Here is a 110,222-nt window from a genome sequence, read left to right on the forward strand (position 1 = left end):
TCTCGACGATCTTGCGGCCTGCTTCTAGGAATAGATGCTTGCGGTCAGCGTGCGTCGCCAGGGTAGAACCATTGCCCGGTAGCGCCAGGCCCAGGGCTTCGGCCAGGCAGTTCATCGAATTGGCGGTGAACATGCCAGAGCAGGATCCGCAGGTTGGGCAGGCGTTTTCTTCGATATGCTGGACCTGCTCATCCGTCATGGTTTCGCTGGCGGCGGCAACCATGGCATCGACCAGGTCGATCTTTTTCATGTCGAGATCGGCGATGTCGATCTTGCCGGCCTCCATCGGGCCGCCAGAGACAAAGATTACCGGGATGTTCAGGCGCATGGCGGCCATCATCATCCCCGGCGTGATCTTGTCACAGTTGGAAATGCATACCATGGCATCGGCGCAGTGGGCGTTGACCATATATTCCACCGAATCCGCGATCACCTCGCGCGACGGCAGCGAATAGAGCATGCCATCATGCCCCATGGCGATGCCGTCATCCACCGCGATGGTGTTGAATTCCTTGGCGACACCGCCGGCCGATTCGACCTCGCGGGCGACCATCTGGCCCAGATCCTTCAGGTGCACGTGGCCGGGCACAAACTGGGTGAAAGAGTTGACGATGGCGATGATTGGCTTGCCAAAATCATCGTCCTGCATGCCGGTGGCACGCCACAATCCGCGGGCGCCGGCCATATTGCGGCCATGGGTAGAGGTTCTGGATCGGTACATTGGCATCTGGCTGTTTCCCTTTTCTTTGCCCTCAGACACACGATTTGCGCAACAAACGCAATATCAGCGGGCGTGTTTTGGTTCTTTTAGCCCGGCGCGGGGCGTCGGGGGTGTTTTGGTCGGCCTTATGCGCGGGTGGCGGCGTTTGGCTGGGCCGGGTCCGGTTTCAGTCAGTTGGCGCGGCCGGAAGCGGGGGCTGCGTGGCGGGCTGTGTGGTTGGCGGGGCCTGCTCGGGGCGGCGATGCAAAAGGCTGTTCGCCAGCAGCCCAAATAGCAGCGCCCAAAAGGCGGCGCCAATGCCCCAGAAGCTGATGCCAGAGACTGCGGTCATAAAGGTGATCAGCGCGGCCTCGCGTCCACCTGCGCCCTGCAGGGCCTGCGACAGGCTGTTGCCGATGGTCGACAGTAGGGCCAGCCCGGCAACCCCGGCGATCAGGGCTTTGGGCGCAATCAGGAACAGGCTGATCACTGTTGCGCCGCCCAGGCCTACCAGGCAGTAGAAGACACCCGCGCTGGCGCTGGCCAGATAACGGGTCCTCGGATCGTCGTCCGCCTCGGGGCCGGCACATATGGCGGCGGTGATGGCGGCAAAGTTGAAAGCAAAGCCGCCGAAAGGCGCCAGAATCAATGTGGCGATTCCGGTCACGGTCAGGCCAGCCGATACCGGCGGGGTGTAGCCGGCTGCGCGCAGGGTGACGACGCCAGGCATGTTCTGAGAGCACATCGTCACGATATAAAGCGGCAGCCCAACCCCAAGTATCACCGGCAGAGAGAAGCTGGGTGGCACCGCTTCGGGCATGTGCAGGCTGGTATCCAACTGGGCGAGATCGCCAAAACTCCCGGCAGCCGCTGCCCAAAGGGCACCAACCAGTAATACCCCCAGCATGGTGTAGCGGGCAAACCATAGCCGCCCGGCCAGAAAGGCCAGCCCCATGCTGGCCACCAGGGCGGTATCCTGATTGAGCGCCAGAAAGGCCGAGAGCCCAAAATTGAACAGAATCCCCGCCAAAAGCGCATTGGCGATGCTGTCCGGGATCAGCCGCGCCAGGCGTTCGAACCAGCCACTGATGCCTGTGAGGGTCAGCAGCAGCCCGCAGAACAGAAAGGCACCAACCGCCTGGCTGATGGAGACATCCTTGAGCCCGATCGCCAGCAGTGCCGCCCCGGGGGTGGACCAGGCGGTCAGCACGGGCATACGAAACCACAGCGACAGGATCAGGCTGGTCAGTCCCATGCCCATGCCCAGTGCCATCAGCCAGCTGTTGGCCTGGGCCTGACTCGCCCCCAGGCTTTCAATCGCTTGAAAGATGATGGCAACGGAACTGGTGTATCCTACCAGAACCGCAATCGCACCAGCCGCCAGATGCGAGAGCTTCAACTGTGAGAGCATTGGGGGGTTTCCTTCCGGGGGGAGCGCGGTAGAGTGGTGTGCGTTATAGCGCACGATGATTTTTGCCCAGGATAGGCTTTGTGCGCTATAACGCACAAGGGAAATTTTCAGCCGCTGTCTCTGGGGCGCGATGGAGCACGCAACATGACCGAGGATGCTATTGCGATTAACCTGCGCCAGATCCGCAGGCAGGCAGGGATAAGCCTGTCCAAAACGGCAGAGGCAACCGGTGTCAGCAAGGCAATGCTCGGCCAGATTGAGCGCGGCGAATCCAGTCCGACCATCGCTACGCTGTGGAAAATTGCCAAGGGCTTCCACCTGCCGCTTTCGGCTCTGATTGCCCCGATGCCAGAGCCGCAGAGGGTGCGCAGCGCAGGGTTTCAAACAGTGCAGTTTCCCGGAAGTATCGCGGTGAAGATTGTCTTTCCCTTTGATCCCAGTCTCGGCGCAGAAACCTTTCAGATCAGCCTGACCGCCGGGCAAAGCCATACCTCGCAGCCACATGAGGCGGGCGTCACAGAGGAAGTGTTTGTCCTGCAGGGCGAGATGGAGGTCCTGCGTGATGGCCAATGGGTTGCCTTGCAACAGGGAGAGGGGCTGCGCTTTCAGGCGGATCAGCCGCATGGCTACCGCGGTGGCGCATCGGGCGCGGTTTTCCTGAATATGCACCACTATCCCCACCATGTGGGCGGGCTTGCCCCTGCATAACAGCGTAACGGCGCCAGAACTCGTCGGGTGGCGGCAGAGTTGTCTTGCACCCGCCCGCGCCTGCGCTTACATCTGCCCATTATGGCCCAGACGAAATCAGACCCGAACTATAAAGTGATTGCCGAAAACCGCCGCGCGCGGTTTGATTACGCCATCGAGGATGACGTGGAGTGTGGCATCGTGCTTGAAGGTTCGGAAGTGAAGGCGCTGCGTGAAGGTGGCACCAATATCGCCGAAAGCTATGCGACGGTCGAAGATGGCGAGCTGTGGCTGGTGAATTCCTATGTACCGCCCTATTCCCAAGCCAAGATGTTCAAGCATGTCGAACGTCGCCGCCGCAAGCTGCTGGTTTCACGCAAGCAGTTGTCCGATATGTGGAACGCGACCCAGCGCAAGGGCATGACCCTGGTGCCCATCGTGATGTATTTCAATCATAAGGGCCGCGCCAAGATCAAGATCGGCATCGCCAAGGGTAAGAAGGCGCATGACAAGCGCGCCTCTGAGGCGAAGCGTGACTGGTCACGCCAGAAAAGCCGCCTGCTGAAGGATCACGGTTAATCCCCGACCAGCGCGCTGCCGCTGACTGTGGGGCTTTGGGCTTTGGTGCAGTGTCAAAAGGCGCTGAACAGATACGTCGTTTCTGAAACTTTCAAAGTTGAATGCTATCTCTGGCCGCCCAAATGCGGGGGAACGGGCCGTGCTCTGGGCTGGGACGTCGCCGGGGCGTGAAAAGGGCTTGTGTATTCTTAGTGTTTTTGTCAGATAAGGTGCGGCCCAGTCAGATTGATCCTGCGTGATCCCGCCCGGCCTGTCTCGTTTAGCCAAAATGTGCCACCCGGCCAGAGGATCCTGTCATGACACGCCCCCAGAGCATTGCCGCCGCGCCGCAATCACCAAAACAGCCGGACCAGCCCGCAGGACCGAACGACAGGCTGCCGCTGGTCTTTTGCGATCTGGACGATTTCGAACAGGGGCTGCTGCCCGTTCTGCGCCATTTCATGATCAGCCTGGCGGACCCCGAGCGCCAGACCTGGCAGTTCGCCTATCAGATTGCCGCGCAGCGCTGGGGGGAAAGCCTGGGCCTGCCCGTGGCGCAGGCGCTGCTGGCGCTGGTGCAGCAGACCAGGCAGGCGCGCCGTCACCGCTTTGAGTGCCTTGATCCGTTGGATCTTGAAGACCGCAGCTATATCAGCCGGGATGAGCAGGCCTTCTTGCAGATGCTGCATCATATGCGCCGGGACGAAACACCCCGGGCCCGCGCAGCTGTGGCCAATGTCACTGGCTGCACCATGGACCCGAATGTCATCCGCGCGGGCCTGTCCTTTGCCGACCGCTTTCCGGCCGGGGACATGGCCGCAAAAGACAGGCCCAGCCGTCCCAGCCTGCGGCTGGTACGCTAGGGGCGGGGGATCGAAGATTTGTCGCGATAGATTGTTGCGTTCCCGCTCGGCCTCTCTTGCGACTCCCATCGCTGGGTAGTACGCAGGGGCAAAGGCATGTGCGGGGAGGCTTTTATGCGCGACGATCCAAAAACCCTTGTATCCACCGAGTGGCTGGCAGCCCATTTGCAAGACCCGGACCTGCGGGTGCTGGATGGCTCATGGTATCTGCCGCAGGAAGAGCGCGACGCAAAGGCAGAATATGACGCGGCTCATATTCCCAATGCGCGCTTTTTTGACATTGATGATATCTCGGATCACCGATCAGAGCTGCCGCATATGGTGCCGCCAGTCGAAAAATTCATGTCCCGTTTGCGCGCCATGGGCGTGGGCGACGGGCATCAGGTGGTGGTCTATGATGGCGCCGGGCTGAAATCTGCTGCGCGAGTTTGGTGGCTGTTCCGTCTGATGGGCCAGGCCAATGTCGCGGTTCTGGATGGTGGTCTGCCAAAATGGGTGGCCGAGGGCCGCGAGACCGAAGATCTGCCCCCCGTTATTCGTGACCGGCACATGACGGTGCGGGTGCAAAACCATCTGGTGCGGGATGTGACGCAGGTCTCATCTGCCGCCAAGCTGGGCGATCACGAAATCATCGACGCCCGCGCCGCAGCGCGCTTTCGTGGCGATGTGCCCGAGCCTCGCGAAGGGTTGCGCGCCGGGCATATTCCGGGCTCTAAAAACACACCCTTCACGGATTTGCTCGCCCCTGATGCCACGATGAAAGCGCCGGAAGAGCTGCGCGCTGTTTTCACGGCGGCGGGCGTTGATCTGAATAAACCTGCCATTACCACCTGCGGGTCGGGCGTGACTGCCGCCGTCCTGAGCCTCGCCCTGGAGCGGATCGGCAAGACCGATCATGCGCTTTATGACGGCTCATGGTCGGAGTGGGGCGCGTTTCCCACCCTGCCCGTTGCAACCGGAGAGACCTGATGTTTGAGACCCTGAAGCCGCAGCCTGCGGATAAAATTCTCGCCCTGATGCAGATGTTTCGCGAAGATCCGCGCGACAACAAGATAGACCTTGGTGTTGGCGTCTACAAAAATGCCGAGGGCCAGACCCCGGTGATGCGGGCGATCAAAGCGGCAGAGCATAAGCTTTGGGAGGAGCAGACCAGCAAATCCTATGTCGCTCTGGCTGGCGATCCCGCCTATAGCGATGCGATGATCAAACTGATCCTCGGCGATGCTGTGGCGCGTGACACTGTCGCGGCAGCGGCGACGCCCGGTGGGACCGGCGCGGTGCGTCAGGCCTTTGAGATGATCAAGATGGCCAACCCATCAGCCAAGGTGCATGTCTCGGATCCGACCTGGCCTAACCATGTGTCGATCCTGAAATATGTGGGCATCGAAGCTGTCACCTATCGCTATTTCGATCGCGAAACCCGTAGCGTGAACTTTGATGGTATGATCGAAGATCTGAAACAGGCGGCTAAGGGTGATGTGATCCTGCTGCATGGTTGCTGTCACAACCCCACCGGTGCCAATCTGAATGCGACGCAGTGGCAAGCGGTGATCGCGCTGATGAATGAACGCGGCCTGATCCCGATGATCGACATTGCCTATCAGGGCTTTGGCGATGGTCTGGAAGAAGACGCACGCGGCGTGCGCATGGTGGCTGCGGGCTGCCCCGAGGTGCTGATCGCGGCAAGCTGTTCCAAGAACTTTGGCATCTACCGGGAACGTACCGGACTGCTGATGGCGCTGTCGCAAGACAAGGGCGCGCAGGCGCTGAACCAGGGCACCCTGGCGTTTTTGAACCGGCAGAACTACTCTTTCCCGCCGGATCATGGCGCGCGTCTGGTGACGATGATCCTGAACGATGAGGCCCTGCGCGCCGATTGGGCCGCCGAGCTGGAAGAGGTCCGCCTTGGCATGTTGGGGCTGCGGACCGATCTGGCCGCAGAACTGCAGCGCCTCTCCGGGTCTGACCGCTTTGGCTTTCTGGCGCAGCACCGCGGCATGTTCTCGCTCTTGGGGACGACCCCGGATCTGGTCGAGAAAATGCGCGTCGACAATGGCATCTACATGGTGGGCGACAGCCGGATGAATATTGCGGGGCTGAATTCCGCAACCATTCCGACGCTGGCCAAGGCCATCATCGACGCAGGCGTCTGAGCATAGGTCGGCACCGCCCGTGGCAGATCTGAAACTGCAGAGCGCGCCCTTTGGGGCGCGTTTTCTTTTGCCGCAGGGCCAATCCGCAGGCTGATCCCAGCAACCTACGCACCAAAAAACGCGGCCCCGAAGGACCGCGTTTCCAGTGTTTAGGATCAGGGGGGCCGGATCAGCCGACCTTGAACTCTGGGTAGGCTTCCATGCCCAGCTCTGCCATGTCGAGACCGTTGATCTCATCTTCTTCGCTGACGCGGATGCCCATGGTGGACTTCAGGACCAGCCAGACAATACCCGAGACAATGAAGGTGAAGGCACCGATGGCAACAAAGCCGGTGATCTGGGTGATGAACGAAGTGTCCGCAGTATAGAAGGGAACCGCAAAAGTGCCCCAGAGACCGGCAACCAGGTGCACCGGAATGGCACCAACAACGTCATCGATCTGCAGCTTGTCCAGCAGTGGCACAACAAAGACTACGATCAGACCACCCACGGCCCCAATCCACAGAGCGCCAAACAGGGTTGGGTCAAGCGGACCGGCTGTGATGGAAACCAGACCGGCCAGCGCGCCGTTCAGCGTCATGGTGAGGTCGGGCTTTTTGAACATCACCTGAGTCAGGATCAGGGCGGTGACGGCACCAGAGGCGGCAGCCATATTGGTGTTGGCAAAGATGCGAGAGATATCGGTGATATCGCCCACGGTGCCCATCGCCAGTTGCGAACCGCCGTTAAAGCCGAACCAACCGAGCCACAGGATAAAGGTACCCAGGGTTGCCAGCGCCAGATTGGAACCCGGCATGGGCACAACCTTGCCGCCTTTGTATTTGCCAATACGGGGGCCAAGGATCAGGGCGCCGGCCAGGGCTGCAAAGCCGCCTGCTGCATGTACCAGGGTCGAGCCTGCAAAGTCAGAGAATCCCATTTCGGACAGGAACCCGCCGCCCCACTGCCAGGAGGCCTCGATAGGGTAGATAACGCCGGTCAGGATGGCGACAAAGATCAGGAAGGGCCAAAGCTTGATGCGTTCCGCCAAGGTGCCGGACACGATCGACGCGGTGGTGGCGCAGAACATCAGCTGGAAAAAGAAGTCGGACCCAACAGAGGCGTAGTCCAGCGAGGCATCCGCAGCCGCCAGGCCAACGGGTTCCAGCGAAGTCGGAGCAAAGGCACCCAGCAGACCGGGGATCGTCCAGCCGTCGCCAGGGTACATCAGGTTAAAGCCGATCAGCCAGTACATGATGGCCGCGATTGAAAACAGTGCGATGTTCTTGGTCAGCTGCATCGTGACGTTCTTGGACCGCACCAGGCCTGCTTCGAGCATGGCAAAACCAGCGGCCATCCAGAACACCATAAAGCCACCAATCAGGAACAGCAGCGTGGTAAAGATATAGGGCGTGATATCCGCAGGGGCCGCAGCGGCGGCCTCCTCTGCCAGGGCCAGGCCCGGCAGTGTCGTCAGCGTAAGGGCCGACAAGGAAAGGGGTAGTTTACGCATCAGTAGTCCTCCAAATGCGGCGCTTAAAGCGCGTCTTGATTGGTTTCGCCGGTACGCACCCGCATGGCCTGCGCAACATCGAGAACAAAGATCTTGCCGTCACCGATCTTGCCGGTGCGGGCAGTGCTGGCGATGGTTTCAACCACCTGATCGGCGAGGCTGGCAGGTACCACGATTTCCAACTTCAGCTTGGGTACAAAGTTCACTTCGTACTCGGCACCGCGATAGATTTCGGTATGGCCTGCCTGGGCACCAAAGCCCTTGACTTCGGACACCATCAACCCCGAGACGCCGATGCCTGTCAGGGCTTCTCGGACGTCCTCCAGTTTGAAGGGTTTGATGGCAGCTATGATCATTTTCATTTCGACATCCTTTCTGGAGGGCGCCTGTCTCCTGGGGTGATCGTGTCATCCAGGGCCAAAGGCGGGCACCCGCATCATTGCCAATGCAGCAAAGCCAAGGGGCCGCATTGGGGGAACCGAAGGGACGCTGTGGTATCGCTCCATCCGCCGTCGAGGCTAAAAAAAGAGCGGATTATTGCCCGTTCGCCTGCAATTTGAGCAGTCGGCGAAGGCAAATTCCCCGCAAACCCCCTCTCTACAATGCGCTGCGAAGCGGGTAGAGTGGTTAAAACGGGCAAACCGGGCAGGATTTTCAAGATGGCGCAAGGAACAGGGCGTAGGCCACTGGTGGCAGAGAAACGCTATGCAAAGAACGGCTCCAAGGGGGCTGCCAGGCGACCTGTGGCCAAGTCTGGCGGCGGGCTTTGGGCGCGGATTTTTGGAAAACCAAAGCCGCGCGCGCGGCCAAAGCCCGGCTCCAAACCCGGCTCAGCCACCAGAAGAGGCGGGCCACGCAGGCCTGTGCGCAGTCGGAAGCCCCGTGGTCTGATTGGAACCTTGCTGGCGCCGTTTCGCTGGATCTTGCGCCTGGTCTGGGGCTTTGCCTGGCGGGTTGGGATGGTTGTCATCACGCTGGTTGCCCTGGCGGTGGGCTACCAGACCTCGCAGTTGCCCGCTGTGGCGGATCTGCTGGATGGGCGCGCGCGTGGCTCTGTCACTTTGCTGGACAATACCGGCGAGGTCTTTGCCTGGCGCGGCGATCAATTTGGTGGCGTGGTGACCGTGCAGACGGTTTCGCCCTATCTGAAGAACGCCATCGTCGCCACCGAGGACAAGCGGTTTTACCGCCACTTTGGCATCTCGCCACGTGGTGTGGCCTCGGCGGTGCGCATCAACCTCAGCGAAGGGCGCGGGCCGCTCTCGGGGCATGGTGGGTCTACCATCACCCAGCAGACGGCGAAACTGCTCTGTCTGGGGCGGGTCTATGATCCGGACGACTGGGAGAACGAGGCCGCCTATGAGAATGACTGCCGCCAGGGGTCGCTGTGGCGCAAAGCAACCGAGGCAGTCTACGCCCTGGCGATGGAAGTTAAGTACAGCAAGGATGAGATCCTCTCTATCTATATGAACCGTGCCTATATGGGCGGTGGTGCCTATGGGGCCGAGGCTGCGGCGCAGCGCTATTTTGGAAAATCTGCCAACCAGCTGAGTGCCGCCGAAGGCGCCATGCTGGCTGGGTTGTTGACCGCGCCGTCCTCTCTGGCACCGACCAATAATCTGCAGCGTTCGCAGGATCGTGCCGCAACGGTGCTGCGTCTGATGGAGGAACAGGGCTATCTGACCACCGCCGAGGCCCGCGCTGGACAACAGGCCCCGGCAGAGCTGAGCGAGGCCGCCGAGGCCCGCGCGGGTGGCTATTTTGCCGATTGGATCATGGATAGTGTGCCTAATTACTTTGGGGCTCAGACAACCGAAGATGTGGTGATCCGTACCACCATCGATCAGCGGCTGCAAACCGCCGCAGAACAGGCGATGAAACACGTCTTTGAAAACAAGGTGCGAGAAGGCTCCAAGGCGCAGGCCGCCATTGTGGTGATGAGCGCAGATGGTGCGGTGCGGGCCATGGTTGGCGGGCGCAGAACCCGTGTGTCCGGCGTGTTCAACCGGGCGACACAGGCCAAGCGGCAGACCGGATCGGCCTTCAAGCCCTTTGTCTATGCCACCGCGCTGGAGCTGGGCTATTCGCCGCTGGATGTGTTGCTGGATGCAGAATACTGCATGACGGTGCCTGGCTCGGGTGAATGGTGCCCGAAGAACTATACCCGAAAATACTACGGCGAAGTGACCCTGGCGCGGGCGCTGCGGGATTCACTGAACATCCCGGCGGTCAAGCTGTCAGAGGCAGTCGGTCGTGACCGCGTGCGCCGTGTCGCGACGGATTTTGGTATCGACAATGACATGGCCGCAGGCCCGGCGCTGGCGCTTGGGGCCTCGGAAAGCACCCTGCTGGAAATGACGGGGGCCTATGCGGGCATTCTCAATGGTGGATCTTCGGTGACACCTTATGGCGTCGCAGAGCTGCGCCTGGTGACAGATGACGTGCCCTTGATGGGCCGTAGTGGCGGCATGGGCGAGAGGGTGATCCGTACCGAGGCAGCGAAACAACTGGTCTGGATGATGGAGAAGGTCATTGCCGAAGGCACCGGTCGCCGCGCCCAGATCCCCGGTTGGCAGGCGGCTGGAAAATCCGGCACCACCCAGGCGGCGCGGGATGCCTGGTTCATCGGTTTTACCGCCGATTATGTGGCTGGCGTCTGGATGGGCTATGATGACAACACTCCCTTGAGGGGCGTGACCGGCGGCGGCCTGCCGGCGGAGATCTGGCAAGAAACCATGGTGCGGGTGCATGAGGGGCTGACCCCGACGCCACTGCCGATGCTGGCACCAGCGCCGATTGCGCCACCGGTCGAAACGACGCCGCGGCGGCGCAACCAGATTCAACCCGGACGAGAACTGGGTCGAGCAGTGGACGGTCTGCTGCGGGATATCTTTGGCCGCAACTAGCCCTGGCGGCAGATCCGGAAAAACAAAAGGCCCCCTCGGGGAGCCTTTATCGATGTGGTGCCAGTCTGATGGGGCCACAGGGTGCATAGGGGCCGTGGGCGATTAGCTCTGGCGCTTCAGTTCCGCAATCATCGCATCGATATCGCCTTTGTTGCTGTCCAGAATGGCACCAATCTCGGTGCGTTCCGTCAGCAGCAGGTTCACCCCTTCGATATACATATTAAAGAAGAGATCCTTGCCAGAGCGATCAGAGACCAGGAAGGTCACCTCAAACGGGGCCTGGCCCTGCAGCCGTGCAATGGTGCTGACTTCGTACCATTTCTTGACCCGCTTGACGTCTTTTACTTCCAGGCTGCCGCCGATGAATTCGCGGAAGCGCTTACCGTATTTGCGCGAGATATAGCCCTGGAACGCCTTGGAGAAGGCGCGCTTTTGCCCGGAAGAGGCACGGCGCGCATCCACCCCAAGCGCATAGGCGGCAATATAGGAGGTATCGCTGAACTTTTTGAAAATGCGCTCAAAGTCGCGGAACATGGCATTTTCGGATTTGCCGGATGCGATTACTGTGTTGATGTCGGTGACCAGGCTGTTGATCAGATTGCTGGCGCCGGCTTCATTCAGCGCCCAGAGCGGGGCGGCTGGAACAAGGGCGGCACTGGCCGTCAGGCCGGTCAGAAAACTACGGCGGTGCATCATTTAAAATCCTTCGGTATCTAGTTCAAAGGGGTCGATCTCACTGATCTCTGCGGTTTCGCCCAGCTGGAAGCGGCGGTTCTGTAGGTACAGCAGACGCGCCTGGGCATAGCTGTCAGCGCTTTCGTAAAGAATCGAATCCACAGTATCTGAATATGTGCCACGGTCGCCCATGCGACGCACTATCTCTGCATAGATCGAGATGTTATCGGCGGGATTGTTCCGAGCATAGCCCATGGGATTGGTGAAAAAATCGACCAGAATGCCGGTTGCATCCCGCGCGGTCGAGGGGCCGTACATAGGCAGCTCGACATAGGCACCTTCACCCACGCCCCAAACCGCCAGTGTCTCGCCAAAATCTGTATCGACCTCTGGCATGCCAAAATCAGAGGCGGGGTTGGCAAGACCAAGGAAGCCAATCGTGGTGTTCATGGCAAAGCGCGCTAGGGCCTGACCGGCCATCTTCGGGTTGCCCTGCAGCAGGGCATTGACCGCCTGCCCCGGCATAGACAGGTTTTCAGCGAAATAGGAAAAGCTGTTGACCATCGGCGGTGGCACGATGGCAACATAGCCCTTAGAGGCGGGGCGGAAGGCAAAGCGGTCAATCGCAAGGTTCAGGCTGTGGACTGACCTGTTGGTGCGCTCATAGGGGTCAAAGATTTCTCCCGACGCTTTTGCTTCAGGGCTTTGGGTGGCGCAACCTGCCGTTGACAAGACCAATGCAATAAGAGCAAAGACATAGCGCGTTTTGACTAAAATTCGCATTCGAGTAGAGATCCACTTGGAGCGTAGTTGATAAATGTACGAGCCGTCTATTTAGAGAATAATTCCCGGGTTCCCAATTCGACAGCAATTTGTTTGTACGTTTGTGGCAGATACGGAACAGGTTTCGGGGTAAATGTCGGTGCCCAGTGGTCTAATGCGTCGCAGGGCAATTGAACAGGTAGTGCACAGGCAAGATGGCAAATAAAGTTTTCCAGCCGGGTTATGACGAGCTCATCTCTTGCCGTCGCCGCAGTCGCAGCCTGTATTGGGCCGTTGGGGTTTTCAGCTTTTTTGTGAATCTGCTGATGCTTACCGGTCCGCTCTATATGATGCAGGTTTATGACCGGGTCCTGGGTAGTGGCTCAGAGGCAACCTTGGTGGCGCTGTCGCTGTTGGTTTTGTTTCTCTACGGAATGATGGGCCTGCTGGACTACGTCCGTGGTCGGGTGTTGGCGCGAATCGGTGCGCGGTTTCAGGCGCAACTGGATCGGCGTGTCTTTGATGCCATGGTGCGCCGCTCGGCGGTGGCGCAGGATCCGGTTGCCCAGACGGGGACCGCCGATCTAGAGGCGGTCCAGCGTTTCATGTCCTCGCCGGTTTTGGGGGCCGCCTTTGATCTGCCCTGGACGCCATTCTTTTTGGCGGGCATTGCCCTGTTCCACCCATGGCTTGGGATGTTGGCCCTGGGCGGCGGGGCGGTTCTGGTCGCGGTTGCCTTGCTCAACCAGTTGTTCAGCCGGGCGCCGCTGCAACAGGCGGCGCTGTCGTCGCACCGGGCTAACCTGTCCTCCGAGGAAATCCGCAGTGCAGCAGAGATGATCCAATCCATGGGGATGCGCGGGGCGGCATTTCAGCGCTGGCAAAAGATCCGTAGAGAGGCGCTGAAGGATTCCTTGGTGGCCAATGATACCGGCGGGGGATTTACCACCCTGACCAAAACGCTGCGCCTGTTCCTGCAGTCGGCGATGCTGGGGCTCGGTGCCTATCTGGCGCTGCAGGGCGAGGTCTCGCCCGGGGCGATGATTGCCGGCTCTGTCCTGATGGGGCGGGCGCTGGCCCCTATAGAGTTGGGACTTGGTCAATGGGCCATGGTTCAACGGGCGATCAAGGGCTGGCATGCGCTGGCCGAGCTGCTGACCAAAGTCCCGGTAGAGGCGGCGCGAACCGAACTGCCCCGGCCCCGCGCGCATCTAGAGGTGAAGGCCTTGGCGGTGGTGCCCCCTGGTGACAGTCGCGCCCAGCTGCGCAATATCAGCTTTCAAGTGCAGCCGGGCCAGGCGGTTGGCGTCATCGGGCCGTCTGGTTGTGGTAAATCCACATTGGCCAAGGCGCTGACCGGGACCTGGCGTCCGGCAGCGGGGACCATCCGGCTGGATGGCGCGGCGCTGGATCAATATGAGCCGGATGTTCTGGGGCGTCATTTTGGCTATTTGCCGCAACGGGTGCAGCTGTTTGAGGGCACCATTGCCCAGAACATTGCCCGCCTTGCCGATGCGCCAGATGCTGAAAAGGTGGTCGCCGCGGCCAAGAAGGCCGCCGCCCATGATATGATCGTCAACTTGCCCGAAGGCTATGATACCCGGGTCTCGGCCGGGGGGGGGCGGCTGTCTGGCGGGCAGATGCAGCGGGTGGCATTGGCGCGCGCGCTTTATGATGCGCCGGTGATTGTGATCCTGGATGAACCAAATTCCAATCTCGACAATGAAGGTTCCATTGCGCTGAACCAAGCGATCAAATCGCTGAAGGCGGCGGGGCAGTCGGTGCTTATCATGGCGCATCGTCCGGCGGCGATCCAGGAATGTGACATGCTGCTTGTGATCGACAAGGGCAGCCAGGCTGCCTTTGGTCCGAAAGACAAGGTTCTGCAGGATATGGTGGCGAACCACCAAACCATCCGCAAGGCCTCTGGTGCGGGAGGGGTACGATGAGCCATGACGCCGCACAAACCGATGCCGAATGGTCGGCCCGCCGCCCGCTTTGGCTGGGAGTCTGGGCGCTTCTGATCCTGCTGGGCGGCTTTGGCTCCTGGGCGGTGATGTCCTCGATTGCCGGGGCGGTTGTTGCCTCGGGGCGGATCGAAGTCGATCAAAACCGCCAGGTGGTGCAGCATCTGGATGGCGGTATCGTTGCCGAAATCCTGGTGGAGGAAGGCGATAGTGTTGCGCGCGGCGAGATGCTCTTGCGGCTGGACGCCAAAGAGCTGCGCTCGCAATTGGCCATCACCGAGGGTCAGCTGTTTGAGATGATGGCGCGCCGCGGGCGCCTGGAAGCCGAGCGCGACGGCGCTGCCGAGATCAGCTTTGCCGCAGAACTGCTGGCGCTGGCGCAGGCGCGCCCGGAGGTGGCGGATCTGGTCGAGGGCCAGCGCCGCCTGTTTGTGGCGCGCGGCGAATCCATTGCGCGTGAGATCGAACAGCTGGACAAGCGCAGTGCGCAGACGCGGGATCAGATCACCGGGGTCAAGGCGCAGCAGGACTCGATGGAGTTGCAGCTAGAGCTGATCGCCGAAGAACTGAAAAATCAGGTGACCCTGCTGGAACGTGGATTGGCCCAGGCGGGAACAGTGCTGAACCTGCGCCGCACCCAAGCGGACCTGAGCGGTCGTTTGGGGGAACTTATCGCCACCGAAGCCCAGGCCTTGGGGCGCATCACCGAAACCGAGATTGAGATCCTGAAACTGGGCTCTGCCCGGCGCGAAGAGGCCATTACCCAGCTGCGCGACCTGCGCTATCAAGAACTGGAACTGGCCGAGAACCGCCAGACCCTGCTGGAACGACTGAACCGGCTGGATATCACCGCGCCGGTCTCGGGGATTATCTATGATATGCAGGTGCATACGCCGCGCTCGGTTCTTCGGGCGGCGGATCCGGTGCTCTTTCTGGTACCGCAGGACCGGCCACTGGTGATTGCTGCGCAGGTGGCACCCACCGATATCGACCAGATCTATGTTGGCCAGGATGTAACCCTGCGGTTTTCGGCTCTGGACCAGCGCAATACGCCGGATCTGTTTGGCACGGTGACGCAGGTTTCGGCGGATTCTTTTGAGGACGAAGGCACGCGGGTGTCCTATTATCGGGCCGAGATTGAACTGAACCCCGGTGAGGTACATCGCCTGCCAGCCGGTGCCGTACTGATCCCAGGCATGCCGGTTGAAAGCTACATTCGCACCCAGGATCGATCACCGATGGCCTATCTGGTGAAGCCGCTGGCCGACTATTTTGTCAAAGCCTTCCGCGAAGACTGAAGTCAAGCGCAAGGCGGCTTGTTGCGTTTTTGCTCTTTTCGGCGGCGCCCAAGGGCGCTAGCGTCGCCGCGAAACATGGGCGTTGAAGGAGCGTGGCAATGAGCATCGAAGCGAAACTGAAAGATCTGGGCGTTACCCTGCCAGAGGCTCCGGCTCCGGCGGCCAATTACGTGCCCTATGTCGTTGCTGGCGACATGGTCTATGTCTCGGGTCAGATTTCGTCTGACGAAAACGGGCTGATCACCGGCACCCTGGGCGCTGACATGGATGTGGCAGCGGGGCAGGTGGCGGCCAAGCGCTGTGCCATTTCCCTTCTGGCGCAGTTGAAAGCCGCCTGTGGTGGTGATCTCGACCGTCTGGTGCAGGTTGTGAAACTGGGGGCTTTTGTCAATTCCACTGCCGATTTCACCCAGCAGCCGCAGGTGGTGAACGGGGCCTCTGATTTTCTTGTGGCAGCGCTTGGTGATGCCGGGCGCCATGCGCGTGCAGCGGTGAGTGCGCCATCGTTGCCGATGGGTGTCGCTGTTGAAATTGATGCGGTGTTCCAGATCAAATGAGGCCAGAGCTGCCTGCCGCGTTCCTGACCTTGCCTGTCGCGCATCGGGCGCTGCACGATCTGCGGCATGGCCGTCCGGAAAACAGCCGCGCGGCCATTCGGGCTGCGATGGCGGCGGGCTATGCCATTGAAATTGATCTGCAGGCCGCCAGTGATGGCTGCCCGATGGTATTTCACGATGACCTGCTGGATCGGGTGACACCGGCCCAGGGCCGGGTGCGCGACCACAGCCAGGCTGAGCTGGAGGCGATCCCTCTGAGCGGCGGCAATGGCGAAACCATTCCCACCCTGCAAGAGGTGCTGGACCTGGTTGCAGGGCAGGTGCCCTTGCTGATCGAGATCAAGGATCAGGATGGCCAGCTTGGTGCAAACACCGGTGCGTTGGAAGCGGCCACGGCCCGCGCCCTGGCCGGTTATGCCGGGCCAGTGGCAGTGATGTCCTTTAATCCGCATGCCGTTGCGGCGCTGGCCAAATATGCGCCCGACATCCCCCGTGGTCTGGTGACCAGCGCCTATGACCCCAAAGACTGGGAGGGCCTGGCTTTGGACGTCTGCAATCGCCTGCGCGAGATCCCCGACTTTGACAGCAGCCAGGCCTGTTTCATCAGCCATGAGATCGGCGATCTGTCACGCGAACGGGTGCAGGCGCTGCGCGCCGCCGGAATTCCGGTTCTGGCCTGGACGCTGAAATCGCTCGAGGCAGAGGCCGAGGCACGCAAATGGGTCGATAATGTCACCTTCGAGCAATATCTTTCGCCGCTGTCGGGTTGATCCGCCCCAGACACTGACCAAATAAGAGCAGGGCAGGGAGAGCAGATGGATCAAGAACCGGTTGAAATTCACGTACTTGCCTCGTTGTCGCAGATCGCACCAGAGGCATGGGATGCCTGCGCTTGCCCCGAAAGCGCGGGCGGGCAGCGTGCTGTTGATCCCTTTACCACCTATCGGTTTCTTGCCGCGCTAGAGAAAAGCGGCTCTGTCGGGGCAGGTACAGGCTGGCAGCCACAATATCTGACCGCCTATATTGATGGCCAACTGATCGCCTGCGCGCCGCTTTATGCCAAATCCCACAGCCAGGGCGAATATATCTTTGATCACAACTGGGCCCATGCCTACGAGCAGGCCGGTGGGCGATACTACCCCAAGCTGCAGATTGCGGTGCCCTTTACCCCCGCCACCGGGCGGCGACTGCTGGTGCGCCCCGGTTTTGAGCGGATTGGCCAATCGGCGCTGGTGCGGGGGGCGGTGCAACTGGCGCGCGACAATCAGTTGTCCTCGTTGCATTTGACCTTCTGCACCGAAGCAGAGGCCGAGGCGGGCGCGCAAATGGGGCTGCTGCGGCGCACCAGCCAGCAGTTTCACTGGGTCAATGACGGCTACCCCGATTTTGACGGGTTTCTGGCGGCGCTGTCATCGCGCAAACGCAAGATGATCCGCAAGGAACGGGCCCAGGCGCAGGGCTTTGGTGGCTCCATCTGCAGCTATACTGGCGATCAGATCCGGCCTGAACACTGGGATGCCTTCTGGGCGTTTTATCAAGACACCGGCAGCCGAAAATGGGGTGCGCCCTATCTGACCCGGGATTTCTTTTCGATCCTGCAGGACACCATGGTGGATGACATGCATCTGATCCTGGCCGAGCGGGAGGGCGCGTTTGTTGCCGGGGCGCTAAATTTTATCGGTCGCGATGCGCTTTTTGGCCGATACTGGGGCTGTTTGGAACATCACCCCTGCCTGCATTTTGAAATGTGTTACTATCAAGCGATCGAGTTTGCCATCGCGCAGCGGTTGCAGCGGGTCGAAGCTGGGGCGCAGGGGGACCACAAACTGGCGCGCGGCTATCTGCCGGTTGAAACCCATAGCCTACACTGGCTGGGGGATCCCGGTTTTGCCGAAGCCGTCAGTCGCTATCTCGATGCGGAACGCGATGCCATTGCTGAAGAAATCGAGGTACTGACCAGCTATGGCCCGTTTCGGCGCGCCAATGTGGAGGAACAGGAATGAACGAGAAACTATCAGACGCCACCCGAGGGCCTTTGCTGGACCCATTGTTTCAAAGCGGATGGGAGATGGTCGAGGGCCGCGATGCCATCACCAAGACCTTTGAATTTGGCAGTTTTGTCGAGGCCTTTGGCTGGATGACCCGTGCGGCCCTTTGGGCCGAAAAATGGAACCATCACCCAGAGTGGAGCAACATCTACAATCGGGTGGTGGTGGTGCTGACCACCCATGATGTCGGCGGTATCTCGGCACAGGATGCCAAACTGGCGCGCAAGTTGGAAAGCCTGGCCTGAGGGGCCGCCCCCGGTGCCATGGGCTGCGCAGGGGAGGTATTCCTTGCGCAGCCAAGAAGCGGGTTTTAGCCCATTGCGGCCAGCAGGCCTTCACCAGCCGAGAGTTCGCACTGGCCAGGGTTTTCTTCCATGTTCAGCAGGCTGACCACGCCGTCTTCGACCAGCATGGCATAGCGCAGCGAGCGGCCGATCAACCCGGCAGGGGGCGCATAAAACCGCATGCCGATGGCATCGGTGAAGCTGCTTTCGGCATCTGCCAGCATGGTAATCCCTGCAGCGGTGGCGCCGGTGGCTTCGCCCCAGGCTTGCATCACAAAGGGATCATTGGCCGAGATGCAGATGATCTCGTCGACACCCTTGGCCGTGAACTGATCCTTGGTGCGGATAAAGCTGGGCACATGGGCTGAATGGCAGGTGGGGGTAAAGGCTCCAGGCACCGCAAAGATTGCAACTTTCCGTCCCTTGACCTTGTCGGTGATCTTTACTTGTTCCGGGCCTTCGGCGCCCATCTGGGTCAGCGTGGCGTCGGGCAGTTTCTCTCCAGCAGAAATCATTGCGGCTTTCCTCTGTCGTGGCGATTGCGTTTTGGTTCTTGGCCCCTGTAGGGTCACCGCGACAAGAGACCAGAATATGCGCGAAAGGCAAAGGGTGAAATGAGCCATATCGTTGTAATCGGAGCCGGGCAGGCCGGATCATCCCTGGTGGCAAAGCTGCGCAAGGATGGGTTTGACGGTGATATCACGCTGATTGGTGCCGAAACTGCCCTGCCTTATCAGCGGCCACCCCTGTCCAAGGCCTATCTGCTGGGCGATCTGGCGCTAGAGCGGCTGTTTCTGCGCCCTGAGAGTTTTTATACCGATCACAACATCACACTGCGCCTGGGGTGTCGGGTGACGGCAATTGATCCTGCTGCCAAAACCGTTTCCATCGGGGATGAGGTGATTGCCTATGATCAGCTGGCCCTGACCACGGGCTCCGACCCACGGCATCTGCCTGCCGCGATTGGCGGCGACCTTAGCGGTGTCTTTGTGGTGCGCAGCTTGGCGGATGTGGATGCAATGGCGCCGCATGTGGTTGCCGGTAAGCGGGCGCTGATCGTCGGTGGTGGCTATATCGGGCTAGAGGCGGCGGCGGTCTGCGCCAAACGCGGCGTTAAGGTCACTCTGGTAGAGATGGCCGAGCGGATCCTGCAACGAGTCGCCGCGCCGGAAACATCCGACTATTTTCGCGCCCTGCATGGGGACCACGGCGTCGATATTCTGGAAGGTGTCGGGCTGCAGCGGTTGCACGGGGCGGCGGGCAAGGTCAGCCGGGCGGAGCTGAGCAACGGTTCTGTGCTGGATGTTGATTTTGTCGTTGTTGGTGCAGGCATTACGCCGGGGACACAACTGGCCGAGATGGCCGGGCTGACGCTGGAGAACGGCATCAAGACCGATGCGCAGGGGCGGACCTCTGATCCGGCGATCTGGTCGGCGGGCGATTGCGCCTCTTTCCCCTATAAGGGGGGGCGCATCCGGTTGGAAAGTGTGCCCAATGCCATTGATCAGGCCGAAGTGGTGGCGCAAAACATGATGGGTGCTGTCAAAGACTATGTTGCGACGCCCTGGTTCTGGTCTGATCAATATGACGTCAAACTGCAGATTGCCGGGTTGAACACTGGCTATGATTCTGTGGTGACGCGGGCTGGTGAGGGGCACACAACCTCATTCTGGTATTACCGGGGCGATCAGTTGGTTGCGGTGGATGCGATGAATGATCCACGCGCCTATATGGTTGGCAAACGGTTGATAGACATGGGAAAAACCGCTGACAAAGCGGTGGTGGCTGATCCTGCGGCAGACTTGAAACCGCTACTGAAAGCATGAGGATCATCGCAGGTAATTTCCGCGGGCGCGCCCTGACTGCGCTGGGCAAGGGGGATGCGGGCGCGCATCTGCGCCCCACAACCGACCGGGTGCGCGAAAGCCTGTTCAACGTGCTGGCGCATCAGGTCGATTTCGCGGGTATGCGGGTGCTGGATCTCTTTGCCGGCACCGGCGCGCTGGGGCTAGAGGCCCTGTCGCGTGGTGCGGAAAATGTCACCTTCGTTGACGATGGCCGTGTGTCACAGGGGCTGATCCGCAAAAACATCGACCTGTGCCGCGCCGCTGATCACTGCACCTTGATCAGCCGCAATGCGCTGAAGCTGGGGGCAAACAGTGAGGCGCCCTTTGATGTGGTGTTTCTGGATCCTCCCTATGGCAAGGCTCTGGGGGAAAAAGCCCTCGCGGCCGCTGAGGCCGGGGGCTGGATTGCTGGGGACGCCCTGATTATCTGGGAAGAGAACGCGCCGATGCCTGCACCAGACGGTTATGTGCTGCGTGATGTCCGCAAATATGGCGACAGCCATATCACCTTGATGTTGCGTGCTGTTTCAGAATGAAACAGGGGCGGCAGGATTGTGCCCGGGCGGGATTTGCATCCTTGCTTTGATCTGGGCAGGGTGCGGGGGCTTTGCAACAGGATACCGCGCCATGCCAGTGACATTTCCAACGCCAAAACTGATTATCTTTGATTGCGACGGCGTCTTGGTCGATAGCGAGCGGGTCTCTAACCAGGCATTGATCGACAATCTTGCACGGCACGGGCTGCATCTGACGCTAGAGCGATCGTTGGAATTGTTTGTCGGTGGCACCATGCTGGGGGTGATGCAGCAGGCCATCGCCTTGGGGGCTGATTTGCACGCGGACTGGGTGGATGAAATATATCGCGAAACCTATGCGGCCTTGGAAACAGGTGTGGTGCTGATGCCGGGTGTGACGGATCTGCTGGCCCGGCTGGAGGAGCGGCGCATCCTGATCTGCGTGGCGTCCAATGGCAGCGAGGACAAGATGCGCATTACCCTGGGGCAGAACGGGCTGTGGGAACGGTTTCATCCCGGCGCGATGTTCTCGGCGCATTCCTTGGGCGTGTCCAAGCCCGATCCGGGGCTGTTTTTGGCGGCGGCCAGCCATTTTGGTGTCCAGGCACGAGACTGCCTGGTGGTTGAGGATAGCGCCACCGGTGTCTTGGCGGCAGCGCGCGCCGGGATGCGCTGTCTGGGCTTTGCTCCAGACGGTGACGGCCAAGCCCTTGCAGCGCTGGGGGGCGAGATCTTTACCGAAATGGCACAGGTTCCCACGCTGATCGGCCTGTGATCCGGCGGTACCCGCAAACAGCAAAGCCCCAACCACAACGGTCGGGGCTTTGCTATGGGTCGCACCGAGTGGTGTGTCAGCCGTAGGTCGGGTGAAACTTGCCGCCGGGCGACAGGGTGAAGATGTCATAGCCATCTGCGGTCACGCCGATGGAATGTTCAAACTGGGCGGTCAGCGATTTGTCGCGGGTGACGGCTGTCCATTCATCGGCCAGGATCTTGGTTTCCGGGCGGCCCAGATTGATCATGGGTTCGATGGTGAAGAACATGCCCTCTTCCAGTTTCGGGCCAGTGCCGGGGCGGCCATAGTGCAGGACGTTGGGCGGCGCATGAAAGACCTGTCCCAGGCCATGACCGCAGAAATCGCGTACCACGCTCATGCGCTGGCTTTCGGCGTAGGACTGGATGGCATGGCCAATATCGCCAAAGGTGTTGCCGGGTTTAACCGCCTCGATCCCCTTCATCAGGCTGTCATGGGTGACCTGGATCAGGCGCTCGGCCTTGCGCGACAGCTTGCCTGCCACAAACATCCGCGAGGTATCGCCAAACCAGCCATCGACAATTACCGTGACATCAATGTTGAGGATATCTCCGTCTTTCAGCTTTTTGTCGCTTGGGATGCCGTGGCAGACCACGTGGTTTACCGAGATGCAGCTGGCGTGCTGATAGCCCTTGTAACCGATGGTGGCCGATTTGGCGCCGGCCTCTTCTACCATATTGGTGATGATGCGGTCGATTTCCCCGGTGGTCTGACCGGGCACAACATACACGGCGATGTCATCAAGGATCTGCGCGGCCAGCTTTCCTGCCACATGCATGCCGGCAAAATCGGCCTCTTGGTAAATGCGAATGCCGTCTTTGGTGGTGCGGCCGTCTTTTGATCTCATCAAGCTGGGCTCCGTAGGCTCGTGTTTTGCAGGGCTATGTAAGCGGATTTGGTGAAAAGAACCAGAGGGCGCGCGGCAAAACCGAGATCTGCGACCAAATCCTGAAGCCAGTTTGAAAGAAGCCTCAGCAAAAGCCAAGGGGCCAGATCGCGGGCGGTTTGGTCAGACGCCGGGCAGCGGCTTGCCGATGGTGATGGCCTGCGGGGAAATCTCGGTGGTGTAGATCAGCCGTTCCACCCCTGCCGCCTGGGCCCGCTTGAAGGCTGCCGCATAGGTTGGGTCGATATCGGACGCCAGGGCGAAACGGCTGCAATCGGTGCGCTGTACCAGATAGAATATCACGGCGCGATAGCCTTGGTTGGCCATGTTTGCCAGCTCGTTCAGATGTTTGGTGCCTCGTGCCGTGACGCTGTCGGGAAATTCTGCCAGCCCCGGCTGGCGCGACAGGGTGACGCTTTTGACCTCGACATAGCAATCGGGCAGGCCGGGCTGGGACAGCAGGAAATCAATCCGGCTGTTGTCGCCATATTTCACTTCGGGGCGCACCGTCTTATAGGCGGCTAACGCGGGGATTTTGCCTGCCATCAGGGCGGCCTTCAGGGCACGATTAGGCACCGAGGTATCAACGCCGGTAAAATTCCCATCATCATGCTGCACCAACCGCCAGCCGTATTTCAGCTTTTTCTTTGGATCATCATTGGGTTCCAGCCAAACCACCATGCCCGGTTCGGCCAGCCCCATCATAGAGCCGGGGTTGGCGCAGTGGGCGGTGATTTCGCGACCATCCGCCAGGCGGCAATCGGCAAGAAAGCGTTTGTAGCGGCGCAGCAGGGTGGCGCGGATCAGGGGTGTGGTAAAGTCCATGCGCCTTTGGGTAACGCAGGCGGCGGGGATGTCAATCTATCACAGGAATCCCGTCAATAGGCCGGGCAGATCTGCACCCGACTCTTGCGGGCAATTGGGCGCAATTGTCGGATGGGACAGGATGGCGTCTTGCCCTCAAGGCAGGAGGAGCTATCCTGCAGAACAGGCCAGACTCAGAGCCGCAACATGGAGCGAACGAATGCCCAACCCCAGTGCAGCGATGCTGGTCATCGGAGATGAAATCCTGTCCGGGCGCACCCGCGATACCAATACGCATTTTCTCGCCACCGAACTGACCAAACAGGGCATCGACCTCAAGGAAGTGCGTGTGGTCAGCGACGAGGCATCGGCAATTGTTGCGGCAGTGCAGGCGCTTAGCGCTGGATACGATCACGTGTTCACCAGCGGCGGCATTGGACCCACCCATGATGATATTACTGCTGACTGTATCGCCCAGGCCTTTGAAGCGCATCTGGATGTGCGCGAGGATGCCCGCGCGATCCTTGCGGCCCATTATGCCAACTCTGGTCAGGAGTTGAACGCCGCCCGCCTGCGCATGGCGCGGATCCCTGACGGGGCGCTTCTTATTGACAATCCGGTATCTTCGGCGCCGGGGTTCAGCCTGGGCAATGTGCATGTGATGGCTGGGGTGCCAATGGTGTTTCAGGCCATGGTGGCCAGCGTGCTGCCAGGGCTGAGCGGCGGCGCACCGCTCTTGTCCCAAAGCCTGCGCCTGATGCGCGGAGAGGGCGATATCGCGGCCTTCCTGTCGGATTTGGCGGCGCGCCACAGCGACGTGTCGATTGGGTGCTATCCGTTTCAGCACAACGGGGCCTATGGTGCCAATGTGGTGATCCGGGGCCAGGAAGGCGCGGCGGTTGATGCCGCCATGAGCGAACTGGCACAGGAGATGGGGCTATGACCGATGGATCGGCTGATGTTGCCACAGATACCCTGACAGATCCCAAATACTACGAGGTGGTCGAGGCCACCTGGCCACCTGCGAGCAAACGCCGCCTGGGTCCGGTTACGCTGCGCGAAGGGCAGGGTGCCGGCAGCCGGGTTTCGGCCGCCAGCGTCGAGGGTACGGCCACCGAGGCCGAGATCACAGTGGCAGAACAGGCGATGCGCGCCATGGGGCAAAGCTGTCTTTTCATGATCGGCGATGGCCAGGCAGAGCTGGACGCGCAACTGGCGGCTCGCGGTTATGCGATCAAGGATCCGGTCAACCTCTGGACCTGCCCCGTTTCCCTATTGACGCAGGTTGAAATTCCCCGCGTCACCACCTTTGCGCTCTGGTCGCCGTTGGAAATCCAGCGCGAGATCTGGATCGCCGGCGGGATCGGCATGGAACGGCAGGCGGTGATGGAGCGGGTGTCCGGCCCCAAGGCTGCCTTGCTGGGACGCTATGATGACAAGCCGGCCGGCGCCGGGTTTGTTGCGGTGCATGATGGTGTGGCCATGGTGCATGCGCTGGAAATCCTGCCCCACCAGCGCCGCCGTGGCATGGGGGTCTGGATGATGCGTCAGGCCGGGTTCTGGGCTGCCGAGGTTGGCGCGCATGAAATGGCGGTGCTCTGCACCAAGGCCAATACCGGCGCAAACAAGCTCTACGCATCCCTCGGCATGACCTGCTGCGGACAGTATCACTATCGCCATTTGCCAACAGGAGAGTAATTGACCATGACTGAGGAAACCGCCCCCACCGCGCTGGATCTGCCACCGCTGGATCCGCTGCCTGCTGGCATGCAGAAATATTTCAATGTCTGCCAGGATAAGCTAGGCATGGTGCCCAATGTGCTGCGCGCCCATTCTTTTGATGAAAACAAACTGAATACATTCAGTGCGCTCTATAACGAGCTGATGCTGGGTGACAGTGCATTGAGCAAGCTGGAGCGCGAGATGATCGCTGTGGTGGTTTCGGCAGTAAATAGCTGTTTTTATTGTCTCGCAGCTCATGGTGCGGCGGTGCGCCAACTGTCTGGCGACCCCAAGCTGGGGGAAATGCTGGTGATGAATTACCGGGTGGCCCCGCTGGAAGCCCGGCAGCGGGCGATGCTGGATTTTGCCGTCAAGGTGACCAAGGCGAGCGCCGAGATCGAAGAAAGCGACCGCGCCGCCCTGCGCCAGGTTGGTTTCACGGATCGTGATATCTGGGACATTGCCAATGTGACCGGCTTTTATAATATGTCCAACCGGGTTGCCTCGGCCACGGGGATGGCGCCGAACGACGCCTATCACGCCCAGTCTAGATGACATATGGCCAGATCACGCCTGGCCAGATGGCACCGGGCCAAGCAAGCTCCGGCCCGTCAAAGCGACGCCCTGTCGACCTCGCGGCCCTTGCCCTAGCTGGTGTGCTGGGCGCAGGGCTTTGGCTGGCGGCATCCCCGGTGCTGGCACAGGGGGACGCGGCAGTGGCAGAGATGGATTTGCAACTGCCTGCGGGTGCCAGCCTCAGATCGCGGCGGGAAACGGCATTGGGCAGCTATGCCCTGCCGATTGGCCCCTATTCCGAACAGGGCATCCCGCAGCGCCTGGCCGAAGGACGAATTCTGCGGCGCAGTTGGCAGCTGGAGGGCGAAGCCACGGTGCTGCAGGTGCTGGATCTTTTGCGCAGCCAGTTGGTGGCGCAGGGCTACGAGATCCTGTTCCAATGCGCCGCGCGCCAGTGCGGCGGTTTTGATTTCCGCTTTGGCATCGAGGTGATGCCTGCCCCCGATATGGTGGTCAGCCTGTCGGATTATCACTTTTTGGCGGCGCAGATCCCGGACAGCCCCGAACCGCGGCTGGCGTCTCTTTTGGTGTCGCACAGTGGTGAGGCCAGCTATATTCAACTGATCGAACTTGGCCCGCCAACAGAACCACCGCTGACGGTTGCAGGCGCTGAACGACCCGCGCCCAAGGTGCCACTGCAGCTGCGGCAACAATTGTTGCAAGAGGGTCATGCGGTGCTGAAGGGGATGGCCTTTAATACCGGGGCGATTACCTTGGGGCAGGGCGCAGGCCCCAGCCTGGAGCGGTTGGTGGCATTCTTGACGGGCCAGCCAGAGGCCAAAATTCTGATTGTCGGCCATACCGATACGGTTGGCGGGTTGGCGGATAATGTCGCGCTATCGCAGCGCCGTGCGGCATCGGTGAAAGAAGCTCTGGTGCAGGAATACGGAATAGAGGCAGATCGCATCGAGGTCGCAGGTGCCGGCTATATGGCGCCTCTGGCCAGCAACCTTACGGTTGAGGGGCGCGAGATAAACCGCCGGGTCGAAGTGGTGCTGCTGTCTAGGTAGGCCCGGCCCGATTGCCCTTGCTGACAGCGACGGGCTGAACAAGCAACAGCCCCCGCCTGGGCAGGGGCTGTTGCATGCTGGGGGGGTGCCAAGGGAAACGTCAGATCCCGCCCAGCAATTTGGTTCTGATGTCGGCAAGTTATCTCGCCATCCGGGGCTTAGGTCGAATGGGACCAGTTCATGGCGTCCTTGTCGGCAAAGGCATGTGCCAGAAAATCAATGAAGGCGCGCACTTTGGGCTGGGTAAACTTTCCGGGTGGATAAACCGCATAGATGCCCTGGGTTTCCATTGGCAGGTTGGGCATGACGTCTTCGACCAATCCTTCTGCCATGGCTTCAGAGTAGAGATAGCTGGGAAGATAGGCGATGCCCAAACCGGAAATTGCCGCGTTCAGCAGGGATTGACCGTCATTCACCGATAGCCAGCCGGTGGTGCGCACCTGGCGTTTTTCGCCGGACGGCGCGGTGATCTTCCAGACATTGCCGCTGGACTGGTTGGAATAATGCAAGAGCTTGTGGCTGTTTAGATCGTCAATCTTTTGTGGGCGGCCAAAGCTCTCAAGATAGCTGGGCGATGCGATCATGCGCTTGTTGGTTTCGGTCAGCTTGCGCGCCTTCAGGGAACTGTCTTCCAGCTCGCCAATCCGCAGGGCCATGTCGAACCCTTCCGAGATCAGCTCGACATAGCGGTTGTTGAGAACCATGTTGACGGTGATATCGGGAAAATCACGCAGAAATTCAGACAGAACTGGCGACAGGTGATTGACGCCAAAATCGGTGGCCACTGAAATGCGCAGCAAACCAGAGGGGGCGGATTGCATGGAAGAAACCAGGGCGTCGGCCTCTCCGGCATCATTCAGCACCCGGCGGGCGCGATCATAATAGGCGAGACCAATTTCAGTCGGCGATACCCGGCGCGTGGTGCGGTTCAGCAGTCGTGCGCCCAACCGGGTTTCCAGGCTGGAGACATGTTTGGAAACGGCGGATTTGGAAATTCCCATCTTCTTTGCCGCATCCGTGAACCCGCCTTGGTCCACGACATTGGCAAAGGCCTCCATTTCGGTCAGTCGATCCATTTGCAGGGTCCTTGTTGTACGTTTACTGAACCTTGGTTTGGCGCTGAATTCTGGCAAGAACGCGGCAGAGGTGGGATAATTGCAGGGTTTTTGCCGGATCGTTTGCATTGTGGAAACGGTGGTGTCTGGCTGAGGGCCTCGGCAATATATAGCCTGCACAACAGCTTAGCTGTGCGCCAAGACATAATCAGACTGCGTGTTGTGCGTGATACGGGGACTGCGTAGATTAAAATGTGAACGAAAAGGTAGGAAGATTTGTCCTGCTGCGCCCGCAAAATAGGAAAAGATAACAGAATATATACCTGTCCCCGGCACAGTAATACCCAACTGGACACCATGTTCTCGGCATCAATTCTTGAGGGTAAGCTACAATGCATCGTTTCTCTTTGCGGACACAGATCTTTATTTTGGGGGGCATCTTTGTGGCAATGCTTTCTGCAATTGCAGCAACATCCTGGCTGGTTAGCAATCGTTTGACCGATAGCATCTATCAGTCCCGTCTGGTGGTGGCGCAACTCAAGAGCCTCGATGATATGAAAGAAGACATCGAACAGGGGTTGGCGGATCTGCTGGGGTATACCGGAGGTGATGCCAAGGGGCTTGCCGGGTTGCGTGGCAACATCGACGAGGTGATTGCGGAAGTCGCCGCCGCCGAAGGTCGTTTCGTCTCAGTCTCTATCGAGAGTGCAAGGCAGCCAGATATCTTTGACGCTGTGATGGCGCTGCAGCCCATTCTGGATGAGTTTGCAGTGACAACCGCACGGCTGGAACAGGCCGAACCAGAGGCCCGCCGGGATATTGCATATAGTGAGATTATTCCTGCGATCTCGTCGTTGCGTGATGGGGTTGATGTGCTGCAAGATACGATGGGGCAACGCAAGCAGCTGGTCGAGGATCAGATCACGGCTTCGATCGCGCGCAGCGAGGCGATCCAATTGGGGACCAGTCTGGCGGCGATGATTGGCTCTCTGGTCATGGCGCTGGTTTTTGGTCAGTTGCTCAGCCGTCCGGTGGTTGAGGCCACAAATGCGGTCAGCCGACTGGCTGAGGAAGACTATAGCAGCGAGATCGAAGATACCCATCGGCGCGATGAGTTGGGCGCAATTGCCCGCAATCTTGCCGCGCTGCGCGACAGGCTGGGCGAGGCACAGACCATCGAGGTGCGCAATCAGGAGGAAAACAAGCGTCGGGTAGAGCTGTTTCAGACCCTCAGCAGTGCTATGGCGCACCTGAAATCTGGCGATATGCAGCAGCGTATCACTGCAGGGGACTGGAGTGATTTGGGCGAGAGCTATGAGATGCTTTGCATTGATTTCAATGATTTGGCCAGCGCCATTGGGGGGTTGGTTGATGATCTGCGCACCAGCTCCAGTGCGGTAGACGAAAACGCACGTGGCCTGTCGACCATGTCGGATGAGATGTCACACCGGGCAGAAACCCAGGCCGCGACCCTGGAAGAATCCGCCGCTGCACTTGAACAACTGTCAGCCAGCGTCCAATCCGCTGCAGAACAGGCCCAGGCGGCAGATCAGCAGGCCGCCGAAGGACGCAGACGTGCCGAACAGGGCGGCGAGGTGATGCAACAGGCAATGCAGGCCATGAGCTCTATCGCTGAATCGTCGGAAAGCATCAGCAAGATCATTACCGTAATTGACGATATCGCCTTTCAAACCAGCCTTTTGGCGTTGAATGCTGGGGTAGAGGCCGCCCGCGCAGGTGAGGCTGGTCGCGGCTTTGCTGTTGTTGCCTCTGAAGTGCGCAGCCTGGCCCATTTGGCGGCTAAATCTGCCAGTGACATCAAGGGGTTGGTCACTAACAGTTCGACGCAAGTTGCCGAAGGCGAACGCCTGGTGCTGGCCACCAGTGAAACTCTGACTCAGATTGTCGAGAGTGTGACCAGCGTTTCTGGCTTGGTGTCTTCCATCGCGTCTTCTGCGACTGAACAGGCATCGGGACTGCGCGAAATCAACGTCGGGGTTGCCCAGCTGGACAAGGTCACCCAAGAGAATGCGGCCATGGTTCAAGATACCAGCAACGCCAGTCAGACGATGCAGAACGAAGCCTCGCGGCTGGCGGATCTGTTGCAGAAGTTTACTGGCGAATCAGGGGGCGAACAGGCCGAACGGCGGATCGCCTGATCTTGCCACCACTGGAAACAAAATGGGGGCACCGCGCCTGTATGCGGTGCCCCCACCTATTTTGCGGGGCTTGTTGTCCGCGTTACAGCGTGGCTGCCAGGCGGGTGCCCTGATTGATGGCGCGTTTGGCATCCAGCTCGGCAGCAACATCGGCGCCGCCGATGACATGGCAGGAAACCCCCTTGGCCTCTAGCGCATCCGCAAGGCTGCGGTCAGGCACCTGCCCGGCACAGAGCACAAAGGTTTCGGCGGCGATCACCGTGGGGTTTTCCCGCGCCTCGCCAAAGCTGACATGCAGGCCCTCGTCGTCGATGCGTTCATAGTTGACGCCGCCGACAAAGTTCACCCCCTTCATTTTCAGCGTTGCGCGGTGGATCCAGCCGGTGGTCTTGCCAAGCCCCTTGCCATGGGCCTGTTTCTTACGCTGCAACAGGGTGACTTCGCGGGCCGGGGCCTCGGGTTGAGGCCCTTCGGGGGCGAGGCCGGCGCGATGTTCTGCTGGGTCGGTAACGCCCCATTCCTTCATCCACAAGGGCAGGTCTTTGGTTGGGCTGGTGCCTTCGTGCAGCAGGTATTCGCTGACATCAAAACCAATGCCACCGGCACCAATCACAGCCACGGTTTTGCCGACAGGCTTTTTGTGGCGCAGCACGTCGATATAGCTCAGGACATTGGCTCGATCCTGTCCCGGAATGCCGGGGTCGCGTGGGATGACGCCGGTGGCGATGACCACCTCATCAAATCCGGTCAGATCATCAGCTGCAACGCTGTGGCCCAGTTTCAGGGTGATGCCTGCCTCGGCCACCATTGTGCAGTACCAATCGACAAATCCCCAGAATTCTTCCTTGCCAGGGACTTGTTTCGCCATGTTGAGCTGGCCGCCAATTTCATCTGCCCTGTCAAAGACGGTGACCCGGTGGCCGCGCTCGGCTGCGGCGAGGGCCGTGGACAGGCCTGCGGGGCCTGCGCCCACCACCGCCACGGATTTGGCCACATCGGCCTTGCCGATCACCAGTTCTGTTTCGTGGCAGGCCATAGGGTTCACCAGACAAGAGGTGAGCTTGCCGCCAAAGGTATGGTCGAGACAGGCCTGATTGCAGCCGATGCAGGGCGCAATCTGATTGCCTTTGCCCGCCTTTGCCTTGGCAACAAAATACGCGTCCGCCAGCATTGGCCGCGCCATGGAGACCATATCGGCACAGCCCGTTGCCAGTACCTCTTCGCCCACCTCTGGCGTGTTGATCCGGTTCGAGGTGATCACCGGGATGGAAACTTTGCCCATCAGCTTTTTTGTGACCCAGGCAAAGGCCGCGCGGGGAACGGATGTGGCGATAGTTGGAATGCGGGCCTCGTGCCAGCCAATCCCGGTGTTGATGATGGTGGCACCAGCCTTTTCTATCTCTTGTGCCAGCTGCACCACCTCATCATGGGTCGAGCCATTGGGCACCAGGTCGATCATCGACAGGCGATAAATGATAATGAAGTTGGTCCCAACCGCCTCGCGGGTGCGGCGCACCACCTCAATGGGCAGCCGCATGCGGTTTTCATAAGATCCGCCCCAGCGGTCGGTGCGCTTGTTGGTATGGGTAACCAGAAACTGGTTGAGAAAATAACCCTCGGAGCCCATGATCTCCACCCCGTCATAGCCCGCTTGCTGGGCAAGCACGGCAGCATTGACGATATCTGCGATCTGCTTTTCGATACCTTCTTCGTCCAGCTCATTGGGCGGGAAGGGGGATATTGGTGATTTCACCGGGCTGGGGGCGACGCATTTGGGACCGTAGGAATACCGGCCCGCATGTAGGATCTGCATGGCGATCTTGCCACCGGCCTCATGCACGCGTTTGGTGACAATGGCGTGGCTGGCGACCTCCTCGTCCGTGGTCATCATCGAGGCCCCAGGCAGGACCGAACCTTCAAGGTTGGGGCCAATGCCGCCGGTGACCATCAGCCCAACATCACCGCGCGCCCGTTCGGCATAGAACTCCGCCACCCGATTCCAGTCCTTGGTTTCTTCCAACCCCGTGTGCATAGAGCCCATCAACACACGGTTTTTCAGTGTGGTAAATCCAAGATCCAGCGGCGCCAGAAGATTTGGGTACGCAGTCATGACACTCTCCCTTGCAGTTGCGGTGAAATTGCCCTGTGGGAGGGCGCTTGTCACGCCTCAACGCGGCGTCACCCCCTTGCCTGCCCCAGCGACACCGGGTCTAAAGGGGCGAAATCACTTTCCCGCATCGGCACCTTCGAACGCCGCCCCTACCCAAGGACCCCCAAAATGACGCCGCAAGAGATCGCAAAGCTGCCCTATCGCCCCAATGTCGGCATCATGCTGATCAATGCCAAGAATGAGGTTTTTGTGGCGCAGCGCAAAGACCGATTTCAGGATGCCTGGCAAATGCCCCAAGGCGGAATTGACCGGGGCGAAGACGCCCGCCTTGCCGCCCTGCGCGAGCTTGAAGAAGAAACCGGCGTCAGTCCTGATCTGGTTGAAATAATTGCAGAAAGCGATGGGTGGCTGCCCTATGATCTGCCGCAGGATGTGGTGCCCAAATTCTGGGGTGGCAAATATCGCGGCCAGGAACAGAAATGGTATCTGATGCGGTTTCTTGGTCGTGACGAGCAGATCAATATCGAAACCGAGCATCCGGAATTTTCGGCTTGGTGCTGGCAGCCGGTGGATCAGCTGGTGGAAAAGATTGTTCCCTTCAAGCGCGAGGTCTATGCCCGTGTGGTTCAGGAATTTGAGGCGCATCTGTAAGCGCCCCATTTGCTTGTTTGCCCAATGATCGCGACAGAGGGGCAGGCGCCCTCTTATCTTTATGGGGCATTAGGGCTGCGGTGCGGTTTTGGCACGAAAGAGGCGTAGTTTCGTCTGCCCCAGCCAGAGGCTGAACAGGGTCAGCGCCGCGCCTGCGATTTGCAGCGGGGTCAGGCGTTCCGCCAGGATGACCCAGCCCAAGAGCACCGCCGACAGCGGGCTGAGCACCCCCAGCAGGGAGACCTTGGCAGGTTCAATCCGTGATAGGCCACGAAACCACAAGATATAGGTCAGCGCGCCACCAATCAGGCTCATGTAGGCCAAGCCGATTACATTGGCGCTGGTGAAACTGGGAATGGTGTCCAGCCCGAACAGGGCAAAGGGGATCAGCAGCAGCCCACCGGCGGTCAGCTGCCAGGCGGTAAAGGTAAGCGGTGGCACCGGCGGCTGCCATTTGCGGGTCAAGACCACCCCCGCCGCCATCGAGGCCGCGCCACCCAGCCCTGCCAGAATGCCCCAGAGATCAAGCGTTGCCGCCGGAGACAGCACCAGAAGCGCCACGCCGATAATGCTAAGGCCCGCAGCGAGCAACGCGGCGGGGCGGATGGGGGTGTTCAGCGCATAGGCCGAGAAAAACACCACCAGAAGCGGCTGCGCCGCGCCCAGTGTGGCGGCAACCCCGCCGGGCAGGCGATAGGCAGACACAAACAACAGCGTCCAGAACAGCGAAAAATTCAGCGCCCCCAGTACCAAGAGCCGGGGAACCCAGTTCAACGGTGGCAATTGACGCACCACAAGCAGCAGCAATAGCCCGGCGGGCAGCGCCCTCAGCAGCGCCACCAACAGTGGGGATTGGCCGGGCAACAGGCTGGTGGTGACGATGTAGCTGCTGCCCCAGATAGCCGGGGCAAGCGCGGTAAGGATGAGATCCAGTCGGGGCATCGGGTGTCTCCTGTGAGTTATCTTGATGTCGAGATAATGGATCTTATCTTGACGTCAAGATAAAATACACCCAAAGATCAAATATGGACCATGTAGATTTTATCACTGACCAATGGGCGCAAGAGCGGCCCGACCTGGATGTCAGCGCCATGGCGATCATCGGACGGGTGGCCCGGCTGTACCTTGCCTATCAAGAGGGGATGCAGGTGACCTTTGGCCGATTTGGTCTGAATGCGGCGAAATTTGATGTGCTGGCCACGCTGCGCCGCTCTGGGGCACCCTATCGGCTGTCACCTGGGGCTTTGCTGTCTGCAACGATGGTGGCCTCGGGGACCATGACCAACCGGATTGCCCGGCTAGAGGCCGACGGCCTGGTGCTGCGCCAGGTTAATCCGGGCGACAGTCGCAGTTTTCTGATCGAACTCAGCCCCGAGGGGCTAGCCCTGATTGATCAGGTGGTCGAAGAACATGTGGCCACGCAGGAGCGCCTGCTCGCGGGGATGTCACAGGTCGAACGCAGCAGTTTCAAAACTCTGCTGTCACGAGCGCTGGTTGCCGTGAATCAGGCTTGAGCTCTTGCCCATGTCGCCAGGGCGCAGCACAAGACTGGCGCGCGGCGCGCGCGGTCTGACCGCGTGCCGCTTGCCCACTCCCCACAGCGCTGGCTGTGGGCAGTTACAGAAGGCCAGCCTCGCGCAGGAGTGCGATCATATTGGTCTCTGGCCGTGGGCCGATGTGGCTGATGACTTCGGCGGCGCAGAGGTTGCCGATCTTGGCGCAGGTCTCCAGATCGCGCTCGGTCGCCATGCCAAACAGGAAACCAGCGGCAAATTGATCGCCCGCGCCAGTCGCATCCACAGGCACCACGGTTTTTACCGGCACATCCAGGCGCGTCTCGCCGTTGATCACAGTGACGCCATCGCCTGATCGGGTGCAGATCACCAGTGGGCAGATCGCGCTGGTCTTGGCCAGAGCCGTTTCCAGATCGTCGGTTTCAAACAGAGATTTGATTTCGTCTTGATTGCCGATGACAAAATCAAGATCGTGTTCGATCAGTTGCAGGAAATCTGCTCGGTGGCGTTCGACACAAAACGGATCCGAGATGGCAATGCCGGATTTGCCGCCGCTCTTGCGGCAATCGCGCGCCGCTTCCAAAAAGGCTGACTTGCCCTTGTCTTTGTCAAAGAGATAGCCTTCGAGGAACATGATCTGGGCGTTGCCCGCCACCGCATCGGGTACATCGGCGCTGCTCAACTCGGAAGAGATACCAAGATAGGTGTTCATCGACCGCTCACCATCGGGCGAGACAAAGATCATGGAGCGCGAGGTTGGCAGCTCTCCTCCGGTGACTGGTGGATTGACAAAATCGACACCCTCTTCGTTCATCGCATTGGCGTAGAAATGGCCCAGGGCATCGTCGTGTACCCGGCCAATAAAGGCCGCATCCAGGCCCAGGGATCCGGCGCCAGCGATGGTATTGGCGACGGATCCGCCTGGGGTCTGCACCCGGCCTTCCATCGCGCCATAAAGCACTTCGCCCCGCTCCCGCTCGATCAGCTGCATGATGCCTTTCTCGATGCCCATATGGGCCAAAAAGCTGTCATCGCTTTGCGAGATTACGTCGACAACCGCGTTGCCGATGCCAACGATTTGGTAGGTTTTCATAGGTTCTTGTCCTCATATTGACAGAGATCGCGGATCAGGCAGGTGCCGCAAAGCGGCTTGCGTGCTTTGCAGTGGTAGCGGCCGTGCAGGATCAGCCAATGATGTGCATGTTGCTGAAAGTCAGCGGGAATATTATCTTCGACGGCGCGTTCCACCGCATCGACGTCCTTGCCCGGCGCAATGCCGGACCGGTTGCCAACGCGAAAGATATGGGTGTCCACCGCCTGGGCAGGCTGGTGCCACCACATATTCAGCACCACATTGGCGGTCTTGCGGCCAACCCCCGGCAGCGACTGCAGTGCGGCACGCGAATTTGGCACCTCGCCGCCGTAGTTATCCACCAGGATCTGGCTAAGCTTGATTACGTTCTTGGCCTTTTGTCGAAACAGACCAATGGTTTTGATATGTTCGGTGACGCCGTCCAGCCCCAGATCCAGCATCTTCTGCGGGGTGTCTGCAATTTTGAACAGGGCACGGGTGGCTTTATTAACGCCAGCATCGGTTGCCTGCGCCGACAGGGCCACAGCCACCAGCAACGTATAGACATTGACATGCTCCAGCTCGCCCTTTGGCTCTGGTTCGGCTGCCTGAAATCGCGAGAATATCTCGCGGATGGTATGATAATCGAGTTGCTTTGCCATTGCGGGTCTTATTGCCTTTTGGCGCGGCCCTGCGCAAACAAAAAAGGCGTACAGGGTTTCGAACTCCTTGCCTTGCAGCGGTCTGGCCTGCGATTTTGTGCTTCGCGCAGGTTTCGGGTCGCCGGGGCGGGCGGCCAACCGCTATGCTGGGGCAGAGGGCGACAGGGGAAAGCAGATGACCATTCAGCCAAGCGAAGACAGCTATCACTATGGTGTGATGCGCCGCGCCATTGAGTTGATTGATGCCAGTGGCGATGACTTGCCCCTGGAAGAACTTGCGCGGCGCATGGGTATGAGTCCGGCGCATTTTCAGCGCCTGTTTTCGGCTTGGGTGGGGGTCTCTCCCAAACGCTATCAGCAATATCTGCGGCTGGGCCATGCCAAGACCCTGCTGCGCGAACGCTTTTCCACCCTTGATACGGCCCATGCGGTTGGGCTGTCGGGATCTGGCCGGTTGCACGATCTGTTCCTGCGCTGGGAAGCCATGAGCCCGGGCGAATACGCCCGCAAAGGCGCCGGGCTGGAGATCCTGTGGGGCTGGTTTGACAGCCCCTTTGGGCTGGCCCTGGTGATGGGCACTGACAAGGGCATCTGTGGTCTTGGTTTTGCGGCGGAAACCGGGGCAGAGCCAACCCTGGCGGATCTGCGAGGGCGCTGGCCGCAGGCCCGCTTTGTCGAAGACCCAACCGCGCTGCGCCCGCTGGTGGATACTGCCTTTGCCCAGAAGGGCGAAACCAAGCTGCATTTGATTGGCGCGCCGCTGCAGATCAAGGTTTGGGAGGCGCTGCTGTCAATCCCCGATGGCCATGTTACCAGTTATTCGGAAATTGCCAGATCCATTGGCTCCCCCAAAGCCGTGCGCGCCGTTGGCACCGCCGTTGGCCGTAATCCGGTCAGCTGGTTGATCCCCTGCCATCGCGCTCTGAAGAAATCCGGTGAACTGGGCGGCTATCATTGGGGGCAGCCAGTGAAACGCGCGATACTGGCCTATGAAAGCGCCCGCAGTGAGGATCCAGCCCGTTCCCGCATGCCCGAGCAAAGCTGAAAGCGCGGCGCTTGCGCAGGTTTCCGCCCAGAGTCCCGCTAGGGTGGTTGAGCCAATTGCCACCAGGCATGATATAATGGCGAGATGGCGCAAACCCTGTGTCAATTGAGCAGAAAAATAGGTATCGAAATGACCATTTTGAAAATTTCCAGCGCGGGCCTTCTGGCCGTGACCCTTGGGCTCTCGGCTTGCACCGATACGGGCGATATCCGCCAGCCCGGCAATAAAGAGCGCAACGGCCTGATCGCTGGGGCGCTTGTGGGGGCCGGTCTTGCCGGGATTTCCAATTCCAGCAACAAGGGCGCGGCTGTGGCAGGCGGTGCTGTCGCCGGGGCGCTGGTTGGTGGCCTGATCGGCAATCAGCTGGACAAACAAGAGGCAGAGCTGCGCCAGAACCTGTCCAACTCTGGCATCACCATCGTTAATACCGGCGATCGGCTGATCGTTTCCCTGCCCAATGATCTGACCTTTGCCACCGATAGTGCGGCCATTTCCCCCGCCGTTCAGGGCGATCTGCGTCAGGTCTCGCAGAGCCTGGTGAAATATCCCAACAGCGCGGTGCAGGTGATCGGCCATACCGATAGCGACGGCGACGCAACCTATAACCAAGCCCTGTCAGAGCGGCGGGCAAATACGGTGGCCGATCAGGTGCAGGCGGGCGGCGTGCCCTATAACCGGCTGCAGATCTTTGGCCGTGGCGAAGAGCAGCCGGTGGCCAGCAATCTGACGGCCGAGGGCAAGGCGCAGAACCGCCGGGTTGAAATCGTCATTGTCCCCACCTCCGGGTGAACCCACGCCTTTGGGCGAGGGGCTGAAGACCCAAGAGAAGGGTCGCATGTGATGCGGCCCTTTTTCTTTGCCCGTTCGGCAGTTGCGCAGGTGCTGCCCGACGCTAAGATGGCTTCATGACAGACAAACAAGCCCCCGCCGCGCCGCCAGGCGCCGAAGCCTTGCCAGGGACGGCGCAGGTCATGCGCGCCTGTGACGTGATGGATCCAGCCCGCGCCGCCGCATTGCAGGTGGCACTGGGCCTGACGCCGGACATCACATCCGGATCCGCGCTGCCGCCGTTCTTTCATCAACTGTATTTCTGGACCCCCGTCCCGCCAGAGCAACTGGGCAGGGACGGGCATCCGGGGCGCGGTGCATCTGGGTTGATCCCGGACCTTGGCCTGCCCCGGCGTATGTGGGCAGGGGGGCGCTTGCGTTTTGAACGCCCGCTTCTGGCCGGACAAGAGGCGGAAAAGCGCTCTTGCGTTGAACACGCAGGGCGCAAACAGGGGCGCACTGGCCCGCTGGGTTTTGTCACGCTGCGGCATGAGATCTGGCAGGCAGGGGCACTGTCTGTGCAGGAATGGCACGATCTTGTCTACCGCGAAGACCCGGATCCATCCGCTGCCAAACCAGCCCCACCGCAGGCCCGTGCCGATGAAGAGGTGGCCCGCTGCGTGCAGTTCAGCTCGACCCTGTTGTTTCGCTATTCAGCGCTGACCTTCAATGGCCACCGGATTCATTACGATCAGGACTATGCCCGCGATGTAGAAGGCTATGCCGGATTGGTGGTGCATGGTCCGCTTTTGGCGCAGCAGTTGATGCTCTTGGCAGAAGATCTGATGGGTCCACTGGCAGAGTTTTCGTTCCGTGCCACCGCGCCGTTGATGCATTTCGAAGAGGCGAGCCTGTGCTGCAATGGGACAGATCTGTGGGTGCGGGCGCCGGATGGGCGCCAATGCATGCAGGCCAGCGCGATTCCGGCCAGCGCGGTTTTGGCCGGAGCCGCTGGATAAGGCCGCCGGATAGCGCTTACAGATTATCGCTGACGGCAAAGCCTGCCGGGATTGCATCCACCCCATCCAGCATCAGATCTGCCATGACACTGGCGACCTTTGGGGCCATGCCAAAACCAATTTTGAAGCCGCCATTGGCGATGAAATGTCCGGGCCGATCTGGCCATTGTCCCAGCATGGGGGCGCGGCTCTTCGCTCTGGGGCGCAGCCCGGCCCAGCGTTCGATCACTGCCGCATCTGCCAGCGCCGGAACTGCTGCCCGCGCCCGTGCGATCACCGCGTCGAGCTGGGCATCGGTGCTGTTCGGGTCGTCATAATCGCGCTCGCTGGTTGATCCTATCGCCACCGTGCCATCCGCATGCGGGATGATATGCAGCCCATCCGCATAGAGCTGTGGCACCGCACCCGCATCATAGCGCAGCAGCGCCGCCTGTCCCTTGACGCCATTGCCCATGGGGCGGTCGAAGGCGGTATTCAACTCTTGCAGCCCGGCATGGCCCTTGGCGTGCAGCACCAACCCGGCATCCGGGGCATCGCGCAGGATTGGAACGCTGCGCGCGGTCAGTGCGGCCACCAGCGCTGCGCAGGATTGTCGCGGATGTAGTCGGCCGCTCAGACTGTCCTGTACCACCAGGCCGGTGGGGCTGGGCGGGCACCATGGGCCCAGGTCCGTGACCGGGCGAACCTGCCATTGCGCCTGCCCCTGCCAGAGATCCTTAGCCGAAATGGCGCGCTGATGGGCCAGTTCTACGGCGCGCGCGTCTTTCAGCGGTTGCAGCCGACCGCAACGCCCGTAGCCAGCTGACAGATGGCCTGCGGCCTCGACCTCGGCCCAGAAGGTGGCGGCCATCAGCAGGCTTTCCAGCTGAAACTGTTTCTTGGGGTTCCAGTTCTCCGGTACATGCGGGGCCAACGCCCCTACGATCCCACCGCTGGCTCCGGCGCCGGGTCCCTGCGGGTCGACCACCTGAACGCGGGCACCGCGCTGGGTGCAGGCCCAGGCAATCGCAAGCCCAAAGGCGCCAGCGCCGCGCACGGTGATATCTGCCATTGCCATTTTTCCGACCTTTCGCCAGTGTCACGCTAGTTGCACGGAACTGCGATTCAACGCGCTCCAGCTTCAGACATCACTTAGGGGAAAATGGCATGACAGACCAGCAGGCCCGGCTCAGCTGGCGGGAAGAGCGTATTCCCGTTTCGGATCAGTTTGATGACCCCTATTTTTCGATACACGACGGGCTGGCTGAAACCGCCCATGTCTTTTTGGGCGGCAATGACCTGCCAGCGCGGTTTGCGCCGGACTACCATGTCGCGGAACTGGGCTTTGGCACCGGGCTGAACATGCTGGCAACCTGGCGCGCCTGGGAAGAAAGCGGCCAGAGCGGCGCGCTGCGCTTTACCAGTTTCGAGGCCTATCCCATGGCACTCGCAGATATGGCACGGGCGCTGGCAGCCTTTCCCGAAATCGCCCCCTGGGCCAGCCGTTTCCTGGATCACTGGCAGGGCAGCGGTAGCTGTGATCTTGGCACACTGAGGCTGGAAATGATCAAGGGCGACGCCCGCAGGTCGCTGCCAGAGTGGACAGGGCGGGCAAATGCCTGGTTTCTGGATGGGTTCTCTCCGGCAAAAAACCCAGAACTGTGGCAAGAGGATCTGCTGCAACAGGTGGCCAAGCATACGGCAGCAGGCGGTTCGCTGGCCACCTATACGGCGGCAGGCTTTGTGCGACGCGGACTGGAGGCGGCAGGCTTTGCGGTGACGCGGGTGCCGGGATTTGGCCGCAAAAGACATATGACAAAGGCAATGCTTGCATGAGCACAATCGCAACGGACCCCAAACCGCAGAGCAACAATGTGCCAGCGGGCATCCTGCTGATGATTGCCGCCACAATTGTTTTTGCCTTGCAGGATGGCTTGTCCCGCCACCTGGCTGGCACCTACAACACCTATATGGTGGTCATGGTGCGGTATTGGTTTTTTGCCGCCTTTGTCCTGTGCTTGGCCCTGCGCGCGCCCGGGGGCATTCGGGCGGTTGCCCGTACCCGCCAACTGGGCTTGCAGGTGTTTCGCGGAGTGCTCCTCGTGGCGGAAATATGCACTGCTGTTTATGGCTTTACCCTGTTGGGCCTGGTGGAAAGCCAAGCGGTCTTTATTTGCTATCCACTATTGGTGGCAGCGCTAAGCGGCCCGGTCCTGGGTGAGACCGTCGGCTGGCGCCGTTGGGCCGCCATCGGGGTCGGGTTGATCGGGGTCCTGATCATTCTGCAGCCGGGGGGCGGGGTTTTCAACCCGGCGGCGGTCATTCCCTTTGTCGCGGCCCTGATGTTTGCGCTTTATGGGTTGATCACCCGCTATGTCGCGCGCCAGGACAGCACCGCCACCAGCTTTTTCTGGACCGGAACTGCTGGCATGGTCTTTATGACCTCGATCGGGATCTGGTTCTGGGAACCAATGAGCCAGCACGACTGGCTCTGGATGGCGCTCCTCTGTGTCTCTGGGGTTGCGGGCCATTGGCTATTGATCAAATGCTACGAGATGGCCGAGGCCAGCGCGGTACAGCCCTTTGCCTATTTTCACCTGATCTGGGCCGCGATCCTTGGGGTTAGCATCTTTGGCGAAGTTATTCGCCTCAATGTAGCCACCGGCGCGGCCCTGATCATGGTGGCAGGCCTATTCACCCTTTGGCGCGAAAGCCGCAAGGCTCGCGCCAGATAGCTCTTGCGAGAAGGGGACCGGCAGCGGGGTCTTGCCCAGCCGAGCGCGATAGACAGGTAGGCTCTCGGTGACGCGCATCACATAGTTGCGGGTCTCGTTAAAGGGGATATGCTCGATCCAATCAATAATATCGGGGGTGCCATCACGCGGATCTCCGTAGCGTTCCATCCAGGCGGTGGGGCGATGGGGCCCGGCGTTATACCCGGCGGCCATCAGCACCACATTGCCTTTGAACCTGTCTGCCAGTCCGGCAAGGTACTGGCTGCCCAGTCTGGCGTTGTAATCCCATTCCGCGGTCAGGCGGCTGGTGTCGTGTTTGTCCAGAATGTCCAGCTCTCCGGCCACCAGCTTGGCAGTGGCGGGCATCACCTGCATTAATCCGCGCGCCCCGGCATGGCTGATGACCTTCGGGTCAAACTCGCTTTCTCGGCGGGCAATGGCCAGGATCATTTCCGGTGCCATCGGCAGAGTTTTTGACGCAACCGGGTGCAGCGGATAATAGGCCCCGCGCAGTTCGATGCCGGCCTGCGCGGCGCGCTTGGCAATCATCACCGCCAGATGGGGTTCGTTGATATCAACCGCCATTTGGCCCAATTGACGCGCCTGATCGGCAGGCAGGCTTTCCACCTGATGGGTGAAAAAGCGCTCTGCGAGGGAAAGATCGCCCGCCTGCAGCAGCAGCAATCCAGCTTCGATGACGGAGGAGTCCATAAACGCAGCGCCGCGCCAGGACGGCTGTTGCGGTGGCGCAGCAAGCGCCAGATCAAAGCTGCGCCCCAGGGCCTGCGCTGCCAACAGTCCGTAAAATGAACTCTGATAATCGGCGGCCTTGGCATAGGCCGCATGCGCCTTGTCCACGGTTCCTTGGGCGGCATAGGCGCGCCCCAGCCAATAGCCGCCACGCCCGACAGAAATCGGTGTCTCAACCGAGGCCAGGAAACGTTCAAAATGATAGGCTGCCAATTCGGCATCATTGAGCTTGCGCAGCGCGATATAGCCCGCCAGCCATTCGCAATCGGAATAGCCATAGCCGATATCAGGCGTGGCAAAATGATGCGCCGCCAGTTGATAGGCCCGCTCGTTTTCGCCATCGCGCATCAACTGGCGGGCCAGGTCGCGGCGCCGACGCAGCCATTTTTCCGGCTGCCCCAGGGCCTCGGCGCTGGTGCTGCGATCCATCATCAGGGCGATAGCGTCCTCTTGCCGCCGTTTTTGATCGCGCCAGGAAAAGCGATCATAGGCCAGCCCCGGATCCCCCTGCAGCGCGGCGGGGATGGCTTCGATCTTGGCATCAACCCCGGCGGCCTGCTTTTGCAGGGCAATGCGGGCCTCTGCAAGGGCGCGCGGCCCCTCTGCGACCAGGGGCAACATGCGACTGGCGCTGACATCATGGCCATCCCACAACAGCTGACTGATCCGTGCCGCGTGATGTGGTTGCAATAGCGCGGCGTGATCGGCCAGATAGGCGGTCTGGGTTTCCTCGCTCATCGGCATTTTCTGCCAGGCGCGGATCAGCTCTGCCTCGCCCTCCGTCTGGTTGCCCTTGGCAAAATGCGCCCGCGCCAGACTGGCAGCCCCTTCCGGAGTCTGGGGGGACTGATCGGCAAAAAATGCGCGCACCCGGGTGTGGGATTTCTCGATGATCAGCTCTTCGTTGCGTCGCCGCAGATAGGGCAGGCCGGGCCAGTCAGGACGGCGCGCCAGAAACGCCTCCACATCCGCCGCAGAGCCTTCCTTGGCCCGTAGCCGGTGCCATTCAACGATGTCATGCGCCACCGTGGTCTGCACCCCGACGGCGGTCAGGGCCTCGGGCCATTTCTCTGCACGGATCAGCTCCAATGCGCGCTGCAGGGGGTTCGCCTGAGCTTCTGCAACAGATCCAAAGGTCAGGATCAGCGATATCATGAGGAGAATGCGTGTCATGGCTTGCTTTTATAGTAGATCCGAGGATAGAGCCATTGACGATAATCCGTGTGTGGTTGGGATCAACTCCAAAACCAATCACGCCTTCACTGATGGCGGGCCTCCGCCTGCCAGACCCAACTCAAAGGGAGCGCACCCATGTTTAAAGGCTCTATGCCAGCCCTCGTCACCCCGTTACAAAACGGCGCGTTGGATCTGGATGCGCTTAAACGCTTGGTCGAATGGCACATTGCCGAAGGCTCTAGCGGGCTTGTTCCGGTTGGAACCACCGGTGAAAGCCCTACGCTCACCCATGAAGAACACGAGGCAGTGATCGCCGAGGTGGTCAAGGCCGCCGCCGGCCGGGTTCCGGTGATTGCCGGTGCCGGCTCCAACAACACGGTTGAGACGATTCGCTTTGTTGAATTTGCACAGAAGGTCGGTGCAGACGCGGCGCTGGTGGTCACCCCCTATTACAACAAGCCAACACAGCGCGGCTTGCTGGCGCATTTTCAGGCGGCCCATGACTGCGCCGATGTGCCGATCATCATCTACAACATCCCCGGCCGTTCCGTCGTCGACATGACGCCCGCCACCATGGGCACCCTGGCAAAACTGCCTCGGATCATCGGTGTCAAGGATGCCACAGGCGATATCGCGCGGGTCAGCCAGCAACGCGCCTCTTGTGGGGCCGATTTTGTGCAACTCTCGGGCGAAGATGCCACTGCGCTGGGCTTTAACGCCCATGGTGGTGTAGGCTGCATTTCGGTCACCGCCAATGTGGCGCCACGCCTCTGTGCAGAATTTCAGGCAGCAACACTTGCTGGAGATTACTCCAAGGCACTTGAATATCAGGATAAACTGATGCCCTTGCATGAGGCGATCTTTATTGAGCCGGGCCTTGTTGGTGCCAAATATGGCCTCAGCAAGCTTGGCCTTTGCAGCGAAGACGTCCGCTCGCCCTTGACTGGCCTGGAAGATACCACCAAGGCTGCAATCGACGCTGCCATGGTGCAGGCAGGCCTGCTGTAAGCCTCGGGCAGGTTTAGTATTAAATGGAACAGGCCCTGCAGTTCTGCAGGGCCTGTTTTGTTTTGCGCAATCTCCAGCACCTCGGCCGCACTTTCATCTTACGCAAAATACCTCGGGGTGAATGCGCCACAGGCGCAGAGGGGTGGACCCCTAAAGCCATCGCCAATGATCTTCCCGCTTGAATTTGGGCGCAGACAAAGCACCGCTCAGGTGCTGCGCCTTGTCTGGCATGTGGGTCCGGTATATCCGCCACATCCTCCCAACTCGAGCTGTGTTCCAAGCCGCTGTCGGCAATGGCGTCTTCCACTGTCAGTATGGCAATTGTCAGATCGGGGTACTGCCGCGGGGCTGCGCCTAGCGTTTGCCGTAATACAGGCCAACCACATGTTCAGCCTGGGCAAAGAACAGCCAGCGAGAGACCGCAACCCCGCTCATATGGGCCACTACGGCCAGGGCTGCCATCAGATGTTTCACCAGGTTGGAATCGACGGGCAGCACCAGCAGTAGGACCGGCAGGATAAAGCCCATAACCAGCGCAATGGCCCGCAGTTTCTGCGCGTGTTTGCGCCCGACCACATGGACAAATTCGCGTAGCAGATAGTTGCTGCCGGTATGGGGCGGCTCAAAGGCACGCAGCGTTGCGCCATCCCCTCCCAGTCCGGTGGCACTGGCCATGGTGGTGCCAGAAGCAGCAAAGGCCTTGTCGCCTTGCCACCAATAGGCCAATTGCACTGCCCCCGCGATGAGCAACAGCCAGATCGCGAGGCTCTCTTGCCCGGCCAGCAGCGCACCGCCTGCAAGGGAAAAACTGAGAAACACCACTGGCGTTAGCGGCATATTCCAGCGTGGAACGGTTTTGAGCTGGCAATAGATCATCGAGGTGGTGAACACAGTGCCAAGGCTGAGAACCGCACCAATCACACCCAGAGCAGGCCAGGTCCTGTCCATAAAGATGGCGCCAAAGGCATAGAGCCCCATCACCAGCAGCGCGGCAATCGCGCAGATCCCCTCTCGGCTGAGCCAGCTGGTCGTCCACTGGCGAAAGGCCTTGAGGGCCCGTTCTGGGCGGCCCAGGTGAAAGGTCGAGGCCAGCAAGCCGCCAACCGCCAGCCCGTAGGCAATGGCGTAAAAGACAAAGGCCATCCAACCGGTAACACCGGGATAGCCCAGCCCCAGAAAGACCAGCAGGCCAAAGCCAAAGCCGGACAGGGTGGTGAAAAGAATGACAGATGGTGCCGGATGCATCAGGCGCTCCCCCCTGGAAGTTTGTCCAGAGCCTTGTCCAGCCAGCCCAGGAAGCCGCCGGGATCTTCTGTCGCGGGGGCCAGCAGCGGTGCAAGGATGTCGACTTGATCCTCCAGCGTATCCTTGGGGCGCGGCGGCAGATATTTGTTCACCGGTTTGGTGCCCATTTCAGGCATCAGATCCATGCCGTCGCGGGCCTTTACCAACTGGCTGACCGCGCTGTCCGGATCCCCTAGATCGCCAAAATGGCGCGCCCCAGATGGGCAGGTGCGCACGCAAGAGGGCACGCGGTCCACTTCGGGTAGGTTTTCATTGTAGATGCGGTCGACACAAAGGGTGCATTTCTTCATCACCCCGGCGGCCAGGTCGAGTTCACGTGCGCCATAGGGACAGGACCAGGCGCAAAGTCCACAGCCGATGCAGTCGCTTTCATTGACCAAGACGATGCCGTCTTCGACCCGTTTATAACTGGCCCCGGTGGGGCAGACGGTGACGCAGGGGGCGTCTTCGCAGTGCAGGCAGGATTTGGGGAAATGGATCAGTTGTGCTGCCGGGGCGGGCTGCGCCGCTGTGGCAGCGGGCTGTACCTCGAAACTGTGAACCCGGTTGAGGAAGGTGCCGACAGGTGCGGCGCCATAGGCATCCTGATCTGACAGCGGCGCGCCATAGTTTTCGGTGTTCCAGCCTTTGCAGGAGATCACGCAGGCATGGCAGCCAACGCAGGTGTCCAGGTCGATGACCAGGCCCATCTTGCGGGTGGTTGTGGTCGGGAGTTCAGTCATCAGAGCGGGCCTCCGGTTTTGGGCTGGGACGGACTGGGGCGCTGCCCCAGACCCCGGGATATTTGGGGCCAAATGAAGGGGCGGGGAGCCAGAGAAAGAGCCTGGTCATTTGCCCACTTTCCACGCCAGGTTTTTGGGGCCGGTACCGACAGGAGATTTGATCGAGGCCAGTGTCGGCTGGCTTTCGGTGAAATCCTGTGGCGCGCCGGCTTTTTCGATTTTCACCTTGAGGTCGAACCAAGCGGCCTGGCCGGTAATGGGGTCGCTGTTGGCCCAGCGCAGCCCGTCGCCTCTGGCGGGCATGAGCTCGTGGATAAGGTGGTTGAGCAGGAAGCCCTTGGTGGCTTCGGGAGCGTCTTCCTGCAGGCCCCAGGTGCCTTTGCGTTTGCCGATGGCGTTCCAGGTCCAGACCGTGTTGTTGTTGAGCGCGGCCATTTCCATCACCGGGACCGTGATTTCACCATGGGGAGAGGAGACGCGGGCCCAGTCGCCATCCGCCAAATCGTGCTGCCGCATCAGTTTTGTCGGCAGATAGAGCGGGTTGTGCCCATGCAGCTGGCGGAGCCAGGCGTTTTGACTGCCCCAGGAGTGATACATCGCCATGGGGCGTTGGGTCAGGGCGTTGACGGTGAAACCCTCGTTGCCCTGCTGGTCGGTCTCATACCAGATCGGCAGCGGGTCCATGGTGTCTTTGATGCGCTGACGCAGGTGTTCCGGGGGCTGGCGTTCACCGTGGCCTTCGGCGGCCAGCTGGAATTTGCGCATCGGCTCCACATAGAGCTGAAACAGATAGGGTTGTGGGCTGTCATACAGCCCAAGGTCCACCGCCCAGTCCTGATAGGCCATGTTCCAGGGTTTGAAGTAGCTGGCCTCGGCGGGGATATGTTCGACAAAGAAGCCGCCGTTTTGGATATATTTGTCCAACTGCTGCGGGTTGGGTTCGCCACGTCCGGATCTGTTGCCATCGGGGCCTCGAAAACCTGCCAGGGGGCCGATGCCGGGTTTACGCTCGTGGTTGATGATATAGTCGGCGTAGTCCTGCCATTTGGCGCTGCCGTCCTCATGGGTGAAACCGGGCAGTTTCATCTTATTGGCCAGCTGCACCAGTACGGTCTGAAAGCCCCGTACATCCCGGTCAGGTTCGATCACTGGCCAGCGGATTGCGTCGGCGGCGCCGTCGGCTTCGCAGATCGGGCGATCCAGCATCGAAATACAGTCGTGGCGTTCCAGATAGGTGGTGTCAGGCAGAATCAGATCGGCATAGGCCACCATTTCCGAAGAATAGGCATCGGAATAGATAATACGGGGGATCTTGTATGCGCCGTCGGCGTCCTTGTCAGTCAGCATCTCGATCACGCCGCCGGTGTTCATCGAGGAGTTCCAGGACATATTGGCCATATACATAAACAATGTGTCGATCTTGTAGGGGTCGCCTGCATGGGCGTTGGAGATCACCATATGCATCAGCCCGTGGCTGGACATCGGGTTTTCCCAGGTGAAGGCCTTGTCGATGCGCGCCGGGCTACCATCGGTTTTCAGTGCCAGATGTTCTGGCCCGTGTACAAAGCCCAGATGTGGCCCATCCAGCGGTTTGTTGGGGGTGACACGACAATGGGGGGCCGGGTGGGCCTCAACCGGTTTGGGATAAGGCGGTTTGAAGCGGAAACCACCGGGGGCCTCGACCGTGCCAAGCAGGATCTGCAACACATGCAGAGCGCGGCAGGTCTGAAAGCCGTTGGCATGGGCTGACACACCGCGCATGGCGTGCATGGCCACGGGTCGGCCGATCATCTTGTCGTGTTTTTCGCCGCGAAAATCCGTCCATTCCTGGTCCAGCTCAAAGGCTTCGTCAAAGGCGACGCGGGCCAGTTCGGCGGCGATGGCGCGGATGCGGTTGGCCGGAATGCCGCAGCGCTCGGCCACGGCTTCGGGAGCGTATTCATCGCGCAAATACCGCTCGGCCATCAGCTGGAAGACCGAAACATGGGTGACATCGCCCATCGTGAAGCTGCCGCCCAGGTCGGGGCGCACACCGTGCATGTCAAAAGGGGCCAGTTTGCCGGTCTTGCGGTTGATCACCAGCGGGGTGCCGTGGTCGTCGCGCAGGAACAGGCCCTTGTCTGGTGAATTAGGGTCCTGGTTCACCAGCACCGGCGCATTGGTGTAGCGGCTGAGGTAATCGAGGTCGATCTTGCCGGCCTTCATCAGTTCATGCACCAGCGCCAGGATGAACAGCCCGTCGGTGCCGGGTGTGATGCCAACCCAGTCATCTGCGATGGCGTTATAGCCCGAGCGGATTGGATTGACGCCGATCACCCGCGCGCCGCGGGCCTTGATCTTGCCGAGGCCCATTTTGATCGGGTTGCTGTCGTGATCCTCGGCGACACCAAACAGCATGAACAATTTGGTGTGGTCCCAGTCGGGCTGGCCGAACTCCCAAAAGGCGCCGCCGATGGTGTAGATGCCGGCCGTCGCCATATTGACCGAGCAAAAGCCGCCGTGCGCCGCATAGTTGCAGGTGCCAAAGTTCTGCGCCCAGAAACCGGTGAAAGACTGCGACTGATCCCGGCCAGTGAAAAAGGCCAGCTTGGAGGGATCATCTTGGCGGATCGGTTCCAGCCAGCCAGCGGCGATCTCCAGCGCTTCGTCCCAGGAGATTTCCTCAAACTCGCCGGAACCGCGCGGCCCCACCCGTTTCAGCGGGGCCTTGAGCCGTGAGGGCGCATTGACCTGCATGATCCCGGCAGAGCCCTTGGCGCAAAGCACGCCTTTGTTGACTGGATGATCGCGGTTGCCTTCGATATAGGCGACCTCTTTCTTGCCATCCTCATTGGTCTTCATATGCACGTTGATGCCACAGCGACAGGCGCACATGTAGCAGGTGGTCTGGCGGATTTCGTCTGATACCTTGGGGGATGTCTCCACCTGGGGTTGCTGGAATGTCATCTGGCCTCCCTTAACCTGTTGGCTTGCCTGTGTGCAGGCTTGTCTGAGTGTTGGATCAGGTCAGAACCAAGATCCCCGCCAGGATAAACCCAGCAATAAAGAGTGTTTCCATGATCAGCAGGGCAATGGCTGCGCCTCCGACGGCCAGCACCTGTTTCAGGTTGGTTTTCATGCCCACCGCCGCAATCGCTGTTAGCAGCAACCAGCGTGAGGTCTGGCTTAGGAAGTTACTTGCCGCAGCCGGGATCAGCTCGGCAGAGCTGAGCCCGGCGAGCACCAGAAAGGCAATGACAAAGCCGGGCAGCAGCGGCGGGCGGGTGCCGTCTGCGGGCAGCTTTGCGTAGGCGCGGATCAGCAAAGAGGCGACCAGAACAATGGGGGCCAGCATGGCCACTCGGATCAGCTTGACCAGGGTGGCGCTGTCGCCGGTCTGTTCTGAAATGGAAAAGCCTGCACCGACCACCTGGGCGACATCGTGGATGGTGCCGCCCAGGAAAACACCAGCCTGATTGGCATCCAGTTCCAGGAGGTTGACTAGAATGGGATAGGCAATCATCGCAATGGTCGACAGGACCGTCACCCCCATCACGGTGAAGATCAGCCGCTCCTCGGAACGCTCATCGCGCGGCAGGATGGCGCTGATGGCCATGGCCGCCGAGGCACCGCAGATGGCGACGGAACCCGCGGTCAACAAGGCAAACCGCCATTTGTGGCCAAAGGCACGGGCCACCAGCAGGCCAAAGCAGATAGTGGCCACAACGCCCCCTGCCACCAGGGCGATCAACTGCCAGCCCAGCCCCATCATCACCCCCATCGAGACCCGCACACCCAGGAAGGCGATGCCAAGGCGCAGCAATGTTCGGGCCGAAAAGGCGATTCCGGGGACGGTTTTACCCTCTTCACCCAGAAAGCTGACGGCGATGCCCAGCAGCAGTGCCAGCAACATTGCAGGGGTGTCATAGTGTTCGGCAAGAAACTGCGCCGTGACCGCGACGATGATCGAGACCGCAACGCCGGGAAACAGATCCTTCGCATGGCAGCGCAGGGCCTGGGCTGTCAGCGTTATGCGGGCGGGCAGGGCGGTGTCAGTCAAGGCAGGGCTTTCGCGGCAGAGCTGCAAAACGCAGGTGTGGAATTTCAGTCGTCATTTGGGCATACCCCACGATACAAAGCAATTTTTCTATTCTGTGACCGAATAGAGGAAACCTGTTCCGGTTTCGTGGGAAATTCAGGGGGGGGGGCTTTTACTTCATGGCAGGGCCTCGATCAGGGTGCGGGCGTCCATGGCGATCTGGCGCTCTTCCTCGGCGGGGACGATCCAGGCGGCTGGTGTATCGGCTTGGCGCGTCAGGCAGGCGGCGTTTTGGGCGTTGCACTCTGGGTCGATGACACAGCCAAGCCAGGCAAAGCCATCCAGAATGCGGGCGCGGATGTTGCGGGCGTTTTCGCCGATACCGCCGGTAAAGGCGATGGCGTCACAGCCACCCATGGCGCCTATCAGGCTGTGGCCATGGCGGATGGCCCAGTAGCAGAAATGATCAATGGCAAAATCCGCGGCAGCCGTGCCCGCTTGTTCCAGCGCCCGCATATCCGACAGGCCGCCAGACAGGCCGGCAAGGCCTGAGTGGCTGTTCAGCAGAAGCTTGGTTTCACGCAGGCCGATTTCTTCCACCAGGCGCAGGGTCGCATTGGGATCAAGCGTGCCGACACGGGTGCCCATGGTCAGCCCTTCTAGCGGCGAATATCCCATGGTTGTGGCGACGGATTGGCCCGCATGGATGGCGCAGATGGATGCCCCATTGCCCAGGTGAAAGGCAAGCAGCCGCGAGGGCAGTGGCCGCCCCGAGATTTCGGGCAGGCGGCGGCAGAGGGCGGCGTAGGACAGTCCGTGAAAACCGTAGCGACGCAGCCCCAGGTCCTCGGCCTCGGGGGGCAGGGCATAGCGTTGCGCCACCTGCGGGGCGGTGGCGTGAAAGGCGGTGTCGAAACTGGCATATTGCGCCAGATCGGGGGCCAGGTGATCCAGCGCATCAATCGCCGCAAGCGCCTGTGGATTGTGCAGAGGCGCCAGTGGCACGCAGGCTTTGATCCCGGCCCGCACCGCGGCTGTGATAGGCGTGGGGCGGGTAAGGCTGGTGCCGCCATGGACCACCCGATGCGCCACCGCCCGCAGGCTGGCCGGGCCAGTGCCTGCCTCGGTAAGGTCTTGCAGAACCGCTGCCAGGGCGGCGCTGTGATCCGGCAGATCCAAGGCCCTGTCGGTGTTTGCGAGGCGTATATGGCCCCTGCCGCCAATGCCCTCGGCCACGCCGCTTAGCCGTTCTTGCAGGGTCGCGTCGAACAGGGCGAACTTCACCGAAGAAGAGCCTGTGTTCAGGACCAGGATGTCGGCTGGGGGGCTCATAGCGCCACCTTCACAATGTTGAGGCCCGCAAGCGCGGCAAGCAGCAGAACGACCTTGCGGCGAAACCGGGCCGGATCAGCGCGGGCAAAGCCCTGGCTGCCAAGCCAGACGCCAGCGCCAAGGATGGGAAAGGCCAGCAGGGCTGCAAAAACCGTTTCGCCCGTGACCAGCCCATGCGCGGACATCGCGGGCAGCGCCATCAGGTCGATCCCGGTCAGAAATACAATCATTGTGGCGCGAAAGGTGGCGGGCGCGATCAATTGCGCCGATAGAAAGGCGGCGGTGGGCAGGCCCCCGACACCGGCCGCATTGGCGGTGCCAGAGATCATGCCAACGCCAGTGTGGCCCAGCATGCCGATGGGGCGGGTGAACTGCCAGCCGCTCAGCAGGATCAGGCTTAGCACCAGGATCAACCCCGAGACGGCCAGCCGCGCCTGCAGGTGATCAAGCCGCGCCATCAGCGCCACCGCCGGGATCACCGTAAGCACCGCGCCCAGCAGCAGCGCGCCGGCCCGACGCCAATCGACATGGGCTCGAATGCCGCGCGCCTGAAACAGCGTCATGGTGATTTCGCAGGTAAAGATCACGGGGATCAAGGGCAGTGGATTGGTGGTAAGGGCAGCCAGAATGATAAAGATCGCGGAAAACCCAAAGCCGGAATAGCCACGAATACCGGCCGCCGCAAACAAGGCGGCGGCCAGATATGCCCCTTGGCCAGATGTCAGATCAAAGGGCAGGTTCATGTGGGTCAGACCTGCTGTTCGCGCATGTCAGCCGGGTCGATCCCTGCCACAGATACGGGCTTTTTCATCGCGTCGCGGCGGAAAGGCTCGCCCAGTTCCTGGTTGATCATCGCCTCGATCAGGGTTGTGATGCCATTCTTCTGGTCCGCAACCGCCTGGGCCAGGGCTGCCGTCAGCTCGTCCATGGTGCGGGCGCCAACGCCTTTCAGGCCGCAGGCGTTGGCGATACCGGCGTAGGACACCTGCTCGTCCAACTCGGTGCCAACAAAGTTGTCGTCAAACCACAGGGTCGAGTTGCGCTTTTCCGCGCCCCATTGGTAGTTGCGGAACACCACCTGGGTGACGGCAGGCCATTCACCGCGGCCAATGGCGGTCAGTTCGGTCACCGCAATGCCAAAGGCACCGTCGCCAGAAAAGCCGACAACCGGCACATCGGGGCAGCCGATCTTGGCACCGACAACCGCAGGCAGGCCATAGCCACAGGGGCCAAATAGGCCCGGTGCCAGATATTTGCGGCTGTCATCGAACGAGGGGTAAGCATTGCCGATGGCGCAGTTGTTGCCGATGTCGGACGAGATGATCGCGTCTTTTGGCAGGGCCGCCTGAATTGCCCGCCAGGCCATGCGGGGGCTCATCCATTCGGGTTTGTCGGCGCGGGCCCGTTCGTTCCAGGTGGTGCCGGGATCGTCGTCTTCGTGATCCATCGAGGACAGCTGCTGCGCCCAGGTGGATTTCGCGGTCGAGATCAGCGCAATCCGTTCATCTCGGCCCGCATCCCCTGCGCTGTCCGACAGGCACCCCAGGATCGAGGTAGCAACTTTTTTGGCGTCGCCGACAATGCCCACAGTGACCTTTTTGGTCAGGCCGATGCGGTCGGGGTTGATATCAACCTGAATGATCTTGGCCTCGGTTGGCCAGTAGTCGATACCATAGCCAGGCAAGGTGGAAAACGGGTTCAACCGGGTGCCAAGGGCCAGAACGACGTCGGCCTTGGCGATCAGTTCCATCCCTGCCTTTGATCCGTTGTAGCCCAGGGGCCCAGCAAACAGCGGGTGGGAACCGGGGAAGGCATCGTTGTGCTGGTAGCCAACGCAGACTGGCGCGCCAAGCCGTTCAGCCAGTTCTTTCGAGGCATCAATGCCGCCGGCCAGCACCACGCCTGCGCCGTTCAGAATGACGGGGAACTTGGCGCTGGACAGCAGATCTGCAGCCTCTTGCAGCGAGGTTTCGCCGCCACCGGGGCGTTCGAATTCGACGATCTGCGGCAGGGCAATGTCGATCACCTGGGTCCACATATCGCGGGGAATGTTCAGCTGAGCGGGGGCCGATGCGCGTTTGGCCTGCATGATCACCCGGTTCAGCACCTCGGCCACGCGGGATGGGTCGCGCACCTCTTCCTGGTAGCAGACGCAGTCGGCAAACATGCGCATCTGCTCCATCTCCTGGAAGCCGCCCTGGCCGATGGTCTTGTTGGCGGCCTGCGGGGTCACCAGCAAGAGTGGTGTATGGTTCCAGTAGGCGGTTTTCACCGCAGTCACAAAGTTGGTGATGCCGGGGCCGTTCTGGGCGATCATCATCGACATCTTGCCGGTGGCGCGGGTGTAGCCATCCGCCATCATACCGCCCGATCCTTCATGAGCGCAGTCCCAGAAGGTGATGCCCGCTTTGGGGAAGATATCGGAAATCGGCATCATGGCCGACCCGATAATGCCAAAGGCGTGCTGAATACCGTGCATTTGCAGGGTTTTGACAAAGGCTTCCTCGGTGGTCATTTTCATGGCGGGGGCTCCTGGGTGAAACATAAAGATCCCCGGTCTGGTACCGGGGGTTCCCACTGGTTTAGGCTAGAGAGGACGCGCGCAGATAGGGCCAGTTTCAGAGGCGGATATAGCCAAGGATTTGCGCCATGATGCCCCCCGACGCAAAAGTCCTGTTTTGGAGGTTCGTCGCGGTGCTGCCGACGTCTCTTCCCCAGATGCAGAAGATCGGACTTCAGCCCTGCTTCAGTGCCTTTGCCAAGAGCGCCAGCCCGGGTGTGATGCGATTGGCAGCAATCGAGGAATAGCCCAGCCGAAAGTAATTGTGCTGGCGGTTCTGGGCGGAAAAGAACGGTGCGCCGGGTTCGATAATCACGCTCTCGGGTTTCAGCCTAGCTGCGACCTCTGCCATATCAACACCGTCGGGGGCGCGCATCCACAGGGACGAACCGCCATAGACGCCAACCCCAGAGACCGTCAGCCCATGGGTGTTCACGGCCTCTTCGATGACATGGCGGCGGTCATGCAGCACCTTGGCGGTGCGACGGATCTGGGCATCGTAGTGGCCCAGCGACAGGAAATAGGCGACGGTGCGCTGGATATGGCCGGGCGGGTGGCGCAGCACATTGGCGCGCAGGGCACGGGCCTGGCGGATAAAGGCTTCGGAACCGACCATGTAACCCAGGCGCAGACCCGGAAACAGCGATTTGGAAAAGCTGCCAACATAGATTACCCGGCCATCGGCATCGAGTGATTTCAGCGCAGGTGAGGGGGCGCCAAGAAAGGACATTTCGAATTCGTAGTCGTCTTCGACAATCACCGCGTCGATATCATGGGCCCGCTGCAACAAGGCCTTGCGGCGGGCCATCGGCATGGTGGCGGTGGTCGGGCTCTGGTGGCTGGGGGTGCAAAAGATCACGTCGGTGTCTTCTGCGATGTCTTGCGGCGGCAGGCCATCGCCATCCACCGGAATGCAATCCACCTGGCAGCGCAGATGCGAAAGCTGGTCGCGCAGGGTGTAATAGGTCGGGTCTTCGATGCTGGCCTTGCGGCCGCGGTTCAGCAATAGCTGACTGGCCAACCACAGAGCATTCTGGGCGCCAAGGGTGATCAGAATTTGTTCTGGGCGTGCAATCACCCCGCGCCGGGGCAGGGTATGACGGGCGATATATTCGATCAACAGCGGATCGTCCTGATCAAAGTAATCATCCGTCAGCGCGGCAAAGTCTTTTTGCCCTAAAGCGCGCAGTGAACACAGTCGCCAATTGGCATGGTCAAACAGCGATGGATCCGCCTGCCCATAGATAAAGGGATAGCGATAGCTGCGCCAGTCGCGGGCCTTGCGCGGGGTGTCACCGCCGGTGAAGGTGCGGACCAGCGCCTGGCTCCAGTCCACCGCCTCTTCGGATTTCACGGGGGGGGTATAGCTGGGGGGCACAGGCGCATTTTCCGAGACAAAATATCCCGACCGACCGCGCGAGGTCAGATAGTCATTTGCCAAAAGTTCAGTATAGGCCAGCGTCACGGTGATACGGCTGATGCCAAGGTGAACGGCCAGCTTGCGCGAGGAGGGAAGCTTTTCTCCGACGCGGAAGCGCCCCGAAAGAATGCCTTCGGCGATCATTTCCTGGATCTGCGCCTGCAGGGTGCCCTGGGCGTCCGAGTTCAAAAAGAAGGTATCAACAGAAATTGCCATGGGGCACCTTAGGGTGGACATAACTGTGGCGCAATCTGGACTTACGCCCCAGGGTGAAAATTCCTTGGTTTGCGTCTCTGGTGCCTAAACCACGAAACGCGTTTTGTGGTTTTGTTGGCAGGGCTAGACGGATCTGGAACGACGCGGCGCAGGGGGCTGTCAGTTTGATCCCGGCGATGGCGGTAGTCTGGAGCTTGGTCAAGCCAAAGGTCTTTGCCACCTATCTGGCACTTCGCGTCAGCGGCGGCCTTGGTTCGGGGGCTGTCGCAGCGGGTCTAAGGATGCGGGTTTCAGGCGGGGCTCCCGCCCGGTGTCGGCCTTCAAAGAAGGCCTTCCACCCGTTGGGCCCGGCGCCGCGCTGACGCGCGGCGCAGTGGCAGTGGCCCTCATCTGGCGCTATCGCCTTGGTGGGGTAGTCTGGAAATGACAGGGTTTATTGCTGAGATGGCCCTTAAGGGCTGATCTGCCCTACAGGGCCGCTTTTGAGTGTATTTTGCAAAGCGCCTCAAGGACAAGCCGCCATTCGGCGGGGCCTTTGGCCTCCTTGACCCGCCGACGGATTGGATCAGCGCTGTATCAGGTGCTGCAGATGCGCCTGGATCATGGGCCATTCGGCGGCTGTGATTGAATAGGCCGCGGTGTCGCGAATGGTGCCATTGGCCATTTTCATGTGGGCGCGCAGGATGCCATCCAGCCTGGCACCGAGCCGTTCGATGGCGCGTCGGCTTTGATGGTTGATCACATGGGTGCGAAATTCGACGGCGATGGCGTCAAGCGTGTCAAAGGCATGGCGCAGCAACAGCAGTTTGCATTCAGTGTTCACCCCAGAGCGCTGTACCGATTGACGATACCAGGTAGAGCCAATTTCCAGCCGCTGATTGGCGGCGTCGATGTTCATATAGGTGGTCATGCCAACGGCCTGCCCTTCGGTATCAAGGATTGCAAAGGGCAGCATGCTGCCCGCTTCTTGCAAGGCCAGGCGGCGTTTGATCTCGGCTGGAACGGCCTCTGGTGCCGGGATCGTCGTGTACCAAAGCGCGGACAGGTTTCCATCGGCGCTGGCCTTCGCCAGATCTACTGCATGGTCCTGCGAGAGGGGGGCGAGAGTGACCTTTTGGCCAGTGAGCGTGACGGGTTTTGCCCACATGGGACGATCCTTTGAGCTGTTGCGGTTCTTTGCCCCGACAGCAATGCCAAAAAGGCGGCCCCTTAGACAGGGCCGCCTTTCTATAATTTCACCAGTCCAATTGGCCTGAGAGTTGCCTCTCGTTCATGGCCTGGTCTGCGCGGAGCTGCCCTAGCCAAAGACCTTGGTCAGGGCCTTGTCGACCGCATTGGTGATGGTGTCGATATCGTCTGCCGTAGCGATCAGCGCCGGGCTGAAGCAGAGGGTGTTGTTCTTGCCGGGGATCGACCGGTTGGTAACGCCAATCAGAACCCCCTGGGCCCCACAATCCGCGACAACCTGTTGGGCCAGTTTTTCATCCACTGGGTCTTTGGTTTCGCGATCGGTGACCAGCTCGGCGCCAAGAAACAGCCCCTTGCCGCGTACATCTCCTATGATGGCGTGCTTTTCCTTTAGTGCCAGCAGGTTGTTCATCATCCGCTCGCCCATGGCGGTGCAGTTGTCCAACAGGCCTTCTTCTTCGATGATGCGCATGTTTTCAAGCGCCGCAGCCGGGCCGGCGGTGCAGCCGCCAAAGGTGGAGATATCGCGGAAATAGTTCAGCGGATCCGAGGCGTCATCCTTAAACATGTCAAAGACCTTCTCGGTGGTGACCAGCACGGCGATGGCCGCATAGCCGGAGGCAACGCCTTTGGCCATGGTGACAAAATCAGGTTTGATGCCATAGTGCTGGTAGCCAAACCAGGTGCCGGTGCGGCCAACGCCGCAGACCACTTCGTCGATGTGCAGCAGGATGTCATACTGGGTGCAGATTTCCTGCACGCGTTCCCAATAGCCTTCGGGGGCCTCAATCACGCCACCACCTGCCGTCACTGGCTCAAGGCAGAGCGCGCCGACGGTTTCAGGGCCTTCGCGCAGGATCACCTCTTCGATGGCGTTTGCGGCGGCAATGCCGAAGTCGCGTCCCGACAGATGTTCAAGCCCCAGTTCGTGCTTGCGGTATTCCATGCAGTGGGGCACGCGGATGAAATCGGGCGCAAAGGGACCATACTGGGCGTTGCGTTCATCCTGGCCGCCAGCGGACATCGCTGCCAGGGTGGAGCCGTGATAATCGCGATCGCGGTACAGGATCTTGGTCTTTTTGCCACCGTATTTCTTGTGCGCGATCTGGCGCACCATCTTAAAGGCTTTCTCGTTCGCCTCTGAGCCGGAGTTGTTGTAGTAAACGCGGCTCATACCAGGCATTTTTTCGATCAGCTTTTCGGCAAACAAGGCACCGGGGATCGAGCCTGCTGACTGGGCAAAATAGCACAGCTTCATCATCTGGTTGTAGACAGCCTTGCAGATGTCTTCGCGGCCATAGCCGACATTGACAGTCCAGACGCCGCCCGACACCCCATCAAGGAATTCTTTGCCGTTCTGGTCCCAGACGCGCATGCCTTTGCCTTCAACAATGATGCGGGGATCATTTTCTTCAAAGGGTTTGTGCTGAATCAGGTGGTGCCAGACATGGGCCTTGTCAGCCGCAACTACCCGGCTGAGATCGTTTTCGTTGAACGTGCCGTCCATGACATGTCCTTCCATAAATATAAAAGTGGGGGTGTCTGCCAGCTGCCTGTCAGCCGGAGTCGTTGTATTCTGACGAAACGCCAAAACCGCCAGATACTCTAGGTCCAGATGGTGGGGTGTTTTGTGTCCAGTTGTGCGCTGCGGGCTGTGTATAGGGCGCGCGGGGGGCTGCTTTTCATATCTTAATTTTTTAACCAACTGGTAAAATTGATCTTTTTTCCAATCGTGTTGGATCCGTCTCATAGCGCACAGTGGTAGGCGCTGACAAATGTGTAAGAAAAGATGCAAGAACGGCCTGTCTTTGCGCAACGCATCATAAAAGAGCAAATGATCTTATGTTAGGGTATTGAGATCAAATGGTCGCTCGACCCATCCTGTGCCCGGACAACATCCAGGCAGAAGGTCAGCTATGGCACTCTATCACGTCATGGTGGCCCCCAATGGGGCGCGCCGTCAGAAAACAGATCACCCGGCGTTGCCCCTGACAGAGGCAGAGCTGGCGCGGGTCGCGCAGCTCTGTCAGGCCGCCGGGGCAACGGCGTTGCACCTGCATGTACGGGATGACGAAGGGCGGCATTCTCTGGATGCAGGCCGCTACCGGGGCGCACTGGCAGCAGTGGCCGAGACCGCGCCGGGCATGGCGGTGCAGATCACAACCGAGAGCGCCGGGATCTATACCCCCGATGACCAGTTTGCCTGCCTGCAGGCGCTGCGCCCCTCTGCGGCCTCGATCTCTATTCGTGAAATGGCCCAGGCCCCAGAGGTTGCGGCGCGGGTCTACGCCCATTGTGCCGAAGCTGGCACAGAGGTGCAGCATATCCTTTATGGGCCGGGCTGTCTTGCGCAGCTCAGGATTTGGTACGACACTGGGGTGGTGGCCACGACGATGCGGGATGCGATCTTTGTTCTTGGGCAATACGTGCCGCCGCTATTGGCCCACCCGGATGCGGTGGCTCAGGTGGCGGTTGATGCCGCAGCGCTGGATCTGCGCTGGAGCCTCTGTGCTTTTGGCCGGGCCGAGCAGGCCTGTCTGCTGGCAGCAATTGCTGCCGGGGGCAATGTCCGGGTTGGGTTTGAAAACAACATCGAAACCCAGAATGGCCGCCCGCTTGCGGATAATGCGGCATCGGTTGCAGCCCTGATCGAAGCCGCAAGCGCAGCCGGTCACACCCTACAAAGGAGCCCAGCATGAGCCATGTTTTTCCCCGCCATACCAAGGCCGACTTGCCCACCGCCGTTGCTGGTGATGGTTGCTATCTAATTGATGAAAATGGAAAAAGATACTTGGATGGCTCGGGCGGTGCGGCTGTGTCCTGCCTTGGACATTCCGATGAGGCGGTGATCCGGGCGGTTCAGGATCAGGTGGGAAAACTGGCCTTTGCCCATACTGGGTTCATGACCTCGGAACCGGCCGAGGCGCTGGCGGATTTGCTGATTTCCCAGGCACCGGGTGATCTGGACCGGGTCTATTTTGTCTCGGGCGGCTCCGAAGCGACGGAGGCGGCGATCAAGCTGGCGCGGCAGTATCATCTGGAACGCGGCGAGCCTGCGCGCCGCCATCTGATTGCACGGCGCCAAAGCTATCACGGCAATACCCTCGGGGCCCTGGCGGCGGGTGGCAATGCCTGGCGGCGGCAGCAATTTGACCCGCTGTTGATCGGGGTCTCGCATATCGCCCCCTGTTATGAGTATGTCGAGCGCAAACCGGATGAGAGCGCCTTTGACTATGGTCAGCGGGTCGCCAATGAGTTGGAGGCGGAGATCCTGCGGCTTGGCCCGGAAACTGTCATGGCCTTCATGGCTGAACCAGTGGTTGGGGCCACATCGGGCGCAGTGGCCCCGGTGGCAGGATATTTCAAGCGTATCCGCGAGATATGCGATCAATATGGCGTCCTGCTGATCCTGGATGAGGTCATGTGCGGCATGGGGCGTACCGGGCATCTGTTTGCCTGCGATGCGGATGGCATCGCGCCGGATATTCTCTGCATCGCCAAGGGGCTGGGCGCCGGTTATCAGCCCATCGGGGCCATGCTGTGCAGTGGCCAGATCTATGACGCTGTGGCAGAGGGGAGCGGCTTTTTTCAGCACGGACATACCTATATTGGCCACCCGGTTGCTACGGCGGCGGGGCTGGCAGTGGTGGAACAGATGCTGAACCGGGATCTGATCAGCCGCTGTGCCAGCATGGGAGAGCAGCTGCAAGCGGCGCTGGTCGATCGCTTTGGCGATCACCCCCACGTCGGGGATATCCGCGGCCGGGGCTTGTTTCGCGGTATAGAACTGGTGGCGGACCGTGGCACCAAAGCCCCCTTTGATCCGGGTCTTGGGCTGGCTGCCAAGATAAAGCGCGCGTCGTTTGACGGGGGGCTGATCTGCTATCCGATGTCGGGCACCCGCGACGGGCGGCTAGGCGATCACATCCTGCTGGCACCGCCGTTCATTATTTCGGAACCTCAGATCACCGAGGTGGTGGACAAGCTTGGGGCGGCAATCACCCAGGCCCTGGCAACGGTGTAGCGGCCCTGCGGCCCTAACAGGCAAGTGGCCGCGCTGAGGACGCGCAGCCAACGGGCCTAAGATCACCTGATTGGTTTTTCGGGCAGTTTTCTGGATGGCACGCGCTCGTTCCCGAGCGCTGGTCACAATGGTGTGGGCTTGCCGGGCGCGAGCCCTGGACTGGGCTGGCGGGGGGAAACCCCAGCGCCCTATTGCAACAGGGTGTCGCTCTCTGGTCTACGTGTAGCCGCCCCCGCCCAGCAGGCGAGGGCGGTATCTTCATTTCAGATCAAAGCGATCTGCATTCATTACCTTGACCCAGGCCGCGACAAAATCCTCTACGAATGCTGCCTTGGCATCCTGCTGAGCATAGCGTTCGGCAAGGGCGCGCAGCTGGGCGTTAGAGCCAAAGACCAAGTCTACGCGGGTGGCGCGCCATTTTTCTGCGCCAGAGGTGCGATCACTGCCGATATAGGTGCCATCGTCTTGTGGTGCCCATTTCACCCCCATATCCAGCAGGTTCACAAAGAAATCAGGGTTCAGAACACCCGGTGCCTGGGTGAGGACCCCCAGGTCCGTTCCGTTGTGGTTCGCCCCGAGCACACGCAGGCCGCCGATCAGCACCGTCATTTCTGGCGCCGTCAGGGTCAGCAGCTGCGCCTTGTCCAGCAGCATTTCTTCCGGTGCGATCCGATACTTTTTCTTCTGATAGTTGCGGAACCCATCCGCTTCGGGTTCCAGCACGGCAAAGCTCTCGACATCGGTCTGTTCCTGGCTGGCATCGGTGCGACCCGGCGCAAAGGGCACCTCAATGGGGTGGCCAGCCTTTTCGGCGGCCTGTTCAACGGCGACAGACCCGGCCAGCACAATCAGATCGGCCATAGAGATCCGCGTATCCCCTCCGGCAGCGTTGAAGCTGGTCTGGATATCTTCCAGCGTGGTGAGCACCTTTGACAATTGCTCTGGCTGGTTGACAGGCCAGTCCTTTTGCGGGCTGAGCCGGATATGTGCCCCATTGGCACCGCCGCGCTTATCCGATCCACGGAAGGTGGAGGCCGAGGCCCAGGCGGTGGAGATCAGCTCGGGGCTCGTAAGTTCAGAGGCAAGGATCTGGGCCTTCAGGGCGGCAATGTCATCTGCGCCCACCAGCGGGTGGTCGACGGCTGGCACATTGTCTTCCCAGATCAGCTCTTCCTCGGGGACCTCTTCGCCCAGATAGAGCGAGCGTGGCCCCATGTCGCGGTGGGTCAGTTTGAACCAGGCGCGGGCAAAGGCTTCGGCCAGTTCTTCCGGGTTTTCGTGAAAACGTTTCGAGATCGGGCCATAGATCGGATCCATGCGCATCGCCATATCGGCGGTGGTCATCATGGTCTTGACCTTCTGGCTGGCATCATGCGCCGCCGGGGCGAGATCTTCATCGCGCACATTCACAGGTTCCCAGATCCAGGCGCCAGCGGGCGATTTTGTCAGATTCCAGTCATAGCCGAACAGCAGATCAAAATAGCCATTGTCCCATTGGGTGGGGTTTGCGGTCCAGGCACCTTCAATGCCGCTGGTGGTGGTATCAGCGCCTTTGCCGCTGCCATAGGCGTTGATCCAGCCAAGGCCCATTTCCTCGATCGGGGCGGCCTCTGGCTCTGGACCAACCAGCGCGGGATCGCCGGCGCCATGCGCCTTGCCAAAGGTATGCCCGCCGGCCACCAGGGCCACGGTTTCTTCGTCGTTCATCGCCATGCGCGCAAAAGTTTCGCGGATATCGCGGCCGGATGCCAGGGCATCCGGCTGGCCGTCCGGGCCTTCGGGATTCACATAGATCAGGCCCATCTGTACTGCGGCCAGCGGGTTTTCCAGTTCACGTTCACCAGAGTAGCGGCTGTTTGCCGCGCTGCTGTCGGCCAGCCATTCGTCTTCGCGGCCCCAGTAGACATCCTCTTCCGGTTCCCAGACATCGGCGCGTCCACCAGCAAAGCCAAAGGTCCGGCCGCCCATGCTCTCGATGGCGCAGTTGCCGGCCAGGATCATCAGATCCGCCCAGGAAATCTTGTTGCCGTATTTCTGTTTGATCGGCCAGAGCAGGCGGCGGGCCTTGTCGAGGTTGCCATTGTCAGGCCAGCTGTTCAGTGGTGCAAAGCGCTGTTGTCCGGTGCTGCTACCGCCCCGCCCATCCGAGGTCCGATAGGTGCCGGCGCTGTGCCAGGCCATGCGGATGAACAGCCCGCCATAGTGGCCATAATCTGCGGGCCACCAGTCCTGGCTGTCGGTCATCAGGGCAAACAAGTCCTGCTTTAGCGCCTTATAATCCAGTGATTTAAAGGCTTCGGCATAGTCGAAATCTGCCGCCATCGGATCCGACTTTTCAGAATTCTGATGGAGTAGTTTCAGGTTAAGCTGATTGGGCCACCAGTCCTTGTTGGAACGCGCAGCATGCGTGGCATTTTGTGCGCCACCGTGCATCACCGGGCAACCGCCTGTCTCTGGGGTGTCGTGTCCGTCCATCTGTGCTCTCCTGTCTGGTTGTTTTGCTCGTGTGTCTTCACCGGCCCGGCGCGGGGCTGGTAGCAAAACACACCGCTACACGTGTTGAGATGCCCAGAGGGTAGCAGGGTCAATCGATAAAATGAAATCGTACTTTTGTATATCTTCCATAGGAAAAAATTATGGATGAGGTGTAGATCTGATGGCGCGGCAGTTGGCCAGGGCGCGCATAGCCCTTTGGACAATTGCGCGCATGTTGGCACTGGCAGACCACACCTAGGCGTTCCGTATTCTACTGGCCCTCGCAATCCTGCGCGAAGGCCAGTAACTGTGTCTTAGAAGAAACCCAGTTTGTTGGGATTGTAGCTGACCAGCAGGTTCTTGGTTTGCTGGTAGTGATCCAACATCATTTTGTGGTTTTCACGCCCGATGCCGGACTGCTTATAGCCGCCAAAGGCTGCGTGGGCGGGGTAGGCGTGGTAGTTGTTGACCCAGACCCGGCCGGCTTGGATCGCGCGGCCCATGCGGTAGCAGGTGTTCATATCCCGTGACCAGACGCCGGCACCAAGCCCATACATCGTGTCATTGGCAATCGCCAAAGCCTCGGCTTCGTCCTTGAAAGTAGTGACCGAAACAACCGGGCCAAAGATTTCCTCTTGGAACACGCGCATCTTATTGTGGCCCTTGAGGATGGTGGGCTGGATGTAGTTGCCGCCTGCCAGCTCACCGCTGAAATTCGCCGCATTGCCGCCGATCAGAACCTCGGCCCCTTCTTCAGCCCCAATGGTGAAATAGGACAGGATTTTTTCCTGCTGTGCCTTGCTAGCCTGTGCGCCGACCATGGTTTCCGGGTCGCGCGGGTCACCGTGTTTGATGGCTTTCACCCGTTCGATCACCCGTTCCATGAAGGCCTCATAGATGTCTTCCTGCACCAGCGCACGCGACGGGCATGTGCAGACCTCACCCTGGTTGAAGGCAAACAGGACGAAGCCTTCGATAGCCTTGTCAAAGAAGGCGTCATCTTCGCGCATGATGTCCGAGAAAAAGACATTCGGGCTTTTGCCACCCAGTTCCAGGGTCACCGGGATCAGGTTTTCCGTCGCCGCCTTCATGATTGTGCGGCCGGTTTCCGTCGAACCGGTAAAGGCGATCTTGGCGATGCGTTTTGATGTGGCCAGCGCGGCCCCGACTTCGGCGCCAAAGCCGTTGACGATGTTCAACACCCCGGCTGGCAGCAGCTCATTGATGATCTCGGCAAAGACCATAATTGCAGCCGGGGTCTGCTCGGCGGGTTTCAGGACGATGCAATTGCCTGCGGCCAGGGCGGGGGCCAATTTCCACGCAGCCATCAGGATAGAGAAATTCCACGGAATGATCTGGCCGACAACGCCAAGCGGCTCATGGTAGTGGTAGGCAACCGTATCCGCGTCGATCTCGCTCATCGAGCCTTCCTGGCCACGCAAAACGCTAGAGAAATAGCGGAAGTGATCGGCGGCCAGAGGGATATCTGCCGCCATGGTCTCGCGGATCGGTTTGCCGTTGTCCCAGGTTTCAGCCTGTGCCAGCAGCTCCAGGTTGTCGTCAATCATATCTGCGATTTTCAACAACAGGTTGGCGCGTTCCGTGGCAGAGGTGCTGCCCCATGCAGCCTTGGCCCCATGCGCCGCGTCCAGCGCCAATTCGACATCAGCCGCATCCGAACGGGCGATATCGTTGATTTTCTCATTGGTGATTGGTGTTACATTCTCAAAATACTGACCGTTCACCGGAGCAACAAACTGGCCGCCGATAAAGTTGTCATACCGGGTTTTGAAGGGCGACGTATAGGTGCCGGGTGCAGTGTGTGCTAGATCTTTCATGGTATCTCCTCCTCTATGCCCAAGTCCTCCACCGGGGCTGACATCATGACTGCCGCAGCAAGACACAGCCGTCATCAGCGTGGAATCGATTGTTCAGGAAAAGTGTCTCAGCCCTGAGACAGGTCGGATCAGGTTTCGTTCAACCCGAGCCGCTTCATGCGCCGATAGAGCGTCGCGCGTGCCACCCCAAGCTGCCGTGCAGCCTGCGAGACATTGCCATCCGCCCGCGCAAGGGCCCGAACGACAGCGGCCCGTTCGGCCCGTTCGAATCCCGTAGGGCCGTCTTCGCGCCCCAGAAGATCCGACGCCGGACGGGCGCAAAGCGGCCCGGTCCCCGCCAAGCCAAATGCGCGGCGGGCTTCGCGCGTGGCCCCCACCACCAGATCATTGCCGTCAATTGCCAAAAGGGTTGCCGATTCCCCATCATCACAGTCTGCGACGATGATCCGCGAGGTTGCAAAGGCCGCCCGAAAGTTGGCTTCTTCGATCGCCCGTGCCGTTTGCGCCACCTGTGCTGCGATCAGCCTGTTGAAGGCTTCGGTCTGATCGGCCCGTGCAGATGACACATCAAGGGCGGCGACGATCTGGCCTTCAACGCCAAAAATTGGCGCGTCGATACAGCTCATCCCGGTGTTGCGCGCGTGAAAATGTTCATCTTGGTGAATGATGACATTCCGGCGCTCTGTCAGGCAGGTGCCAATCCCGTTGGTGCCTTCGCGTTCTTCGCTCCAATCCGCACCGGCGCGCAGGCCCCAGCCTTCGAAGGTCGGCTTATCCGCATCCGATACCCGTTGATCCAGGATGACCCCCTCTGCATCCGTAAGCAAAACGGCACACCCGGACTGGCCAACCAGGGAATAGAGCGCGTCCAGCCGCGGGGCGGCGACCATCATGAATTGCTCATGGATATTCAGCCGATCACGCAGCGCCGAATGTTCGATTAACTCGGGTGCGCTTGTATTATCTGGATGTAACCCATGTTTCCGGGCGGAACGATGCCAGCTTGCCGCCACTTGCGAACGCGCCGCAGCAGAAGCGGAACTGGCCGCTTCGAGCACCTTTTCGGCATGTGAGGTTTTTGGTGACATCAGCGCCTCAGCTTGGATTTGTCCGCCATACTCTACCATATCGGACACAATTGGAAGTTTGTCTGGCTGAGGCGCGATATTCAGTTTGCGATGGTTGATGGTCTGCTAACAGCCCTGCCCAGGTTTTGGCCTAGTCTCGTGCCGGGAAGAGGCAATGGTTCGCTCTGCCTTGGGGTGACTTTTTCTTTGCAACCAAAGGTGTCGTGCTGCAGGGTGGTTGCTATGTTACCCATCAGGCCTGAGCCATCGGCCGCCATTTGAAACCTGTTGCCCCCATGCTGATGCCATTGCGGGCAGGGGCACCGTGATACAGGAGGCACTGCACAATATGAGACTGGAACAGTGGCATGAATGTGGATAGCTTGTTTCTCTCACTTTTGCTGTCGCTGCTGGCGGGCGCCACAATTCCCCTTGGAGCCTATCTAGCCAGTATCGAGAGAATCCGACCGCTCTGGTTGGAAAGCGAATTTCGCCACGGCGTGATCGCCTTTGGCGGTGGTGCATTGCTGGCTGCTGTCTCGCTGGTGCTGGTGCCGGAAGGGGTTGCAGAGCTGTCGCTGTTCTGGGTTGTTGCCTGCTTTTCTGCCGGTGGTGTTGTCTTCTTTCTTGCTGATCGGTTGATTGCAAGACGCGGCGGTGCAGACGGACAAGTCATGGCAATGTTGCTTGATTTCATCCCCGAAGCCATCGCGTTGGGCGCAGCGCTTGCGACCGGAGAACCAGTCGGTTTTTTGTTGGCCTTGCTGATTGCCCTGCAGAATTTCCCCGAAGGGTTTAACGCTTACCGGGAAATTAGCGCCGATAGTGATCAGAAACCAAAGGCGCTTTTGGCTTGTTTCATGGCCCTGGCGTTGATCGGGCCTGTTGCCGCGTTTCTTGGCCATCAATTTCTTGCCGACAGTCCCGCCCTTATTGGTGGGGTGATGCTGTTCGCCGCAAGCGGCATCATCTATCTGACCTTTGAAGACATTGCACCGCAAGCCGTCCTGCAAGCCCATTGGGCACCGCCGCTGGGCGCGGTTGCCGGTTTTCTGCTCGGCTTGGTTGGTTCCATCGTCATTTCCTGAATGGGCGGGCCTCCTTCAGGACTGGAGGGGGCAGCAGCGGCCACGCAGATCATAAAATCGGACCAACCGTCGCGACAACGTTGTTCCAGATTCTATGCTGTGGTGACCAGGCTAATACATCAGCGAGATCAACCGATTGCGACCTGGAGATATAGGATTCCTGTCTTGCGTGAATACGGTCTGTCATCGCTTGATCTTGAAACAGGATGTTGTTTTCGTAGTTCAGGTCGAAACTGCGCAGATCTAGATTTGTTGACCCAATGACAGAGACCTTTCCATCCATTGTGAAGGTCTTGGCGTGCAGCAATCCACCCTGAAATTCGTGAATGATGCAGCCTGACTCCAGCAATCGGCGATAAAAGCTGCGGCTTGCGGCTGCTACAACCCAGCTGTCGTTCCGCGCCGGGAATATCAGGGTCACGCGAATGCCACGGTATGCCGCCGCGCAAAGCGATTCCAGCAATGTCGCATCCGGCACAAAGTAGGGCGTCGAAATTGTAATCTCGCTGCGGGCACAGGCAATCAGGCTGGAAAAGAGCTGCGGCGTCGCGCTGCGGCGCACTGTCGGGCCGTCACCGACAACGAGAGCGGGGAACCCGTCTGACTGGGCGGTCTCGCCGGATGGGATTTTGTCGAATTTCTCACCTGTTGCTGCTGTCCAGTCGCTTATGAACAACAACTGGTTCTGGGCAACAACGGGTCCTTTGAATCGCAGCATGATATCAACCCAGGGCGCATATTTCGGTTTCACCAGATATTCTGGATCGGCTGAATTGCGGCTGCCGCAATAGGTTATGCTGCCATCAATCACGGTAATCTTGCGGTGGTTGCGCATGTCAATGCGGCTGGTCAGTATCGTACGGACTGGATTGCTCAGCGAGAGCGATACGGCAAGTCGTACGCCGGCCGCCTCCATCCGTCGCCACAACTGCGAAGCGATGAGCCTGCGTGAGCCAAGCCCGTCGGCCATGGCGCGGCAGGTGACGCCACGGGCGCTGGCGCGCATCAGCGCTTCGGCAAGGCGGGTTCCGGTCCGATCACCCAGCCAGATGTAATAGAGCACATGAACATGGTCGGTTGCGCTGTCGATGTCCTGCACCATCCTGTCTACCGTTTCTTCGGGCGTCTCCAGCAGTTCCGCCTGATTGTTTGGCAGGGGGTAAAGCCCGTTTATCGAGGCGGCATATTGAAAGGCCGGAACATAGGCCGGGTCAATCAAGCTGGTGCCGGTCTCCGGATCCCCCGCCACCGCGCTGGACAGCGCATCGAGTTCTGCGCGTATCTCTCGGCGTTTTTTACTGGCGCGATGGCCAATATCGACTTCCCCAAAGAGAAAATAGGCAGAGCTGCCAAAGTAGGGAACGACATTGATCACGATAAACCAGGCAAGCCGTGCAGGCGGCGACAGGTCATCTCGCAGCAGGATTCGGATAGTAAATGCCAAGACCAGCAGAGCGTGGCCGACGCTTAGTACGATCAGCACGTGGTGTGCCCCCTTGAGATTACAAAGTCGAGCACCACCGGTAAGTGGTCCGATGCGCGGCGCGCTTTCAGTGACGTGTGAACGCTGGATGTAATCGCGGAAATCCCTCCGCATAGGATAAACCTGTCCAAGGCAGCAACCCGGCGGCTGGCGTGAAAGCTGAAGCCGGGGGTGATCACTTCATGTCCGTGCACCGGCAGTTTTCGGCCCCAGTGGTTGAAATCACCGGCGATAACTGTGGGAATGCCGGAATTGCCTACATGGGCGCAGAGCGCCTTGAGCTGCTGTTTTCTTATGCCGCTGGTAAGGGCGAGATGTGCGCCAATGACGATGAAGCCCGTCATCTTGAAATGGGCGGCAATCGCGCCGCGCGGTTCACGTGCAGGCAGGGCAATGCGTTCCGTGCCCGGTGTCGGAAAATGCTCACCCCGATACAAGATTGCATTTCCATGCCAGCCATGGCTCTGGCTGTTTAGCGAATGCCGTGCCAGAACAAGGCCATGCTCTTGTTGCAGACGGTCAAGCGGCAGGACGCCGGGGCGCTGGCCAAGGCGCTTGTCGGCCTCTTGCAGTACCACGATGTCTGCATCAAGTTCACCAATAACATCCACAATCCGGTGCGGATCTCGCCGCCAGTCAAGCCCAAAGGCCTTGCGGATATTGTAGCTTGCCAGTCTCATCAGCTACCTGCTGCCTCAAGTCATCATGTCGGGTGTATACTGGCAGGAGGTCCAGGGACATGAAAGCGAGAACCTGCGCAATAGAGCGCATTCAGATCTTCCATCGTGTCGCGGAATTCATCTATCCTAGATACGTTGCAGTGCGTGACGCAGGCCCTGCGCCCAGTCGATGCCAAACGCCGTTCAGACGGTCAGGCGCGCCAGATAGTCTGAGTGGGTAGCAAAGAAAGAGCGGATCAGGGTTGCAACCTGGCGATCGAGGCCGCGCAGCCGTGGCAATTCCTCAAGCACCCGATCCAGCCCAGTCAGCCCGTCTGCGTCACCCAGATCCTCGGGGCGCGCGAAACCCATCGACCAGGCGGGAAACAGGCGGTCGGGCACTTCGCCTTGAACCAGCCGTAGAAATTGTGTGTGGTTGGGGTTTGCAGCGATACGGGTGATACAGGCCTCGACCGCTTCACGCTCTCCCTCCAGCACCTGCAGGAATGATCCGTCGTGGTACATCAATAGACCACTGATATGATCGCGTTGATTATTGCGGCGGGCCACGGCCAGCAGGGCCTCAAGCTGTGCGTCTGAAAACAAGTTCGTCGCAGCACTTATATAGACAGTCCTGTACATGATCCGGCCTATGGTTGTTATAAGGAGACCCTAACCCAGGCTCGCCGATCAGGCTATTCATTTGGTTGACGCGGGGTATCATACCACCAACCCCTCGCTCTTGAGGCTCTCGATCTCGTCGGCGATGGCCTGAGCAAAGGCCTGCCCAACCGGGCTGAGCGGGCGGCCGCGCGGCACGAATTGGGCGATGTCCCAGGTGATTTCAGGGATCAGCCGATGCGCTGTGACCTTCTTGGTATCAATCAGCCGCAGCGCCACCGGGTCGACGATGGCCAGGCCGACGCCGCGCTCGACCAGCCGCACAACCCCCTGCAGGGTGCGCAGCTCGGCGGCGATGGTGCGCCGCACATCAATCGTATCCATCATATTGTCGACGCGCTGGCGCAGCGGACTGTCAGGAGAGAGGTCGATGAACCATTCCTTGCGCAGCCTGGGCAGGGGGATTTCCTCGACCGTGCCAAGCGGGTGACCCCGCGGCATGATGCAGCGTGCAGCGCAATGGCCCAATGGCTTGGCATCGCCGCCAAAGGCCTCGGCGTTCAGGGTGATTCCAAAAGCAAGGTCGCAGCGCTGTTCAGAGATCATCCGCAGCAGCTCAGCCATGCCTACATCGACGATCTGCACCGTCGCCTGCGGGTGGGTTTCACGAAATCTTTGCAGCGCGTCGAGCAGAAATGTATCGCAGAACACGGGCTGCGCGGCGATCACCAGATGGCCGACCTGGCCATTGGCAATGGCCACGGCCTCTTGCTCTAGATCATGTAATCCGGCGAGGTGACGCACCACTGTCTGATGAAAGCGAAAGGCCTCTGGTGTGGGGGCCAAGCGGTTGCGTTTACGTAAGAAAAGCGTAAATTCGACCTTGTCCTCAAGCCCGGATAAAAGCCGACTGATCATCGGCTGGCTGGTCTGCAAATACTCGGCCGCGAGCTTGCCGCCGCCCAGCCGCATATAGGCGTCGAAGGCTTCCAGTTCTTTGAGTTTGTACATGATTGCCCCTCAGTATGCATTTAATGCAACTGACGGCATGCCATTGTCAACAATCGCATACTGTGGATGGTGTCGCCAATCCAACAGCTCCGGATTTTCCGGACCAGACGTGAGGTGAACATGAAAAAACTACTCGGATCGATTGCTCTTGCTATGATCGCCATGACCGGCCCGCTTGCGGCTCAAACCTATCCAGATCAGGCGGTGACGCTGGTTGTTCCCTATGGCCCTGGCGGCGCCTCTGACCTTGCCGGTCGCGCCCTGGCAGAGACCGCTCAGCCCGCATTGGGCCAGCCCGTGACCGTGATGAACCGGCCGGGTGCTGGTGGTATGAACGGTGCCCGCTCGGTTGCGGCTGCTGATGCTGATGGCTACACGCTGCTGCTGGCCCGTGTTGGCATGGCGCTGTCACCCGCCGTGATGCCGGACTCTGCCGTGCCGTGGGATTCCTATACCTTCCTGGGCATGCTGGAAGCCACGCCAATGATCCTCGCCGTGCGCAGCGATGCCCCCCATGATTCTGTCGAGGCGCTGATTGCCGCTATCGAGGACGGCAAGGGTGGTATGACCTATGCCGCGTCGGGCGCCACTGCGATTGACGGTTTCACCACTCAGGCTCTGCTGGCTGACAACGACCTTGACCCGCTGACAGCGGCGACCCTGGTGCCTTACAAAGGTGGCGGCGCCTTGGCCACGGCACTGCTGGGCGGTCACGTGGATTTTGTTGCCATGTCCGCTGGGTCGCTGATGCCGCATATCGAAAGCGGAGATCTCAAGGCGCTGATGGTCTTTGCGCCCAAGCGCATGGACAGCCTGCCCGATGTCGCCACCGCGCAAGAGCTGGGGTATGAAACCGCTGGCCAGATCGGTGGCTGGAGTGCGCTTTACGGTCCCAAGGACCTGCCCGAAGCGGTTGTCGCCAAATGGAACACCGTTCTGGCTGACGTGGCCACTAATGAGCAGTGGCTGGAACTGGCGCGCCGTCGTGGTTCTATCTCGACAATCGGTGATGTCGACATGACCGAGTTTGCCAAGCAGCAGTATGAACTGTTCAACGGTCTGGCGAAGGACTTCGGTTACCTGCCCAACTAAGGGCGCGCCGTACAGGCCCCTTTACGACCTACTGGCGTGGCCCGGATCGGGCCGCGCCGCTCTCCTCATACGAGGACCTTTTCCCCCAGGAGTCTCGCCATGTCCAAGCCCGTCCTGCGGGGGCTGGTAATTGCCGCGTTCTTTGCGCTTACCGCCTTCGCCCTGGTTCCTACATTTGTGCCCCGTCCCGCGTTCATTCCCGGTTTTGCACCGCCGCCGGACATGTGGCCGCGCACTGTTTCGCTGATCGGGATCGCGCTTGGCCTACTGGCGTTGTGCCTGGCGTTGACCAGGCCGGCAGCAGAGGAAGAGCCCATCGAAACCGATGGCAGCAGCCCATGGCGCATGGGGCTGCGGTTCGCTGGATTGGTGGGCGTTTTCGGCCTGTTCCTGGCACTGATACCGTACCTTGGCTTTCTGCTCTCGACCATGGCGCTGACGCTGGTTGTGGTGCTGATGACCGGCGAGCGCGACCACAAGCTGTGGATCTTTTTGCTGTCTTTTGTCGGGCCAGGGCTGCTGCTTCTTTTCTTCACCTACTCGCTCGGCACCCAGTTTCCCAAGGGCGCGCTGACCAAGCCCTTTGGCTTCTGATAGGAGATATCCATGCTCAACGAAATTCTATCGGCGCTGCAATCGGTTGCCACGCTCCAGAACCTGCTGATCATGATCGCAGGTATCTGGGGTGGGGTCATTGTTGGAGCCATCCCCGGCATGACCGGAACTATGGCGGTGACCTTGGCATTGCCCTTCACCTTCTACATGGATCCGGTGCCCTCGATTCTCCTGTTAGTCGCCCTGTACAAGGGCTCCACCTATGGGGGGTCGGTCTCGGCCATCCTGATCAAGACGCCGGGCACCGCCTCGGCAGCCTGTACCGCGCTTGACGGCTATCCGCTGGCCCAACAGGGCAAGGCGGGCAAGGCGCTGAACATGGCGCTGTATTCTTCGGTGATCGGTGACTTCATATCCAATCTTTCGCTGATCTTCTTTGCCGCGCCGCTTGCCATCCTGGCGCTGCAGATCGGTCCGCCTGAATTCTTTATGCTGATGCTGTTTGCGCTGACCACCGTGGCCGGCGTGTCCGGCAATTCGCTACTGCTTGGCCTGGTGTCAGCGGCCCTGGGGCTGCTGTTAGCGACGGTTGGCGAAGACATGTACGGTTCGTTCCGTTTTGCCTTTACCCCTGACATGCAGGCGGGGCTGTCGATTGCGCCAGTGCTGATCGGTCTGTTTGCGCTGCCCGAGCTGATAAAACTGGTGGTGATGCGGGTGGCCAAGACGGAAAAGGCTGCGACACTTGGCGCACAACATGTGACACGAGAAGAGTTCATGGGCTCGTTGCGCAGTATTCTGAAAGGCTCTGTGATAGGCTCTGTTCTGGGGGCAATCCCCGGTATTGGCCCCTCATCGGCAGCGTTCTTTTCTTATGGCGAGGCGCAGCGCAGTTCCAAGCGCGGCAGCAAGTTTGGCAAGGGAGAGTTGGAGGGCATCGCCGCGTCGGAATCGGCTAACAACGGTGCCTGTGGCGCAACAATGATCCCATTGCTGGCGCTTGGGGTGCCGGGCGACGTGATCACCGGCGTCATGCTGGGGGCCTTTATGATTCAGGGACTGACGCCTGGTCCGCTGCTGTTCCAGACCAATATGCACGAGGTTTATATGCTGCTGATCGGCATGCTGATATCCTCTGTTCTGCTGTTCTTTGCAGGCAAGGCAACCATGCGTATGTTTGCCAAGGTGTCCTATATCCCGCAGACGCTCCTGACACCGCTGGTGCTGCTGTTGTGCATCTTTGGCATCTATTCGATCGCCTCAAGCACCTTTGATGTGGCGGTACTGCTGGTTATGGGGCTGGTCGGCTTTGGCATGTTCCTGCTGAACATTCCGGCCGCGCCATTCCTGATCGCCTTTATCCTTGGCCCGATGCTGGAAGAAAACCTGCGCCGAGCGATGGCAATCTCACGCGGGGATCCGTCAGTCCTGCTCTCCACCCCGATTACCTGGATCTTTGCTGCGCTGATCGTGTTTGCGCTAGGCTTTACGCTGCGCCGTGAAATCCGAAAATCCAAGACAGAAAGACAAGTTGCACAATGACATACCAGAGCGAGACCCTCTGCGCCGAGGATCGGGTGAAACGCGCAGGCCAACATCTTTGCGATCTGATCGCCTTTGATACGGTGTCGTGCAATGGCAACCGGGCTCTGATCGACCACATGGCCGCCTATCTCGGGGATCTCGGCGCACGCATCACCATCCTGCCCGACGAAACCGGTGCCAAGGCCAACCTCGTCGCGGCCTTCGGTCCCGAAGATGTGGCTGGTCTGGTCTGGTCAGGCCATACTGATGTGGTGCCCGCAGTTGAGCCAGAATGGCAAAGCGATCCCTTCGTTGCAGAGCTGCGGGAAGGTAAGCTTTATGGGCGGGGGGCCTGCGACATGAAGGGCTTTGCGGCCTGCGCCATGGCAGTTGCCCCCGATCTGGCCGCTGCAAAGCTGACCCGGCCCGTTTACCTGTGCTTTTCCTATGACGAAGAGGTGGGCTGCCTGGGCGCGCCTGCGATTGCGCGGTATTTGGCGGCGCTGCCCGCCCCGCCAGAATTCGCGATCATTGGTGAGCCTTCGATGATGCAGCTGGTGACCGGTCAGAAGGGCAAGATTGCCATGCGGGCACAGGTCAATGGCACCTCGGGACATTCCTCATTTGCGCCAGAGCATGTGAACGCCATCGAATACGCTGCCCAGGCCATCGCGCGTATCTCGGAGCGCGGCCGACTCTACGAGCTGGAAGGGCCATTTGATGCGGATTTTACGGTGCCACATGCGACCATGCTGGCAACCATGATCGAAGGGGGCGTCGCCACCAATGTCACCCCTGAAAGCTGCAGTTTCACCTTCGAACTGCGTGCGATCCCCGAGATGGACCCCGAGGCGGATATGGCCGTGCTGTTGGCGCAGATCGAGACAGAGGTGAGTGCGGCCATGGCAGCGAAGGCCGAAGGCACCGGCATCACCTTTGAACGCATTTTTGCCTATCCGGCGATGGGTGAAGCGCGCAATACTCCTGGGTTTACCCGCTACGCATCTCTGTTGCCGACCTGGGGCGGCAAGGTTTCCTACGGGTCCGAAGGCGGCGTGTTCGAGCAACTGGGGGGCATTCCCTCGGTCATCATCGGGCCAGGTTCGATCGCGCAGGCGCACCGGCCGAATGAGTTTGTCTCGCTGGAGCAGCTGGGTCTTTGCATCGACTTTCTGGGCAGCCTCATATCGCACCTGTCGCTACAGTCTGACGCAGGGATGACCTGAGGTCGGCTTCCTTTGAGGGATGGTTCAGAGAACGTCGCTTCGCCTGAAAATCATGTTGGCGCGCAGCCCGAGGGGGAGAGGCTTCGCCCCGCGATTGAGTTGGATCACGGCCTCGACGCCCGGCAGCCGCCCGCTTTCCGTTGCCAGTTCGACCACCGAGATATGGACTTTGGAAAACCGCTCCATTGACTTGGCGCAGACGTACCTCCTTATGCGCCCGCTCTTGAGCTCCTCAACCTCGCGGGACTTCAGAACGCCTGTGTCCATCAGGCTCCGTATCGTTCGAATGTTGATGCCGAGGATCTTGGCGGCACGGGTCGGGCGAACGGTTGCCTTGGCCGCTGCAGCGATGTGGGGCGGCACGGGGAGGCCGCAGAGCGTCAGGTAGCCCAGAATGTCGGGAATGCCGCGGTCGAAGATCACGAGGCCGGAGAGCGCCTGCGCGGCGCTGTAGGCGCGAAGGTCCCGCGCCAGCATCCTTTCGGCATAGGCCATGCGATCCGCCCAAGGGAGGGCGTCTCCGCCGCTCTGCATCTCCTCGCGGATGATCGTGCGGCCGGATTCGGGGGTTGTGTGGAAGCCGCGGCGGGCGAGTTCGGTGATCAGGCTGGTCTTGCCCGCTCCGGGGCCGCCCGTCACGACGAAGAAATGGTCACTCATGAGCCATCCTCGGGTTTGACAGGGGGAAGGGCTGCGAAGGGATCAACGCGCCATGGGCGCGGATCAAGGCAGCATGGTTTTTCGTAAGGAAAACAGCACCTGTCAGCGCGGCAAAGGCAAATTCTCTGACAGTAAAAGCAGACCTATCTGGTGCTTTTCAAGGGTGATTTGGTGGAGCCTAGGAGGATCGAACTCCTGACCTCCTGCATGCCATGCAGGCGCTCTCCCAGCTGAGCTAAGGCCCCAAATCACTCCGCTAGATGTCTAGGCTTTATGCCTGTCCGTCTCGCGGTGTGTGGGTGATTTAAGCGACGATGAAGCGGGCCGCAAGAGGAAAATGCACCATCGTCACGAGTTTTTTTGCCAAGGCTTCTTGCCTGATCCCCAGGCAGCCGGTGGGCTGCTTGGGAGAGGTGGCGCAGCCTGGGCAGGCCTTAGGTCTCGTCGTCTTCAGACGCGACATCGGCGATCTCTTCGAGCGGCACAGTATCGGTGTCGTCGTCATCGTCCAGAACGTCATCGCCCAGATCCAGATCGACGTCTGCGTCGTCATCGTCCAGAACATCGCTGTCTTCGGCGTCGGTTTCTTTGGCTTTGGCGCTGGCGGCATCCGCTGCGTCGGCTTCGATCATCCGGCTTTTGCCAGTGCTGAGCTCAACAACTTCGCCCGTGTAGGGGCTGACGATCGGATTTTTGTTCAGGTCGTAAAACCGCTTGCCGGTGGTTGGGCAGACGCGCTTTACGCCCCATTCTTCGTTGGGCATGTGGGTCCCCTTGATTTACTGGTGAGTCGTATCGACGATTCAGTTGCCTTGCCATATGAGGTAGGCACTGTCAAAGCCTTTGCCATAAAGGGACACCGCCATGAGCGCATATCACCTGCCCGGAGATCCGCCGGTCCCGCTGATTCTGCGGCGCTCGGCGAGGGCGAAACGGATCAGCCTGCGCATATCGGCGCTGGACGGGCGGGTGACGCTGACGCTGCCCAAGCGGCTGGCGGCGCGCGAAGCCCTGGACTTCGCCGCCGAAAAAGAGCCCTGGATCCGCGATCATCTGGCGCGCCATCCGGTGCCGGTTGCGGTTGGTTTCGGCAGCATGCTTCCTATTGAAGGTGTGCCGCGCCGCATTGTGCCGGGGTCGGCGCGCGGGGTGAAATTGGCCGAGGACGCGGTTGCCATTGGCAGTAGCAACCCGGCAAAGTCACTGCAACGCTACCTGAAAGAGCTGGCCCGGGATCGGCTGGCAGAGCGTTCCGATCACTATGCGGCGCAGGTCGGGCGCGCTTATGCAAAGCTAAGCCTGCGTGACACCCGCTCGCGCTGGGGGTCTTGTTCCTCTGCCGGGACCCTGATGTATTCCTGGCGCCTGATCCTGGCCCCGCGTGAGGTATTGTCTTATGTCGCGGCCCATGAGGTGGCGCATCTGGTCGAGATGAATCACTCGGCTGACTTCTGGGCGGTGGTGGCGAAGATCTATGGCGACAGCACGGTGCCGCGCCGCTGGTTGCGCCAAGAGGGCGGCGGGCTGCATCGCTACCGGTTTGAGCCTCTTTAGGCAGGCGTCGGCCGAAATCGGGGCTGGCTGGCCGCAGCAAATGGCGCGGTATGCATTCAGCGCTTGACCTGCGCCATATTTGTGATCACAGACATGCATCATGTCGAGACCAGTCAAACCCATTGCAGCACCTGCCACCGATACCAGTGCCTCGGCCCATGATAGGGTGTACCGGGCGTTGCGGGCACGGATCATGTATGGTGACATTGCCCCGGGTGAGGCGCTGACCCTGCGCGGTATTGGTCGCGAATATGGGGTTTCGATGACCCCAGCGCGCGAATCCCTGCGCCGTCTGGTGGCCGAGGGGGCGCTGTCGCTGTCCTCCTCGGGGCGGGTTGCCACACCTGAGCTGAGCAATGAACGGATCGAAGAACTGGCGGCCCTGCGGGCATTGATCGAGGTCGAGCTGTCCAGCCGTGCCTTGCCACGGGCGCACATGGCGCTGATTGACCGGCTGCAAACCATTAACATGACCATCGCCGAGAAGGTCTCTAAACGGGACGCGGTCGGCTATATTCGCACCAATCTTGAATTTCACCGCACGCTTTACCTCCGGGCGCAGGCGCCGGCCATGCTGGCCATGGCTGAAACGGTCTGGCTGCAGCTTGGCCCCACCATGCGGGCGCTGTATGGGCGGCTGCGGCGGACTGATCCGCCGCAGAACCACCGGCTGATCATTGCCGCGCTCAAGGCTGGTGACGAACCGGGCCTGCGTCTGGCGGTGCGATCCGACGTGACACAGGGGCTGCGGCTTTTGGTGGTCTAGGCCCAAACAAGGTGAACGTGGAAAAAGACTTGGAACAGATGCCTATAGAAATACGAAAGGCAAATGCCGCAGATGCAGAGGCTTTGACCGCCTGCATTGATGCAGCCTATGCTAAATATGCCAGCCGTATTTCCGACCTGCCCCCTGTCTCCTCTGGGATTTCAGAGGAAATCGACAAGTGTCAGGTCTGGGTCGCGACCGAAAGCGGACAAGTGATTGCGGGCTTGTTTCTCTCTACTCATGAGGGGTTTTTAAAGCTAGCCAATATCGCGGTTCACCCTGATCACGCCGGCAAGGGCTTGGGGCGTGCGCTGATGGAATACGCAGAAAGCGAGGCCAAACGGCAGGGGGTTAGCGAAATGCGCCTCAGCACGCATGTTGATATGCCTGAGAACGTGCGGTTGTACCAATTTCTGGGCTGGCAAGAATACGAACGCAAAGGCAATCGCGTTTCGATGCGCAAAAATCTGGGAACCGCTAAGAGAACGGTGTGAGCAAGCCAGCCTGCCAGAGAACTGAACGCGGATCTCTATCAAAAGCCAGCATAAAAAAACCGGCGAATTCGCCGGCTTTTCTGTGTGTTTGGATAGCCTTAGGCCGCCAGCCCTTTGGAGCCAATGTCGAGGAACTTTTGACGGCGATCTTTGATCAGCTCTGCGCTACCCAGGTCCTTCAACTCGTCGAGCATGTCCTGAATGGCAAGCCCAACCGAAGCTATCGCGGTCTTGGCGTCGCGGTGTGCACCGCCCAGGGGTTCGGGGATGATCCGGTTAATCACCGCGAGTTCATGCAGGTTTTGCGCGGTGAGACGCAGCGCTTCGGCCGCTTCGCGCATCTTTTCGGCGTCTTTCCACAGGATAGAGGCGCAGCCTTCCGGCGAAATCACCGAATAGACCGCATGTTCCAGCATCGCGACACGGTTGGCGGTGGCAAATGCCACAGCGCCGCCGGACCCGCCTTCGCCGATAATAACTGAAACCACCGGCACGCCGATTTTCAGGCTCATCTCGGTTGAGCGGGCAATGGCCTCGGATTGGCCGCGTTCTTCGGCACCCTTGCCGGGATAGGCCCCGGTGGTATCCACCAGCGTAACCACGGGCAGGCCAAAGCGGCCGGCCATTTCCATCAGCCGCACGGCCTTGCGATAGCCTTCGGGGCGGGCCATGCCAAAGTTGTGCAGGATGCGCGCCTTGGTGTTGGATCCCTTTTCATGGCCGATCACCATCACCGGCTGATCATTGAACCGCGCCAATCCCCCCATGACCGCTAGGTCATCGGCAAAGTTCCGGTCGCCGGCCAGCGGTGTGTATTCGGTGAAAAGCGCATCTATATAGTCGCGGCAATGGGGCCGTTCCGGATGACGTGCCACCTGGCATTTGCGCCAGGGAGTCAGCTCTTTATAAAGATCCTTCAGCAGCTGCTCGGCTTTGACGTCCAGCGCTGCGGCCTCATCGGCCATATCCATTTCTTCATTGGCCCGTGCCAGGGCGCGAAGTTCTTCTGCTTTGCCTTCGATTTCGGCCAGCGGTTTTTCAAATTCCAGATACTGTGTCATATCGCCTCGCTCTCGCGTTTTGCCGTATATGGCCCTCTGCGCGCCCAGATGCAACTGTTGCCCGCCTGCGCCGTCAATTTGTGCCTTGCCGGGGCACCGGCTGGGGGCGGAAAAAGAATGTGATGCGGGCATCTGTTCCGCAAGATTTGTGGATTGCAACCGTGCCAAATCTGTTTGGACACGAAAAAGGAAACCCCAAGGTCATGGCCTCTGCCTACGAAAAACGCATTCTGCGCGTCCTCGACTACATCCATGACAACCCGGCTGGAGACCTGTCACTGGACCAGTTGGCGGATGTGGCGGCGATGTCGCGGTTTCATTGGCACCGGGTGTTTCATGCTGTCACCGGTGAGACCTGCGCCCAGGCTGTTCGCCGCATTCGGCTGCACCGGGCGGCCTCGGCGCTGGTGATGACGGACACCCGGCTGGCGCAGATTGCTGTCTCTGTGGGCTATCCCAATGTGACGTCCTTTTCGCGTGTATTCACAGATGCCTATGGCGCCAGCCCTGCACAGTTTCGCAAGGCAGGTCGGCATGTGCCTCTGCCCCCTAAACTAAGGATCGGAGACTATCCCATGTACCCTGTTACCCTGCGCAACGACCCTCTGCGCCGGTTGGTTGGCCTGCCTCATCGTGGCGGCTATCACACCATCGGCAAACAGTTCGAAAGTTTTGCGGCACTGTGTGAAACCCGTGGTCTGTGGCCACAGATCGGTGCCTCGGTGGCGATCTATTATGACAACCCTGATGCAACGCCAGAGGCGCAGTTGCGCAGCTTTGCGGGGGGCGAACTCCAAGGTGGCCCAACGCCAGACGGTCTGGAGGACGCGACCATCGCTGCGGGCAGGGTTGCAGTGCTGACCTACAAGGGACCCTATGCCGGGATTTCGGCAGCCTATCACAGCCTGTTTGGCAATTGGTTGCCGGAAAGCGGCGAAGAACCGGCAGAGGCCCCCTGTTATGAGATCTATCTCAACAATCCGCGTGAGATCGCCCCTGAAGAGCTGCTAACCGAGATCTGCCTACCGTTGAAGTGATTGGAGATCCGGTGATCTGGCCGCAGTTATTGCGGCCAGATCACCGGATAGAGCGAGGCCACGAGCAGCCCAGCCATCAGCCAGTTGAACTGGGTCAGGCGGCGCGGATTGGTCAGGAAACGTGCCATCTGTTGGCCCAGGATGGTCCAGGATCCCACCGAAGGCAGGTTGATCGCGCCAAACACCGCCCCGACCAGAAAGATCGCCCATAGGGTTTGGTCGGGGGTGTAGGCCGTGATCGCGGTCAGCGCCATGGCCCAGGCCTTTGGGTTGACCCATTGAAAGGCCGCCGCCTGTAGAAATGTCATCGGCGTTCCCGTCGCGCCGCTGGCCTGCGCGGGACCGGCATTGGCAATTTTCCACGCCAGATACAGCAGGTAGACCACTGAACAGACCTTGAGAAGGGTATAGGTCAGCGGTATCGCATCAAAGATCTGTACCAGCCCCGCGCCCACCAGAACCACCATAAAGACAAAGCCAATTGCCACCCCGAGCATATGTGGGATGGTGCGGCGAAAGCCAAAGTTGGCCCCCGAGGCCATCAGCATCAGATTGTTCGGCCCCGGCGTGATCGAGGACACAAAGGCAAAAAGCGCAAGCGCCAGAAAGAGTTCATATGTCATTGGGTGAATTTGCTGCGTATTGCCCCAAATGAAATTGCGTTTTTGTGTGTCTTCTGCGTATTTTTGCAATCAATGGCAAAGAATGATCAGATAAACCAACATATATTGCGTGAACTTACCCGCGATGGCCGCATCAGCAATCTTGAACTGGCTGATCGCGTTGGGCTGTCGCCCTCGGCCTGTCTGCGCCGGGTGCAGGATCTGGAACAGGCTGGGGTGATCACCGGCTATCGGGCCGTGTTGGATCGTGATGCCATGGGCGCGGGGTTTGTCACCTATATCGGGGTTGGCTTGGGCGAACACACCAAAGAGGCGCAGACGGCCTTTGAACGTGCCATGCAAGAGGCTCCAGAGGTGGTGGAATGCCACAATATCACCGGCACCATCGAATACCTGTTGCGCATCGAATGCGCCGATCTGCCCAGCTACAAACGGTTTCACACTGATATTCTGGGAACTTCTCCCTTTGTGACTGCTATCACTACCTATGTGGTGATGGGCTCTCCCAAGGATCTGCGGGCCTAACTGCGGAGGGGCAGCAGTGTTTCCATTGCAATCGCGGGGGATGCAAGAACGGGCAGGACGGTGCGGTGCAGCAGTAGATCTTTTGCCCCCGCCATAGAGGCCTGGGCAAGCACTACGCAAGAGGTGTCAGCCGCCAGGGCCAGGCTTGTTTCGACCTGGGATGCAATTTCGGCATGGAACAGGGCGCTATCGCCGTTGGTGAAATGATGCCAGAGGCGGGGAAGCGGCAGGGTGCGGATTTCGGCTGCTGAGCCCCGTTCTGCAAAGGCGCGTTCTAACAGCGCGGTCGAAGGGGCGCGGGTGCTGTCCAGGCAATAGGCCATCATCACCGGCCCGCCGATCTCTGCGGCACGCTGCATCATCGGCCAGTCAATGCGGGTGGCGCCGGCCGCTTCGGCCACTGCGCCGATGGTGGTGCAGCTGCACAGGACAGGCCCCGATGTCGCCTCAATTGCGGCAGAGATTTCCAGCCGCAGCTCTGCCGTCATGCCGGTCTGCGCCCGTGTGAGCCAGTCGGGACGCACCACATGCGCCAACTGCGCCTGCGGGGCCAGCGCATCAAAGCTGGCCACATGGACTTCGGCGGTATGAAACAGGGTCAAATCGGGCATGGCGTCGCCTTGAGGAGAGCGTGACTATAAAAAAAGGGCGCCAAAGAGGCGCCCTTTGATCATTGCGGGTATAGCGCTTTGGGTCAAAGGCTTTAGCTTCTGGCGATCAGCTCTGACTGGGCCACGATGACCTCGGCCTGTTTGATCGAGGCGATATCGACCAGGCGGCCCTTGTAGACAGTGGCGCCTTCGCCATTGGCCTTGGCCTGTTCCATCGCGGCTAGAATTTCGCGGGCCTCGGCGACGGCGGTTTCAGAGGGGGTGAAGACCTCATTGGCCAGGCCGATCTGTTTGGGGTGGATGGCCCATTTGCCCACCATCCCCAGCGTGGCCGAACGTTTTGCCTGTGCGATATAGCCCTCATCATCTGAAAAATCGCCAAAGGGACCATCCACCGGCAGCACCCCATGGGTGCGGCAGGCAGCGACAATGGCAGTCTGGGCCCAGTGCCAGGGGTCGGACCAGTGCTTTTCGCCGTCGCGCAGCATGTAATAGTTTTCCTGGGTGCCACCGATCCCGGTGGTCTGCATCCCCATCGAGGCGGCAAAATCGGCCGCGCCCAGAGACATCGCCTGCATCCGGGGGGAGGCGGCGGCAATCTCTTCGACATGGGCGATGCCAGCAGCCGATTCGATGATGACTTCAAAAGACACCGGCTTGCTGCGGCCCTTGGCGCGTTCAACTGCGGTGACCAGAGCATCTACGGCATAGACATCTTCGGCGCAGCCCACCTTGGGGATCATGATCTGGTCCAGCCGATCACCGGCCTGTTCCAGCAGGTCGACCACATCGCGGTACCAGTAGGGCGTATCCAGCCCGTTGATCCGCACCGACATGCATTTATTGCCCCAGTCAATGGTGTTCAGGGCCTCGATGATATTGGCGCGCGCAATATCCTTGTCGGAGGGTGCAACCGAATCTTCCAGATCCAGGTTGATGACATCCGCCGCCGAGGCCGCCATTTTGGGAAACAGCTTGGTGTTGGAGCCGGGGCCAAACAACTGGCAACGGTTGGGGCGGGCGACTGGGCTGGGCTGAATGCGAAAGCTCATAGAGGCAATCCTTTGGGTAAGGAAATTACGATTTCATCTCGCAAAGTGGTAAGAAATTGCGCGCAGCCTTGCAACCCTTACTTTGCAGTCGCAGCATTGCCTGTGCGGCATGTGCGCAATAATGGGCGGAGGGGCGCAGGGATCATCAGTATTTTGAACAATGATCGAATAATCTTCGACAATTGTTGTTTTTGGTGGTGCATATTCCCAAAACTACTACGCTGCAAAAGCAAAAACGGGACCGCATCGCTTGGGGCTTCAATTAGAATCGCCCAGAATTTGAATTCCTTTGGAGGGCCCGAGATGATCGAGACACCATATCTGTTGTTCCTGGGCGATGCGCCCGACATGCTGGCTGCCAAGGTTGCTATTGGCATCCGTGACTGGCGCCCTGACCATGCGGTGGGCCAGATCCGTCTGCCTGGCTGTGGCGCGGATCTTGGTCTGACCGAGATGACCCTGGCCGAGGCCAAGGCGGCCGGCGCCAAGACGCTGGTGATTGGTGTTGCCAACCGGGGTGGGGTGATTTCTGCAGCCTGGAAAGAAGTGCTGATCCAGGCGCTGGAAATGGGCTATGATCTGGCCTCTGGCCTGCATAATCTGCTGCGCGATGAAGGCGATCTTGTCGCTGCGGCGCAGACCTATGGCGGCACCCTTCACGATGTGCGCGTACCCACCGATGGCTATCCGATCGCCAATGGCGTCAAGCGCCGGGGCAAGCGCTGCCTCGCGGTCGGCACCGATTGTTCTGTTGGCAAGATGTACACCGCCCTGGCGATGGACGCCGAAATGCAGGAACGCGGCATGAAGTCGACTTTCCGCGCCACTGGCCAGACCGGCATCCTGATTACCGGTCACGGCGTGCCACTGGATGCGGTGGTTGCCGATTTCATGGCGGGATCCGTAGAATATCTGACCCCCGACAATGATGACGATCACTGGGATCTGATCGAAGGGCAGGGCTCTTTGTTCCACATCTCTTATTCGGGGGTCACCATGGCGCTGGTGCATGGCGGTCAGGCTGATGCGCTGATCCTGTGCCATGAGCCAACCCGCGCGCATATGCGTGGGCTGCCGGATTACTCTGTGCCGAGCCTGGAAGAGCTGCGCGATGTGGCCCTGCCTCTGGCGCTGCGGGCCAATGCCGATTGCAAGGTTGTTGGTGTTTCCGTCAATACCCAGCATCTGTCCGAGGAAGATGCGGTGGCATATCTGGCCGAAGTTGAAGCACGTATGGGCATCCCGGCGGTTGACCCCTATCGCCACGGCGCTGGACGTTTGGTAGACGCGCTCGCCGCGATCTGATCTTTACACGGGGGCGTCTGGGAACAGGCGCCCTTTTTCTGCCCGCTGTTTGGCTCTGCCTACCCTTTGAAAGGATGCAACATGCATATCTCTGTGACGCCTGATGTTTTCAAACTGGCGCAGGTCTTTACCATCTCTCGTGGGTCGCGCACCGAGGCCAAGGTGCTGACGGTCAAGGTTGAACAGGATGGCGTCACTGGCTGGGGCGAATGCGTGCCCTATGCCCGCTATGACGAAACGCTGGAAAGCGTCACCGCCGAGATCGAGGCCCTGCCCGCCGATTTCACCCGCGCCGAACTGCAAGACCTGCTGCCTGCCGGGGCCGCCCGCAACGCGGTGGATTGCGCTCTTTGGGATCTGGAGGCCAAACAGGCAGGAAAACCCGTCTGGGAACTGGCCGGTCTGCCTGCGCCCGGCCCGGAAATTACCGCTTATACCCTGTCGCTGGCCAGCCCGGACGAGATGCGTAAACAGGCGGCGGAAAACGCGCATCGCCCGCTGCTGAAGATCAAGCTGGGCACCCCGGACGATATGCCCCGGCTAGAGGCCGTGCGCGCCGGTGCACCAGAGGCCAAGATCATCATCGACGCCAATGAAGGCTGGTCAGCCGAAGTCTATGCTGCGTTGGCCCCGCATCTGGTGCGTCTTGGGGTGGAGCTGGTGGAACAGCCGCTGCCAGCAGGCGAGGACGACGCGCTGATTGGTCTGGACCGCCCGGTGCCTGTCTGCGCCGATGAGAGCTGTCATGACCGAGCCAGCCTGCCCAAGCTGAAAGGCAAATATGATGTGGTCAACATCAAGCTGGACAAGACCGGGGGCCTGACCGAGGCTTTGAAGCTGCGCCAAGAGGCCCTGGCGCTGGGCTATGATGTCATGGTGGGCTGCATGGTGGGATCGTCATTGGCGATGGCTCCTGCGACCTTGCTGGCGCAGGGGGTTTTGGTGACAGATCTTGACGGGCCGCTGCTGCTGGCCGAAGACCGCGAGGTCCCATTGAAATTTGACGCCGAGGGTGTACACCCACCGCAGACCGCGCTTTGGGGATAGAACGACCAGATAGGCGATCCGGTGGATCCTTTTTGGTGAGGACGGGCAAGACCCGCAGAGACAAGGAAAATGACATGACCCGAACTGTTTATGTAAACGGCGAATACCTGCCCGAAACCGAAGCCAAGATTTCGATCTTTGACCGTGGCTTTCTGATGGCCGATGGCGTCTACGAAGTGACCAGCGTACTGGATGGCAAGCTGATTGATTTTGACGGCCACGCGGTGCGTCTGGCGCGGTCGCTGGATGAACTCGACATGCAGGCCCCCTGCAGCAAGGAAGAACTGCTGGAGATCCACCGCGAGCTGGTCGCCCGCAACGAGATCGTCGAAGGTCTGGTCTATCTGCAGGTTACCCGTGGGTCGGACGGGGATCGTGACTTTGTCTTTCCCGATCCCGAAACCACCAAGCCGACAATCGTTTTGTTCACCCAGAACAAACCCGGCTTGGCCGACAACCCTGCCGCCAAGAAGGGCGCCAAGATCATCTCTATCGAAGACATCCGCTGGGGGCGTCGCGACATCAAGACCGTGCAGCTGCTCTACCCTTCGATGGGCAAGATGATGGCCAAGAAGGCGGGTGCAGATGACGCTTGGCTGATCGAAGATGGCTATGTCACCGAGGGCACCTCGAACAACGCCTATTACGTCAAGGATGGCACGATCGTCACCCGCCCGTTGAGCAACGACATTCTGCACGGTATCACCCGCAAGGCGGTTTTGCGTATGGCGGCCGAGGCCCAGATGGTGGTGGAAGAGCGTCTCTTTACCATTGATGAGGCCAAAGAGGCCGATGAGGCCTTCACCACATCGGCCAGCGCCTTTGTGATGCCGGTGATCGAAATCGATGGCGTCGCGCTGGGCGACGGCACCCCGGGCCCAATCGCCAAGCGCCTGCGGGAAATCTATCTGGAAGAGAGCCTGAAGGCGGCGATCTGAATTTCCCCTCGGAAAAGCCAATAACAAGGCCAGGCTCCAACGGAGTCTGGCCTTTGTTCATGTCGCCACCGGGTTGATGTTTCTGCCCTGCTTCAGGTTAAAGGCGGGACGCTTTAGTGACAGTGTACGCGGCCTGTGCTGGTTTGTTTGTGACAGCACTGTCCCGGCGGTGACGATTTACGGCAGCCTCCGCCGTGTTCCAGAATGGTCCTCTCGCCGAGCGTCGTTATCTCTGCATATGGAGAGGGGCTTTGACTAAGGCCGGAGCTGACCGAAAAAGAGAAGGCGGCACAGGCTGCCAGAATAATGCGCAATCTATTTATCCTTGATAATTATATAGCGGATGTTGGCGCGATTTCGGCGATTACTCAAGCATCGTCAGCCGAAACGTGAACCTTCTGTCAGACTAGCCCTTGTCGCTCACGTTTTCTTTGAAGGCGACCTCGAACTCGGCCTGTTTCGCAGGGCTGGCATCGGTCTGGTAGTTGGCTTTCCACTCGTCCATGGTCATGCCGTAGTAGGCCTCGCGGGCCTCTGTCTTGCTCATCTCGATGCCGCGTTCATTGGCGGCTTCCTGATACCAGCGGCTTAGGCAATTGCGGCAAAACCCGGTCAGGTTCATCATATCGATGTTCTGCACATCGGTGCGGTCTTCCATCAGGTGCTTTTGCAAGCGACGAAAAGCGGCGGCCTGTAGTTCGATCTCTGTCTGCGGGTCCATGGTGGGGTCCTCAACTCTGTGCATGCGTCTGATCCCATTCTAGCAACCCTGATCTATCGGCACAACGAAACGTGCCTGACGGGCTACATAAGTTTAAGGGCCAGATAGGGTATCAGCGATGTAACGAAGATAAGGATCTTGTAGTTGGCCAGATAGGAAAAATAGCCTCGCTTGACCTCAGTTTCATTCAGTCCCAACAGGCTGGCGTGCAGGGCTGCCAGCCGATCACGAAAGACCACCAGGATCAGGGTGGTGACCAAAAGAAAACCAAGGTGCAAAACCGTTGTCCAACCAAAGAAGGTGGTCAGAATTTCTGGGAGAGCTGTTCCAGTCATCAGGTGCTCCTCTGCAAAAATTGGCGCTCTTGCTGCGTCCAGTTTGGAGGAACCTGCATATAGATACAAGACCGGGCGGGTGTCGTGGATCTGTTACCTATTGTTGCGAATACCATCACGGCAGTTGCAGCAGAATGGGAATTGGGCGATAAGCCCCTCAAAAGCTGTTTGCGGTAACATTTTATCTGTGTTGCCAGACTATTTTGACAGTGATCATCAAAACCCCTTGAGGAGAAGCCTGATGAAACGCTCGCGCAACGTAAAGATTGTCGCTACTCTGGGTCCCGCATCGGAAACCTATGATACCATTCGGGCCCTGTTCGAGGCAGGCGCCGATGTGTTCCGGCTGAACATGTCCCATGGTACCCAGCCCGAGATTGCAGAAAAACATGCGATCATCCGACAGGTTGAAGAGGATCTGGGCCGCTCTATCGGGATCCTGGCGGATTTGCAGGGGCCGAAACTGCGGGTGGGTGTCTTTGCAAATGGCTCGGAGGAGCTGGTGCCCGGGGCCGTTTTTCGCATGGACCTGGACGAAGCCGAGGGCGACCTGATGCGGGTCTGCCTGCCGCATCCTGAAATCTTTGCCGCGCTGGAACCTGGCGCGCATCTCTTGGTCAATGATGGTAAGATCCGGCTGAAAGTGCTGTCTTGTGGCGCTGATTTTGCCGATTGCGAAGTGATCATCGGCGGCACAATTTCCAACCGTAAGGGCGTGAATGTCCCGGATGTAGAGCTGCCGCTGGCGGCGCTGTCGGAAAAAGACCGGGCCGATCTGGAATTTGCCTGTAACCTTGGCGTTGACTGGCTGGCGCTGTCCTTTGTGCAGCGCGCCAAGGATGTGTTCGAGGCCAAGGGCCTGGCCGATGGCCGCGCTGCGGTGCTGTCCAAAATCGAAAAACCTTCAGCGATAGAGCGTTTTAGCGAAATTCTCGATGCTTCTGACGGGATCATGGTGGCGCGCGGTGATCTTGGGGTCGAACTGCCTGTGGCTGCGGTGCCGCCGATCCAAAAGCGCCTGGTGCGCAAATGCCGTGCGGCAGCCAAACCGGTGATCGTGGCGACACAGATGCTGGAAAGCATGATTGAAAGCCCGATGCCCACCCGAGCTGAAGTGTCTGATGTGGCCACCGCAATCTATGAGGGCACCGATGCCATCATGCTGAGCGCAGAAAGCGCAGCGGGCAGCTACCCGATCGAGGCGGTGCAGACCATGGACCGGGTGGCCATCGAGGTCGAGGCCGACCCGACCTATAGCCAGATCATTTCCGCGTCTCGCTCGGCCAAGGGCGATACCGTTGCCGATGCTATTGTTGCGGCGGCGCGTGAGATCGCCGAGAAAACCGAAATCAAGGCGATCTGCTGCTATACCCAAAGCGGCACCACTGCCCTGCTGACAGCGCGCGAGCGTCCAGGCGTCCCGATCATTGCATTGACGCCTTTGGCGCGCACCGCACGACGCCTGGCGCTGAGCTGGGGCTGCTACTGTGTGCTGACCCCGGATCAGTCGCGTTTCAAAGGCGCGGTTGTCGGCGCGGCGCGGGCTGCACGGGCAGGCGGTTTCGCCAATGAGACCGATCAGATCGTGGTGACTGCGGGGGTGCCCTTCAACGTGCCCGGCACCACCAATATCCTGCGGGTTGCGCCATGTGATGAACGTTTGATTTACAGCACAGACCCAGAGTAAGCTTCGCCCCTCGGGTCTTGGTGTTTTGTAGGGGGTGGAATGGATAGTGATCTTGCGTTGGTCCTGGGGATCTTCCTTGCAGCCCTATCCGTTCCCTCCATTTTGGCGGGCCTGAGCGAGAATCGCCCACCCCGCAGTTCGGGCCTGTTGTTGCTGGTGGGGGTGGGCTGTATGGCCTTTGCCATACTGTCCCATCCGGGCGGCTATCGGCTAGAACAGATCCCAGATGTGTTTTTCTCGGTTCTGGGGCGTTTTTTTGGATAATTCGCTTGCCCTTTACCGGCAGCTTTCGTACATGGCCCTCCTGTTCGCGTGGCCGGCCGGAAGTGGCATGCCGAGTCGCGCATAGACCGAACCCGCATTGAAGGAGACGGAAATGCCCAAAATGAAGACGAAGTCGAGCGCCAAAAAGCGCTTCAAGGTGACCGCGACCGGTAAGGTCATGGCTGCTCAGGCCGGCAAACAGCACGGCATGATCAAACGCACCAAGAAATTCATCCGCAACGCCCGCGGTACGGCGGAGCTGTCTGCTCCCGATGCAAAAATCGTCAAGGGCTATATGCCCTACGATCGCTAAGAGGAGTTTGAGACATGTCCCGCGTTAAAGGTGGTACCGTAACCCACGCCCGTCACAAGAAGGTCATCAAGGCAGCCAAAGGTTATTACGGTCGCCGTAAGAATACCTTCAAGGTCGCCCGTCAGGCCGTCGACAAGGCAAATCAATACGCAACCCGTGACCGGAAGCAGCGTAAGCGCAATTTCCGCGCACTGTGGATCCAGCGTATCAACGCCGCCGTCCGCAGCCATGACGAAGCGCTGACATACAGCCGCTTCATCAATGGTCTGACCCTGGCCGGTATCGAAGTTGACCGTAAGGTTCTGGCCGACCTGGCCGTGCACGAGCCCGAAGCCTTTGGTGCAATCGTGCGCCAGGCTCAGTCTGCACTGGCAGCCTAAGCACATCGCGCTTCAAACCGTATTGAAAGGGCTGCCCTATTCGGGTAGCCCTTTTTAGTTTTTTCTGATCTGTTTGCGCTGAGTGGCAGTTGCCCTTCAGACCCGTAGGGGCCTGCAGTGCGTTCTGGCTGAAGGGGCTCGCCTGCGGGCTTAGTCAGGTCGGCGCGTTTTAACCCGTGCCGCAAATCTCATCGATCATGGCTTCATACTCACCACACGCAAACATCATTGGAAGGATGTTGTGATCGTATATTCCCCGTTTGGGGAACAGCTGGACATTGGCAAGATCCTTCAGGTGTTCAGCATGGGCGCGGTCAGTCGGATTGTCCGCAGCATAGTGCACATGCACGCGGGGTGATGGCGCCTGTAACAGGATTTCTCTCCCGTCCCGGGCGTCTTTATGAACCAGATTGCCTAGGCGGACCTGAAGCGCAGGTGCGCGGGTGTCGCCGATCTTGCGTAGGAAGTCGATGTCGACACTGGTTGCCGGTGACATGAGGTGGATGACGTCGGCCTTCAGTCGTGCCCCGTAGATGATCGCTCCCAGGCCCCCGCCTGATGTGCCAAGCACGACTAACCGTTTGTGATGTGACAGATCCTTGAGGCACTGCCGCAGTGCCGCAACGGTTTCATCAAGTGTACTGCCGAGTTTTGGAATGCCTCCCAGCGTGAGCAAGCGGTTGGGATCGCGCGTATACAGGCCTGTGGCATTCCGTGCCGAGAAATACCCATCAAGCATCGGGTAGGAAATTCCAGCCGCCCGCCCCCCAATCCCCCCGAACACCAGAACACTGGTGCCGGATGAGCCTTCGGGGCTGATGATGAATTCTGACTTTTCGTCACGCAGCAATGGGCGCTGCAAACCCTTGGCGATATGCGCTTCGACAACCTGGTCGGCTATCGCCGCTATGGGGTCGTCCGGGGTGTACTCTTTGAGCGCGCGGGCGTCGCGTCGCAAATAGGCAATGTCGTCCAGATCATCGCCCGCCGTATCATGACGGCGAGGCGAGGTGCGCACTGACAGGTTCTTGGCAACAACCGGATCGTTTGGCCATGTGGTTTGGGCGCGCTGAACCAAGGCCGCTATCTTGTCATTGGCAGGGCCGATCTGCATGGCCCAGACATCAAAAGCCACGGTATGTTCGGGGCCTCCATTCTCTCCGAACACCTGTTCCTCGATGATCTTTAATGCGTCCTCCAGTCGGGTACAGCTGAGCAGAGAATTGTATAGCGGTCGCAACAAGACCGTACGATCCTTGGCAGGCACGCTCACCTTTCTGAGGAAGGTGTAGGCACCTTCCCAAAGGCCAAGCGTGCAGTAGGACTTATAGGCCCTGAGTGCGAGATTTCCGGAAATCTCGACATTCCTTTCTAGCAGGAGTTCCGCATGCGCGATCACCGCTTTCCAGTCCTGTTCCAGCAGGGCGAGGCGTAGTTCAAAACGTCCCGTTGCGTTTGCATTTGCGCCACGGTCCCGCGCTTGCCGCATGGTGTCGCGTGCTTCGTGAAGTCTGCCTTCGGTGGCAAGCATGCGCGCGGAACGCATGAGATTGCGCCAGTTGTCCTTTGCTGGGGCCTTATCCGGCGTCTGGTTGCCTTGGCTGGCTGCCTGGGAAAGGTGCTGGCCTGAGGTAACGGAGGTCATTCGGAACTCCTTGGTTTGAAGCGTTACAAATGGTGCATGAGTTTCTTGAAGGGTTGATGCAAGAGCTGGAAATGTCCAGCCGCAAAGATGTCTGCTTCAGATGCCATGTGTTGCCCACATAGGCTTGCAGTATGAAATCTTCGGTTTGCGGTCCTTGACAGGGCGTTGGGGTGCTTGCTTTCGCGCCCTCTTATGATAGCAGAGCCTAAGCTCAAACTCAGGGGACCGTCATGGACGATCTTAAAGCAAAATACCTCGGGCAGATTGCCGATGCTGCCGATGAAAACGCGCTAGAGACCATTCGGGTCGCAGCCGTTGGTAAAAAAGGCGAAGTCGCACTGAAGATGCGCGAGCTGGGCAAGATGACGCCCGAAGAGCGCCAGGTGGCCGGCCCGGCGCTGAATGCGCTGAAGGATGAGATCAACTCGGCCCTCACCGCCAAAAAGGCCAGCCTTGCCGATGCGGCGCTGGATGAACGTCTGCGTACCGAATGGCTGGATGTGACCCTGCCGACGCGCCCCTCGCGTCAGGGCAGCCTGCACCCGATCAGCCAGGCCCAGGAAGAGCTGACCGCAATTTTTGCCGAGCTGGGCTTTTCCGTTGCCGAAGGGCCGCGCATTGATACCGACTGGTATAATTTTGACGCGCTGAACATCCCCGGCCACCACCCCGCGCGGGCCGAGATGGACACGTTTTACATGCACCGTGCGGAAGGCGACGACCGCCCACCGCATGTGCTGCGCACCCATACCAGCCCTGTGCAGATCCGCTCGATGGAAAAGATGGGCGCGCCCCTGCGCATCATCTGCCCCGGCGGCGTCTACCGTGCTGATTACGACCAGACCCACACGCCGATGTTCCACCAGGTTGAAGGCCTGGCGCTGGACAAGGACATCTCTATGGCGAACCTCAAGTGGGTGCTGGAAGAGTTTGTCAAAAGCTTCTTTGAGGTCGAAGATGTCGAGCTGCGCTTCCGCGCGTCACACTTTCCCTTCACCGAGCCTTCGGCCGAGGTCGACATCCGCTGCAGCTGGGACAATGGCCAGCTGAAGATCGGCGAGGGCGACGACTGGATGGAGATCCTCGGCTCCGGCATGGTGCACCCCAAGGTGATCGCCGCTGGCGGCATCGACCCCGATGTCTATCAGGGCTTTGCCTTTGGCATCGGCATCGACCGTCTGGCGATGCTGAAATACGGCATCCCCGACCTGCGCGCCTTTTTTGATTCCGACCTGCGCTGGCTGCGCCACTACGGCTTCCAGTGCCTGGACGTGCCAACGCTGCATGGTGGGTTGAGCCGCTAGAACACTTTTTAATTGTAGAAAATTTGGATAGGCTCGCCTCAATTGGCGGGCCTTTTTGTTTCTGGAGATTCCTATGAAGCGCAATGATGATTTGTTGAGAGATGTACTTTTTGAATTTGAAGGGGAAAAAGACTGGCTCATATTACTGCCTGAAACGGGGGATATGAGTGAACGCGAAAGGATCAGAATGGGGCATGTTCGGCTTTTGTGTGATGCATGTTTTGTTGCTCAGGTGGGAAATGGAACCTATCGGTTAACAAACTCTGGGCATGACTATTTGGATGCAATACGAGACGAGGGCATCTGGGAAAAGACAAAAAAGGCAGTTGCTGAAACCGGAGGGTCTGCGGGGCTGGAGCTTGTGAAGAAAGTTGCAACTGCCTTTGTGAAAAAGAAAATAGAGGATCATACTGGCTTGGAGCTTTAGGTTTGATTTGGCCACCGCCGGGCCGCTTGCGGCTCGGCACGCGCCTGCCCGCCCGTTTTGCCAGAGGCGACCTGCGGTTTGACGGCGGGCGCGTTGCGCCCACCCGGGCAGGAGCGTGCCTTGGGTCGGGAATACGCGCTACACTTCCACGTGAACTCTCTGCAATGACCTCGACAGGTCTTTCCAACACATTTTCTTCGCAGTCTTCCCCATGCTTGCTGAGTAGGGCCAGCAAGACTTGCGCCGGGCGCTAATCTTTGTCATTGCCTATGCCTGTATACGCATGGCTTGCCATAGGACTCTTGACCGATGAAATTCACTCTTTCCTGGCTGAAAGATCACCTCGACACTGACGCATCAGTGGATGAGATCGCTGAAACCCTGACTGACCTTGGCCTAGAGGTCGAAGAGATCAGCAACCCCGGCGATCGGCTCAAGGATTTTACCCTGGGCTATGTGAAGCACGCCGAAAAGCACCCGGATGCGGATAAGCTGCGGGTCTGCAAGGTGGACACGGATGAGGGCGAGATGCAGATCATCTGTGGCGCGCCAAACGCGCGGGAAGGCATCACCGTGGTGGTTTGCAAACCGGGCATGTATATTCCCGGTCTCGACATCACCATTGGCGTTGGCAAAATCCGCGGCGTGGAAAGCTTTGGCATGATGGCCTCTGAGCGCGAGCTGGAGCTGTCGGACGAACATGACGGCATTATCGAGCTGCCTTCGGGCGAAGTGGGCGACCGCTTTGTCGATTGGCTGGCGGGAAACCAGCCGGCCAAGGTGGATCCGGTGATCGAAATCGCCATCACCCCAAACCGCCCCGATGCGCTGGGGATCTATGGTATCGCCCGCGATCTGGCCGCGCGTGGTCTTGGCACCTTGAAAACCAAGGATTACGCCCCTGTTGTCGGCAGCTTTGAAAGCCCGATCAAGGTCAGCATTGACGAAGATACCCGCGATGGCTGCCCGCTGTTCACCGGGCGTCTGATCCGGGGCGTCAAGAACGGCCCCAGCCCGCAGTGGTTGCAGGATCGGCTGAAGGCGATTGGCCTGCGCCCGATCTCGACCCTGGTCGATATCACCAACTTCTTTACCTATGATCAGAACCGCCCGCTGCATGTCTTTGATGCCGCCAAGGTCAGTGGAAATCTGCGGGTGCACCGCGCGGCTGGCGGCGAGGTGCTCAAGGCGTTGGACGAGAAAGAATATACCTTCTCGGCCGGACAGATGGTGATCTCTGATGATAAGGCGGTAGAGAGCATCGGTGGCATTATGGGCGGCGAAGAGACCGGCTGCACCGAAGAGACCGTGGATGTCTTTGTCGAGAGCGCCTTTTGGGATCACGTACAGATTGCCCTCACCGGTCGTGCGCTCAAGATCAATTCGGACGCGCGCTATCGGTTTGAACGCGGTGTCGACCCTGAATTCACCATTCAGGGGCTGCATATGGCGACCCAGATGATCCTGGATCTTTGCGGCGGCGAAGCCTCGGATGTGGTGATTGCTGGCGACGCGCCCGACCACAGCCGCGCCTATAAGCTGGATGCAGAGCGGGTGCAGTCGCTGGTTGGCATGGAAATCCCCGAAAGCGACCAGCGTCAGACTCTGACCCGCCTTGGCTTCCGTCTGGAAGGCAACATGGCCCATGTCCCCAGCTGGCGCCCCGATGTACAGGGAGAAGCCGACCTAGTGGAAGAGGTGGCGCGCATTGCTTCGCTGACCAAACTGCAGGGCAAGCCCTTGTCCCGCATCACCGATGGCATTCCAAAGGCGGTGATGACACCGCAGCAGCGCCGCCAGCAGATGGCGCGGCGCACGGCTGCCAGCCTCGGCTATAACGAAGTGGTCAGCTATACCTTCATCGACCAACCCTCGGCGGCGTTGTTTGGCGGCGGTGATGACGCGACCATGCTGGCCAACCCGATCTCGTCCGAGATGTCGCATATGCGCCCCGCCTTGCTGCCAGGCCTGTTGCAGGCGGCGGCGCGCAATCAGGCGCGTGGCTTTATGGATCTTGCCCTGTTCGAGGTCGGCCCCGCCTTCCATGGTGGTGAACCGGGCGAGCAGCACAACCTGATTTCGGGCATCCTGGTGGGGCGCACCGGTCCCAAGGATGTGCATGGCAGCGCCCGCGCGGTGGATGCCTTTGATGCCAAGGCCGATATCGAGGCCATCCTGGCGGCCATCGGTGCCCCGGCCAAGGTGCAGATTCTGCGCGGCGCGCAGAACTGGTGGCACCCAGGGCGTCATGGCAAGATCTGCCTTGGCCCGAAAAAAGTGCTGGGTATCTTTGGCGAATTGCATCCCAAGGTGATCGCCGAGATGGGCATTAAAGGGCCGGTTGTTGCTTTTAGCATCTGGCCGGATGAAGTGCCGTTGCCACGCAAAAGCGGCACCACCCGCGCTGCCCTGGCGCAAAGCGATCTGCAGGCGGTTGAACGCGATTTTGCCTTTGTGGTGGATACCGAGGTCGAGGCCTTGACCCTGGTCAATGCGGCTGCCGGTGCCGATAAGGCGCTGATCTCCGAGGTGCGCATCTTTGATGAATTCATCGGCGGTGCCCTGGGCGAGGGCAAGAAAAGCCTCGCCGTGACCGTGCGTCTGCAGCCCAGCGACAAGACGCTGAAGGAAAAGGATATCGAGGCGGTGAGCGAGAAGATCATTGCCAAGGTGACCAAGGCCACCGGCGGCACCCTGCGGGGCTAGTGCCTGTTCGGCGCTATCAGATCCAACGCAGCAAAACGCGCCTTTCGGGGCGCGTTTTATTTTGCCGCAAAGAACTCGGCCAGCAGATCATAGACCAGACGAATGCGCCGGCTGCTGTGCAGCTCACGGTGGGTTGTCAGCCAGATCGGAAAGCGGATGGGGGGCTGATCCGTCAACAGCCGTTCGACGCCGCTGGAGTGTTCGACAACATCATCTGCCATTGCTCCGATGCCAAAACCCTGCCGGACCAGCTCCCAGGCTGCGAGCCCGCTGTTGGATCCGATGCGAAAATTATCTTGTGTCAGGTGGATGCCAAGCGGCCTGAGAAATTCGATAGAGCGCTGGATATCTCCGAAATTTACAAATTCATGGGAAGACAGCGCGGCCAGTGAGCCAGGCTGCCCCCGGCGAGCCAGGTAACTGGGCGCGGCGTAGAAATGCGCTGTGGCCTCTTGGACCAGACGGGTGATCAGCTCTGGCTGGTCGGGGCGGACATGGCGTATGGCAATATCAGCCTCGCGCCGCATCAAGTCTCGAATGTCATTGGCGGCCACGATATCAATGGTCAGACGTGGGGCTTGTTGGCGTAGCGTCTGCAACACAGGCGGCAAGACAAAGGCCGACATCATGTCGCTGGCGGTGATGCGGATTGTGCCTTCGATGGACTGGGCCTGCGCACTGGCGGCAAGGCTGAGCCCATCGGCACCGTCTAACATCTTGCGCCCATGTGGTAAAAGTTCGCGTCCGGCATCTGTCAAGGCAAGGCTGCGCCCAAGGCGTTCAAACAGCATGATCCCTAGATCTGCCTCCAGCGCGGAGACCTGCCGGGACAGTGTCGGCTGGGTCAGGTTCAGTTGGCGTGCCGCAGCGGACAGCGAGCCGGTTTCGGCGGTGGCGAGAAAGGCGCGGATATGGGTCCAGTCAGGTTTATTCATGCAAATATGTATAAGGTGCCCCCGAATTTTGGCAATTTATATGTGGTTTCTGTATGGATAAGCTGTGGCGAAATCAGGAGAGACAGAATGAAAACCGACGCGCCGTTCTGGGATAAAATTTCCGCCAAATATGCTGAAGACCCCATTCGCGATGAGGCGGCCTATCGTCAGGCGTTGGCGCGTACCCGCAGCTATCTCAAACCTGATGATCGGGTTTTAGAATTGGGCTGCGGTACGGGCTCGACAGCAATTGAGCTGGCGAGCCAAGTGGCAGAGATCACCGTTTCGGATCTGTCACAGGGCATGCTTGCCATTGCGCGGGAGCGGGCAGCCGCAGCCGGGGTGGGCAATATCCACTTTCATCAGGGCAGCGTGGCGGAGGCCCCAGAGGGCACATTTGATGTGGTCCTGGCGCATAACCTTTTACACCTGCTGTCTGATTTGCAGGCAGCGCTGGCGCTTATCTCTGCGCGCCTGCCAAAGGGCGCATTGTTCATATCCAAGACCCCCTGCCTGGGAGAATCGCGGGGCAGTGCCAAATATTGGTTGTTCAAGACCATGATTCCGGTGATGCGCTTTCTTGGCAAAGCGCCAACCAGTCCGGTGCATTTTTTCGATATCACCTCGCTTGAAGCTGCGATTAAGGCCGCCGGGTTTGAGCTGGTCGAGACTGGCAATTACCCGGTTTCGACGCCGGGGCGCTATATCGTGGCGCGCCGTCTCTGATTTGCGCTCTGGTGCGGCCGGGCGATCCGACATAGGTCTGGGGCAAACCAACTGGAGCAGGAGCGCAACATGACACTGAATGTATATCTATCCGGCGAGATCCACACCGATTGGCGTGAACAAATCATCGACGGTGCCAAGGGGCTGGATGTGGCCTTTCAAAGCCCGGTGACCGATCACGGGGCCAGCGACGACTGCGGTGTGGCGATCCTGGGCGCCGAGGACAACAAATTCTGGCATGACCACAAGGGCGCCAAGCTGAACGCGATCCGCACCCGTAAGGGCCTGGAAGAGGCCGATGTGGTGGTGGTGCGCTTTGGCGAAAAATACAAACAGTGGAACGCAGCCTTTGATGCCGGCTATGCGGCCGCGCTGGGGAAATCCATCATCGTGCTTAGCCAGCCAGACCATCAGCACGCCTTGAAAGAAGTCCATGCAGCTGCCCTTGCCGTGGCTGAAGAACCGCAGCAGGTGGTTGAGATCCTGACCTATGTACTGGGCGGCAGCTTGCCAAAATAATGGGGCTTGAATGGCAGAGACTGCGATGAAGGTGCCAATTCTGGAAACCGAACGCTTGATCCTGCGGCCACATGCGTCCGCAGATTTCCCTGATCTGGCCGCGCTATGGGCTGATCCCGAGGTGGTGAAACACATCGGGGGCACCCCTAGCAACCAAGAGGTGTCTTGGGCGCGCTTGCTGCGCTACATCGGCCATTGGCAGGCCCTGGGCTTTGGTTATTGGGCGATCTGTGATCGCAGTGATGGCCGTTTTCTGGGCGAAGCCGGATTTGCCCTCTATCACCGCGAGGTGACGCCAGCTCTGCCTATGGTGCCCGAGGCAGGATGGCTGCTGTCTCCTGTCGCGCAGGGGCGTGGGCTGGCACGTGAAGCCCTGGCCTGCGGCGGATGAAACCCAGGATTGGGCCGAGGTCGCGGCGATCATTGATCCGGATCACAAGGCATCGCTGCGGCTGGCTTCGGGGTTGGGCTATCAGCCAAGGGGGATGGCCCGTTACCAGGGCGCAGAGATACAGGTTTTGACACGCCTTAGACCGTCTGCGACATCTGCCTAAAGACATAACCCCCAGATACGCCACCAAGATCTGCACCTAAGGTTGCGGTTTTTGTTTGGTGAAAACCTATCTTTAACTGCCAACCTCTAGATTGCTCGGCAGATATCTCTCTTTCAGTTGTTTAGGGGCTTCGCCTGTGGGGCTCTAGCGGAAAATACCTATGCAGAACCGTCGCAGCGCGCTCAAATACATTACGCCCAAAGTCGAAGATGGAGGGCTGTTCAAAAAAGATCTCGGCCAGTTTCGGGTGGCCTTGGTGCCTCATATCAAGCGCAGCAGCCGGGGGGATCTCGTGATCCGCGGCTATCTCAATGGGACCGCTGAAGTCTTTGTCATCTTTGCCGGGCGCCGCACCAAAGAGGCCCTGGGGATCGAAAGCCGCCTAAAGGCCATGTTTGCACGCCTGAACCATGCGGCGGCAAAATCTGGCTCCGAGCCACCGCAGGTCAACAGTATTCGCCTGGGGATTCATGTGGAAGGATCCTGGCGGCCCCGGTTCCAAAGGGATGTTTCTGGCTGGGATCACCGCAGCTATCAACTGCTGGCCGCGCGCTGGGCCTATGCTGATGCCGATGGGATGACAAACCTGGGCGGGCGGCCGCCCTTTACCTGACCGGGGCTGGGCTGTGTACCCGCGCGGACAGATGCAAGCCTACTGGCCTTGCGACTAGATCCGAACGCAAAACACCCCGCCATTGGCGGGGTGCTGAGGCGCATAGACTGAAGGGGTGGTCTACCTTATGCGTCGCGTTTGATTTCCACGGTATGTGGGTAGGGGATGGAAATGCCTTTTTTGTCAAAGGCTTCCTTGACTGCCTGGGTCATGGCGAACTTCACCTCCCAATAATCCGCCGCGTCGCACCACAGGCGGGCGGTCAAATCAACAGAGCTATCGCCGAGATTGGTCACCCGCACCCAGGGTGCCGGGTCTGTCTTGATACGACCGTCGGCGGCGGCCAGATCAAGGATTACAGCCTTGGCCGCATCGGCGCTGTCGCCGTAGTCAATGCCAAAGACTAGATCTACCCGGCGCGTGTCGTGATGAGAGAAATTGGTGATGATTGCTCCCCAGGCCTGACCATTGGGCACAATGATCTGCACGTTGTCCGGGGTGGTCAATTCGGTTACAAACAGGTTGAGATCCTTGACGGTCCCGCTGGTGCCGCCAATGTCGACATATTGGCCAATCTTATAGGGGCGAAACAGGATCAGCATAAAGCCTGCCGCTAGGTCGCTCAGGGTGCCCTGCAAGGCCAGGCCAATGGCCAGGGTGGCGGCGCCCATCATGGCAACCAGGCTGGTGGCCTCAATGCCAAAGATCCCCAGAACAGCAATCAGTACCACGGCCAGCAGGACCCAACGCAGCATGCTGGCGATGAAATTGCCCAGAGTGGCGTCAATTTCCGGAGTGGAATTGATCCGCTTGCGCACGGTTTCGCTGATCATACCGGCGGCAATCCAGCCGAGGATTAGCACCACCAGCGCCTTTATGCCGCTTAATATCAAGGGCCAATAGGCCAGTCCGTGTTCCATAACGCTGTTCATCTCTGTCTCACTCTTTTTGGTTTGTTTAAGGCATACCTTTTGTCAAACACGTCTGGGCCCCGTCCCGCAAGGGGAGTTACACGGCAAAAAGCCCCCAAACGGATTTGGGGGCTTGTGAATGCTATGCGGGCCAGGGGGGGGGCTGGCGCGCTGCGCGACCTTAAGACTTCAGCGCGATGGCCGGAGAGATTACATCCAGCCCCAGGGCTTTGCCGACCGCGTAATAGGTCAGCTTGCCGGCGTGGACGTTCAGACCGTTCAGCAGATGCGGATCATCTTCGCAGGCTTGCCGCCAGCCTTTATTCGCCAGATTCAGCATAAAGGGCAGTGTGGCATTCCCCAGCGCCTGGGTCGAGGTGCGGGCAACCGCGCCGGGCATGTTGGCCACGCAGTAATGCATGATGCCGTCGACCTCATAGATCGGGTCGGCATGGGTGGTAGCCCGAGAGGTTTCAAAGCAGCCGCCCTGGTCGATGGCCACATCCACCAGCGCCGCGCCGGGTTTCATTTCGCTCAGCATGGCGCGCGAGACCAGCTTTGGGGCTTCGGCGCCAGGGATCAGCACCGCGCCGATCACCATGTCGGCGTCGCGCACCAGATCGGCTGTGGCACCAGCGGTGGAATATTGGTTTTTGAAATCGCGACCGAAGACATCATCAAGATATTTCAGCCGGGTCAGAGAGCGATCCAGAATGGTGACATCCGCGCCCATGCCTGCGGCGATCTTGGCCGCATGGGTACCGACAACGCCGCCGCCAATCACCACGACCTTGGCCGGGGCCACGCCGGGTACGCCACCCATCAGAATGCCGCGCCCGCCATTGGCCTTTTGCAGGGTCCAGGCGCCGACCTGTGGGGCCAGCCGCCCGGCCACTTCGGACATTGGCGCCAGCAACGGCAGGCCACCATGGGCATCTGTCACCGTTTCATAGGCAATGGCAGTACAGCCGGATTCCAGCAGATCGGTGGTCTGGGCAGGATCCGGGGCCAGGTGCAGATAGGTGAACAGCAATTGGCCTTCGCGCAGCATCTTGCGCTCGATGGCCTGGGGTTCCTTCACTTTGACGATCATGTCTGCGGTGGCGAAGATCTCTTCTGCGGTGTCGATCACTACAGCGCCAGAGACAAGATAGTCCGCGTCGGTAAAGCCTGCGCCCAGGCCTGCGCCTTTTTGTATGAGCACCTGATGGCCATGCTGAATGGCCTCGCGGGTGGCGTCAGGGGTAATGCCGACACGAAATTCCTGTGGCTTGATCTCTGTAGGGCAGCCGATTTTCATTCTCTCTCCTCCGTTTTCTTTCATCAGTCTGACGTAGGCGGTGGGATAAGTGCTGCTTTTATATGCGTAATAAAAACATGACATTCGAAGATTCTTCGAATACAACGCCTAAAACTAGCAAGGATCCTTGAAGAAATGTCTCTGGATGGCACGGATCGTCGGATTTTGCAGGTGCTACAACGGCGGGGGCGGATCTCTAACGCAGAGCTAAGCGAGCGGATCAACCTGTCGGCGTCAGCCTGCCACCGACGGGTACAGCGGTTGGAAAGCGACGGTTATATTAAAGACTACGTCGCGCTGCTGGATGCCCGCAAGATGGCAGTGTCGACGACGGTGTTTGTTGAGATCACCCTGCAAAGCCAGGCGGATGAGCTGTTGGATGCCTTTGAACGCGCCGTGGCGCGGATACCGGATGTGCTGGAATGCCACTTGATGGCGGGAACGGCGGATTATTTGCTCAAGGTGGTGGCGGAAAACACCGATGATTTTGCCCGCATCCACCGCCAGCACCTGACCCGGCTGCCGGGGGTGGCGCAGATGCAATCCAGTTTTGCCCTGCGTACCGTCTTCAAGACCACAGCCCTGCCGGTTTAGGGCGGTTTGTACAAGCTTTTGATGGTAAATAGGTTTTGCAGATTTTCCTCTGTCTTGCGGTGCAGAACTGTGCTCTGCTGAGGGGGTTGAGAGCAGGAGGCAGGCCATCGGGTCCTGCTGCTGGAAGCTGGCGGCAAGAATAGTTTCCACTGGGTGCGTATCCCTATGGGTTATCTCTATTGCATCGACAACCCGCGTACCGACTGGATGTATCGCACCGCCGCTGAACTCGGGTTGAACGGGCGTAGCCTCCTTTATCCGCGTGGGTGGCTGCGGGTGGCGGGTGCCAGCGTCTGCCGACCATCCCCAGCGGCAATACGAATGCGCCCAGCATCATGATTGGCGAAAAGGCCGCTGATTTTATCCTGGCCACTGCAAAGGTTGCCGCTGCCTAAATTCGGGGCACGCGGTGATGCCGCAAAGCTGTAAAGCGGGCAAAGATGGTTGCACCCGGCGGAAATCTCGCATCCATTGAGGCACAGGTGTCTTGTGTTAAGTTGGGCGTGCGGCCCGGCGCTGAGCTGACAGTGATGTGTACGTTGTTTGCTTTCGGGACTGACATCAAAGGATTACACTGGCGTGTTAGTGGCATCCGCAACAGATAACACAGTAAAGGAATAGGCCTGTGACCAGCGATATCGAACCCGACTCCTTTGATTGGCTTGAAGCCGAGCTTCAGGACACATTGGACGAGGATATCGAAATTGAATTCGCCGAACCGATGCTGTCGATGGAGCTGCGCAAGATCTACCGCGAGCAGCACCCCGAGATGCTGGATCGGCAGGTCTATTTCCGCAACCTACTGCGCCTGCAGGCTGAGCTGATCAAGCTGCAGGATTGGGTGGTCGAAACCGGGGCCAAGGTTCTGGTCATCATGGAAGGGCGCGACAGTGCCGGCAAGGGCGGGGTGATCAAGCGGATCACCCAACGGCTCAACCCGCGGGTGGCGCGGGTGGTGGCCCTGCCTGCGCCCAGCCGCCGCGAGCAAAGCCAGTGGTATTTCCAGCGTTATGTGCCGCATCTGCCTTCGGGGGGGGAGATCGTGCTGTTTGACCGATCCTGGTACAACCGCGCCGGGGTTGAACGGGTGATGGGCTTTGCCGATGACGACCAGGTCGAGACGTTTTTCCGCGATGTGCCCGAGTTCGAGCGCATGCTGGTGCGTTCCAATACCATCGTGCTGAAATACTGGTTCTCGATCACCGACGAAGAACAGCAGTTGCGCTTTATGATGCGTATTCACGATCCGATGAAACAATGGAAGCTGTCACCAATGGATCTGGAAAGCCGCATCCGCTGGGAACAGTATACCAAAGCCAAGGAAGAGATGTTCGAACGTACCAACATCCCCGAGGCCCCTTGGTATATCGTTGAAGGCAACGATAAAAAGCGCGAACGCCTGAATTGTATCGAACATCTTTTGAGCAAGATCCCCTATCAGGAGGTGCACAGCGAGAAAGTCACGCTGCCGGACCGGGAATATAATCCTGATTACGAACGCCGGGTGCTGCCGGATGAGCTCTATGTGCCAAAGGTCTACTAACCGCGACAGGCTCTAGTTCAGGGCATTGGCATTATCGAGAAAGCGTTGCAGATACTGCGTGAAGCTGACGGTTTCCGCCTCGGTGAATCCTTTCAGCAGGTCTCTTTGGCGTTCTAGTGCACGGGGCAGGATGCGGGCGTGCAGGGCCTGCCCCTCTGGGGTAAGGTACCAGGCCTTTCGCCGTTCATCGCCGCCCGTGGCAAGGGCACGTGCCAGCCCGCTGGTTTCTAGCCGCTGCAAAGAGCGACTGACGGCGGCCTTGTCGATGCCGGTGACGCGCGCGGCTTCGGCGACGGGGCAGCCGGGGCTGCGGGTCAGCATCACCAGCATACGCCAATCCATCACGCCGATGCCAAACTCTGCCTGATAGGCGTGGGTTGCCTCACGGGTCAGGCGGTTGCCGGCAAAGGTCACCAGAACCACGGGGCTGTTGCGATAGCTGAGGGTCGTTGCAGCAGGATCATCCGGGGCACCTGTGGCGGTGACCAGGAACAAATCATCACTCAGCGCCAAGGGATCGCGGGTATCTTGTACCTCGCGGGACTGATCGGGCTGGTCAGATAGGGATGGCGCGATTGATGGGGGGTGTGTCATGGCGTCATCTTATGGCTGCCGTGTTGACAGATCAACACGTACTGCCCGACTGGTTGCATGCTTCGCCCAAGGCGCGCCGCATTTAGATCTGTCTTGGATGTATCGGGGGAAGGCCCCGAGATGACAACTGCCTGTGCGCAGGGGGAAGGCGCGCGCCGCTATCGTACCAAAAGCCGCGCATTGTCATCTCGGGCAGAGCCGGGCGTTCCAAATCCGGCTGCAAGCACATGGGCTGTATACACCTGAGGTGTGTTGCCCAGTAAGATAACTATAAGACAAGTTGCGCAAAAATACACGCTAAAGTTTAGTCCTGAGCGGATTTTCGCGCTAATAGCGGTGCAGGGGGGCTCACATGGTTTCAAGGCCCTGAAAATGACAAACCCCCGAGCCAAGGCGCGGGGGTCATCATCTTGTGTCCAGAAGAAAACTGGAAGCCTAAAAGGCGGATAAAAGGAGCTTAGAGCATACCTTCGCGCTGTGCTTTCTTACGCGCCAGTTTACGGGCACGACGGATCGCTTCAGCTTTCTCGCGCGCTTTTTTCTCGGACGGCTTCTCGAAATGTTGCTTGAGCTTCATTTCACGGAAGACGCCTTCACGCTGCAGCTTTTTCTTCAGAGCGCGGAGCGCCTGATCGACATTGTTGTCACGAACACTAACCTGCATGTGGTTTTCACCACCTTTCTAGATAGAGTTGCAAGGATTTGCAGGAAATGGCCATATAGCAAAGCCCCTGCATCTTGTCTAGTACTGTGATATGCCGCTGTCAGACCCTATTTGTCAGAGCGCAAGCAGTTGCGATCCCATCTCGCATCAATAACCAGGAGAGGCCAAGATGAGCACCGAGGAAAAACAAGGCAATGCCGCTGGCAATGACGGTCTGATGGATCAGCTGCTGGATGCGGCCCTGCTGCATGTGGTGTTTGATGGCTGGTCCCAGGCGAGTTTTGACGCGGCGATTGCCGATGCCGAGGTCAATCCGGTGCTGGCACAGGCGCTGTGCCCGCGCGGTGCCCTGGATCTGGCGGTGGCCTATCACCAGCGCGGCGATCAGGCGATGCTGGCACGTCTGGCAGCGGTGGATCTGTCGGGGCTGCGGTTTCGTGACAAGATTGCCGCCCTTGTGCGCTATCGCCTAGACGCGACAGAGGACAAGGAAGCGGTGCGGCGCGGTGTGACGCTCTTTGCACTGCCCAATCACGCTGCCGAGGGGGCCAAGCTGGTCTGGGGCACCTGCGATGCCATCTGGACAGCGCTGGGCGACAGTTCGGATGATTTCAACTGGTACAGCAAGCGCGCCACCCTGTCCGGGGTTTATTCTGCGACGCTGCTCTATTGGCTGGGCGATGACAGCCCCGATCATCATGCCACATGGGAATTCCTGGATCGGCGCATCGATAATGTGATGCAGTTTGAAAAGGTCAAGGCGGACCTGAACAAGAATCCCTTGCTCAAGCCGTTCCTGGCCGGCCCTGCTTGGCTGTCAGCCCAGATTAAACGCCCGGCCCCGCGCGATGATCTGCCAGGGCAGTCGCGCGGCTCGTGACTGCGGGTTGTGACCCAGGGCAGGTTGCGTAAAACTGGGCATCGGTTTCGTGCTTCGGCAGCATGCAAGACTATTAAGTAAGCGCCAGTCGCGTGGCGGTGAAGGAACACGACAAGCTTTGGCATCAGGCTGGGCAATGCCCGACGGCCATGGCAAGCTGGTGCCAAAGAAGACACAGAGTTCAGACCTGACGGCTGGGCCGGAACAAGAGGATCCCCGCATGAGCGATACGATGCGTGCCATTGAAATCTCGACCCCAGGCGGGCCAGAGGTGCTGACCCTGACCCAGCGGCCCATACCGCAGCCGACCCATGGCCAGGTGGTGCTGAAGGTGGCCTATGCCGGGGTCAATCGTCCCGATGCGCTGCAACGCGCCGGGGCCTATAATCCGCCCCCCGGCGCCAGCGATCTACCGGGCCTAGAGGCGTCTGGCGAAGTTGTGGCGCTGGGCGCTGGTGTCACGGGGCTGGAAATTGGCGACCGGGTCTGTGCCCTGCTGCCCGGCGGTGGCTATGCGGAATATGTGGCCACCCCGGCGGCGCATTGCCTGCCCATTCCGGAAGGCCTGAGCCTGAAGCAGGCGGCCTGCCTGCCCGAGACCTGTTTCACCGTCTGGTCGAATGTTTTCACCCGTGGCGGGCTGAAAGCGGGCGAGCGATTCTTGGTGCATGGTGGGTCATCGGGGATTGGAACAACAGCGATCCAGCTGGCCGCGGCCCTCGGCGCGCGGGTGTTCACCACGGCCGGGTCGGATGAAAAATGCCAGGCCTGTCTTGATCTTGGCGCCGAGCGTGCCATCAACTACCGCAGCGAGGATTTTGTCGAAGTCCTGCGGGCGGCGGGCGGCGCTGATCTGATCCTCGACATGGTAGGCGGTGACTATATCCCCCGAAATATCAAAGCCCTGGCGGATGATGGCCGGATGGTTCACATCGCCTTTCTGTCTGGCCCCAAGGCCGAGCTGAACTTTGCCCAGATCATGGCGCGCCGCCTGACCGTGACAGGATCGACCCTGCGGCCGCAAAGCGATCTGGCCAAGGCCCGCATCGCCCAGGATCTATTCGAAGTGGTCTGGCCCCTCATCGAGGCTGGTAAGCTGGCGCCGGTGATGGATAGTGAATTCCCGTTGGAAGAGGCCGCGGCCGCCCATGCGCGCATGGAAAGCTCGGGCCATATCGGCAAGATCGTTCTGAAGGTTTCTGACATCTAGCCTGACAGGCGCGGCGCAGGTGCACTGCACCAAAGCCGGAGTGCACCTGCCGGAGGTTGGGGAAAGCGCGCCTGACCCCGGGGGACGGTGGGGATGGCCAGGCGCCGCCCGGTGGGCGCCGGGCGATACCTCCTCAGCTGTCCCCAGCAGCGTAAGAGGAGGAGGAGGGTCTCAGCGCACCGCGCGCCGATAGAGATGCCAACTGGCATGCCCCAAGATTGGGATCACCAGCACCAGCCCCGCAAAGGCAGGCAGGGAGCCCAGAAAAATCGCCAGCGCCACAAAGCCCCCCCAGGTCAGGGTCACGCGTGGGTTCTTCCGCACCAGTCTGGCCGAGGTGGTGACGGCAATGGGCAGGCCGACATTGCGCTCTAGCAGCAGCGGAAAGGAGACCAGGCTGACGGCCAGGGCGGTGATTGCAAAGATCGCGCCAGTCAGCCCGCCCCAAAAGATCATTTGCCAGCCCTCGGGCTGTTGCACGATGGAAAGCAGGAAAGAGCTGAGAGAGCTTGGCGCCTCGGGGCCGAGGGTGTGGTTGTAGATCGCATTCGCCACCATCAGCCAAGCCGTGAACAGCACCGCAAGGTAAAACCCGAGGGTCAGGATTGACAGCAGCGCCGGAGAGCGCAGTACCTCAAAGGCATCGCCCCAGCGCGGGGTGAAACCGGCAGCCCGGCGCGCCGACATCAGATACAGCCCGACAGAGGCCGCCGGGCCCAGCAGGGCAAAGCCCAGGATCAGCGGAAAGATCAGCGGCAGCATGTTGACGTGCAGGCTCATGATCACCAGGCCAAGGCCGATCAGCGGGTAGCACAGGATCAGAAACATCGCATCACTGCGGCAGGCGGCAAAGTCCTTGACCCCTGCCTTGAGCGCGGCACGCAGATCCGACATTTCCAGGTGGTTCACCTCGGGGCGGGCCGTGGTCTCATCGCTGCCCAGGTGTGCCACCGAATCCGAGACATGTGCCGTGGTTAAGCCCAGATGCTGTGCCAGCCAACTGAGCGGGTTTCCGATTGTGTGTGCCATGTACGTGCTCCCGTTCATCCCATATGAGGGCCCGGATCAAGGGTGCCGCAAAAGCCGCGCCAGGGGGCAGAGCCGTCTCGCGCAGTAGAGCCAGGCCAATGCGGCACAGGACCCATATTACCAGAATCTAGCGCGTAGCGGGATCACATCCAGTCCACCGGCCTTCACAAGCCCGCCAAAGGGGCGTGAGTACGAGCGATTAGCTTTGGTGCAAAAAGAACCAATATGCCAAGCCGGGCAAGCTCGGGATCGCAGTGGCCAAGGAATAGGCGCCAATTGGAATCACAAGGATGTTGACTGTCGAGATGCCCCAGAACGCCCACCGCCAAGAGTGCCAGTGCCGCGCTGCCAATTGGTTCGCGGTAAAAAGAACAACCACGACTAGCCAGAAGAGGAGCTGCCTTCGCTGCCCCTCTGCCAAGGCCTCTATCAGGCCCCTGATGCCCCAAGGGGCAGCCAGGTTGATTGCGACAAAGGTGACGACTGGTACGATTCTCATGTCACCGGATCGGGGTGAAATGCGCGTCTTTCAAAGTGCAGTCCTGGATCGCATCCCGCCCACAGGGCACCGGCTGCATGTCGCGTGACAGGCATAGGCGGACCTCTTGAATGTGGTGGTCGCGGCAGGTCACAGTGACGCTGTCTTTGTCAAACGTGGGATTGGCCTGCAAAAACGCCTGTTCGACCAATGTGGCGGGCAGGGTCACGGCGCGCTCCAGCTTGCGAAAGATCGCCGGGCGGGTGATGCTGTCATAGGCAGTGCGCGACAGATCAAGATAGGCGCGGGCGCTTAGGCCGGAACAGGTGCCGTGCTTCTTCCACTGATGCCAGGCGAGACCAGGAGTCCCCATGATATCAGCCATTTCTGCCGTATCACTGCGCCGGGGCTGGGCGTGGGGCGTGCGGCAATAGCTGGGCCAGCCGCGATGAAACTGCGGCCAAAGCCCATGTAGGGTCCAGCCATGGTCATGACGCGGATCACATTGGTCGGACTCCTTGGCATCGCCTTCGATCTCGCACCAGTTGGGTGACC

Annotated in this window: 107 protein-coding genes, 1 tRNA gene and 2 pseudogenes (2 of these 110 cut by a window edge); 60 read left to right on the top strand and 50 right to left on the bottom strand. The window is 59.8% G+C overall.

The annotated features are described in order from the left end of the window. Positions 1 to 727, bottom strand: partial view of a dihydroxy-acid dehydratase gene (ilvD, locus tag LRK71_RS09165; protein WP_232402820.1) — the 5' portion only. 1,124 nt of this gene lie to the left of the window's left edge; only the first 727 of its 1,851 coding nucleotides appear in the window; the start codon lies at positions 725 to 727; the stop codon falls past the left edge of the window. A 160-nt stretch (positions 728 to 887) separates the two neighbouring features. Continuing rightward, a complete protein-coding gene (locus tag LRK71_RS09170) occupies positions 888 to 2,111 on the bottom strand; it encodes a benzoate/H(+) symporter BenE family transporter (RefSeq protein ID WP_232402822.1) in 1,224 nt (407 codons plus the stop codon). A gap of 144 nt (positions 2,112 to 2,255) precedes the next feature. On the opposite strand from LRK71_RS09170, the gene LRK71_RS09175 reads away from it, so the two are divergent. The 5 genes from LRK71_RS09175 (at position 2,256) to LRK71_RS09195 (ending at position 6,372) form a co-directional block, all read left to right on the top strand. Continuing rightward, positions 2,256 to 2,819: a helix-turn-helix domain-containing protein gene (locus LRK71_RS09175; protein ID WP_232402824.1), complete on the top strand. Its 564-nt coding sequence runs from the start codon at positions 2,256 to 2,258 to the stop codon at positions 2,817 to 2,819. An 81-nt stretch (positions 2,820 to 2,900) separates the two neighbouring features. Next, positions 2,901 to 3,377 (top strand): SsrA-binding protein SmpB, encoded by a 477-nt coding sequence (smpB, locus tag LRK71_RS09180; RefSeq protein ID WP_232402826.1) that lies wholly within the window; start codon positions 2,901 to 2,903, stop codon positions 3,375 to 3,377. Positions 3,378 to 3,673: 296 nt separating this feature from the next. Continuing rightward, the gene (locus LRK71_RS09185; protein ID WP_232402828.1) at positions 3,674 to 4,219 is read left to right on the top strand and encodes a hypothetical protein; all 546 of its coding nucleotides are present in this window, start codon (positions 3,674 to 3,676) and stop codon (positions 4,217 to 4,219) included. A gap of 114 nt (positions 4,220 to 4,333) precedes the next feature. After that, complete coding sequence (gene sseA / locus LRK71_RS09190) at positions 4,334 to 5,188, top strand: 3-mercaptopyruvate sulfurtransferase (RefSeq protein ID WP_232402831.1); 855 nt, start codon at positions 4,334 to 4,336, stop codon at positions 5,186 to 5,188. After that, positions 5,188 to 6,372 carry an amino acid aminotransferase gene (locus tag LRK71_RS09195; protein ID WP_232402832.1) on the top strand — a complete coding sequence of 395 codons (1,185 nt, stop codon included), beginning with the start codon at positions 5,188 to 5,190 and terminating at the stop codon, positions 6,370 to 6,372. Before sseA ends, LRK71_RS09195 begins: the two co-directional genes overlap by 1 nt. A 169-nt stretch (positions 6,373 to 6,541) precedes the next feature. Here the strand turns inward: LRK71_RS09195 and LRK71_RS09200 are convergent, their stop codons facing one another. Together LRK71_RS09200 and LRK71_RS09205 are read right to left on the bottom strand one after the other, a co-directional pair. After that, on the bottom strand, positions 6,542 to 7,864 hold the full coding sequence (locus LRK71_RS09200) for an ammonium transporter (protein WP_232402833.1): 1,323 nt from the start codon (positions 7,862 to 7,864) through the stop codon (positions 6,542 to 6,544). Between the two features lie 23 nt (positions 7,865 to 7,887). Beyond that, the gene (locus tag LRK71_RS09205; protein ID WP_232402834.1) at positions 7,888 to 8,226 is read right to left on the bottom strand and encodes a P-II family nitrogen regulator; all 339 of its coding nucleotides are present in this window, start codon (positions 8,224 to 8,226) and stop codon (positions 7,888 to 7,890) included. Positions 8,227 to 8,523: 297 nt separating this feature from the next. Here LRK71_RS09205 and LRK71_RS09210 point away from each other — a divergent pair, with 297 nt between their 5' ends. After that, positions 8,524 to 10,770, top strand: a complete 2,247-nt coding sequence (locus LRK71_RS09210) for a transglycosylase domain-containing protein (RefSeq protein WP_232402835.1) — start codon at positions 8,524 to 8,526, stop codon at positions 10,768 to 10,770. Between the two features lie 102 nt (positions 10,771 to 10,872). Here LRK71_RS09210 and LRK71_RS09215 read toward each other — a convergent pair whose 3' ends face one another. Together LRK71_RS09215 and LRK71_RS09220 are read right to left on the bottom strand one after the other, a co-directional pair. Further along, positions 10,873 to 11,463 (bottom strand): MlaC/ttg2D family ABC transporter substrate-binding protein, encoded by a 591-nt coding sequence (locus LRK71_RS09215; protein WP_232403417.1) that lies wholly within the window; start codon positions 11,461 to 11,463, stop codon positions 10,873 to 10,875. Between the two features lie 3 nt (positions 11,464 to 11,466). Beyond that, positions 11,467 to 12,228 carry an MlaA family lipoprotein gene (locus LRK71_RS09220; RefSeq protein WP_232402836.1) on the bottom strand — a complete coding sequence of 254 codons (762 nt, stop codon included), beginning with the start codon at positions 12,226 to 12,228 and terminating at the stop codon, positions 11,467 to 11,469. Positions 12,229 to 12,422: 194 nt separating this feature from the next. Between LRK71_RS09220 and LRK71_RS09225 the strand changes: the two genes are divergently transcribed. The 6 genes from LRK71_RS09225 to LRK71_RS09250 all read left to right on the top strand — a co-directional run bounded on the left by LRK71_RS09225 (position 12,423) and on the right by LRK71_RS09250 (position 18,322). Further along, a complete protein-coding gene (locus tag LRK71_RS09225; protein ID WP_232402837.1) occupies positions 12,423 to 14,156 on the top strand; it encodes a type I secretion system permease/ATPase in 1,734 nt (577 codons plus the stop codon). Beyond that, positions 14,153 to 15,472, top strand: a complete 1,320-nt coding sequence (locus LRK71_RS09230) for an HlyD family type I secretion periplasmic adaptor subunit (protein WP_232402838.1) — start codon at positions 14,153 to 14,155, stop codon at positions 15,470 to 15,472. Before LRK71_RS09225 ends, LRK71_RS09230 begins: the two co-directional genes overlap by 4 nt. A 98-nt stretch (positions 15,473 to 15,570) precedes the next feature. Beyond that, complete coding sequence (locus tag LRK71_RS09235; protein WP_232402839.1) at positions 15,571 to 16,029, top strand: RidA family protein; 459 nt, start codon at positions 15,571 to 15,573, stop codon at positions 16,027 to 16,029. Further along, positions 16,026 to 16,799: a glycerophosphodiester phosphodiesterase family protein gene (locus LRK71_RS09240; protein ID WP_232402840.1), complete on the top strand. Its 774-nt coding sequence runs from the start codon at positions 16,026 to 16,028 to the stop codon at positions 16,797 to 16,799. Before LRK71_RS09235 ends, LRK71_RS09240 begins: the two co-directional genes overlap by 4 nt. Before the next feature lie 45 nt (positions 16,800 to 16,844). Then, positions 16,845 to 18,032 (top strand): GNAT family N-acetyltransferase, encoded by a 1,188-nt coding sequence (locus LRK71_RS09245; protein WP_232402841.1) that lies wholly within the window; start codon positions 16,845 to 16,847, stop codon positions 18,030 to 18,032. Next, positions 18,029 to 18,322, top strand: a complete 294-nt coding sequence (locus tag LRK71_RS09250) for a 4a-hydroxytetrahydrobiopterin dehydratase (RefSeq protein WP_232402843.1) — start codon at positions 18,029 to 18,031, stop codon at positions 18,320 to 18,322. Before LRK71_RS09245 ends, LRK71_RS09250 begins: the two co-directional genes overlap by 4 nt. A gap of 65 nt (positions 18,323 to 18,387) precedes the next feature. Here the strand turns inward: LRK71_RS09250 and LRK71_RS09255 are convergent, their stop codons facing one another. Further along, a complete protein-coding gene (locus LRK71_RS09255; protein WP_232402845.1) occupies positions 18,388 to 18,876 on the bottom strand; it encodes a peroxiredoxin in 489 nt (162 codons plus the stop codon). 99 nt (positions 18,877 to 18,975) lie between these two features. Here LRK71_RS09255 and LRK71_RS09260 point away from each other — a divergent pair, with 99 nt between their 5' ends. From LRK71_RS09260 to LRK71_RS09270, 3 genes are all read left to right on the top strand, one after another. Continuing rightward, on the top strand, positions 18,976 to 20,187 hold the full coding sequence (locus LRK71_RS09260; protein WP_232402846.1) for an NAD(P)/FAD-dependent oxidoreductase: 1,212 nt from the start codon (positions 18,976 to 18,978) through the stop codon (positions 20,185 to 20,187). After that, the gene (rsmD, locus tag LRK71_RS09265) at positions 20,184 to 20,744 is read left to right on the top strand and encodes a 16S rRNA (guanine(966)-N(2))-methyltransferase RsmD (protein ID WP_232402847.1); all 561 of its coding nucleotides are present in this window, start codon (positions 20,184 to 20,186) and stop codon (positions 20,742 to 20,744) included. The genes LRK71_RS09260 and rsmD overlap by 4 nt, the downstream gene beginning before the upstream one ends. A gap of 91 nt (positions 20,745 to 20,835) precedes the next feature. Beyond that, on the top strand, positions 20,836 to 21,498 hold the full coding sequence (locus LRK71_RS09270; RefSeq protein WP_232402848.1) for an HAD family hydrolase: 663 nt from the start codon (positions 20,836 to 20,838) through the stop codon (positions 21,496 to 21,498). A gap of 76 nt (positions 21,499 to 21,574) precedes the next feature. Here the strand turns inward: LRK71_RS09270 and map are convergent, their stop codons facing one another. Together map and sfsA are read right to left on the bottom strand one after the other, a co-directional pair. Further along, complete coding sequence (gene map / locus LRK71_RS09275; protein ID WP_232402849.1) at positions 21,575 to 22,384, bottom strand: type I methionyl aminopeptidase; 810 nt, start codon at positions 22,382 to 22,384, stop codon at positions 21,575 to 21,577. 162 nt (positions 22,385 to 22,546) lie between these two features. Continuing rightward, on the bottom strand, positions 22,547 to 23,248 hold the full coding sequence (sfsA, locus tag LRK71_RS09280) for a DNA/RNA nuclease SfsA (protein WP_232402850.1): 702 nt from the start codon (positions 23,246 to 23,248) through the stop codon (positions 22,547 to 22,549). 199 nt (positions 23,249 to 23,447) lie between these two features. Here sfsA and LRK71_RS09285 point away from each other — a divergent pair, with 199 nt between their 5' ends. From LRK71_RS09285 to LRK71_RS09300, 4 genes are read left to right on the top strand one after another with little or no spacing between them, the layout of a single operon-like run. Beyond that, the gene (locus LRK71_RS09285; RefSeq protein ID WP_232402851.1) at positions 23,448 to 24,170 is read left to right on the top strand and encodes a competence/damage-inducible protein A; all 723 of its coding nucleotides are present in this window, start codon (positions 23,448 to 23,450) and stop codon (positions 24,168 to 24,170) included. Further along, positions 24,167 to 24,925, top strand: coding sequence for a GNAT family N-acetyltransferase (locus tag LRK71_RS09290; RefSeq protein ID WP_232402852.1), 759 nt, complete (start codon positions 24,167 to 24,169; stop codon positions 24,923 to 24,925). The genes LRK71_RS09285 and LRK71_RS09290 overlap by 4 nt, the downstream gene beginning before the upstream one ends. 6 nt (positions 24,926 to 24,931) lie before the next feature. Further along, positions 24,932 to 25,504 (top strand): peroxidase-related enzyme, encoded by a 573-nt coding sequence (locus LRK71_RS09295; RefSeq protein ID WP_232402853.1) that lies wholly within the window; start codon positions 24,932 to 24,934, stop codon positions 25,502 to 25,504. Next, positions 25,501 to 26,535 (top strand): OmpA family protein, encoded by a 1,035-nt coding sequence (locus tag LRK71_RS09300; RefSeq protein WP_232402854.1) that lies wholly within the window; start codon positions 25,501 to 25,503, stop codon positions 26,533 to 26,535. Before LRK71_RS09295 ends, LRK71_RS09300 begins: the two co-directional genes overlap by 4 nt. Positions 26,536 to 26,693: 158 nt before the next feature. Here LRK71_RS09300 and LRK71_RS09305 read toward each other — a convergent pair whose 3' ends face one another. Next, positions 26,694 to 27,611 carry a LysR family transcriptional regulator gene (locus LRK71_RS09305; RefSeq protein WP_232402856.1) on the bottom strand — a complete coding sequence of 306 codons (918 nt, stop codon included), beginning with the start codon at positions 27,609 to 27,611 and terminating at the stop codon, positions 26,694 to 26,696. Positions 27,612 to 27,982: 371 nt separating this feature from the next. Between LRK71_RS09305 and LRK71_RS09310 the strand changes: the two genes are divergently transcribed. Beyond that, positions 27,983 to 29,749, top strand: a complete 1,767-nt coding sequence (locus LRK71_RS09310; protein WP_232402858.1) for a methyl-accepting chemotaxis protein — start codon at positions 27,983 to 27,985, stop codon at positions 29,747 to 29,749. A gap of 82 nt (positions 29,750 to 29,831) precedes the next feature. Here LRK71_RS09310 and LRK71_RS09315 read toward each other — a convergent pair whose 3' ends face one another. Further along, entirely contained in the window at positions 29,832 to 31,859 is a 2,028-nt protein-coding gene (locus LRK71_RS09315; RefSeq protein ID WP_232402859.1) for an NADPH-dependent 2,4-dienoyl-CoA reductase, read from the bottom strand. A gap of 168 nt (positions 31,860 to 32,027) precedes the next feature. On the opposite strand from LRK71_RS09315, the gene LRK71_RS09320 reads away from it, so the two are divergent. After that, complete coding sequence (locus LRK71_RS09320; RefSeq protein ID WP_232402860.1) at positions 32,028 to 32,510, top strand: RNA pyrophosphohydrolase; 483 nt, start codon at positions 32,028 to 32,030, stop codon at positions 32,508 to 32,510. Between the two features lie 69 nt (positions 32,511 to 32,579). Here LRK71_RS09320 and LRK71_RS09325 read toward each other — a convergent pair whose 3' ends face one another. After that, the gene (locus tag LRK71_RS09325) at positions 32,580 to 33,452 is read right to left on the bottom strand and encodes an EamA family transporter (protein WP_232402861.1); all 873 of its coding nucleotides are present in this window, start codon (positions 33,450 to 33,452) and stop codon (positions 32,580 to 32,582) included. 83 nt (positions 33,453 to 33,535) lie between these two features. Between LRK71_RS09325 and LRK71_RS09330 the strand changes: the two genes are divergently transcribed. Beyond that, complete coding sequence (locus LRK71_RS09330; protein WP_232402862.1) at positions 33,536 to 34,024, top strand: MarR family winged helix-turn-helix transcriptional regulator; 489 nt, start codon at positions 33,536 to 33,538, stop codon at positions 34,022 to 34,024. 103 nt (positions 34,025 to 34,127) lie between these two features. On the opposite strand, the gene LRK71_RS09335 is transcribed toward LRK71_RS09330, so the two are convergent. After that, complete coding sequence (locus LRK71_RS09335; RefSeq protein ID WP_232402863.1) at positions 34,128 to 35,117, bottom strand: adenosine kinase; 990 nt, start codon at positions 35,115 to 35,117, stop codon at positions 34,128 to 34,130. Then, positions 35,114 to 35,758, bottom strand: coding sequence for an endonuclease III (gene nth, locus LRK71_RS09340; protein WP_232402864.1), 645 nt, complete (start codon positions 35,756 to 35,758; stop codon positions 35,114 to 35,116). The genes LRK71_RS09335 and nth overlap by 4 nt, the downstream gene beginning before the upstream one ends. 175 nt (positions 35,759 to 35,933) lie before the next feature. Here nth and LRK71_RS09345 point away from each other — a divergent pair, with 175 nt between their 5' ends. The 3 genes from LRK71_RS09345 to LRK71_RS09355 all read left to right on the top strand — a co-directional run bounded on the left by LRK71_RS09345 (position 35,934) and on the right by LRK71_RS09355 (position 38,590). Continuing rightward, positions 35,934 to 36,803, top strand: a complete 870-nt coding sequence (locus LRK71_RS09345; protein WP_232402865.1) for a bifunctional transcriptional activator/DNA repair enzyme AdaA — start codon at positions 35,934 to 35,936, stop codon at positions 36,801 to 36,803. 129 nt (positions 36,804 to 36,932) lie between these two features. Continuing rightward, complete coding sequence (locus LRK71_RS09350) at positions 36,933 to 37,592, top strand: YiaD family glycine zipper/OmpA-like lipoprotein (protein WP_232402866.1); 660 nt, start codon at positions 36,933 to 36,935, stop codon at positions 37,590 to 37,592. A 182-nt stretch (positions 37,593 to 37,774) separates the two neighbouring features. Next, positions 37,775 to 38,590 carry an HTD2 family dehydratase gene (locus LRK71_RS09355; RefSeq protein ID WP_232403418.1) on the top strand — a complete coding sequence of 272 codons (816 nt, stop codon included), beginning with the start codon at positions 37,775 to 37,777 and terminating at the stop codon, positions 38,588 to 38,590. A gap of 16 nt (positions 38,591 to 38,606) precedes the next feature. Here the strand turns inward: LRK71_RS09355 and LRK71_RS09360 are convergent, their stop codons facing one another. Further along, positions 38,607 to 39,647 (bottom strand): NAD(P)/FAD-dependent oxidoreductase, encoded by a 1,041-nt coding sequence (locus LRK71_RS09360; protein WP_232402867.1) that lies wholly within the window; start codon positions 39,645 to 39,647, stop codon positions 38,607 to 38,609. A gap of 89 nt (positions 39,648 to 39,736) precedes the next feature. Between LRK71_RS09360 and mnmC2 the strand changes: the two genes are divergently transcribed. Next, positions 39,737 to 40,405, top strand: coding sequence for a tRNA (5-methylaminomethyl-2-thiouridine)(34)-methyltransferase MnmC2 (gene mnmC2, locus LRK71_RS09365; protein ID WP_232402869.1), 669 nt, complete (start codon positions 39,737 to 39,739; stop codon positions 40,403 to 40,405). Further along, positions 40,402 to 41,304 (top strand): DMT family transporter, encoded by a 903-nt coding sequence (locus LRK71_RS09370; protein WP_232402870.1) that lies wholly within the window; start codon positions 40,402 to 40,404, stop codon positions 41,302 to 41,304. Before mnmC2 ends, LRK71_RS09370 begins: the two co-directional genes overlap by 4 nt. On the opposite strand, the gene LRK71_RS09375 is transcribed toward LRK71_RS09370, so the two are convergent. After that, positions 41,260 to 43,227, bottom strand: coding sequence for a lytic transglycosylase domain-containing protein (locus tag LRK71_RS09375; RefSeq protein WP_232402871.1), 1,968 nt, complete (start codon positions 43,225 to 43,227; stop codon positions 41,260 to 41,262). The genes LRK71_RS09370 and LRK71_RS09375 overlap by 45 nt on opposite strands. Positions 43,228 to 43,365: 138 nt before the next feature. Here LRK71_RS09375 and dapA point away from each other — a divergent pair, with 138 nt between their 5' ends. Next, on the top strand, positions 43,366 to 44,238 hold the full coding sequence (gene dapA / locus LRK71_RS09380) for a 4-hydroxy-tetrahydrodipicolinate synthase (RefSeq protein WP_232402872.1): 873 nt from the start codon (positions 43,366 to 43,368) through the stop codon (positions 44,236 to 44,238). A 354-nt stretch (positions 44,239 to 44,592) separates the two neighbouring features. On the opposite strand, the gene LRK71_RS09385 is transcribed toward dapA, so the two are convergent. The 8 genes from LRK71_RS09385 to pdxR form a co-directional block, all read right to left on the bottom strand. Continuing rightward, entirely contained in the window at positions 44,593 to 45,483 is an 891-nt protein-coding gene (locus tag LRK71_RS09385; RefSeq protein ID WP_232402873.1) for a dimethyl sulfoxide reductase anchor subunit family protein, read from the bottom strand. Then, the gene (locus LRK71_RS09390) at positions 45,483 to 46,265 is read right to left on the bottom strand and encodes a 4Fe-4S dicluster domain-containing protein (protein WP_232402874.1); all 783 of its coding nucleotides are present in this window, start codon (positions 46,263 to 46,265) and stop codon (positions 45,483 to 45,485) included. Before LRK71_RS09390 ends, LRK71_RS09385 begins: the two co-directional genes overlap by 1 nt. A 105-nt stretch (positions 46,266 to 46,370) precedes the next feature. Continuing rightward, positions 46,371 to 49,211 (bottom strand): molybdopterin oxidoreductase family protein, encoded by a 2,841-nt coding sequence (locus tag LRK71_RS09395; RefSeq protein WP_232402875.1) that lies wholly within the window; start codon positions 49,209 to 49,211, stop codon positions 46,371 to 46,373. Between the two features lie 55 nt (positions 49,212 to 49,266). After that, entirely contained in the window at positions 49,267 to 50,256 is a 990-nt protein-coding gene (locus tag LRK71_RS09400; protein ID WP_232403421.1) for a YeiH family protein, read from the bottom strand. A 204-nt stretch (positions 50,257 to 50,460) separates the two neighbouring features. Further along, entirely contained in the window at positions 50,461 to 51,615 is a 1,155-nt protein-coding gene (locus tag LRK71_RS09405; protein ID WP_232402876.1) for an acetate/propionate family kinase, read from the bottom strand. After that, positions 51,612 to 52,358 carry a TSUP family transporter gene (locus tag LRK71_RS09410; RefSeq protein ID WP_232402877.1) on the bottom strand — a complete coding sequence of 249 codons (747 nt, stop codon included), beginning with the start codon at positions 52,356 to 52,358 and terminating at the stop codon, positions 51,612 to 51,614. The genes LRK71_RS09405 and LRK71_RS09410 overlap by 4 nt, the downstream gene beginning before the upstream one ends. 5 nt (positions 52,359 to 52,363) lie before the next feature. Further along, the gene (xsc, locus tag LRK71_RS09415) at positions 52,364 to 54,136 is read right to left on the bottom strand and encodes a sulfoacetaldehyde acetyltransferase (protein WP_232402879.1); all 1,773 of its coding nucleotides are present in this window, start codon (positions 54,134 to 54,136) and stop codon (positions 52,364 to 52,366) included. A gap of 214 nt (positions 54,137 to 54,350) precedes the next feature. Further along, a complete protein-coding gene (gene pdxR, locus LRK71_RS09420) occupies positions 54,351 to 55,811 on the bottom strand; it encodes a MocR-like pyridoxine biosynthesis transcription factor PdxR (RefSeq protein WP_232402881.1) in 1,461 nt (486 codons plus the stop codon). A gap of 152 nt (positions 55,812 to 55,963) precedes the next feature. Between pdxR and LRK71_RS09425 the strand changes: the two are divergent. Then, positions 55,964 to 56,071, top strand: a pseudogene (locus LRK71_RS09425) (permease); the annotation flags it as partial. A 305-nt stretch (positions 56,072 to 56,376) separates the two neighbouring features. Here LRK71_RS09425 and LRK71_RS09430 read toward each other — a convergent pair. Next, positions 56,377 to 56,958 (bottom strand): GNAT family N-acetyltransferase, encoded by a 582-nt coding sequence (locus LRK71_RS09430; RefSeq protein WP_232402883.1) that lies wholly within the window; start codon positions 56,956 to 56,958, stop codon positions 56,377 to 56,379. Between the two features lie 150 nt (positions 56,959 to 57,108). Further along, positions 57,109 to 58,506: an aminotransferase family protein gene (locus tag LRK71_RS09435; protein ID WP_232402885.1), complete on the bottom strand. Its 1,398-nt coding sequence runs from the start codon at positions 58,504 to 58,506 to the stop codon at positions 57,109 to 57,111. A 409-nt stretch (positions 58,507 to 58,915) separates the two neighbouring features. Between LRK71_RS09435 and LRK71_RS09440 the strand changes: the two genes are divergently transcribed. Then, a complete protein-coding gene (locus tag LRK71_RS09440; RefSeq protein ID WP_232402887.1) occupies positions 58,916 to 59,698 on the top strand; it encodes a beta-keto acid cleavage family enzyme in 783 nt (260 codons plus the stop codon). Beyond that, entirely contained in the window at positions 59,695 to 61,023 is a 1,329-nt protein-coding gene (locus tag LRK71_RS09445; RefSeq protein ID WP_232402888.1) for an aspartate aminotransferase family protein, read from the top strand. The genes LRK71_RS09440 and LRK71_RS09445 overlap by 4 nt, the downstream gene beginning before the upstream one ends. A gap of 258 nt (positions 61,024 to 61,281) precedes the next feature. Here the strand turns inward: LRK71_RS09445 and katG are convergent, their stop codons facing one another. The 3 genes from katG to LRK71_RS09460 form a co-directional block, all read right to left on the bottom strand. Then, on the bottom strand, positions 61,282 to 63,498 hold the full coding sequence (gene katG, locus LRK71_RS09450) for a catalase/peroxidase HPI (RefSeq protein ID WP_232402889.1): 2,217 nt from the start codon (positions 63,496 to 63,498) through the stop codon (positions 61,282 to 61,284). A 314-nt stretch (positions 63,499 to 63,812) separates the two neighbouring features. Beyond that, complete coding sequence (gene adh, locus LRK71_RS09455) at positions 63,813 to 65,336, bottom strand: aldehyde dehydrogenase (RefSeq protein WP_232402890.1); 1,524 nt, start codon at positions 65,334 to 65,336, stop codon at positions 63,813 to 63,815. Positions 65,337 to 65,464: 128 nt separating this feature from the next. After that, a complete protein-coding gene (locus tag LRK71_RS09460) occupies positions 65,465 to 66,424 on the bottom strand; it encodes a GAF domain-containing protein (protein WP_232402891.1) in 960 nt (319 codons plus the stop codon). Positions 66,425 to 66,771: 347 nt separating this feature from the next. On the opposite strand from LRK71_RS09460, the gene LRK71_RS09465 reads away from it, so the two are divergent. Continuing rightward, a complete protein-coding gene (locus tag LRK71_RS09465) occupies positions 66,772 to 67,491 on the top strand; it encodes a ZIP family metal transporter (protein ID WP_232402892.1) in 720 nt (239 codons plus the stop codon). Between the two features lie 49 nt (positions 67,492 to 67,540). Here the strand turns inward: LRK71_RS09465 and cls are convergent, their stop codons facing one another. The 4 genes from cls to LRK71_RS09485 all read right to left on the bottom strand — a co-directional run bounded on the left by cls (position 67,541) and on the right by LRK71_RS09485 (position 71,265). Beyond that, on the bottom strand, positions 67,541 to 68,974 hold the full coding sequence (cls, locus tag LRK71_RS09470) for a cardiolipin synthase (RefSeq protein WP_232402893.1): 1,434 nt from the start codon (positions 68,972 to 68,974) through the stop codon (positions 67,541 to 67,543). Continuing rightward, positions 68,968 to 69,654: an endonuclease/exonuclease/phosphatase family protein gene (locus LRK71_RS09475; RefSeq protein ID WP_232402894.1), complete on the bottom strand. Its 687-nt coding sequence runs from the start codon at positions 69,652 to 69,654 to the stop codon at positions 68,968 to 68,970. The genes cls and LRK71_RS09475 overlap by 7 nt, the downstream gene beginning before the upstream one ends. Positions 69,655 to 69,837: 183 nt before the next feature. Continuing rightward, positions 69,838 to 70,275: a BLUF domain-containing protein gene (locus tag LRK71_RS09480; RefSeq protein WP_269751692.1), complete on the bottom strand. Its 438-nt coding sequence runs from the start codon at positions 70,273 to 70,275 to the stop codon at positions 69,838 to 69,840. Between the two features lie 78 nt (positions 70,276 to 70,353). Continuing rightward, a complete protein-coding gene (locus tag LRK71_RS09485; RefSeq protein WP_232402896.1) occupies positions 70,354 to 71,265 on the bottom strand; it encodes a LysR family transcriptional regulator in 912 nt (303 codons plus the stop codon). A gap of 120 nt (positions 71,266 to 71,385) precedes the next feature. Here LRK71_RS09485 and LRK71_RS09490 point away from each other — a divergent pair, with 120 nt between their 5' ends. The 4 genes from LRK71_RS09490 (at position 71,386) to argE (ending at position 75,662) form a co-directional block, all read left to right on the top strand. After that, a complete protein-coding gene (locus tag LRK71_RS09490) occupies positions 71,386 to 72,357 on the top strand; it encodes a Bug family tripartite tricarboxylate transporter substrate binding protein (RefSeq protein ID WP_232402898.1) in 972 nt (323 codons plus the stop codon). A 99-nt stretch (positions 72,358 to 72,456) separates the two neighbouring features. Next, positions 72,457 to 72,951 (top strand): tripartite tricarboxylate transporter TctB family protein, encoded by a 495-nt coding sequence (locus tag LRK71_RS09495; RefSeq protein WP_232402900.1) that lies wholly within the window; start codon positions 72,457 to 72,459, stop codon positions 72,949 to 72,951. A 12-nt stretch (positions 72,952 to 72,963) separates the two neighbouring features. Next, a complete protein-coding gene (locus tag LRK71_RS09500) occupies positions 72,964 to 74,454 on the top strand; it encodes a tripartite tricarboxylate transporter permease (RefSeq protein WP_232402902.1) in 1,491 nt (496 codons plus the stop codon). Further along, entirely contained in the window at positions 74,451 to 75,662 is a 1,212-nt protein-coding gene (gene argE / locus LRK71_RS09505; RefSeq protein ID WP_232402904.1) for an acetylornithine deacetylase, read from the top strand. Before LRK71_RS09500 ends, argE begins: the two co-directional genes overlap by 4 nt. Before the next feature lie 24 nt (positions 75,663 to 75,686). On the opposite strand, the gene LRK71_RS09510 is transcribed toward argE, so the two are convergent. The 3 genes from LRK71_RS09510 to LRK71_RS09520 form a co-directional block, all read right to left on the bottom strand. Then, positions 75,687 to 76,322 carry an AAA family ATPase gene (locus tag LRK71_RS09510; RefSeq protein ID WP_232402906.1) on the bottom strand — a complete coding sequence of 212 codons (636 nt, stop codon included), beginning with the start codon at positions 76,320 to 76,322 and terminating at the stop codon, positions 75,687 to 75,689. Positions 76,323 to 76,491: 169 nt separating this feature from the next. Continuing rightward, positions 76,492 to 76,567: transfer RNA gene (locus LRK71_RS09515), tRNA-Ala, on the bottom strand. 189 nt (positions 76,568 to 76,756) lie between these two features. Next, a complete protein-coding gene (locus tag LRK71_RS09520) occupies positions 76,757 to 77,086 on the bottom strand; it encodes a TIGR02300 family protein (protein WP_232402909.1) in 330 nt (109 codons plus the stop codon). 100 nt (positions 77,087 to 77,186) lie between these two features. Between LRK71_RS09520 and LRK71_RS09525 the strand changes: the two genes are divergently transcribed. The 3 genes from LRK71_RS09525 (at position 77,187) to LRK71_RS09535 (ending at position 79,136) form a co-directional block, all read left to right on the top strand. After that, on the top strand, positions 77,187 to 77,876 hold the full coding sequence (locus LRK71_RS09525) for a M48 family metallopeptidase (RefSeq protein WP_232402910.1): 690 nt from the start codon (positions 77,187 to 77,189) through the stop codon (positions 77,874 to 77,876). Positions 77,877 to 77,976: 100 nt separating this feature from the next. After that, positions 77,977 to 78,642, top strand: coding sequence for a GntR family transcriptional regulator (locus tag LRK71_RS09530; RefSeq protein WP_232402912.1), 666 nt, complete (start codon positions 77,977 to 77,979; stop codon positions 78,640 to 78,642). Positions 78,643 to 78,653: 11 nt separating this feature from the next. After that, entirely contained in the window at positions 78,654 to 79,136 is a 483-nt protein-coding gene (locus LRK71_RS09535) for a GNAT family N-acetyltransferase (protein ID WP_232402914.1), read from the top strand. A gap of 98 nt (positions 79,137 to 79,234) precedes the next feature. On the opposite strand, the gene LRK71_RS09540 is transcribed toward LRK71_RS09535, so the two are convergent. Further along, complete coding sequence (locus LRK71_RS09540; protein ID WP_232402916.1) at positions 79,235 to 80,197, bottom strand: acetyl-CoA carboxylase carboxyltransferase subunit alpha; 963 nt, start codon at positions 80,195 to 80,197, stop codon at positions 79,235 to 79,237. A 203-nt stretch (positions 80,198 to 80,400) separates the two neighbouring features. Between LRK71_RS09540 and LRK71_RS09545 the strand changes: the two genes are divergently transcribed. Continuing rightward, positions 80,401 to 81,234 carry an AraC family transcriptional regulator gene (locus tag LRK71_RS09545; RefSeq protein ID WP_232402917.1) on the top strand — a complete coding sequence of 278 codons (834 nt, stop codon included), beginning with the start codon at positions 80,401 to 80,403 and terminating at the stop codon, positions 81,232 to 81,234. A 26-nt stretch (positions 81,235 to 81,260) separates the two neighbouring features. On the opposite strand, the gene LRK71_RS09550 is transcribed toward LRK71_RS09545, so the two are convergent. Then, positions 81,261 to 81,857: a LysE family translocator gene (locus LRK71_RS09550; RefSeq protein ID WP_232402918.1), complete on the bottom strand. Its 597-nt coding sequence runs from the start codon at positions 81,855 to 81,857 to the stop codon at positions 81,261 to 81,263. A gap of 72 nt (positions 81,858 to 81,929) precedes the next feature. Between LRK71_RS09550 and LRK71_RS09555 the strand changes: the two genes are divergently transcribed. Then, entirely contained in the window at positions 81,930 to 82,382 is a 453-nt protein-coding gene (locus LRK71_RS09555; RefSeq protein WP_232402919.1) for an Lrp/AsnC family transcriptional regulator, read from the top strand. Here the strand turns inward: LRK71_RS09555 and LRK71_RS09560 are convergent. Together LRK71_RS09560 and LRK71_RS09565 are read right to left on the bottom strand one after the other, a co-directional pair. Next, positions 82,379 to 82,993 (bottom strand): hypothetical protein, encoded by a 615-nt coding sequence (locus LRK71_RS09560; protein ID WP_232402920.1) that lies wholly within the window; start codon positions 82,991 to 82,993, stop codon positions 82,379 to 82,381. The genes LRK71_RS09555 and LRK71_RS09560 overlap by 4 nt on opposite strands. Before the next feature lie 92 nt (positions 82,994 to 83,085). Then, positions 83,086 to 84,045, bottom strand: coding sequence for an L-malyl-CoA/beta-methylmalyl-CoA lyase (locus LRK71_RS09565; RefSeq protein ID WP_232402921.1), 960 nt, complete (start codon positions 84,043 to 84,045; stop codon positions 83,086 to 83,088). 303 nt (positions 84,046 to 84,348) lie between these two features. Between LRK71_RS09565 and dgcN the strand changes: the two genes are divergently transcribed. The 3 genes from dgcN to LRK71_RS09580 all read left to right on the top strand — a co-directional run bounded on the left by dgcN (position 84,349) and on the right by LRK71_RS09580 (position 87,335). Further along, positions 84,349 to 85,350 carry an N-acetyltransferase DgcN gene (gene dgcN / locus LRK71_RS09570; protein WP_232402922.1) on the top strand — a complete coding sequence of 334 codons (1,002 nt, stop codon included), beginning with the start codon at positions 84,349 to 84,351 and terminating at the stop codon, positions 85,348 to 85,350. Between the two features lie 81 nt (positions 85,351 to 85,431). Beyond that, complete coding sequence (gene dgcA, locus LRK71_RS09575) at positions 85,432 to 86,397, top strand: N-acetyl-D-Glu racemase DgcA (RefSeq protein WP_232402923.1); 966 nt, start codon at positions 85,432 to 85,434, stop codon at positions 86,395 to 86,397. Between the two features lie 74 nt (positions 86,398 to 86,471). Next, the gene (locus LRK71_RS09580) at positions 86,472 to 87,335 is read left to right on the top strand and encodes a D-amino-acid transaminase (RefSeq protein ID WP_232402924.1); all 864 of its coding nucleotides are present in this window, start codon (positions 86,472 to 86,474) and stop codon (positions 87,333 to 87,335) included. Between the two features lie 406 nt (positions 87,336 to 87,741). Here the strand turns inward: LRK71_RS09580 and LRK71_RS09585 are convergent, their stop codons facing one another. After that, positions 87,742 to 88,056 (bottom strand): DUF1244 domain-containing protein, encoded by a 315-nt coding sequence (locus tag LRK71_RS09585; RefSeq protein ID WP_232402925.1) that lies wholly within the window; start codon positions 88,054 to 88,056, stop codon positions 87,742 to 87,744. 83 nt (positions 88,057 to 88,139) lie between these two features. Beyond that, the gene (locus tag LRK71_RS09590; protein WP_232402926.1) at positions 88,140 to 88,391 is read right to left on the bottom strand and encodes a DUF6868 family protein; all 252 of its coding nucleotides are present in this window, start codon (positions 88,389 to 88,391) and stop codon (positions 88,140 to 88,142) included. A gap of 241 nt (positions 88,392 to 88,632) precedes the next feature. Between LRK71_RS09590 and pyk the strand changes: the two genes are divergently transcribed. The 4 genes from pyk (at position 88,633) to rplT (ending at position 91,035) form a co-directional block, all read left to right on the top strand. Further along, positions 88,633 to 90,078, top strand: coding sequence for a pyruvate kinase (gene pyk / locus LRK71_RS09595; RefSeq protein ID WP_232402927.1), 1,446 nt, complete (start codon positions 88,633 to 88,635; stop codon positions 90,076 to 90,078). Positions 90,079 to 90,117: 39 nt separating this feature from the next. Further along, complete coding sequence (locus LRK71_RS09600; RefSeq protein WP_232402928.1) at positions 90,118 to 90,342, top strand: hypothetical protein; 225 nt, start codon at positions 90,118 to 90,120, stop codon at positions 90,340 to 90,342. A 112-nt stretch (positions 90,343 to 90,454) separates the two neighbouring features. After that, complete coding sequence (gene rpmI / locus LRK71_RS09605) at positions 90,455 to 90,655, top strand: 50S ribosomal protein L35 (protein ID WP_083098539.1); 201 nt, start codon at positions 90,455 to 90,457, stop codon at positions 90,653 to 90,655. Positions 90,656 to 90,669: 14 nt separating this feature from the next. Beyond that, positions 90,670 to 91,035 (top strand): 50S ribosomal protein L20, encoded by a 366-nt coding sequence (gene rplT / locus LRK71_RS09610; RefSeq protein WP_232402929.1) that lies wholly within the window; start codon positions 90,670 to 90,672, stop codon positions 91,033 to 91,035. A 169-nt stretch (positions 91,036 to 91,204) separates the two neighbouring features. Here rplT and LRK71_RS09615 read toward each other — a convergent pair whose 3' ends face one another. Further along, positions 91,205 to 92,680: a hypothetical protein gene (locus LRK71_RS09615; RefSeq protein WP_232402930.1), complete on the bottom strand. Its 1,476-nt coding sequence runs from the start codon at positions 92,678 to 92,680 to the stop codon at positions 91,205 to 91,207. A gap of 230 nt (positions 92,681 to 92,910) precedes the next feature. Between LRK71_RS09615 and pheS the strand changes: the two genes are divergently transcribed. The 3 genes from pheS (at position 92,911) to pheT (ending at position 97,117) form a co-directional block, all read left to right on the top strand. Beyond that, entirely contained in the window at positions 92,911 to 93,984 is a 1,074-nt protein-coding gene (gene pheS, locus LRK71_RS09620; RefSeq protein WP_232402931.1) for a phenylalanine--tRNA ligase subunit alpha, read from the top strand. A 73-nt stretch (positions 93,985 to 94,057) separates the two neighbouring features. Further along, positions 94,058 to 94,411, top strand: a complete 354-nt coding sequence (locus tag LRK71_RS09625) for a DUF2513 domain-containing protein (protein WP_232402932.1) — start codon at positions 94,058 to 94,060, stop codon at positions 94,409 to 94,411. Between the two features lie 309 nt (positions 94,412 to 94,720). After that, entirely contained in the window at positions 94,721 to 97,117 is a 2,397-nt protein-coding gene (gene pheT / locus LRK71_RS09630) for a phenylalanine--tRNA ligase subunit beta (protein ID WP_232402934.1), read from the top strand. Between the two features lie 56 nt (positions 97,118 to 97,173). Here pheT and LRK71_RS09635 read toward each other — a convergent pair whose 3' ends face one another. Then, on the bottom strand, positions 97,174 to 98,052 hold the full coding sequence (locus LRK71_RS09635; protein ID WP_232402936.1) for a LysR family transcriptional regulator: 879 nt from the start codon (positions 98,050 to 98,052) through the stop codon (positions 97,174 to 97,176). A gap of 87 nt (positions 98,053 to 98,139) precedes the next feature. Here LRK71_RS09635 and LRK71_RS09640 point away from each other — a divergent pair, with 87 nt between their 5' ends. The 4 genes from LRK71_RS09640 to LRK71_RS09655 all read left to right on the top strand — a co-directional run bounded on the left by LRK71_RS09640 (position 98,140) and on the right by LRK71_RS09655 (position 100,464). Then, positions 98,140 to 98,778 (top strand): class I SAM-dependent methyltransferase, encoded by a 639-nt coding sequence (locus LRK71_RS09640; RefSeq protein WP_232402938.1) that lies wholly within the window; start codon positions 98,140 to 98,142, stop codon positions 98,776 to 98,778. Between the two features lie 69 nt (positions 98,779 to 98,847). Further along, positions 98,848 to 99,297, top strand: coding sequence for a YtoQ family protein (locus LRK71_RS09645; protein ID WP_232402940.1), 450 nt, complete (start codon positions 98,848 to 98,850; stop codon positions 99,295 to 99,297). A 10-nt stretch (positions 99,298 to 99,307) separates the two neighbouring features. Then, entirely contained in the window at positions 99,308 to 99,688 is a 381-nt protein-coding gene (locus tag LRK71_RS09650) for a GNAT family N-acetyltransferase (RefSeq protein WP_232402941.1), read from the top strand. A 323-nt stretch (positions 99,689 to 100,011) separates the two neighbouring features. After that, the gene (locus tag LRK71_RS09655; protein WP_232402942.1) at positions 100,012 to 100,464 is read left to right on the top strand and encodes a hypothetical protein; all 453 of its coding nucleotides are present in this window, start codon (positions 100,012 to 100,014) and stop codon (positions 100,462 to 100,464) included. Positions 100,465 to 100,589: 125 nt separating this feature from the next. On the opposite strand, the gene LRK71_RS09660 is transcribed toward LRK71_RS09655, so the two are convergent. Further along, on the bottom strand, positions 100,590 to 101,396 hold the full coding sequence (locus tag LRK71_RS09660; RefSeq protein WP_232402943.1) for a mechanosensitive ion channel family protein: 807 nt from the start codon (positions 101,394 to 101,396) through the stop codon (positions 100,590 to 100,592). A gap of 160 nt (positions 101,397 to 101,556) precedes the next feature. Next, a complete protein-coding gene (gene ald, locus LRK71_RS09665) occupies positions 101,557 to 102,675 on the bottom strand; it encodes an alanine dehydrogenase (RefSeq protein ID WP_232402944.1) in 1,119 nt (372 codons plus the stop codon). 135 nt (positions 102,676 to 102,810) lie between these two features. On the opposite strand from ald, the gene LRK71_RS09670 reads away from it, so the two are divergent. The 3 genes and pseudogenes from LRK71_RS09670 to ppk2 all read left to right on the top strand — a co-directional run bounded on the left by LRK71_RS09670 (position 102,811) and on the right by ppk2 (position 104,812). After that, a complete protein-coding gene (locus LRK71_RS09670) occupies positions 102,811 to 103,269 on the top strand; it encodes an Lrp/AsnC family transcriptional regulator (protein ID WP_232402945.1) in 459 nt (152 codons plus the stop codon). 99 nt (positions 103,270 to 103,368) lie between these two features. Further along, positions 103,369 to 103,536 (top strand): annotated as a pseudogene (locus LRK71_RS09675) (choline dehydrogenase); the annotation flags it as partial. Positions 103,537 to 103,894: 358 nt separating this feature from the next. Beyond that, a complete protein-coding gene (gene ppk2 / locus LRK71_RS09680; RefSeq protein WP_232402946.1) occupies positions 103,895 to 104,812 on the top strand; it encodes a polyphosphate kinase 2 in 918 nt (305 codons plus the stop codon). Between the two features lie 12 nt (positions 104,813 to 104,824). Here ppk2 and LRK71_RS09685 read toward each other — a convergent pair whose 3' ends face one another. Together LRK71_RS09685 and rpsU are read right to left on the bottom strand one after the other, a co-directional pair. Next, on the bottom strand, positions 104,825 to 105,406 hold the full coding sequence (locus LRK71_RS09685; RefSeq protein ID WP_232402947.1) for a MarR family winged helix-turn-helix transcriptional regulator: 582 nt from the start codon (positions 105,404 to 105,406) through the stop codon (positions 104,825 to 104,827). 457 nt (positions 105,407 to 105,863) lie between these two features. Further along, positions 105,864 to 106,070 (bottom strand): 30S ribosomal protein S21, encoded by a 207-nt coding sequence (gene rpsU / locus LRK71_RS09690; RefSeq protein ID WP_008207378.1) that lies wholly within the window; start codon positions 106,068 to 106,070, stop codon positions 105,864 to 105,866. A 169-nt stretch (positions 106,071 to 106,239) separates the two neighbouring features. Here rpsU and LRK71_RS09695 point away from each other — a divergent pair, with 169 nt between their 5' ends. Both LRK71_RS09695 and LRK71_RS09700 read left to right on the top strand, forming a co-directional pair. Next, positions 106,240 to 106,950: a COQ9 family protein gene (locus LRK71_RS09695; RefSeq protein WP_232402948.1), complete on the top strand. Its 711-nt coding sequence runs from the start codon at positions 106,240 to 106,242 to the stop codon at positions 106,948 to 106,950. Between the two features lie 220 nt (positions 106,951 to 107,170). After that, on the top strand, positions 107,171 to 108,160 hold the full coding sequence (locus LRK71_RS09700) for an NAD(P)H-quinone oxidoreductase (RefSeq protein WP_232402949.1): 990 nt from the start codon (positions 107,171 to 107,173) through the stop codon (positions 108,158 to 108,160). Positions 108,161 to 108,331: 171 nt separating this feature from the next. Here the strand turns inward: LRK71_RS09700 and LRK71_RS09705 are convergent, their stop codons facing one another. After that, positions 108,332 to 109,189: a DUF2189 domain-containing protein gene (locus LRK71_RS09705; protein ID WP_232402950.1), complete on the bottom strand. Its 858-nt coding sequence runs from the start codon at positions 109,187 to 109,189 to the stop codon at positions 108,332 to 108,334. 500 nt (positions 109,190 to 109,689) lie between these two features. Next, positions 109,690 to 110,222: the 3' portion of a ribonuclease T2 family protein gene (locus tag LRK71_RS09710; RefSeq protein ID WP_232402951.1), read on the bottom strand. 115 nt of this gene lie beyond the right edge of the window; only the last 533 of its 648 coding nucleotides appear in the window; its start codon lies beyond the right edge, outside the window — the gene reads right to left on this strand; it ends in the stop codon at positions 109,690 to 109,692.

Source organism: Pseudophaeobacter flagellatus, from assembly GCF_021228235.1.
Taxonomy (GTDB): Bacteria; Pseudomonadota; Alphaproteobacteria; order Rhodobacterales; family Rhodobacteraceae; genus Pseudophaeobacter; species Pseudophaeobacter flagellatus.

What these genes read in the sequence shown, in the direction of transcription:
- LRK71_RS09320 (WP_232402860.1), top strand. Translation starts at nt 32,028, where the DNA reads ATGACGCCGCAAGAGATCGCAAAGCTGCCCTATCGCCCCAATGTCGGC.
- dgcA (WP_232402923.1), top strand. Translation starts at nt 85,432, where the DNA reads ATGCATATCTCTGTGACGCCTGATGTTTTCAAACTGGCGCAGGTCTTT.
- LRK71_RS09330 (WP_232402862.1), top strand. Translation starts at nt 33,536, where the DNA reads ATGGACCATGTAGATTTTATCACTGACCAATGGGCGCAAGAGCGGCCC.
- LRK71_RS09285 (WP_232402851.1), top strand. Translation starts at nt 23,448, where the DNA reads ATGCCCAACCCCAGTGCAGCGATGCTGGTCATCGGAGATGAAATCCTG.
- LRK71_RS09245 (WP_232402841.1), top strand. Translation starts at nt 16,845, where the DNA reads ATGGATCAAGAACCGGTTGAAATTCACGTACTTGCCTCGTTGTCGCAG.
- LRK71_RS09495 (WP_232402900.1), top strand. Translation starts at nt 72,457, where the DNA reads ATGTCCAAGCCCGTCCTGCGGGGGCTGGTAATTGCCGCGTTCTTTGCG.
- LRK71_RS09430 (WP_232402883.1), bottom strand. Translation starts at nt 56,958, where the DNA reads ATGTGGGCAAAACCCGTCACGCTCACTGGCCAAAAGGTCACTCTCGCC.
- LRK71_RS09325 (WP_232402861.1), bottom strand. Translation starts at nt 33,452, where the DNA reads ATGCCCCGACTGGATCTCATCCTTACCGCGCTTGCCCCGGCTATCTGG.
- pdxR (WP_232402881.1), bottom strand. Translation starts at nt 55,811, where the DNA reads ATGGCAATTTCTGTTGATACCTTCTTTTTGAACTCGGACGCCCAGGGC.
- pheS (WP_232402931.1), top strand. Translation starts at nt 92,911, where the DNA reads ATGGACGATCTTAAAGCAAAATACCTCGGGCAGATTGCCGATGCTGCC.
- LRK71_RS09335 (WP_232402863.1), bottom strand. Translation starts at nt 35,117, where the DNA reads ATGAAAACCTACCAAATCGTTGGCATCGGCAACGCGGTTGTCGACGTA.
- LRK71_RS09460 (WP_232402891.1), bottom strand. Translation starts at nt 66,424, where the DNA reads ATGTCACCAAAAACCTCACATGCCGAAAAGGTGCTCGAAGCGGCCAGT.
- LRK71_RS09410 (WP_232402877.1), bottom strand. Translation starts at nt 52,358, where the DNA reads ATGAACCTGCCCTTTGATCTGACATCTGGCCAAGGGGCATATCTGGCC.
- LRK71_RS09300 (WP_232402854.1), top strand. Translation starts at nt 25,501, where the DNA reads ATGACATATGGCCAGATCACGCCTGGCCAGATGGCACCGGGCCAAGCA.
- LRK71_RS09370 (WP_232402870.1), top strand. Translation starts at nt 40,402, where the DNA reads ATGAGCACAATCGCAACGGACCCCAAACCGCAGAGCAACAATGTGCCA.
- LRK71_RS09490 (WP_232402898.1), top strand. Translation starts at nt 71,386, where the DNA reads ATGAAAAAACTACTCGGATCGATTGCTCTTGCTATGATCGCCATGACC.
- sseA (WP_232402831.1), top strand. Translation starts at nt 4,334, where the DNA reads ATGCGCGACGATCCAAAAACCCTTGTATCCACCGAGTGGCTGGCAGCC.
- LRK71_RS09590 (WP_232402926.1), bottom strand. Translation starts at nt 88,391, where the DNA reads ATGACTGGAACAGCTCTCCCAGAAATTCTGACCACCTTCTTTGGTTGG.
- LRK71_RS09465 (WP_232402892.1), top strand. Translation starts at nt 66,772, where the DNA reads ATGAATGTGGATAGCTTGTTTCTCTCACTTTTGCTGTCGCTGCTGGCG.
- LRK71_RS09635 (WP_232402936.1), bottom strand. Translation starts at nt 98,052, where the DNA reads ATGAATAAACCTGACTGGACCCATATCCGCGCCTTTCTCGCCACCGCC.
- argE (WP_232402904.1), top strand. Translation starts at nt 74,451, where the DNA reads ATGACATACCAGAGCGAGACCCTCTGCGCCGAGGATCGGGTGAAACGC.
- LRK71_RS09175 (WP_232402824.1), top strand. Translation starts at nt 2,256, where the DNA reads ATGACCGAGGATGCTATTGCGATTAACCTGCGCCAGATCCGCAGGCAG.
- LRK71_RS09260 (WP_232402846.1), top strand. Translation starts at nt 18,976, where the DNA reads ATGAGCCATATCGTTGTAATCGGAGCCGGGCAGGCCGGATCATCCCTG.
- LRK71_RS09685 (WP_232402947.1), bottom strand. Translation starts at nt 105,406, where the DNA reads ATGACACACCCCCCATCAATCGCGCCATCCCTATCTGACCAGCCCGAT.
- LRK71_RS09560 (WP_232402920.1), bottom strand. Translation starts at nt 82,993, where the DNA reads ATGCCCGATTTGACCCTGTTTCATACCGCCGAAGTCCATGTGGCCAGC.
- LRK71_RS09290 (WP_232402852.1), top strand. Translation starts at nt 24,167, where the DNA reads ATGACCGATGGATCGGCTGATGTTGCCACAGATACCCTGACAGATCCC.
- LRK71_RS09355 (WP_232403418.1), top strand. Translation starts at nt 37,775, where the DNA reads ATGCGCGCCTGTGACGTGATGGATCCAGCCCGCGCCGCCGCATTGCAG.
- LRK71_RS09405 (WP_232402876.1), bottom strand. Translation starts at nt 51,615, where the DNA reads ATGAGCCCCCCAGCCGACATCCTGGTCCTGAACACAGGCTCTTCTTCG.
- LRK71_RS09550 (WP_232402918.1), bottom strand. Translation starts at nt 81,857, where the DNA reads ATGACATATGAACTCTTTCTGGCGCTTGCGCTTTTTGCCTTTGTGTCC.
- xsc (WP_232402879.1), bottom strand. Translation starts at nt 54,136, where the DNA reads ATGAAAATGACCACCGAGGAAGCCTTTGTCAAAACCCTGCAAATGCAC.
- adh (WP_232402890.1), bottom strand. Translation starts at nt 65,336, where the DNA reads ATGAAAGATCTAGCACACACTGCACCCGGCACCTATACGTCGCCCTTC.
- LRK71_RS09655 (WP_232402942.1), top strand. Translation starts at nt 100,012, where the DNA reads ATGCAGAACCGTCGCAGCGCGCTCAAATACATTACGCCCAAAGTCGAA.
- pheT (WP_232402934.1), top strand. Translation starts at nt 94,721, where the DNA reads ATGAAATTCACTCTTTCCTGGCTGAAAGATCACCTCGACACTGACGCA.
- LRK71_RS09645 (WP_232402940.1), top strand. Translation starts at nt 98,848, where the DNA reads ATGACACTGAATGTATATCTATCCGGCGAGATCCACACCGATTGGCGT.
- LRK71_RS09200 (WP_232402833.1), bottom strand. Translation starts at nt 7,864, where the DNA reads ATGCGTAAACTACCCCTTTCCTTGTCGGCCCTTACGCTGACGACACTG.
- LRK71_RS09510 (WP_232402906.1), bottom strand. Translation starts at nt 76,322, where the DNA reads ATGAGTGACCATTTCTTCGTCGTGACGGGCGGCCCCGGAGCGGGCAAG.
- mnmC2 (WP_232402869.1), top strand. Translation starts at nt 39,737, where the DNA reads ATGACAGACCAGCAGGCCCGGCTCAGCTGGCGGGAAGAGCGTATTCCC.
- rpsU (WP_008207378.1), bottom strand. Translation starts at nt 106,070, where the DNA reads ATGCAGGTTAGTGTTCGTGACAACAATGTCGATCAGGCGCTCCGCGCT.
- LRK71_RS09170 (WP_232402822.1), bottom strand. Translation starts at nt 2,111, where the DNA reads ATGCTCTCACAGTTGAAGCTCTCGCATCTGGCGGCTGGTGCGATTGCG.
- LRK71_RS09210 (WP_232402835.1), top strand. Translation starts at nt 8,524, where the DNA reads ATGGCGCAAGGAACAGGGCGTAGGCCACTGGTGGCAGAGAAACGCTAT.
- LRK71_RS09520 (WP_232402909.1), bottom strand. Translation starts at nt 77,086, where the DNA reads ATGCCCAACGAAGAATGGGGCGTAAAGCGCGTCTGCCCAACCACCGGC.
- LRK71_RS09350 (WP_232402866.1), top strand. Translation starts at nt 36,933, where the DNA reads ATGACCATTTTGAAAATTTCCAGCGCGGGCCTTCTGGCCGTGACCCTT.
- LRK71_RS09485 (WP_232402896.1), bottom strand. Translation starts at nt 71,265, where the DNA reads ATGTACAAACTCAAAGAACTGGAAGCCTTCGACGCCTATATGCGGCTG.
- LRK71_RS09445 (WP_232402888.1), top strand. Translation starts at nt 59,695, where the DNA reads ATGAGCCATGTTTTTCCCCGCCATACCAAGGCCGACTTGCCCACCGCC.
- LRK71_RS09650 (WP_232402941.1), top strand. Translation starts at nt 99,308, where the DNA reads ATGGCAGAGACTGCGATGAAGGTGCCAATTCTGGAAACCGAACGCTTG.
- smpB (WP_232402826.1), top strand. Translation starts at nt 2,901, where the DNA reads ATGGCCCAGACGAAATCAGACCCGAACTATAAAGTGATTGCCGAAAAC.
- LRK71_RS09220 (WP_232402836.1), bottom strand. Translation starts at nt 12,228, where the DNA reads ATGCGAATTTTAGTCAAAACGCGCTATGTCTTTGCTCTTATTGCATTG.
- LRK71_RS09310 (WP_232402858.1), top strand. Translation starts at nt 27,983, where the DNA reads ATGCATCGTTTCTCTTTGCGGACACAGATCTTTATTTTGGGGGGCATC.
- LRK71_RS09555 (WP_232402919.1), top strand. Translation starts at nt 81,930, where the DNA reads ATGGCAAAGAATGATCAGATAAACCAACATATATTGCGTGAACTTACC.
- LRK71_RS09500 (WP_232402902.1), top strand. Translation starts at nt 72,964, where the DNA reads ATGCTCAACGAAATTCTATCGGCGCTGCAATCGGTTGCCACGCTCCAG.
- map (WP_232402849.1), bottom strand. Translation starts at nt 22,384, where the DNA reads ATGAGATCAAAAGACGGCCGCACCACCAAAGACGGCATTCGCATTTAC.
- LRK71_RS09315 (WP_232402859.1), bottom strand. Translation starts at nt 31,859, where the DNA reads ATGACTGCGTACCCAAATCTTCTGGCGCCGCTGGATCTTGGATTTACC.
- LRK71_RS09530 (WP_232402912.1), top strand. Translation starts at nt 77,977, where the DNA reads ATGTCGAGACCAGTCAAACCCATTGCAGCACCTGCCACCGATACCAGT.
- LRK71_RS09435 (WP_232402885.1), bottom strand. Translation starts at nt 58,506, where the DNA reads ATGGACGGCACGTTCAACGAAAACGATCTCAGCCGGGTAGTTGCGGCT.
- LRK71_RS09615 (WP_232402930.1), bottom strand. Translation starts at nt 92,680, where the DNA reads ATGACCTCCGTTACCTCAGGCCAGCACCTTTCCCAGGCAGCCAGCCAA.
- LRK71_RS09185 (WP_232402828.1), top strand. Translation starts at nt 3,674, where the DNA reads ATGACACGCCCCCAGAGCATTGCCGCCGCGCCGCAATCACCAAAACAG.
- LRK71_RS09230 (WP_232402838.1), top strand. Translation starts at nt 14,153, where the DNA reads ATGAGCCATGACGCCGCACAAACCGATGCCGAATGGTCGGCCCGCCGC.
- LRK71_RS09345 (WP_232402865.1), top strand. Translation starts at nt 35,934, where the DNA reads ATGACCATTCAGCCAAGCGAAGACAGCTATCACTATGGTGTGATGCGC.
- LRK71_RS09545 (WP_232402917.1), top strand. Translation starts at nt 80,401, where the DNA reads ATGGCCTCTGCCTACGAAAAACGCATTCTGCGCGTCCTCGACTACATC.
- LRK71_RS09395 (WP_232402875.1), bottom strand. Translation starts at nt 49,211, where the DNA reads ATGACATTCCAGCAACCCCAGGTGGAGACATCCCCCAAGGTATCAGAC.
- katG (WP_232402889.1), bottom strand. Translation starts at nt 63,498, where the DNA reads ATGGACGGACACGACACCCCAGAGACAGGCGGTTGCCCGGTGATGCAC.
- LRK71_RS09640 (WP_232402938.1), top strand. Translation starts at nt 98,140, where the DNA reads ATGAAAACCGACGCGCCGTTCTGGGATAAAATTTCCGCCAAATATGCT.
- LRK71_RS09225 (WP_232402837.1), top strand. Translation starts at nt 12,423, where the DNA reads ATGGCAAATAAAGTTTTCCAGCCGGGTTATGACGAGCTCATCTCTTGC.
- LRK71_RS09305 (WP_232402856.1), bottom strand. Translation starts at nt 27,611, where the DNA reads ATGGATCGACTGACCGAAATGGAGGCCTTTGCCAATGTCGTGGACCAA.
- LRK71_RS09240 (WP_232402840.1), top strand. Translation starts at nt 16,026, where the DNA reads ATGAGGCCAGAGCTGCCTGCCGCGTTCCTGACCTTGCCTGTCGCGCAT.
- ald (WP_232402944.1), bottom strand. Translation starts at nt 102,675, where the DNA reads ATGAAAATCGGCTGCCCTACAGAGATCAAGCCACAGGAATTTCGTGTC.
- rplT (WP_232402929.1), top strand. Translation starts at nt 90,670, where the DNA reads ATGTCCCGCGTTAAAGGTGGTACCGTAACCCACGCCCGTCACAAGAAG.
- LRK71_RS09375 (WP_232402871.1), bottom strand. Translation starts at nt 43,227, where the DNA reads ATGACACGCATTCTCCTCATGATATCGCTGATCCTGACCTTTGGATCT.
- LRK71_RS09585 (WP_232402925.1), bottom strand. Translation starts at nt 88,056, where the DNA reads ATGGACCCGCAGACAGAGATCGAACTACAGGCCGCCGCTTTTCGTCGC.
- LRK71_RS09660 (WP_232402943.1), bottom strand. Translation starts at nt 101,396, where the DNA reads ATGAACAGCGTTATGGAACACGGACTGGCCTATTGGCCCTTGATATTA.
- LRK71_RS09360 (WP_232402867.1), bottom strand. Translation starts at nt 39,647, where the DNA reads ATGGCAATGGCAGATATCACCGTGCGCGGCGCTGGCGCCTTTGGGCTT.
- rsmD (WP_232402847.1), top strand. Translation starts at nt 20,184, where the DNA reads ATGAGGATCATCGCAGGTAATTTCCGCGGGCGCGCCCTGACTGCGCTG.
- LRK71_RS09475 (WP_232402894.1), bottom strand. Translation starts at nt 69,654, where the DNA reads ATGAGACTGGCAAGCTACAATATCCGCAAGGCCTTTGGGCTTGACTGG.
- LRK71_RS09440 (WP_232402887.1), top strand. Translation starts at nt 58,916, where the DNA reads ATGGCACTCTATCACGTCATGGTGGCCCCCAATGGGGCGCGCCGTCAG.
- LRK71_RS09670 (WP_232402945.1), top strand. Translation starts at nt 102,811, where the DNA reads ATGTCTCTGGATGGCACGGATCGTCGGATTTTGCAGGTGCTACAACGG.
- LRK71_RS09625 (WP_232402932.1), top strand. Translation starts at nt 94,058, where the DNA reads ATGAAGCGCAATGATGATTTGTTGAGAGATGTACTTTTTGAATTTGAA.
- LRK71_RS09525 (WP_232402910.1), top strand. Translation starts at nt 77,187, where the DNA reads ATGAGCGCATATCACCTGCCCGGAGATCCGCCGGTCCCGCTGATTCTG.
- pyk (WP_232402927.1), top strand. Translation starts at nt 88,633, where the DNA reads ATGAAACGCTCGCGCAACGTAAAGATTGTCGCTACTCTGGGTCCCGCA.
- LRK71_RS09385 (WP_232402873.1), bottom strand. Translation starts at nt 45,483, where the DNA reads ATGCATCCGGCACCATCTGTCATTCTTTTCACCACCCTGTCCGGCTTT.
- dapA (WP_232402872.1), top strand. Translation starts at nt 43,366, where the DNA reads ATGTTTAAAGGCTCTATGCCAGCCCTCGTCACCCCGTTACAAAACGGC.
- LRK71_RS09700 (WP_232402949.1), top strand. Translation starts at nt 107,171, where the DNA reads ATGAGCGATACGATGCGTGCCATTGAAATCTCGACCCCAGGCGGGCCA.
- LRK71_RS09540 (WP_232402916.1), bottom strand. Translation starts at nt 80,197, where the DNA reads ATGACACAGTATCTGGAATTTGAAAAACCGCTGGCCGAAATCGAAGGC.
- LRK71_RS09205 (WP_232402834.1), bottom strand. Translation starts at nt 8,226, where the DNA reads ATGAAAATGATCATAGCTGCCATCAAACCCTTCAAACTGGAGGACGTC.
- LRK71_RS09580 (WP_232402924.1), top strand. Translation starts at nt 86,472, where the DNA reads ATGACCCGAACTGTTTATGTAAACGGCGAATACCTGCCCGAAACCGAA.
- LRK71_RS09195 (WP_232402832.1), top strand. Translation starts at nt 5,188, where the DNA reads ATGTTTGAGACCCTGAAGCCGCAGCCTGCGGATAAAATTCTCGCCCTG.
- sfsA (WP_232402850.1), bottom strand. Translation starts at nt 23,248, where the DNA reads ATGGACTTTACCACACCCCTGATCCGCGCCACCCTGCTGCGCCGCTAC.
- LRK71_RS09215 (WP_232403417.1), bottom strand. Translation starts at nt 11,463, where the DNA reads ATGCACCGCCGTAGTTTTCTGACCGGCCTGACGGCCAGTGCCGCCCTT.
- dgcN (WP_232402922.1), top strand. Translation starts at nt 84,349, where the DNA reads ATGATCGAGACACCATATCTGTTGTTCCTGGGCGATGCGCCCGACATG.
- LRK71_RS09705 (WP_232402950.1), bottom strand. Translation starts at nt 109,189, where the DNA reads ATGGCACACACAATCGGAAACCCGCTCAGTTGGCTGGCACAGCATCTG.
- LRK71_RS09390 (WP_232402874.1), bottom strand. Translation starts at nt 46,265, where the DNA reads ATGACTGAACTCCCGACCACAACCACCCGCAAGATGGGCCTGGTCATC.
- LRK71_RS09270 (WP_232402848.1), top strand. Translation starts at nt 20,836, where the DNA reads ATGCCAGTGACATTTCCAACGCCAAAACTGATTATCTTTGATTGCGAC.
- LRK71_RS09255 (WP_232402845.1), bottom strand. Translation starts at nt 18,876, where the DNA reads ATGATTTCTGCTGGAGAGAAACTGCCCGACGCCACGCTGACCCAGATG.
- rpmI (WP_083098539.1), top strand. Translation starts at nt 90,455, where the DNA reads ATGCCCAAAATGAAGACGAAGTCGAGCGCCAAAAAGCGCTTCAAGGTG.
- LRK71_RS09480 (WP_269751692.1), bottom strand. Translation starts at nt 70,275, where the DNA reads ATGTACAGGACTGTCTATATAAGTGCTGCGACGAACTTGTTTTCAGAC.
- LRK71_RS09600 (WP_232402928.1), top strand. Translation starts at nt 90,118, where the DNA reads ATGGATAGTGATCTTGCGTTGGTCCTGGGGATCTTCCTTGCAGCCCTA.
- LRK71_RS09235 (WP_232402839.1), top strand. Translation starts at nt 15,571, where the DNA reads ATGAGCATCGAAGCGAAACTGAAAGATCTGGGCGTTACCCTGCCAGAG.
- nth (WP_232402864.1), bottom strand. Translation starts at nt 35,758, where the DNA reads ATGGCAAAGCAACTCGATTATCATACCATCCGCGAGATATTCTCGCGA.
- LRK71_RS09295 (WP_232402853.1), top strand. Translation starts at nt 24,932, where the DNA reads ATGACTGAGGAAACCGCCCCCACCGCGCTGGATCTGCCACCGCTGGAT.
- LRK71_RS09695 (WP_232402948.1), top strand. Translation starts at nt 106,240, where the DNA reads ATGAGCACCGAGGAAAAACAAGGCAATGCCGCTGGCAATGACGGTCTG.
- LRK71_RS09250 (WP_232402843.1), top strand. Translation starts at nt 18,029, where the DNA reads ATGAACGAGAAACTATCAGACGCCACCCGAGGGCCTTTGCTGGACCCA.
- LRK71_RS09565 (WP_232402921.1), bottom strand. Translation starts at nt 84,045, where the DNA reads ATGAGCTTTCGCATTCAGCCCAGCCCAGTCGCCCGCCCCAACCGTTGC.